This window comes from Oceanihabitans sp. 2_MG-2023 (assembly GCF_030547245.1).
GTDB lineage: Bacteria > Bacteroidota > Bacteroidia > Flavobacteriales > Flavobacteriaceae > Oceanihabitans.
In genome coordinates, this window is sequence record NZ_JAUOQT010000003.1 from 115,344 (window position 1) to 230,686 (window position 115,343).

Genomic DNA, 115,343 nt, shown 5'->3' on the forward strand with positions numbered 1-115,343 from the left:
TTGTTCCGAATGGCTTTCCGCGGAAGCGTTATCCTCTGAATTAGATAATAATGGAATAAAACCTAACATAAAAATGACAATAATATCCTGGAACAATAAGATAGAAAATGACGAAGTACCAAAAGTAGTATCCATCAATCCTTTTTCTTTTATAGTTTGCATAGCAATTGCAGTAGACGATAAAGCAACTGCCATAGAAATCACTAAAGCGACTTCCCAATCGTATCCTAAAAAAGTAAATAATAAATAGGATAATAACATGGTTCCTCCTACTTGAAGACCTCCCATTCCTACAATAGTTTTCCGCATGTTCCAGAAATTTTTTGGTTCAATTTCTAATCCAATAAGAAATAACATCATTACTACTCCAAATTCTGCAAAGTGAAGTATATCATCACCTTCTTCACCTATAAAACCTAATACATAAGGACCAATTAATACACCAGCTAATAGATATCCAATAACAGAACTTAACCCTAAACGTTTAGCAATAGATACACAAATTATAGCTCCTGCTAAAAATACTATGGCTTCAAAAAGTATACTTCCAGTCATATTTTTAAGTTGATTTTAGTTGCGCTATATCATTAATAAAAGAATTGTTTTCAACATCAGAAACCTTTAGATCTGCTTGTAGTATATCGATTAATTTTCCATAATCATTTCTATAATCTACTAAAACTTTCTCTGTTAAATTATGTGTTCCCATAACTGCAAATGGCGGATAATAAATCATACCACATAAATTTGCAGTTTGCTCAAATGGTCTTAAAAATTGTTTAATGGTAAAACTATTATAGCCTTCAGAACAATACACTTCTTTTGAACCTCCAGTAGTAATAGCATTTAGGCATATTTTATTTTGTAATGCTTTACCCTCTGGACCATAAGCCCAATTAAACTCTAACACCATGTCAATCCATTGTTTCATTAATGGCGGACAACTATACCAGTAAAAGGGATGATGCCAAATAATAATATCATGCTCTTCTAATAATTGTTTTTCCTTTAAAACATCTATATGAAAATCTGGATATTGCTCATATAAATCATGAAAAGTAACATGTTCTTTATCTTTAATATGGTTTATTAAAACTGTATTTACTCGAGATTTTTCGAATTTAGGATGTGAAAATAAAACAAGAACTTTTTTCATATTATAAATGTAATTAAAAAACAAATAACTTTAAATAGTTCATTTTAAGTTATTAAATGAAATGAAATCTTAATTCCTTGAATAATCATACCGGTTCCAATTATTGCTATAATTAACCCCATTATTTTTCCAATTACAGAAATCACATTATGACCAACTATGCGAACGATTAGATCACTTAATCTAAAAGTCAAATATGTTAGTAAGCTCATGGAACCGAATATTAGAATTACCAAAATAATATGAATAGTTTCTACATTTGAAACAAAATTCATTGCAGTTACAATGGTTCCTGGCCCTGCTAAAATTGGTATAGCCAAAGGGGAAACAGCAATATTTTCATCAATATGAACATTATCCAGCGTTTTTACATTAGATTGTTTTGACTGAAGCATATCAAAACCTATAAAAAAGATTAAAATTCCACCAGTAATTTTAAAGGCTGGAATACTAATGTTAAATAATTCGAAAATATACTTTCCCAAAAGCACAAAAACGGCAACAATAATAAATGCTATAAGATTGGATCGTTTGTTTATATCATGCTTCGTTTTCTTATCTGCACCTTGTGTTAAAGATAGAAAAACAGTCATATTGGATATAGGATTAGTTATAGCAAAAAAGGCTGTAAATACTGTAATTGAAAATGTAATTAGATTATCCATTTTAATAAAAATTTAATCGTGCAATAACTTGAATATCTTCTATTTCACCAAAGGTTTTTAACTTTTTTTAAGATTATTTAAATTCTAAAAAAAAACAATCTTTGTTTACGCTTTATTATTTACAATTAAAACAAGAGTTTGAAGTATTTCATATAAGAAATGCTGAGATTAATAGTAATTATTCTCAGCATTTAATTTTTAAATTATTGTAGGATTGTATTAGAATTTTAAACTTTCTAAAAAAGCATTTACTTTTTCTTTAGATTCTCCTGTTTTTTTCTGAATTCTTCCTACTAATTCATCTTCTTTTCCTTCTTGGTAGTTTAAATCATCATCGGTTAAATCTCCCCATTTTTGTTTTAATTTACCTTTAGCAATATTCCAGTTTCCTTTTAATTTGTCTTCTATCGCGTTCGTCATTTTATTTGCTTTTTTAAGTTAAATAAACCATTATTGGCTTACACTTTCAAAAGTAACGCTAAACAAAAATAAACCTTGACGCTATCGATTTAAAAATTAGTTCATATCAAAATAAAAGAAATCTAATATTTAAATCAAATGCTTAGTTATCTCTAGTAAATTGTTCATTTTAGTTGCATCATAAGCATCTGGGTGTGCGTTACCAAAACCTCCTTTATCATTATCAAAATACTTACCGGACTCGTTTTTATTTGCTTCAGACATTGCTAAATCATAAAGGATATCTACACCTTTTTCTGCTGGAGACCAATGTTGTCCATAAGCTTCTTTAGCCATTTTAGTATTTAATAAAGAACCTGGATTTACAGCAATAGTAGTGATATTAGGGTGCTGCTTAGCAAAATGAAAACTCCACATGGTTAATGCCAATTTACTTTGTGCATAAGCATCGCTTGCGTTAATAGTAACAACTCCTGTAAGAATACCTTTTTTAACGGTAGATTGTGCTGCAGAACTTAAATTAATAATTCTTGTATTTGCACCTTTTTCTAAAACAGGTACAATTGACTCCGTTAAAATATAAGGCGCTAAATAGTTAACAGCCATTCTAATATCTAATCCGTCTTTTGTTTTCTCCAAAGGTGCTTTAAAAATTCCTGCATTGTTTATTAAAATATCAATACTTGTAATATTATTTTTAATTTGTGATGCCATTTGTTTTACAGCATTTAAATCTGAAAAATCGGCAACAAATCCTTTTATATTTTCGTTGTTTGAAGCGTTTTTAATTTCGGCAATAACACTGTCTACTTTAGCTTTGCTTCTTCCATGAACATATACTTCATGGCCTTCTTTAGCTAGTTTAAGAGCAGTAAGTTTTCCTATACCGTCTGTACTTCCTGTGATTAATATGGTTTTCATTTTTGTTGTGTTTTATTGAAATGTCAATTAGAGAGAAGTTCTCGATACTATTTTTCTTCAGAAATTCTTCTGAAGAAAAATCACTCGAACTGACATTCTGCTTTTATTACAATGTATTCTATTTTTTTATTCTTTTTAAAACGGTGCAGCTGTATCTTTTGGTCCATCTGGTAAGCTCCAACGTTGACGGGCTGTAACGCTTTCTAATGCAACATCTTTAATTGTATTACTACTGATATTTCCGTAGCTACTAGTGCTACCACGAGGAATTTGCATTTGATCTCCGTATAACCAAACTACCAAGTTACTACGTTGTCCGCTAGTAATTGGATGTGTAGCATGTGGTACATTACCTCTGTGAAGGATTGCTTTTCCTGGTTCAAAAATGGTTTGCACTGTTTTTCCTGAAGCTTTATCATAAAAATCAACTTCAGATCCTGTAAATACTTCATCAGGTAAGTTAATATTAATATTTAAAGTAGCTGCTGAAGCATCTGTGTGTGCATGTAAATCTTTATCCTTATCTGGATTATATTGAATTGAAAAACCAAAAGTTTGGTTATCGTAACCATAAGTACCAAGCAATAAACGTGCAATTGGACGCATAAAACGATCCATCATGTCGTTATAAAAGGCTTGGAAACTTGGCGCAGCTAAATGACCTTCAGAACGCTCATCTAACATCATTCCATAACGGTTTAATTGTATGCCATATGGTGCACGCTTAGGAATTTCAGAATTAACGACAGCTTCTAAATACTTATGGAATTCTGCTAAGCGTTCCACATCAAAAAACTGTGCAACATAAACACCAGGAATAATTTCTTCCCATAAATCGGCAACAGCATTTTCTTTTTCTGGGTTTTCCCAAGCATCATTTATTACTTTTCGCAATTTTGGATCAAGCAGCGATTCATCAGGAATTAGTAAATTGTCTTTGTTTTCCATTTCCCATGTTGCCCATGCTTCTTCCAGTAATTTTCTGTTGCTATTCCAAAAATGAGATACAGAAGGTTCACGTTTTAATGAAGCTTCGCGAGTTGGTTGCGTAAGTGCACGTGCTTGTTCTAGTGCATTTGTATTTGTTATTGTTTTCATGATTTATATATTTTAATTAATAACTACTGTTATTGTAATTATTTTAAGCAAAATTAAGGCTAAAAGATAGATGGTGTTTGGTAGTAAAAATGGTAGTTTTAGTAAAAAACAAGGTTTGCAGTATGTAAATGAAAAATGCTCCTAAAAAAGAGGCATTTTAACTACTAATCAACTTAAAAGGATTTATAAAAAATCCATTTATTTTTAATGCTCTACCACTATTTTTCCAATAGCTTTTCCGCTTACTAAATGTGCATAAGCATCTCCAACTTGTTCTAATGAAAATTGATTTTCATCTACAATTGGTGTTAAATGTCCTTCGTTTGAAATTTTAGCTAATGTTTCCAAAATGTTTCCGTGTTTATCTCTATTAAAATTATGCAACATTGGGATTAACATAAATACTACGTGCAAGGATGCACCTTTAAAATGTAATGGCGTTAAGTCTAACTCACATAATGAAACTGTAGTAGAAATATGTCCATTTAAAGCAACTGCTTCCATAGAATTGGTAAGATTTGCACCACCATTTTATTTGGTAGAAAACAAAGTGGTATTAGTAAAAAAAGAGGTTTCTTATAAAAAACTGAGCAAAAAACTAGTTCAAACTCGCTTTAAAAGCACTTAAACTAGTGCCTTTATAGGCTTGAAACGTTTTGTTTAAATAACTAGAATCTGTAAAACCGAGTTCTGCAGCAATTTCAGAATATTGCAAATCGGTATACTTCAACCTTGTTTCTACTAATTTTAATTTATAATTAATGATGTATTTTTTTAACGACACATCGGTATGTTTTTTAAAATATTCACTGATGTAATTATCTGCCATATGAAATTCTTCTGCCAAACTTTTGGTAGATAATACTTCGGAATTATAAATATTAGAATGAATATAATTGATGATTTGTTGAATTTTTGAAGACTTTACTTCCTTTACCGAATCTGAAGTATTTATAAACTGAATATTTCTGGCAATTAAATGAAGGATTACCGATAATGAATTTTCAATAATAAAAATATCGAAAGAATGTTTGTTTAAATATTCGGTAGCCACCATATTAATTAAGGATACTAAATGTGATCTGTCTGCATCAGTTTCAAATTGCATTTCACGAAGTTCGTGACTTTCGCTATTTAGAATTTCCTCAATTTTACGAAACCAATCGTTTACTGGAAGATTCGAATTTTGCGAACTTGTTTTTCTGAAAAAGCTCTTTAAAAACTTTATAGCTACTGTAGTTGTAGCCGATTCGGCATTAACGATATAAATATCATCTGGAATAAAAACAAAGACACTCTTTGGTTTGTAATTTACCGTTTTACCATTAATTTTTATGGTTCCTGTACCTTTTTCAAAATAAAGAATTTCGAAAAAACGAATGGTAGTATATTTACAAAACTCAAAAAATGTTTGGTCTTTGTATTGCGCAATGACAATATTTTCGATAATCGTTCTTGGCATGTAAATCTTTTTTTAAAGGTACTAAATATTTAAAATAGAAGAAGCCACAACATGGTGACTTCTTCTTGCTATTAATCCATAATTAGGGATTCAACTATTTTTTTAATTTAATATTTATTTTGAAATCACTTTATAATTTCCATTACTTCTAATATAAAGAACCGTTTCTTTTTCTGCTGAAATTATTGAAGTAGCATTTTCTTCTGCTCCAAAATAAGATGGTGCGTTTAATTCCTTTTTGGCTTCTTTTTTAGAAAACTGGTGTAAAATTCCACCAGAAATAACTACAGCTCTAAAATTTGGACTTAAATTTTTAATTTTTCCTTTAAAACCAGCTGGTAATTTTATTAAAGAAGCACGTAATTGATTTTTTTCGTGGCTTCCCCATAAAAAAGCAGTTTCTACATTACTTTTTTCTGAAATCCATTCCATGTCCTTAGCGTTTAACCATACTAAATTGGTTTTATCTACATTAATTGGTCGTTCCCCATTATCAAAAGCTTCGTCTGTTGGTTGTACTAAATATGGTCCTTCTTGTATATCTAAAAAAGCCATATTTTCTTCACCATCTGCTGCAGTAATATGCGCTTCTCCTGCTGGTTGTTGCCAGTAAGATCCTGCTGGTAGCCATTGTTTCTCTGCATTTTCATCATCATTATGCAATAAACCTTTAATGACCACACCACGATACGTAATGTTGTGAATGTGTGGTGGCGAAGAAAACCCTTTATTGAATTTTACTAAAAAACCTGCTGGTTCATTTTTGGTTCTGTCTCCCCAAAGTTTTCCTGCGGCTGGACTTTTATCGCCTCGTAACGGATTTAACCATCCCCATTCTACAGCATCTGCAGTTACTACTTCGTTTATAGACTTAATATTGTCTATTGTTGGTGTCTGTGCGTTTACAAAAACTCCTGAGACTAGTGCTAATGCGATTAAAATATATTTTTTCATAGCGTTTGATTTGAATAGAAATAACAATTATATTTCTGTGAATAATTCACTTTCTGGTAACCTAGATTTCGGTGTTTTATCAGTTGAATTAAAGTCAGATTCTGCTCTGTAACCTATTGAAACGGCAACTAAAGCAGTGAAACCTTTTTCTCTTAAACCAAATTCTTCATCTAAAGCTTTTACATCTATACCTTCCATTGGAGTAGCATCAATACCTAAACTAGCAACGCCTAATAAAAAGCTTCCTATATTTAAGTATACTTGTTTTTCCATCCAGTGTTGCTGGTCTTTTAAATCGTATTTATGAATACCTGCAAAAGCTTTTACTGCACCTAGGAATCCGTTTTTTATGTCTTCATTTGGAAATCTTCCATTTTTATCTTCAGTATCTGCAATATGATTAAAATACGTATCGTCAGCATCAGTTTTAACACAAAATAATACAACGGCTGAAGCGTTGGTTACTTTAGGTTCATTAAAATGAAAAAATCCCTGTGTTCCTTTTGCTATACGTGCTTTACCTTCTGTAGTTTCTGCAACAATAAAATGCCAAGGTTGTAGGTTGACGCTTGAAGGACTCATTCTTAATAAGTTTTTGACTTCCCCCATATCTGCTTCAGATATTTTCTTAGTTGCGTCATATTCTTTAGTTGTGTACCTCCAGTTTAATGTTTCTGATAAATTCATTTGTATATGTATTTTTTAGTTGACTAATAATTATACTATAAATAGTATAGTGCAAATGTAATTGTAGTATCTATTTCTCACAATAACGGTCAAAAAGGATAGTATAAAATATTGCACTTAAAAAAATTGTAAACCCAACAATATCAACACTTTTAGTCGAATGTTAAATTTACTATAAAAAGTATAGTTGTATAAATAAGTATAGTATTCTATCTTTGCCAAAGATTTAATACTTAAAAAATAATTATGTATACGTTTAAAGGAAAGGAATATCCATGTTGCGCCAGTTTAACCATGGGAATTATTGGAGGAAAATGGAAAACGGTAATTATGTTTCATTTAATTGATAAAACACTTCGTTATAATGAATTAAGAAAAGAAATGCCATCTGTTACCGAACGTACATTGAGTTTACAATTAAAAACTTTAGAAGAAGATGGAATAATTAAAAGAAAGGTTTACACCACTAAACCTCCTTTAAAAGTCGAATATTCGTTAACCGAATTTGGTAAAACATTGATTCCGGTTGTGCAATCTATTGCAGATTGGGGCGTTTATGCTGTTTCAGAAAAAGTTGCTATTATGGAATAACCTTTTTTAATAATAGTGTACTTCCCTTGCTTATAACCTAAATAAAACTGTTTTTCTGTTTTTTTAAAAAATTTAAATAAAACACTAATAAACAAATAGATACATGTAATTTAGGTGGTGTTTTACATTTAATAGTCCTTCTACAGCACTAAAACTATTTTATTATTCTAATAATATATATATCTTAGTAACGCTATTAAATCAATTTACACTTATGAAAAACGTACTTTTAACGTACTGTTTGTGCCTTTTTTCCATCCTTTCATTCTCTAAAAACAAACCAGCTTCGGGTCTGTTATTTGATTATGATGTTTACGAAAAAACACCTACTAAAGCAAAAAACGTCGCATTTCAAGATGCGGATGCAAAACAACCTTCTACTTCTTTAAAAGAATTTGTACCAGAAATAAATAATAAAAGTGATTACGATGCATTTTTGGGTGGGTTTTCTACCAAAGAATTCCCATTAAAACACAATACTACACGAGCAAATATTTTTGTAGATCCAAATAAAGCATTGATATCCTTTATTAATCTAGATAGTCAAAATATGATATCTATAGCTACTAAATTAGAAACGTCCCTTGAAAAAATTCAATAAACATATATCTCATCTAATTCTTGCTTTTTTGGTTTGTACCTTTTCTTCTGCACAAGAACTAAAAATGTGTGGCTATTTAGGATATCAAACCATAGACGAAGTAAACTCTGCCTGCGATTTACAAGGTGCAAATGCTTCTAGTTCTAGCACAGAAGCTGCCACTATGGTCGTCGACAATATTTTAGATAAAGTAGGCCTTTTTAGAAACTTTTTAATAGAAGAGTGCGAGGATATAAACAACGCTCTTGCGGTTACTATGCCGCTAGAAGGTGGTGATATAGAACGCTATATTTTATACGATCAAGATTTTTTCAGTAAAGTATCTGCATCTACTGGTACAGATTGGGGAAACACAAGCATTTTAGCTCACGAAGTTGGGCATCATTTAAATGGACACACCTTAAAAAGTGGTGGCAGTAATCATAAAATAGAATTACAGGCCGATGAGTTTTCGGGTTTTGTTTTAGCAAGAATGAAATGCTCATTAAAGGACGCACAAAGTGCAATTAGTAATTTATTACCCGATGAAGCTTCATCTACACATCCTGCAAAAAAAGACAGATTAAATGCAATAGAAAAAGGCTGGAATCGAGGTAACGGAAAAGTAATTCCAATTAAAAAAATTGAAGATGTAAAAAAGGAAATTGAAGAAATTATTGTTGAAGAGAAAAAAGAAGAAAATAATAATGATGAAAATGAAGTAGAAAAAATCATTGCTAACACCGAAGAAGAACTTATTCAAGCTATTCTTGGTCGTTATATTGAAGCTATTGGAGGTCAAGAAAAAGTATCTCAAATAAAAACCTTTTATCAAGAACGCAAAATTATTTCTAATATAAAGATAAATGGTGAAGAAATGAAATCTGAATTAACGAGCAAACTACACTTTTTAAAACCTTCACGATTGTACCAAAAAATGACAACTAAAACAAAAGAAAATGAATCCGAATTGGAGAGTTTAATTGTTGATGGCAAAACTTATATTAAAATGAATTTAAATAAAGATTGGGTTTTTCAAAAGGATATCCAATCTACTTTTGTGAAAAATAGTACCAGTTATGTCATAGAATATTCGCAACTAATAAATAATGCAAAAGCTACGTATCTTGGAATAAAAACAATTAACAATATTAAATGTCATGCCGTAGAATTCGATAAAATAGAATTAGCAACAAACATGGAAATGATATCCACCAAATATTTTAATTTAGAAAGCGGATTATTGTATTATGAAGATCAAATAATTATAATGAAAACTACTTCAACTGAAACAGTTTCTAAAATAACCTATACTGATTATAAAGAAGTAGACGGTATTCTTTTTTCGTTTAGACAAGAACAAGAAATGGAAATAAAAACGCAAAACCAAAACATGAAATCCAACGCTACTACCCTATTTAGTGATATACAAATTAACCCAACAATGGATACTTCAAAATTTGAAATAGATGATTAAAAAATTAACACTAATAGGCTTATTTTTTACTAACATTGCGTTTTCACAAAACTACCAAACCACAGAAGAAATAGACAATGCTTGTGCACAATTAGGATTTATGGCAGATGAAGAAGCTGAAATTGCTGTCGATAGAATTTTAGAGCAAATTGGTTTGTTTAGAAACTTCGTTCTACAACAATGTCCTGATATAAATAATGCAGTAGCAAAAAACATTAAAACATCAACGGGTGATGTTATGCGCTACATTTTATATGATAATGATTTTTTTAACCGTATCAATGACAAAGCAGCTAACGATTGGGCAGCAATAAGTATTTTAGCACATGAAATTGGACATCACTTAAACGGACATTCACTTAACAATAAAGGTAGTAACCATAAATACGAGTTAGAAGCAGATTATTTTAGCGGTTTATCTCTTGCCAAAATGGGAGCTACTTTAGAACAGGCTCAAAGTGCAATTAACACTTTAAAATACGAAAAAGCTACACGAACACATCCTGCTAAAAAAGACCGATTATTACAAATAGAAAAAGGTTGGAGCTTTGCAAATGATATTGAAAATCAAGAGGAAGAAGAAGAAGTGGTTTCTAAAAATATAATTGAAGATTTCCCTGTATATCCAGGATGTTCAGGAACCAATTCTGAATTAAAAAAATGCTTTAATTTAAGTCTTAGAAATCATTTAGTTAGTAATTTCAATGCAGGTATAGCAAATGAAATTGGTTTAACCTCTAGATGCATTAAAAAAGAAAAAGAATACAATGAAACCACCAATGAATATACCGAAAAATGTACTAAATATCAACCCATAAAAATTCATAGTATGTTTAAGGTTTCTAAAAATGGCGACGTCGTATTTATTGGAGCAAGAGCTCCACATACAGAATTGCAAAATGAAGCAGAGCGAATTATTAATTTATTACCAAAGATGATTCCAGGAAAACTAAAAGGTAAAAACGTTAGTGTTCCTTTTTCTTTACCCATCGCATTTATAATTCAATAATTAGAAATATGAAACTAAAATTATTATTTTTTCTGCTTCTTTGTACACAAATTACTGTTTCCCAAAACTACCAAACCATCGAAGAAATAGACGATGCTTGTGCACAACTTGGCTTTAGCAGTAATGAGGAAGCAGAAATAACAGTCGATAAAATATTAGATGCTGTTGGATTGTTTAGAAATTTTATCATTCAAGAATGTCCCGATATTAATAATGCAGTAGCAAAAGTTATTGAAATATCTGAAGGATATAAAGAACGCTACATTTTATATGATAATGGCTTTTTCAACAAAATTGATAATACAGCCAAAACAGATTGGGCTTCCATTAGTATTTTAGCGCACGAAATTGGGCATCACTTAAACGGTCACTCATTAAATAATGAAGGCTCTAATCATAAATTTGAATTAGAAGCAGATTACTTTAGTGGCTCTGCCCTAGCAAAAATGGGTGCAAGTTTAATAGAAGCGCAAAGTGCCATTGCAACCTTAAGATATGAAAAAGCAACACGTACACATCCTGCTAAAAAAGATCGTTTAATTGCCATTGAAAATGGTTGGAAAAAAGCAAACCATATAAAAAAGGTTGTAGTTAATACTAAAGAAAACGATAACATTATTGTTTTTGATTTGAACAAAGATTTACAAGAAAAAAATCTCAAAAAAGGTTTAGATTTATATAATTTAAGCCAATATATTAGTGCTGCAGAACACTTTGTAAAAGCATTTCAATATAGTAATGGTAAAGAAACAATATACTTATATTATGCAGCTTCGGCATATGTTTCAGAAAAAAATTACGATCAAGCACTAAAGTACTATTTAACTATTTTAAGAACTGGAATAGAAACATTAGATGCTGAAAAACAAAATTTAGTATATAAAAATATAGGCTTAATTTATAGTATTCAAAATCGTAATGATGAAGCATTAAAATTCTTTGATTTTATATTGCGAAAAAATCCAAATGATGTTATTATTCTTCAAAATAAAGCTAATGTATATTATAATTCTGGTGACCTTGTAACCTTTGAAAAGGAGCTAAAAAAAATAGAACGTATCACTCCTGAAAATATAAATGTTATATATAATCTTGGTGTACTGTCTATGGAAAAAAAGAACATAAACGATGCCATTACATATTATAAAAAGGCTCTAAAAATTAACCCAGAACACAAAAACTCCCTATTAAATATTTCTGCCGCTATTTTATCTCAAGAATTGCCAATTGTTGAAGAAATGAATAACCTAGGTACTACTCCTTCCGAAAACAAACGCTATGACGAATTAACAGTAAAGCGCATAGCGCTATATAAAGAGGCAACAGTGTATTTAGAGCGCTATATTGCTGTTGATAGCAGTAATATGGAAGTATTAAACACCACATTAAACGTGTATAAAACAATTGGAGATCAAAAAAACATAAAACGCATAATGAATTTGCAAAATCAACAATAATATGAATGTTACGCATCAATTAAAACTATTTCTTTTTATCAGTATCCTATCAAGTACTAGCATTGCTTATTCACAAAATTACCAAACTATTGAAGAAGTAAACGATGCTTGTTCTCAACTAGGTTTTAATAGTGATGAAGATGCAGAAATTGCTGTAGATCGCATTTTAGATGAAATCGGTTTATTTCGAAATTTCACCATTCAAGAATGCCCTAATATTAATAACGCAGTAGCTAAAAACATTGAAATATCTTCAGGTCAGAAAGAACGTTATATCTTATATGATGCAAACTTTTTTGACAGAATTGAAGAAAAGGCAAACAATCGTTGGGCAGCAATAAGTGTTTTAGCACATGAAATTGGGCATCATTTAAATGGGCATTCTTTAAATAATGAAGGTTCTAATCATAAGTTTGAATTAGAAGCCGATTATTTTAGCGGACTAGCTTTAGCTAAAATGGGTGCCTCTAAAGAAGAAGCACAAAGCGCTATTATGACGATAAAATACGAAAAAGCTACAAGTACGCATCCTGCTAAGAAAGATAGGTTAATAGCTATAGAAAACGGATGGAACAAAGCAAAAGGTATTATCAATGTAAAAACGGTAGAAGAAGAAAACGAAGACATTGCATTTGATTTGTATAGAAAAGGTGAAAAATCATTTGAAAACCATGAATTTAGTAAAGCTTTACAGTTTTTTGATGAAGCGAAATCATTAGGCTATAAAGATGCGTATTATTATTTATCACATATCTATTATACAGGATTATCTGTAAAAGTAGACTATAAAAAAGCATATACCTATGCAAAAGAAGGCTACGATTTAGGGTCTATTCCTGCAACCTATCAGTTAGGTAAGTATTTGGCAAACGGAACAGGTGTTTCTAAAAATAAAACTGAAGCAAATCGCTTGTTTCAAAAAGAATATCAAATAAAATGGTTTAAAGATCAATACAGTAAATACAAAACACCTTTTCATGCCTATGCTATTGGTTATATGTATTCTGAAGGATATGGAGGTGTACAAAAAGATGAAGAAATTGCCGTAATGTGGTATAAACATGCAGCTGTTAGTGGTAGTCTTACTGCCATTGGTAATTTAGGGGTATTATATGAAGAAGGTAATGGAATATCAAAAGATATAAACGAAGCTGTAAAATACTATAGAAAAGCAGCAGAACTGGGACATGTTAACTCCATGACTAATTTAGGCTCTAAATATAGAGCTGGTGAAGGAGTTACAAAAAATATAGAAACTTGTATTTATTGGTATGAAAAAGCGCTAGAAAATGGAAGCCCAGAAGCCATGGCGAAATTAGGTAGTATGTATATTAAAGGGAAAGAAATAGAACAAGATATAACATTGGGACTCTCCTATTATGAAATGGGATTAGCTTATAAAACATCTTTATATGGCGATATTGGAAATTATTATTTTAATAACTTTAATAGACAAAAAGCATATGAATATTATAAACTTGGTGCAGATCTAAATGACGTAACAAGTATGTCTAATTTAGGATTGTGTTATGATGGAGGTTACGGAACAGAAACCAATTGGGAGAAAGCTGTTTATTACTATAAAAAAGCAGCAGCGCAAGGTAGTGCTTTTTCCATGCGAAACTTAGGCGAATTTTATTACTTTGGTGTAGGTGGTTTATCTCAAGATACCTATAAAGCTAAACGCTTGTTTCAAGAAGCTGCCGATTTAGGTAATGATTTGGCAAAAACCTATCTTAAGGTTATTAAACATATAGAAAATAGAGATTACGTGTTGGTTTCTAATTCTAATTATGATAATCGTTTATATATTACTGAAGAAGAAATTGCAGAAGAATACCCAGCTTATCCGTACGTTTATGAGAACTATTATGGCAATTGGGTTCTTAAAGTAAATTACCAATTTGGTAGTAATACGCGAGCGGTTCAAATTTTTCCAATTACGCAAGAAACAGAAGATAATGATGAATTATATTTTAAAAATTATTCTCCTTGCGCTCCTTTATATAAACCAAATGGATCGCATGATGTTTCTATTAGAAATGTAGATAGCAATGGATATAGAGCAATAAAATATCTTTATTATCAAGGAATATTTCATCTAGATTCTGGTAAAGATAAAGTAATGATAAAAGCACCTGTTGCCTTATGTTGGGTACCTAAAGAAAAGACTATAGACTAATGAAGATTTCTAAAACCAGAAAACTACATATTTAGGACACGATACAAAACCAAAGTTGGTATCGTTTTTAGAACTAACAATTTGGTTTTATTAGAACCCTTTAATAGTGTAAAATTATATTCTTAGGAAACAAAAGAAATACTTTGTAGCTATTGCAAATGTACTGTTAATTAAAAGCACTACACTTCTAGTTATATTCTTTTGTTTCCTAAGTATTAAAACCCGAAACCAAGTTTAAAAGCTACACGCGTTCCATCATCACTATTAAAGGCAGAAACATTTGCAGTAAACATATCTATCATTGTTACAAAAACACCACCTCCAAAAGAAGTATTCCAACGATCATTATTATAAGTAGTATTGGAAACTAAATCATTATCTACCCAAATACGACCATAATCTGCACCACCATAAACACCTAGACTTATTGGTATTAATTTTGTTTTAAGGCTTAAAAATTGAAGACGTAAATCGGTACTTTGCACCAAAGCACTTTTACCTGTAAAGCGTTCGTTTCTATATCCACGTAAACCTGTGTTTGCCCCTAATGTTGCCGCTTGATAAAACTCAAAATTATTCCCTAAATTAAAATGTCCAGAAAAATTAGTAGCTAAAACTAATTTACCACTTGGTATTAATTTATAATCAAAACCTAGTTCTGGTATAATATAACCAAAGCCTTTACCAGAGTCTACATTATTTTTAAAACCGATTTGTAAGCCAAATTGCATACCTAAAGTAGGAAATGCTTCATTATCTTTATTTTCAAAAGAATATGTTGCATCTGCACCATAAAATGAATCACTTACTTCATTCCCTTCACCAATAAATTGATTTATAAACCTTCCGTTAGTTCTTTCTACTTCATTCGATTCGTACAAAATTCCTGCTTTAAAATAACCACCTAACTGCCCTCTCCAAATTAAAGCTGGTTGTATTCCAAAAGATCTTATTTTAACACGATTATAATCCATATTTACGATGTCATCTGCTTCAAAATTAGGAGTAGAATTACCATAATCAAAAAAGTTGATTGCATAATTTGGACTATTAAAATGCATATCTAATCCAAAATTTAAGCCTTTAAAAACATTAGCAAATTCTCCATTATAATTTAATTCAAAACCATTGGTAGCAAAATAATACGCTGCTGAAACGGTATGCTGTGCAGTAAATGGGTTTCGCTCAAAACCATAAACAGTATAAGTGTTTGAAAGTCCTATTTTTAAACCATCATCTGGATTAGAACCAATGGTAGGCAAAAGTTCGTTTACATTATTTTTTAATTTTTTATAATCATACACATTGGTTTCATAATCATTTGTAAATTTTTGGTGTCCATTTTTAGTTAGTATGGTGCTTTCTTTAGACTTATAATCATAAAAGGTTATTTTTTTTCCTTGTTCAATATTATAAACATCGTGGTTTTGCCCTCCAATTAATCGCACTCGCATTTGATTTTTAGTATCGTTTCCATATACATGAAACGTATCATCATCATCTAAACCATAAATCCATACTTCTTTTGTTTGCTTATTATCATAAATGCATTCATGGAAAACATCTGCTTTTTCCCCTCCTTTAATTCTATATGCAGTAACCTTTGTTTTTCCGTTAGGTAAACGCTCAATATCAAACCAATCGTCTTTATTTGTTCCTTTTAAAACTGCATATTTATTCACTAAATTGAAATAACGATCTGCTATTTTTTGAAGATTTGCACGACGTGCTTTTAAGGTTTGTTTAATTTTATCGGTTACAGCACCTCTAACTTCTTCCGGGATATTTAAAAAAGCTTTGTCTATAACTTCATCTGTAATTCCTTCTTGAATAGTTTTTACTTGTGCATTCCACACTGCTTTATCCGATTGCACAATAAACTCCATATCAAGCGGGTACGGTTCTACATTTACCCCTTTAACATCTACTAAATCATCATCATATTTTCTTAACAATCTGGCCATTGGTAGCACTGTTACAGCTGATGTAAGTAATGCTCCGTCGGACATGATAGAAAAAACCTGATCTCTATCTCTTGGTAAAGGTCGGTATATTTTTTTCCCATTTTCTTTAAACTCTAACCAACGCCATTGATCTTGGTGTCTATCCCAATCGCCAATTAACATGTCGAATAATCTTGCTCTAATATAAGCAGCTTCATCCATTACTAAATCTTCATCTTTATGCAACATAGCCATAACATCCGAAGTACTTAAAACCGTATTTGAGAACCCAAAACTAGCTTGGTCTCCATGCCCATCAGAGGCATGTTCTTCAATCATATATAACTCATCACCAAACTGTGCATTAAAGTCACCTAAAGCATTTTGTTTTGGCACATAGTATAATTTGGGGTTTAAATGATATACTCCAATAGCATCCGACAAATCACCAACTGTAAGAAGTGCATAAGGATGTGAACCTGTAAATACATCTAGAATTAAATCTTCGGCTGCAGTATCATCAAAATTTCCATCCAAATACTGGTCTTTAAAAAAGGCAGCTTGTAAATACTGTGTACCTTGTTTACGAACCGCACGCATTACATATTGTTTTTTACCATCTTTTGTAATTAAACGAAGGGATTTAGACTGTGTTCCTCCTCCTCTTCTACCAACAGTTACACCTCCAAAAAGTGTATCTAAATTTACTGTTGGAGCAGTAACTTTAGTACTATAGGTATCTCTATACCTTTCTCCCCAAAGAAACTTAGTAAAAACTGATTTATCGGTTTCTTCTTCGGTGTAAATTGAAGCTGTTTTTTCTTTCGGAAAAGTTTCTGGGTATATTGTATCTATTGTATTAACATCTGGCTTTAGCACTTGGGTTTCAAATACTATTTTATCCTCTTCAACCGAATAAAAACGTACATACGAAGAACCATCGTTAAACACATCAAGTCTTGCATACCCTGGAGTTCCATATGAGAATTGCCCGCCTCCAACGTTTCTAGTTGGTGTTACTTTAGAACCAGAACCACTAACTATTTGACGCATATTGTCTTGCACCAAATATTGTAAATTATGTTCGTGACCGGAAACAAAAATGATTTTACTATTTTCTTGCGAAATAGTAACCAGACGTTTTCTTAGTTCGTTATATCTTTTGTTTTGTATATCTGCATTAGAAACTCCTGTGGTAATACGCAATAAGTTTTTAAGCGAACCTAAAACTGGAATTGGAGACATATGACTTTTAAAGCTATATTGCCCTCCATGTAAACCATTAGTATACATAGGATGATGTAATGCAACAATGGTAGTTTTACCTCTAGCTTTTTTTATTAAGCTACTGTATTCGTTAAAAAAAAGTTCTCTGGTTTTAATTTCACAATCATCATTAATTGTAGGATGATTATTCCAGTTTGTTACAAACCATTGTGTATCTATTAAAATTAATTCTACATCATTAGATACATGTACTTTTTCTATAGGGCAACCATTTTCTGGTAAAAAGGTGTCTTTTCCTAAAGCTTTTTCAATAAACTTTTCTTGACGTTTTAATCCTTTGAGACCATCACTATACCAATCATGATTACCAGGTACAAAAATGGTGTTTCCTTTAAAATCTGCAGTAGTTTGTGTCTGCATATTTAATTGATGCTCTGCAAACTCTCTTTCTTTATGGTCTTTACTCGGTAAGCCTTTTGGGTAAATATTATCGCCAAGAAAAATAGCTGTACTGTTTTTTGAAGCTTTAGATAACTCTTTTTTAAATACTTGCAGTGTTTTTGAAGATGTACCTAAAGGAGAATTGCCTCCATCACCTATTAAATAAAAAGAATGTGAAATTTCTTTATTTGGGAAATTGGTTTTTACTATTGTAGTGTCGTACTGAGGTTTAAATGTAGCACAAGAACTTATCAGTAAAAAACAAAATAATTTATAGAGGGATTTTTCAGTCATTTATCCATAGAATTTAAAGCTCTAAGATAAAGATAACTGCGCTTTAAAAATATGCAAATACTAAATAATTATGTTTTATTCGGCTTTTAGTGATTTAATATCTGTAATCAGTTGAGCTACAGAAGCTCTATTTAAACCATTATATATCCCACGTATATGCTTATTCTTATCAATTAACAAAAAGTTTTCGGTGTGCAGAAAATCATCGATACTTTTTGGTTCACCTAAATCGTTTTCAACAAAATAATGATCTCTTCCTAGGTTATAAATTTCATTTTTATCGCCTGTAACCAGATGCCATTTATGGTCTATAACGTCGTAGTTTTTAGCATAAGTTTTTAAAACTGAAACGGAATCTGTATTTGGCATTACCGAATGCGAAAGCAATAAAACATCCTTATCCTCTTTAAAAACTTCTTGTACTTTTGCCATGTTTCCTGTCATTTTTGGGCAAATACCTGGGCAACTAGTAAAAAAGAAGTCTGTTATATAAATTTTATTTTCGAATGTTTTTTGCGTAACCTTTTCACCTAATTGATTCGTTAATGAAAAGTCTGGAATTTTATGAAACGCTTTTTCTCTAGCTGTGTTAGGAGTTATCCATTTAGGAGTAAAAGATTCTTCATCGTAATATGGTAGATACTCTACCCTACTATTTTCGACTACTTTAATATTTTCTTTTTTCAACTCTTTTTTACAGCTGAAACACATTAAAACAAAGAGGATAGGTAGGTATTTCATCTTATTATTTCTTTTTTCTAATTACAACCTCATCTTTTAATTGGTAACAAGAATTTGCTCGTCGCATACCAAAGATACGACCATTTTTTGCTTCGTAGTTTACATAAAGTTTTCCGTTTTCTAACCAAGCTTGTTGCAAACCATCTTCTTGATCGTTTAACAGGTTTCTTTTTTTAGAAAGTTTACCATTATAAAACCACTGACGCTGTAGACCTTGTTTTTTTCCGTTAACGTAATTAGATTCTGAGGCTAAATTACCGTTATTCCAAAATGCTTTATAAGTTCCTTGCAATACATTCTGATTGTAGAATGATTGTAATTTAAGCGCTCCTGTTTTATACCAAACACGATATACTCCTTCTTTTTTTCCGTTATAAAAACCCGTTTTTTCTTTTATAGAGTCGTTGGCATAATACTTAACAGCGAAACCATTAAACGGACTATTATTATAATACCAAACCCCCTTATTTCCATTTAAAACTAAACTATCTTTATGTACAATATTTGCCTGTATCTCTATGGTATTTTTAGAAATAGTGCTCTCCTTTTTTGTTTTAGTTGCAGAATTACAACCAATACAAAGTAGGACACTTATACATAAAAATAGTTTAATAACTTTCATTTAGTAACCTTGGTAAGGTCCAGCAAATGCAATGTATGAACCAGTGTTAGAGTATAATTCATTTATAATATGATAGTGATATTCTTCAGCACCATCTGTATATTGTGTTGTACTAGTATGACCTCCTGAAGTATCTAGATCTGTAGGATATGCTCCTGTTGAAATACATTTTCTTCCGTAAAGAAAAACACCATCTAATAATACACCAACTAAGTTGTCATCGTCATCTGAAAATGCAACAGGTTCTAAATGATAATGATACACTCCAGGGCCTATATGAGCTCCTGTCCAATCTAAACTAGCAGCAGCAGCATCTAATGCTCCTCCACCTTCTTGATCATTAAAAATAGACGCACCACTAACTGCAATTCCAATAGTATCAAAATTTGTACTAACCGAACTACCAGATAAATCTGGAGTTGCATCTACTGTAATTGTTACTGCATTATTATTACTTGACATGATAGAAGGTGTCCTTTCTACATCTGGTTCTTCTCTATATAATTCATTTCCTTCTCCCCAATATACGGTTTCATGATCTGGCAAACCTGTAGTTTCAATGATTACAGATTGTCCATCATTAGACAAATATATGTCTGTTGCGTCTGTATTAAATGCTCCAAATGCTGCATGTAAAGTTGCCGCTACTCCATCTTCAGAGTCGGCATCAGTATCGTCTGAATCGGAACTATTACTAACATAACCATCTGGTTGGGTTGCTGAAGTAATAGAAACATTTAGATTACCAAAACCATCTCCATCTAAATCTTGATACCAAGTAAACTCTACTATTTCTTCGTCTTCACTAGAACCATTATCGTCACTTGAGCATGCAATAAACCCTATTACTAAAAATAAGGATAGCAGGGTAATTTTAAATAGGTTTTTCATCTTATAAATATTTAGTGTTTTATTTTTAGATGCAATAAACAAAAAAAACTTGCGCTATTTTAAAATTTAATTTCTGCCTCCTTGTGGTCTTCCGCCCTGACCACCTCCTCTTTCTGGCTTTGGAGCATTTTCTAATTCTTCTTTAGAGATATAATTATCTTGGTTTGTATCTATTTTTGAAAACTGTTCTTGTAAAGGACCTTTTGCTTCTTCTTTAGAAATTTTTCCGTCTTTATCTGCATCCATTTGAGCTAATATTTGTGCTGTATCTGGGCGTTCTCCCCTTTCTTTTTGCTGTTCTTTCTTTTCTGTTTTTTCAGTATTGTTACTTTCTATATTTCTTTTGTCATTACTTGACTTGCAACTTGTAAATATTACTATTGAGGCAACTATTACTAAGTTTAAAAATTGTTTTTTCATATACTCTTTTTTAATTATTTTAAGGTCTATTCCTTTTTTGTGTTTTTTCTATTTCGGCTTTAGATAAGTAACCATCTTTATTGGCATCCATTTTATTAAAATCTTGTTTCAATGGTCCTTTTACTTCTGTGGCCGAAAGCTTTCCATCTTTATTGGTATCCATTTTTTTTATAATTTCGGATGCATCGGGTCTTCCTGCTGTTTGATTTCCTTTTGGCCCTCTTCTTTCTCCATTAGGTGGAGGTCCTTGCTGTTCTTGTTCCACTTCTCCCATTACACAACGACCAACATATGGAAATTCGTTAGTTACTAAATACATATAATTACCATCTATTTCTATACCGTTGCATTCGTCTAAATCTCCATAACCAGCTACATATTCATAATCGGAACCATAAGTACCATCATGATGCCCTTTAGCTTCGATAGCGATAGTTCTATGTGTAGTATAAGTACAATCTTCACCTTCTCTATCGCCATCTACAAGTTTAAAGCTTGACTTGTATTTACCACTTTTAGAATAATACATAGGGAATCCATCATGAGCAAAACCAATATGTACTAAATCCTTTCCTGTATCAAATGTTTCAATCATTGAAGTTGGTGTACCATGATAATGGTATTCTCCTGTAGGTTGTACATGTGCATGATTAAAATCTAAGCCTAAATCTATTACATTCTGTATGGCTTCTACTCGATAATTCTCTCCTGTTTCACATACTACAACTTCGGCTGTTTGTGGTTCAAATTTCACTCCATTTAAGGCGATTCCAGGTTCTCGCATCCATTGAGATTTCCCTGTGTATTTTGGTTTTATTGGAAAGCTATAAGTCTTGTTTTGCTTAGAAATGGTATTGGGATTTCCTGGGTTTGGAAAATCTCCCGTTTTATGATTCGGTAAGGAATTAGTTATCATGACACGTTGATCGCCAACAATAGTAACCTTAGTTTTTGTTCCGTAGGCTGTATCTTCTACTTCATAATCACCAAAATAATCTGATGTACTACCTATATTAATACTGTGTTTATGATTCTCTTCTTCATGCGAATGACTCTCTAACCCGTCATGACTATGTGAGCTACTGTTACTTTTACAACCAATAAAACCGGTAACTAAAAGAATACCAAGGAATGTATTTAGGTTTTTCATTTTAATATATTATAAATTTATCTCTTAATTACACTTTTTTACCATTCTCTTCTTTATTATCATTATTAAAGAAAGAGTATAACGAACAGTTTCTTTTTTGTTATTTGATGTGTGTTAGCCTTTTACCGAAATTGACCCAGAAACACCATGTAAACATCCTAATATTTGGTTACTTCCAGCATCTCCTGCATGGTAATGGTAACCTCTAATATCATCATAATGTCCATTACAAGTATCTAGATCTTTATAGTTATTACCATTTTTATCTTTATGTGCATAAATACCAAATCCATCCATTGCATAACCAAGCATAGGTGCATGAGTATCTTTTTGTTCTATCTCTTTTGTTGCACCAGTTACCGCATGATAATGATAGCCAGCATGTGGATTTACATGACCTCCATGATCATCTAATGGAGCAAGCGTATGCGCAGCAAGAATAGCGTGTGTTGGTGCTGGAGCTTCGAAATTAACACCATTAAAAGCGATACCTATTCCATCTCTTCCTAATTTAGAAGATGTTTCTAAATACAAAGGTTTTACAGGTATAATGTATGTAGATTGTTTTTCGCGATAATATTCTGGCATACACTCTACACAATAATTATGGTATTTTTCGTCTACATCAGGTTTTGCAGCACCTTCACATTCTTCTTGCGTTTTTGTGACTTTTATAGATCCATCCTCTCTAAATAAAGCCCACTCTTCATCTCTATAAAATTCTTTAAGGTTTGCTATAAAATGACCATCTACATCATATACTTTTCCATCTTTAAACCAAATACCTCCTTTATCATTACCATCATTAATATGCGTAGGACACCAAGGCCCCATTTTATGTTCTTGAGGTTGAGAAGCTGTTGTAATTACATAGCAAAGTGCTTTCGTTCCATTAGATAATGTACGTTCTTCTTGAGTTATTTCGTTAAGTAAACTCTCTTTAATAAATAATGTAGGATTAACATTAATAGTTACATCAAAATCTTTTTGTACATTATTTACTGTATTAATATCATTAGGTGCTCTTCTTTCAGGTCTGGGAGCATTTTCTAATTCTTCCTTAGAGAGAAAACGATCGTTATTTTTGTCTATTTTAGAAAAGTCGTTTAATAGAGGTCCCTTTACTTCTGAATTAGATAATTTACCATCTTTATCGGCATCCATTTCGTCTAAAAGATTTTTAGTAGTTGGTCCTTGATTTTCTTCCTTTTGTGGCGCAATTTCTTCCACAGACTTTGTTGTATTTTGCTTACAGTTTACTAATAGAATACTAAACAGTAGTAAGATTACAAATTTTAACTTTTTACAATAATTCATATAAATTGATTTTTAATCTCTTTGTTTTCTTTTTTTCTTAGGAATGTCATTTTTCTCGAAAAATATCTTTAATTCTTCTACATCTAATTCTGCATCCTCATTAGTATCTATTTCATTAAATTTTTCGGATAGGTCTTTATTTCCTTTTGCAGCAATTTCTAATTCATTTAATTTTCCATTTCCATCATCATCAATCTGTTTTATTAATTTTTCAGGATCCATTTTTTTTGATTTTTTTCTATTATTTAATGAATCTTCAAGTTCTTCTAAATCTATAAACGTATCACTATTTGTATCTATCTCATTAAAATCTTCCGCAATTTTTCCTCTTTCATCATTTGACGCTTCCTCTATATCAATAAGGTTATCTTTATTTGTGTCTAACTTTGATAAAATTTGTGAGGCATCTGGTTTACCACCTTCTCGATCCCCTCTTCCTCCTCCTTGTCCTCTTCCTCCACCTTGCCCTCCTCCTGGAGGTCCTTGAGCAAAAACACTAATTGTAAGCAGTAATGTAAAAAGTGTAAATGTTATTTTTAAGTAGTGTGTTTTCATATTTTATTTATTTAAGTTGTTCGTGTTTTTTTTCCAAATAAGAAAAATAGGTATCATTAAAAATGGCCATAAATAGTTTTTATTAAACACCTTTTCTCCTTTAACCATAATATTATTTTTAAATACTACTGTAGTTTTATAGTTATTGATTTCGTTTAAAATTACTTTACTAGTATTTTCATTCAATACCAATGAAAAAACAGTTTGATGATGCTTATTTTGAACAAATGCTTTTATCTCGACATCTAGACTTTCAAAGTTTTTAGGAAGTTGCGAAAGGATGAATTTAACATCTGTTTGATGGTTTCCAAGCTTTATTCCACCATCTAGTAGTGCTACCGATTTATTATTTATATTTAAATTAAAATTTTCTTTTAAATATTTTATAGCTAATTGTTTGTATTCTATACTAGATAATGTTTCCAAATCTATATTCGAATAGTGTTTTTTTAGAGCTTCATTTAAACCACTTTGGCTTAAACTAATATTTAAAACACTTACACCTTCATTAACCTCTAGATAATACATTGCTGACAAGGGATTATGAGCAAATACACTATGTAAAGTAGCAAAAAAAACAAATATAAAAATTCTATATTTTTTCATTTTATTCCAATCTAAAGTTATTTGTTGCTGCAACACCTTTTAAGCATTTTGGTACATTAGGAGCTTCAGTATTACTGGCAACATAATGGTAGATACCATCTGGAAACTCTGTTGTACTTGCTGTAATTCCTCCACATTCATCTAGATTAGAAGGTTCCACTTGATACGCATATATAGGAAAACCATCTTTTGCAAAACCTATGAGCTTAGTTCCTGAAACTTGATTTACTAAAGTACAGCTAACATCATCTATTTCATTAGCTTCAAGAACTTGATTCATTGTTTCAGCAACAAAATGCCAGTGATAATATCCCACAGGATCATGATGTCCTCCACACGGGTCTAATGAAGGTATATTTCCTGCAATTTCATTTCCAGGATTAGCTACAGAAGGCGGATCTCCATTAATTGGTACACCATCTACAGAAACACCAATTAACTCTACGGTATCTATAGTGTTATTACTCGAAGCTAATATTGGTGATGCAGGAATTAAAAATATTAATAATAAATTATTATCTGGAGCTGCTTCAAGGCAATAGGAATAATCTTGATTCACTGGCCCAGAATTAAAATCATCTATATTAATATTACCAGCGTCATCAACAATGTCATAACCATCTGTTTCCATGGCATTAAAAAGACTAGCTTTCATTACTTGAAAACCTGGGTTTGTAGCTCCATCATAAACTCCTAAGCCTCCAATATCATTAATAGTTGTAGGACAATAAGGACCATTATCAACAGGGTTACTAGTAAAAACTAACTGATAGCAATCTCCAGTAGACCCGTCTTCTAAAGAGCAGTCTATTTTTTCAAAAGAAACAAGAGATGTAGCATTAAAATACGCTTCCTGTAAGATATCTTCAGACAAGTCTACCTCATAACTATTAATACCATTATCGTCACTACTACATCCGATATAAGTAAAAATGGATAAGAAAATGCTTGTGTTTCGCATTATTTTCTTTGAATTCATAATTGTATTTTTTTGAAAACTAAAACTTTTAACAACAAGCTAGCGCCTAACATAACGAGTAAAACAAGTAACAATTTATATGAAAAAAGGCTAGCCTCTTTTATTGTTTCAACAACAAATTTATTTTCATCTACTACTAATTTTAAAGTATGCTTGTTTTTATTATTAAGTATAAAATGTTCTTTATTAAAACCGTTTTTTAAAAGTACTAAAGCGCTTTTATTATTATAAACATCTTGAAAAGTACTATTTTTAATGGCTACATTTTTAAACTCTGAAGGCACACCAAATACTTCAAAAACCACTTTTGTTTCATGTCCTAATTTGACAATTCCTGGACTTAATGTTATGTTTTGATTATTATCAAATTTAATTTCTAAATTATTTTTAACAAGATCTAAAACCATTTGCTGAAACTCTTCAGGTGTTTCATACGATGCATAATGAGTTTTAACTTCGTATTGAAATGCGGTTAATGATGCACTAATTTGAAGTATCCATGTATTATTTTCTTTTTCAACCAACAAGGTTGTAGATGTTTCTGGCTGATGTGCAAAAACGGAAATATTAAGAAATAGGAAAATAAATACTATTTTTTTATAAAGCATAATTATAGTTTTTAAAATGGTTTTAAACCATAAGGCTATTTAATCCATTGCGTAAGCACCTTGTAAGCCATTAATAAAATTGTTATTACCTGCATAATCTACGTGATAATGATAACCACGAGTATCATCGGTATGCCCAAGTAAGGTGTCTAAGTCATTATATTCGTTACCATCTGAATCTAAATGCTCATAAATACCATGACCATCTAATGCATAACCAATTAAAGCTGCATGTCCATCTGTTTGTTCTATTTTAGTACTAAAACCAGTTGCAGCATGATAATGGTACCCTTGATTAACATTAATATGACCTCCAGCATCATCAAATGGAGCTAAAGTATATGCACCAAGGATGTTGTCTACAGGTGCTGGTGCAGAAAACTCAATACCATTTAGTGCAATTCCTCGAGTTGAAGGAACTGTATTAGCTTGTCCTCCAGGGCCTGTAGCAAAAAACACAGCATTATCTTGTAATACCGGAGTTATAGGTATAAGCCATGTTTGTGTTAAATCTGCTATATAAGAAGGTAAACACTCTACACAAAAGTTTTCGTATTCATCACCAACATTAGGATTTGCTGCATTGATACAATCTTCTTCAGTTTCAGTAATATAAATATCACCATTAGCATCATACATTTGCCAAGTTGTATCGTTATAAAATGTTGCCATATTTTCTACAAAAGCACCATCTACATCATACACTTCACCATCTTCTAACCAGATTCCTCCAGCTGAAGCATCGTCTGAAATATTATCTGGACACCAAGGCCCCATTTCATGATCTGAAGGAGCACTACTTGTTACTATTTGGTAGCAATTTGTAGAAGTACCATCGGATAAGGTACAAGGAACTGTTGTTATAGTTACTGATCCATCAGCAGTTGAAAAATAAGATGCATCAACTAAAACTACAACATCATCTGTGTTTGTATCCTCTTCTAAATCGGATAACGTATTACCATCGTCACTACTACAAGATAGCGTGCTAGATATTAGTATAATTAATAATAAACTTTTAAAAAATAGCTTTTCCATAATTTTAGTTTTTAAGTGTTTTATATTTAGATGAATTATTATAAAAATACTTGCGCTTATAATTTGTATTTTTATAAACTGCTTAATTCTTTATTCAATTTAAAGGCAATAGTTTCTGTTTTAATCTTTAAAACTTTACTATTTAACAACTGTATTTCTGTTTGCAAAAGTCTATCTATCAATGCGTTTTGATATGACCTGCTGTTTAAAAGGGATAAATAATTAGATTCTTGAGAAAAAGATTTCGCTTTTTTAAAATCTAAACCACGTTTCGAAATGATATCGATTAAAGACACATGTGATTCTATTGCTGGCTGTAAACGGTTAACAATAATGTTTTCAATTTTATTTTCTTGACTTTCAAAACTATCTAATTCGTTAGGATAAGAAGCGATAAGATCTTTTAATAAAATACTTTCAATAAATTCGAACTTATTGGTGCTATTTACAGAGTTTATTGCGCCATTATGTAATTGTGTTGTTTTATAATTTAGCGCAACAATTCCTTCTTTTATTTCATTTGTTAAATCTTTTTCTTCTAATCCGATACTTTTAATAGTTGTATTTATACTTTCTAAATCCTTTGTATATCTTGCAATAGAAGAATCTAAAAGAATTAAATTAGAATTTAACTCTTCATTAAGGGATTGATAAATCTTAAACTCTACAATTTTATTTTTTCGTATTTCATTTAAGTTATTAATTTTCCATGCAATTAAAATACCAATAACGATTAGAATAATTTCTCCTAACGCATAAGCTATATAGCTTTTTGTTTTGCCAGAAATCAAGACGGTACGTCTAATTTTTCTAAAAATCTTCATATTTAAAACTCTTTTTTAGTTATGGTTATAAGTATAAAAAAAGCTTCATATTTACGTATGAAGCCTTTTTTTTAACTAACTAATTCAAAAAAACTATACTTTATTTTCTTTTCCCTCTTCCTTTTGGTTTAGGAGCTTCTTCTAATTCTTTCTCTGAAATAAAACCATCTTCATCTGTATCAATTGTAGAAAATTCATCTTTTAAAGGTCCTTTTACTTCATCTTCAGAAAGCTTACCGTCTTCATTAGTGTCCATTTCTTCTAACATTTCACTAAATGTAGGAGGAGTTCTTTGCTGTCTGTCTTGCGATTGTGCAAAACTAGAGTTCGACATACATACTGTTAATGTAAATACGAATACTATTGTTTTAAATGTGTTACTTTTCATAATTAAAATATTTTATTGTTATGTAGTTTTAGATGCTAGTATATGGATTTACTTGTCGTGTTTATTGTTAAATAAAAGCCAAAAAAAAACACCTCATTACGAAGTGCTTTTCTATTTTTATTAAAAATCTTTAGGAGGCGGAGGTCTATGGCCATCTTTTCCTTCTGGACCTCTTTGCCCATTTCGAGGTGGAGGTCTATTTTCTCCCTCTCCTCTACGAAGCGCATCTTTTAATATTTTTTTTAATTTTTCTTTTTGTTTATCATCACATAAATCTTGAAGACTTTTAAAGTGGTAGAATATTTCTGTCTCAATGGCTTTTTGCTTGTTTCCAATTAACGATGTTATAGAGTCTACAGTTATTTCATTTACTACGGAAGCATTCGACATATTATTAAATAAAGCATCTTTTAGTCCTCTTAAATCGTCGTTAATTTGCATCATTTTAGCATGATGTTTATTATTTAAGATTTCAAAATCTTTAGATTGAGAATCACTAAAATTCAGTTCTTTTTTTATAAAACGAATAGGGTCTTTAGCTCCTTTATTTTGGTTTGTACTAGAATTATTCAAAAAATTAAATAGGAAAAATCCATTTACTAGTATTAAAAAAGCAAGTAAAATATATAAAATGGTATTTTTTTTCATGTTAATTAATTTAATAGCGAATTGTCTTCATTAACAGATAAACCATACGATTCTGCAAACTGATTTACATTTTCATCATAGGTTGTTACTTTTAACTTGGTAAAAGCGATTACATTTATTGCAACGACACAAACCAAAGTCGCAAATTGCAGTTTTGGTGAAAACCAAGACCAAGCAATATTTTCTTCTTCCTTTTGAGAAAACAATCGTTGCATGGTTTTATCCTTAAAAAAAGGGGAAACAGTAACTTGTTCAATAGACGTAGCTGCTTTTAGCGTACTATCAATCTTTTCTTGTATGTTATTATTAGCGTTCATATATATTAAGATGCAAAAAAATTAAAAAACTTGCGCTTATTTTTCATTTTTATAAAAATGTTCTAATGATACTTGTAAATTCTTTTTAGCTCTAAATAATAAAGACTCGATAGAGCTAATACTCTTTTCTGTAATCTCACTAATTTCTTTATAGCTTTTATCGTCAATTTTATTTAATGTAAATACTATTCTTTGTGCTTCTGGCAATTTATTGATAGCGTAAAACAAAGTATTACTAGTTTCTTTTTGCTCTAGTACAATTCCTGGATGGTTTATTTCTGTAAAATAGTTGGTTTTATCTATTTCTATATCGTTTCCGGTTAGAGATTGCAAAAAAGCAAAACGTTTTTTAGTATTCTTTTTTCGAATAAACTCTAAGCATTTATTGGTTGTTATTCTATAAATCCAAGTTGATAACTTAGAATTCCCTTTAAATTTATGAATGGAATTAAAAACTTCTACAAAAACATCTTGTGCTATGTCTTCGGCATCTTCTTTATTAGGCACAAAGGAGATACAAGTAGCAAATACTTTTTGCTGAAAAAGATCCATAAGCTTTCCATAAGCAAATTGCTTTCCTGCTCTTAAGTCATTAATAAAATCTTGTTCTTCCAAATACTTATATTAAAAAGTGTAAAGTATAAAAAATAACTTAAACTGTTTTTTGTTTTATTTTAATCCCAAGTTTTTTTTCTATTTCTTGTACTCTAGAAAACTCATTAGCTAGTATTAAAGCTATAGATTCGCCTTTTTTACCTGCTCTTGCAGTTCTTCCAGATCTGTGTGTGTAATATTCTAAATGTTCAGGTAATTGGTAATGTATAACAAAACCTAAATTATTAACATCAATACCTCTAGCAGATACATCTGTAGAAATTAATATTTGCAAACTAGTATTTTTAAAAGCACGCATTACTTTTTCACGATCTCTTTGTTGCATATCTCCTTCAAGAGCACCAACATTAAATCCTTCTTGTTGTAATTGATGTGTTAAGGCTTGTGTACCAGCTTTAGTTTTACAAAAAATAATACCACGTTCTTCCGTTCTTTCTTCTAAAACAGATACTAATACATTTATTTTATTTTGCAAGGTAGTTTCAACAAAAAAGTGTGCAATATTGGCATTAACAAGGCTGTTTCTATTTATTTCCAGTCGTACAGCGTCTGGTTTTATATAACGTTTTACAATATCTTTTAAGGTTTCTGGCATGGTTGCAGAGAATAACCAAGTGTTTTTTGATCCTTTAGTTGTTTTTAAAATGGTTGTTAAATCGTCTTTAAACCCCATGCTAAGCATCTCGTCAGCCTCGTCTAAAACCAAAGTTTCTATGTTTTTTAAATCTATAATATCTCTATTAATTAAATCCACCAAACGCCCAGGAGTTGCAACAATAATATGCGTTGTACGCTTTAGGTTTTTAATTTGAATATCAATTTTTTCACCACCATAAACACCTTCACAAAATATTTTTGTATCGTTATACTTTGTAAATTTAAAAAGTTGTTTTTTTATTTGTTGCACTAGTTCTCTGGTTGGCGACAAAATTAGTGCCTGTATCTCTTCTTTTTTGGGGTTAATATTATGGAGAACAGGCAATCCGTAAGCTGCAGTTTTCCCTGTTCCTGTTTGTGCTAAACCAATTAAATCTGTTTTAGAATTAATTAAAATAGGAATTGCTTGTTGCTGAATTTCTGTAGGTTCTTTTATGCCTAATTCTTTTAAAGATTTTACATAATTTTTATGAATACCTAACGCTGAAAATGATGCCATATTTATATATTTTTCTCTTAATTTATCCTTGTAATTTATAATACCCACACTTTAAATAAGCGCCTTCTGGAAAACCTACTGGATGATCTGTATCGTGCTCTGTTTTTAAAATCACTTTATAATTTCGATTAGATGCTCTTAAAACCTGTGCATTTATATCGAAAAAAGTTTGTGCTAGTATTCTGCTAGAACAAGAAGCTAAAACTAATAAACCGTTTTTTGCTGTTAATTCTATACCTAAACTTGCTAATTGCGCATATTTTTTCTTTGCTAAATCTATTTCGCTTTGTTGTTTAGCAAAACTTGGAGGATCTATAACTACAACATCAAAAGTAATGTTATCTGTTATTAACTTTTTCATTGCTACAAAAGCATCTCCTGCAATCGTTTTATGTTTGCCAGAATACGTATTTAATTCCCCATTAGCAACCGCCATTTCCAATGCTTGTTTACTAATATCTAAGCTAGTAACTTCTTTAGCTTGATTCGCTAGTGCATGTACCGAAAACCCACCAGCATAACTAAAAACATCTAAAACGGTTTTACCACGACTCCACTCACCTACTTGTTTTCGGTTTAATCTATGGTCTAAAAAATATCCTGTTTTATGTCCATGAATTACATTTGCCGAAAATTGTACGCCATGCTCTACAAATTGTACTACTTCATTTGTTAAAACACCATAAACGACTTCTCCATCTTTTAAATCATGCGCTTTACTTTGTTCTAAGCTTCTGCTTAAACGTAAAACAACCGTATTACAATTGCTTACTTTTATTAAAGATTCTAGAATATTTTGTAAATAATTTAGCCAAATTTCAGAATATACTTTTACCACTAAAACCGTATCATACACATCGGCAATAAAACCAGGAAAGCCATCATTTTCGCCAAAAAGTAGTCTATAACTATTGGTATTCGTTTTTAATAAAGAGCTTCTTTTAAGAAAAGCTTTCTTTATTTTCTGATTAAAAAAAGTAGCATCTATAGCAATGGCTTCTCCATGATGAATCATTTTGATTCGAATAGGTGAAGCTAAATCGAATAAACCAAAGCCAATTATTTTGTTTTTATTCTTCCCAAAAATAATCGCTAAATCCCCAGTTTGTGGTTCTTTATTCGTTTTTATTATACTATCCGAAAAAACCCAAGGATGTTTTTGTATTACAAACCTCTCTCCTTTTGCATTTAATTTTACTGCAATACGTTGACTTGTTTTTAAAGTAGAAAAAGTTCTTTTAAAATGCATAAAAATATTTTTGTAAAAGTATGAAATATGCAGCTAGTGATAGGTAGTAATTTGTAATAGATTTAAAATTGTTAGATATGTTAATTATTGATTTGTACAAGTCTAAAAAATCTGCTGTAACGTATATAAAATATAATTTTAAAAACTTAAAATATGAAAACTCTATTAATTACCCTAGTTACTATTGTGTCTTTATCATTTTCTAATATTCAAGACACGTCTACAGTTCATGCTACATTTGATGGTATTGAAAATGAAGCTTATTATTTTAGTGATGATGAAGATACTGTACATGTTTTTGATACTGTTTCTGAAGAAGTTACAAAAACGTTTGATCTGACAGATGAAAAATATAATGGTATGAAATTTAAAATCACCTATTCTACAGAAACTATTATAGACGAAATGGAAGATGAAATTATAGTGCTAACCATTGTAAATTTAGAAACTTTAACAAAATAAATTATCTTTTTAAACTTCTATAAAGCAGCCTTTTATTAGGCTGTTTTTTTTTATCTAATTAAAAACATAGTCGTTAAATAATCTATTACTGCTTTTTATGCGTAGATAAAGAAAACAAAAACGATATATTTATTATGAAAAAAAATTCAATACTATTACTTGTTGCTATTGTTTTAGCTTCTTGTGTTTCTAAAAAAAAATATCTTGCTTTAGAAAATGAAAATGGAGAGATTAAAAGTGAATTAACTAAAACTAAAGTAGAAAAAGAAGACCTTGAAAGTAAGTTTGCAGCGATACAAGAACGTGTAGACCAATATAATACTAAAATAAACACTTTAGCTTCTTTAAATAATTCTTTAAGTGAAGAGAACAACTCTAAAATGGAAAATGTAGCTGGAGTTGCTATAATTTCTAATAACACCAAAACAAAGATGCGTGAAACGCTTACTAAAGTAGATCCTTACTTAGTTAGCCAAGCTAAAACCTTAAAAGACTCTATGGATTTAGCGGTATCGTACAACTTAAAGAAAAAAATGAATACAACATCTTTTGATGAAAGTGATGATATTGCAATTAATATAGATGAAACTGTAGTAATGATTTCAATTTCCGACAAAATGCTGTTTAATTCTGGAAGCTATAAAGTTGGTAATAAAGCAGATGCACTTTTACAAAAAATTGCAGATGTAATAAATTCGGAGTCTAGTATTGATGTTATGGTAGAAGGTCATACAGACGCTAGAAGTATTAATACAGATAAAATACAAGACAATTGGGATTTAAGTGTTTTACGAGCTACTTCAGTTGTAAGAAAATTACAAAACCAATACCACGTTGCTCCCGAAAAATTAATTGCCTCTGGACGTAGTAGTTATCAGCCATTAGTGAGTAATGATACTCGTGAAGATAGAGCAAGAAACAGGAGAACAAGAATCATTATCTTACCAAATATTGATAAATTCTTTGCATTAATGTCTGCTGAGAATTAAGACCGTTTATTTGATAAATAAAAAAGCAACCTAAAACTTAGGTTGCTTTTTTTGTATAATCTATTATTTATAAAATAGATTCTATAACATTTCCATACTTGTCATATTCTACTACATTCCCATTAATATCAAGTTCTATAATTGGTTTTCCTAATTTTTCAATTTCTAGTAGTTGTGTTTTTCTATCGCCAACAATTACATAAATCATTTCTTCTTCGTTTAAATAATTCTTAATAGTAGTTTTATAATCCTCTAAAGTCATATTTACTAATTCGTTTTGTTCATCAACAATATAAGTGTCTGGCTTATGGTATTTACTAATATTTCTTAACACATTTAATTGTGACCCTAAACTTTCGAAAGCTCTTGTGTTTCCTTTTAAAATTTTGTTTTTAGTTAATGCAACTTCGTTATCTGTAAAACTAGCCTGATAATTTGTTAGCATCGCTTTAATAATTTCTAAAGACTTTAAAGTTGCATTTGCTCTCACACTAGATCTAACAGTAAAAGGTGCAACTTCATTACTTGCAGAAAACCCCGAATATGCACCATAAGTATATCCTTTTTCTATACGTAAGGTTTGAAATAATCGACCACTAGATCCTCCTCCTAAAATTTCGTTTGCAAATTCAAGTTTATTTGCATTTTTATCTTTTGTTGAAAGAGCTAATTTACCGATTTGTAAAACCGATTGTTTAGCATCTGGAACATCAATAAAATAGACATTCCCTTTTAAGTTATTAATTGGTAAATTATAATGCGGAACAGCAATTTTATAACCATTCCAGTTATTTAATACACTAACTACATTTTCTGTTTGTTCTTTCGTAATTGCTCCTGCTATATGAAAATTGGCTTCTTTTGGAGAAAGGTTATTATAATATGCTTTTAAATCTTTAATTGTAATGTCTTTTGTGCTTTCTAATGTTCCGGAACCAGGTGTGCCAAAACGATGATTTTCGCCATAAATCAATTTATTAAAAGCATTAGCAGCAATTGCATTAGGATTTGCTTCTCTTCCTTTTAGATTCGTTTCTAAAGCTAATTTTAGTCGTTCGAATTCTGCTTCGTCCCAACGTGGTTCTAAAATAATTTCTTTTATTAAAGCCATAGTGCCTTCAAAATTCTTGGTTAAACAAGAACCGGTAATATGAAAATCTTCTTTTGCGCTATACATACCTATAGAAGCTCCTAGCATACCAATTGCTTCTTCTAATTGTGCAGGAGTTTTTGTTGCTGTTCCTTCCATCATTAAATCGCTTAATAAACTTGCGACTCCTTCTTTACCTATTGGATCTAGCAATTGTCCTCCAGGAATAGTAATATCGAACTGTACTAAAGGGACTTCCTTGTTTTCAATGCCAAATAAGCTTAAACCATTTTCAAGGTTACCTGTCCAAACTAATGGTGCTTTAAATAAGGGTAACTCTCCAAATTCTGGTTCGCTTCTATCGTGCTTTGATGGTGTTTTATCGTAGACTGCTTCTGCTCCTTGACCTACTTCTTCGTTTGCTACATTATAACGAACTTTTTCTATCCATACCTTGGCAGGTTTAGCATTTGTAACTGCTAAATCTAATTGTCCTTTAGGTACGACACTGGTCATTACATAGTTTTTATCTTTAATATATTTGTTAAATACTCGCATTACGCTTTCTGCAGTAACAGCTTCTGTTAATTTAGCACTTTCTACAATAAAACCAGGGTCTCCTTTAAACTCGTTGTCTTGAACTAATTGAAATGCTTTGTTTAAAACGGTACTTACTCCTTGATACAAATTGGTTTCTAATTCTGCTTTTATACGTTTTAAATCTGTTACATTAACCCCGTTAGTCTCAAATTTGGTTAAACCTTCATCAATAGCGTTTTTTACACTATCCAAATCTACTCCAGCGTTTGCACGAATTCTAAAAATAAATTCGCCTGCTATTTCACTACTAGATTGGTAGGTGCCAACATTTGGTGCTAGTTTTTGTTCTTCAACGATAACATTATATAGAGGTGCATTTTTACTTCCGCTTAAAAGTTGTCCTAAAATTTGCAATGCATATACATCTTCATGGTATTCTTCAACAGTAGGAATTACTATTCTTAATTCCGGTAATTTCGCAAAATTATCTTCAAAATATAGAGATTTAGTCTCTTCTAAAACAACGGGGTCTGCTTTTAATTCTGGTACTTCTGGTCCACTAGGAATTTCACCAAACCATTTTTCTACAAGTGTTTTAGTTTCTTCTATATCAATATCTCCAGCAATTACTAAAGATGCATTACTCGCTCCATAATACTGCTCGTAAAATTCTTTAACGTCATCTATAGTTGCTGCTTGTAAATCTGGAAGCGCTCCAATAACTGTCCAACTATAAGGGTGTCCTTCTGGATAGAGATTTTTTCTAATAATTTCGTCTGTATATCCATAAGCTGCATTATCTACACGTTGTCGTTTTTCGTTTTTAACGACTTGTTTTTCGCGTTCTAAAGCTTCTTTTGTTACCGTATTAATCATATAACCAAAACGATCGGAATCTATCCATAAAATTTTCTCGAAAGCATCTTTAGGTACTACTTCATAATATACGGTTCCATCACTCCATGTTCCTCCATTTCTACTTCCACCCCATTCTGGAATCATTTTTCTATTTGCTCCTACAGGAACATTTTCAGAATCGTTAAAACTCATGTGTTCAAAAAAGTGAGCAAAACCTGTTTTTCCTGGTTTTTCTCTATTAGACCCAACATGCATCATCGTAGCAACAGCTACTATAGGATCACTATGGTCTTGATGTAGAATAACTTCTAATCCATTATCTAAAACAAATTTTTCGTAGTCGATTTTAAACTCTGTGGTTTCTTGAGAAATAGGTTCTGGTTCTTTTTTACAGGAAATAAATACAAATGCAATAAGCATCAATATTAGTTTAATTATTTTCATAAGATTAGTTTGTGATTAATACGTTGCAATAAATATACTAAATCTAGTATAATTGTTTTTCAATGATGCGTTAAACTTATACACCTATCCTAATATTATTTTCTTATTTTTGGTGAAATTTATTATAAATGAATAAAGAAATCGTAATATTTTATTGTTTCCTATTTCTAATTCCTACAATTAATTTTGCACAACATTCTGTGGCTAGAGAGTGGAATGAAGAAGTATTAAATGCAATACGGTCTGATTATGCAAGACCAACAGTACACGCAAGAAATCTATTTCATACCTCGTCACTAATGTATGATGCTTGGGCTATATTTGATGAACAAGCCGAAACTATTTTTTTAGGAAAAACTTATGATGGATTTGACTTTAGTTTTAGCGGTATTACTACTCCTGCAAATGTAAACTTAGCTAGACAAGAAATCATTAGCTATGCTATTTTTAATTTAATAAAGCATCGATTTCAAAACTCCCCTAATTATGGAACAGAAATTTATCCTTCAATAGAAAACCTCTTTCTTAGTTATGGTTATGACATTAATTATACCTCTATAGATTATAGCACTGGATCTTATGCTGCTTTAGGAAATTATATGGCAGATCAAATGATCACTTTTGGTTTACAAGATGGATCTAATGAGGGAAATCAATATGCGAATATTAATTATTCGCCTACTAACGAGCCTTTAATTTTAGATTTATATGAAGATAATACAGATATTAACCCTAATGTATGGCAACCTTTAGCATTTGATGTTTATATAGATCAGAGTGGAAATCCTTACCCTTTAAATACTCCGGGTTTCTTAAGCCCAGAATGGGGAGAAGTTAGTCCGTTTAGCTTAAAAGCTTCAGATCTAGATATATATAATGACCTAGGCTATGATTGCTATGTGTATAAAGATCCGGGTCCTCCTGTATATATTCAAAACTCTAATGAGGATGGAATAGATGATGCATACAAATGGCATTTCGCGCTTGTTGCATCGTGGTCATCTCACTTAGATCCTAATGACACTACACTAATAGATATTTCACCGGGAGCAATTGGAAATTTTGATTCTCAAAATTTCCCTGAAACATTTGAAGAATATAAAGTATTCTATAATTTTGAAAATGGTGGAGATTCTAGTTCGGGACACACTGTAAACCCGTATACGGGTAGCCCATATGAGCCGCAGATAGTTAAACGTGCAGATTATGGTCGTGTGCTAGCTGAATTCTGGGCTGATGGACCAGATTCTGAAACTCCTCCTGGACATTGGTTTACTATCTTAAATTATGTAAGTGACCATCCACTTCTTGAAAAAAGATTGCATGGAGAAGGCCCGATATTAGATAACTTAGAATGGGATGTTAAAAGCTATGTAACCTTAGGAGGTGCAATGCATGATAGTGCTATTAATACCTGGGGAATAAAAGGTTATTATGATTATATAAGACCAATATCTGCAATAAGATATATGGCAGGAAAAGGGCAAAGTACAAATGCATCTTTACCTAGTTATGACCCACATGGTTTACCATTAATCCCTAATTTTATAGAACTTATTGAAACAGGAGATCCACTTGCAGGTGCTAATGATGAGAATGTTAATAAAATTAAAATATATTCTTGGAAAGGTCCTGATTATATTAATGATCCAAATACAGATATTGCTGGTGTAGATTGGATATTAGGCACACATTGGTGGCCTTACCAAAGAGCAACTTTTGTAACACCTCCTTTTGCCGGTTATGTTTCTGGTCACTCTACCTTTTCTAGAGCTGCTGCTGAAGTTTTAACCTTATTAACTGGAGATGCTTTTTTCCCTGGAGGAATGGGAACTTTTGACATTGAGCAAAATAATTTTTTAGTTTTTGAACCTGGCCCTACTCAAAACATGACATTACAATGGGCAACATATCGTGATGCTTCAGATCAAACAAGTTTATCTCGTATTTGGGGAGGCATCCACCCACCTATTGATGATATTAGAGGTCGAATTATTGGTGAAAGTATTGGTGTACAATCTTTTGATTTAGCCACTCAATATTTTGATGGATCCTTACATACAGATAACATATCTGACACAACTACTTTAATAGATGTTTTTCCTAATCCAGCACATAATGTAATTCATATTAACACTTCTATTACAAGCCCTCTACAAATGGAAATATACAGCATTGACGGTAAGTATATATTTGAAAAAAAGTTACGTAATTCAACAAATAATGTGGATATATCATCACTAAACACTGGACTATATTTTATTAAAATATGGAATAAAAATTCGGAAGATTTTATAATTAAAAAAATAATTAAAAATTAACAAAAGAGCTTCTATCATTTTGTTTTAAACAATTGACTACTATGTTTTCACTTAAAAATATTTTCCGTTTAATCGCTTTATTAGAAGGTGTTTCTTATCTTTTATTAATGGCTGCTGCTATTTATAAACGTATGCCAAATGGTAACGATTACTTTGTAAAGCTACTAGGAATGCCTCATGGCTTACTTTTTGTTGCTTATATTGTTTTGGCTATTTTATTTGGAATGGAACTTAAATGGAATAAGAAAACCATGTTTATCGTACTAATTGCTTCTATTCTTCCTTTTGCTACTTTTTATGTAGAAAAGAAATATCTGAAAAATATTTAGTAATATAGCATAATAAACATACTTTAATATGCTAAAAAAATTCCCTCATTTTCTAGTTCTTTCTTTTGTTTTATTGATCTTATCAAATTGTACAAAGGAAAAATCTTTAAAAGTAAATGAAAACCATGAAGCCCCAGAAGCTTTATTGGCAAACGAATTTATTGTTCGAGGAACCACTTTTGATTCTAATTTAAATACAGCTTACATTTATAAAATAGAAATGGATACACTTACTTTAATGGATACAATCTCTATTAAAGAAAAGGCATTTTCATTTAAAGGTATTTCTAATCAACCTGAATTTTATGCTATTAAAGTAGATGAAAGTGATGTCATGTATAAATTTTTAGTAGATGCATCCGAAATAAGCATGTTTTTAAATACCAATTTATTTCTTTCTTCTACTTCTTCCAATTCGGAAACACAACAGGTTTATTTTGATTATAAATCTAAAATAGATGCTTTCGATTATAAAGAACGGGAACTATTTTTAAAATATAAATCTCCACAAACAGCAAGTAAGCGAACTTCTATATTGAATACGGATTTAGAAAACTTACAAATTGAAAAAATTGATTTTGTTAAAGAATTTATTGAAAAAAACAATAACTCCCACTTCACACCTTTTGTACTAAAAGAGAATTTTCATAGTTTTTCTACAGAAAGCTTACGAAAACTTCATGATACATTATCGGATGGCATTAAAAACTTACCTTCGATGAAGCTAATACATAATAATATTATTACTCTTGAAGAAAAAGAAATACAGCAAAATGTAAAAACTACAGAATATAGACCAAAGGCTTATTCCTTAAGTGGTCCTAATTCTAATGGGCAAACGATATCTTTGGCTGCTTTAAAAGGAAAAGTAGTTCTTGTCGATTTTTGGGCAAGTTGGTGTGCTCCATGTAGAGCTACAAATCCAAATCTTGTACAGTTGCACAATAAATACAAAAACAAAGGATTAGTTATTTTAAGTGTTAGCGAAGACAAAGGTGAACCAGAATGGCTAAGCGCAATACAAGTAGATAATTTAACATGGAATACGCATATACTTGATAAAAATAAGACGATAGCTTTTAGGTATGGTGTAGAATCTATACCATTTAAAATGCTTGTAGATAAACAAGGTAGAATTGCAAGTGGCAAAATTTCTGGCAGTAAATTAGAAAACAGAATTATAGAATTACTTAACGAGTAACCTATTGTACTACTAATTTTTTATTTATTATAGTATCTTCCGTTTTAATAGTTGCTACATATAAACCTGAACTTAAATTAGAAATATCCAGTGTATTGTTGCCTGATTTTATTGATTTTTCGAAAAGAAACTGACCATTTATAGTAAACAGTGTAAGCTTTGCAACTGGTGCATTTAAATTAATTGTTACTTGCGTAGTTGCAGGGTTTGGATACATTTTAAAATCTGCTTCTAAGACAGCATCTACAGATAATGTTTGGCATTCACTTTCATCTGCAACAAAATTACAAGAATCATCTACTTCCCAAGAATTTAAATAACTAGCAGAAGTATTATCAACAAAAACACAACTTAAACCTAGGTTTTGGGTTACCACAAACTCATTAATACGATGGTTATTATTATTTCTTACATCAATAATGCTTAACATATTATTTTCTGCTCTTACATATTTTATATCTGGATTATTAGAAATATCAAGGCTTTGAATTTGATTATTTTGCGCATATAATAAAAACAAATCATGAGCAGTACTTAATCCTAAACTTGTTAGATTATTATTATTACAAAGTAAATGTTTTAAATCATCATTCCCACTAATATCTAAATTACTTAAATTATTATTAGAACAACTTAAATAACGTAAGGAATGGTTATTAGATACATCGATATTATTCAAGTTATTATTATCGCAGGTTATTGTTTTTAAGTCTGAATTTGCAGAAATATTTAAAGAATTTAAATTGTTCTCAGAAATAAATAATTGTTCTAAATTTAAATTATTTGCAAAATTAATGCTACTTAAATTATTCGAATAACACCTTAAATCTTTTAAATCCGGATTACCTGAGGTATCTAAAACAGCAATATTATTAAGATTACAAGATAAATACTCTAATTCAATATTACTTGTAACATCTAAAGCATTTAGAGTATTATTACTAATATAAAGTCTTTTAAGGGATGTATTAGTAACAATATTTAAAGTAGATAAGTTATTGTTGTCTAAATCTAGAACTTCTAAATGTGGATTATAACTTAAGTTTATGGAAGTTAATTGATTATTATAAGCATATAAATTAACCAAACTTTTAAAAGCGTCAATTCCAGAAAGATCCATAATACCAATATTACCAATAGATAATGTAGTTACAGGAAGTGCATCACTATTTAAAATATTACCATTTAAACCATTGGTATCTATATTTAAGGATATAAGTGCCTGCTCAAAATTTGAGTCAGGAATTAAAGTAGTTTGAGAATGTAGGTTTCTACTATTTAATAAAACAAGCGCAAAAAATATAAGGAGCTTAAAATTAAAAAAATAGCTAAACACTACATTACGAAAAGCGATTAATAGCATGTTTTTTTTCTTAACGTATTGATAGTGTAACACTAAACAATTAATATATTGCAATATGCTAACTTATATTGTAATTTCCACTTATTATCGTTATTATGGTTTTTTACTCGTTTAATTACTAATCACTTAGCCTATCTCCTACAAATTCGACCTTTGTTTTGTTATGAGGTAATGTATTACCGTCTTTATCCAAGTTTACCATTATTATTTTTTCTATGGTAATAATAGTTTCTCTAGTCATCATATTTCTAACTTCACAACGCAGCGTTAATGAGGATTTCCCAAAGGTAACAGGTTCAATCCCAATCTCAATAATATCGCCTTGTCTTGCAGAGCTTTTAAAATCTATTTCTGTAATAAACTTTGTAACTACGTGCTGATTTTCTAGTTGTACAACCGCATAAAGTGCAGCTTCTTCATCTATCCATTCTAAAAGTCTTCCACCAAACAAAGTTCCGTTTGGGTTTAAATCTTCTGGTTTAATCCATTTTCTGGTATGAAATCTCATATATTATAATAATTTTTGTTGCAAATCTTGATTAGGTATTTTAAGATTGCTATTTAATTTTTTGTTTAATTTTTCAATAAAATATGCGGAAAGCAAAGGCGATTCTTTTTCTATATTTTGATGAATAAAAAAATCAATTTCTTTTATTCCTTGGTCGCTCCATATTTTTAACCTTTCAATCCAATCGTCTAATCTGGAATAATCACTTACATGATTTGCGCCAACATAACGAATAAAAGCAGTACTATTAGTTAATCGCATATGCATTAAATCTCTTCTTCCTGCAGTATCTACAATAACATTAGAAATATTATTTTCTTCTAAAAGTGGATATAAATCTTCAGCTACAGCTGTATCATTGTACCAATTTGTATGTCTAAATTCTATAGCTAACGGGATTTCTTTTGGCCATGATTCTACAAACTCTACAACTCTATTAAAATCCTTTGGGGAAAAATTACTATGCATTTGCAAAAAAATGGTTCCTAATTTTTCTTGAAGATTTACCGCATTATTTAAGTAGTTATTTACAACCTCTCCTACTTCTTGTAAACGTTTCCAATGGCTAATCTCTTGGTTTAGTTTTGGAAAAAATTTAAATCCATCAGGTGTTTTATTATACCAAGTTGCAAATTGTTCTGCCGAAAAAATCCGATAAAATGTGGCATTAAGCTCAATGGCATTAAACTGACTAGAATAATATACCAATTCATCTTTAGTTCCTCTAGGATAAAAACCTTTTAAGTCTGCTCGATTCCATTTTGCGCAACCAACATAAATTTCAGGTTTTGTTTCTTGTTGTTTTAAATCCTTAAAAAAACGAAAGGAGTCTTTATGATCTTTAGGTAAAGTAAAATCTACTAATTCTGGATTTGTAACGCTTCCAAACTTCATGTTTATATATTAAAAAACTTTAGGTAAAGATACCAAAATATAGCTTGTTAATAAACCCGTTAACAAGTAAAATGCTAATACCATTTTGCCTTTTAAATTATATTTAATTTTAATAAAAACTTTTAATCATGAATACTAGAGACTTAAATTTAAAGCAAGCAAGACCAGAAATTGCATCTATTATTATTAATGATGATATGACAAGTGATGAGCGTTTTCAAAACCTTGTACTTAGACCTATTGCAAAACTACAAGTACCATTATTTGTGGAAGTTTTTAAAAATTATGCTAAGAAACATAAAAATGTTTTTTACGATTTATCTGTTGAAAAACGCATCGTATATATTGAAAATGCACTTCAAAAAGATATGAAACTTAGAAACTCTTTAAAAGGAATGGTAATCGGTTTATTTACTACCGAAGAGTATCTTATTTATATTAAAAACTCTTCTGCTTTAAACAAACGTATGATGGGAATAGTGAAAGACCAATTAGTTGGAAACATTCAATTATTAGAAAAACCAGAGTTGCTAACTGCCGTTTAATTGCTTAAAAGTATTTCTATTGGCGCCATTTCGAAAAAAAATATTTTAATTTAGGTAATTAAATTAATGAAACACCATTTAGATCGGTTGTAAGTACATCACTCATATAATTAAAATAAGGTCTAATTGCTTTAAACGCTGTATCTACTTCTGTTAAAAAATTAGCTGAAATAACTTCTTTATCTGTATATTTTTTAGTGAAGATAAATTGCTTTTTCTTTATTAAATCGATGGCTTTGTGTTCTTTATCAAAGCCTCTAGGAGCTGTTTTTACTTCGTCTCCAACAAATGTTCCCCAAATATCTTTAAACATTTTATTATCTATTATTTCACGAATTTCATCATCATCTTGTTCAAATTCTTTTCTAATACGCAATAAATCTTCTTTGTTAGGGTCCCAAAAACCAGTGGCAATAAAACTTTCGTTATTAGGTTGAATATGCAGGTAATACCCACCTCTTAAGCTTGGTTTTATACGACTAAACGAACCTCCAAAATGGGTTTTATATGGTAATTTATTTTTAGAAAAACGAACATCACGATAAATACGAAACATTTTCATTTTATCTATTTCATCATGTATATTAAGCATTTGGAATAATTGGTTATAAACCTGCTTTACCTCTGCTTCTATTTCTTTAAATTCCTTTTTATTTTCATTAAACCAATCACGATTATTATTTTTTTCTAATCGTTTAAAAAAGTCAAAAGTTTCTCTTGGTATTGTTTCGTTCATTTTTCAGTTATTAAATCTGTTTAAAAATACAAAAAGCCTCGAATTTCTCGAGGCTTTTTTGCTATTAATCTAGGTCGTTTATTAAAAACGACTTAGTATCTAAATAATTATTTAGAAATTTTAAACTCTTTAGTTACAAGTCCGTCACTTTCCCCATCATAATATTCAATTACAAAGGTTTTATTTTTGTCAAAATAACCAACACCAGTATATTCATCTGTGGTAACAATATAACTCATATTATTAGCAGAGTATCTTGCTTTACCAAAGGCTTTATCTTTTTCCCCATTTTTTACTGCAACGATAAATCCTTTTTCATCTGGAATAAATGCATAATCTGCATTATCAAACTTATAGTAAGTTACTTTTGTTTTGGTTTCGTAATTGGCATCTTTATCATTGTCGACTGAAACTGTTTTTGTAACTTTTATAGGAGTATCCATTCGGTTTCCATTAAGGTCATATCTATCTTTTGGGTCTATTTTCACTTCCTGTTTTTGTACAGTATTGACTTTAACTTTCTTTTCTATTAGTTTTCCGTCTTCTTTTACTTTCACTGTTTTTACTTTAGTTTCTTCAATAACATCTACTGGATTATTGCTTTGTGCATAAGCAGTAGTTGTAAATACTAGTAAACTAAATATATATATTAAATTTTTCATTTTTATTTTTCTGTTTTTTAGGATTAAACTTTTGTTAGTTTTTAGTGATAAAATATTATTTCACTTTATCATCTATTTCATCTTTCACATCTTCCATTTTATCTTCTACATCGTCTGCAGCGTCTTCAATGGCATCCCCTGTATCTTCTACAGCTTCTTCAATTTTTTCACCTGGTGTTTTCTTTTCTTCTCTACAACTTGTAAATACCGTTGAAATTGAAAACATAAGTACTAGTGCTATTATTAATTTTTTCATGATTTTATTGTTTTTAAATGGTTATTAATGGTTATTAATGGTTATTAATGGTTTAGCTTAGGCTTTTCTTATTACATCTTTAATAAGAGATAGAATAAATAATACTATAAATACAAAGAATAGTATTTTTGCTATTCCTGCCGAAGCTCCTGCAATTCCGCTAAAGCCTAATACTCCAGCTATAAATGCAATTATAATGAATGTGATTGTCCAACGTAACATATCTTTTTGGTTTTAAAATTTTTATAAAATAGAATATACTTTGTATACTCTTACTCTAGTTATTAGAGAATTCTTCTTGAAGTGTTCCTGATTTTTGCAATGCTAATTTGTTATCAAATTGCAGAGTTCTAATAGGAAAAGGAATATTAATATTTTCTTTATCGTAAGCCTTTTTAATTTCAATAATGGCTTTACTTTTAGATTTTAGTTTTTCTAATGCGCTATCGGCATCAATCCAAAATCTACATAAATAGTTTATAGAACTACCGCCAAACTCTGTGAAGTAAAACTCTACTTCGTTTGGATCTTTTACTTGGCTAAAAATATTAGCTATAGTTTGTTTGGTTAGTTTTTCAACTTTTTCTAAATCCGATTCGTAACCAACTCCACACTCCAACATAACTCGCATTCTAGTAGTAAGGGAGTAGTTTTTTAAAGGATTTTCTAGAATGGTTTTATTTGGGATAATAACCATATTATTATCGGCTTCTTTTAGGGTGAAATCTTTAAGATTAATATCTATAACTTCACCTGAATATCCATTAGTCTCTACCCAATGACCAATTTCAATTTTCTTTTTAAAGGAAAGCACTAATCCTGCAAAAGTGTTAGAAAGTGTTCCTTGCAAAGCTAGACCAACTGCTAAACCAACAACACCAGCACCAGCTAGTAAAGAAGTTAGCGTTTTTCCGAGGTCTAAGATCCCTAATGCTAAAAATAAACCAGCTACGACTATTGCAACTGCTGCTATTTTACCAATTATTTTACTAATGGAATCTTGTTCTACTTTTTTTGAAACTAATTTTGTTACAAATTTATTGATGTATTTTGCTGTAAAGTAAGCTACTGTCATTACCAAAATTGCAAGTAATAGGTTTGGTAACATTTCTACTGCAGTTGTAAACCACCCTTGAAGTTTTTCTATTAGGGCTTTTATTGCAGTTTCTAATTGCGCTTTCATATGTATAAGTTTTTAGAGTTTATATTGATTTTTGTTTTAGTAAAAACTAAAAACTTAATCCACCATAACACTCTGTAACTTATCGGAAGTTTTTTTAGTCCAAGCATCTAGCATCCAGCTTGCTTTCTCTAATTCTCTAATGTAAGCACCAATAAGATCTATGGTACCTTCATCGGAAGCTTTTTCTGCTTTAACAATGACATTAGACATTTGCTCTAATAAGATTTTATGGTCTTTTAATATTTCGGCAACCATATATTTATCCGATTTTAAAGACTTTGCTTCTTCAATAGAAGAAATTTTTAAATAGTTGCTATACTTACTCATTGGATGAAATCTTAAAGTAAGAATACGCTCTGCAATCTCATCAATTTTTCCTTGAGCATCTTTATATAGCTCTTCAAATTTATTGTGAAGATCAAAAAAGTTTTCTCCAAGAATGTTCCAGTGAAAATTTCTTAGTTTCTGATAATAAATGTGGTAATCTGCAAGTAGTGTATTCAGTTCTACAACTACAGGTAATAATTTCTCATCTTTCATATTCAAATAACTCATAATTATATTTTTGGTTAAACAATTTGTTTTGTTCGAACACTATATAAACTATGGGAAATATGAGTTTTGTCAAGTCCTTTAACACTCTTTAACGGTCTTAAGTTTTTTTTAACATAAATTATGTTAAAGCCACTTCTTTCTTCTAAAATAAATTAACATAATTATGAGTATTATTAGCATTACAGCCCAAACAATATAATATCCATACGGACTATTAAGTTCTGGCATATTGGTAAAATTCATACCATAAATACCTGCAATAAATGTAAGTGGAATAAATATAGTAGCAATAATGGTTAGTACTTTCATAACCTCATTCATTTTATTACTAATATTGGTCATATATAAATCCATTAGTCCCCAAATCATTTCACGATATAGATCTATACTTTCGTTAACCTGTATCATGTGATCGTATAGGTTACGAAGATAGTTTTTGGTTTTATCTTCAATAAATTCGATTTCAGATTTTTCCAATTTATTAACTACTTCTCGAAATGGAAAAACGGTTCTTCGTATTTTTAAAATTTCTCTTTTTTGGTCTTGTATACTTGTTGTGGTTGTATTTGTATTAGATTCTTCAATAAAAAGAGTTTCCTCTAAATCTTCAATTTTATCGCCTTCAGCTTCAATAACCGTAAAATAGTTATCTACAACAGCATCTAAAATGGTGTACATTAAATAATCTGCTTTTGCATTTCTAACTCTACCTTTTGCATTTTTAATTCGATCTCTTAACTCATCAAAAACATCACCATCAGCTTCTTGAAAAGTAAGTACATAGTTTTCTCCAACTACCATACTCATATGCTCATAAACAATCTCATCTTCGTTTTTAAAGTGTAGCATTTTAAAAACTATAAAAAGATAATCTTCATATTCTTCTAGCTTTGCTCTTTGGTTTGTGGTTACAATATCTTCTAAAACCAAAGGATGCAAATTATAGTGCGCTCCTAATTTTTCTATCTCTGTAGTATTATTTAAACCATTTAGGTTAATCCAAGTAACGTGTTCTTGTCCCTTAAAATGAAAAGCATCTTCAATATTTTGCGAAGATTTAAAATCACAAGCTTCTTTATTATAATTAACAATATCTATAGTAGTTTCTAAAGTTTGTTTACTACCAGTATACGATACAGTTCCAGGTGCTGTATTTACAGCTTTGTAAGATTTTTTTCTTTTATTTTTACGATTTTTCTGCGCCATATACTATTTTGTTATTCTTAAAAATACTAAAGATTATTCAAATTCTATGTTATTTAATACCAAACCAGAAGCTGGTGCAATATAATCCATAACTTCTGTGCTTTCTGGTAGTAACGTATTTTTAATATAGGCTAAAGTAATATCTCCTCTACCTAATTTTATTAAAGCTCCCATCATTAAACGTATTTGATTTCTACCAAAACCTTTTCCTTTTACACGAAGCATAAATGTTTTTTCTGGAAAAAAATTGGCACTAAAAATCGTGTTTTCTACTAATTCACAAGTTGTTATTTCTCTAGTATATAAACCTTCTTCTGTAGCACGATAACAGTAGGTTTTAAAATTATGAGTTCCTTGAAAGAGCTTTGCTCCTTCTTTCATGATTTCAATATCTAGTTCCTCTAAAATAGTCGTTAAAATTGGAGCACAAAACGGATGACATTTTTCACTATGCGTAAATAAATACAAGTATTCTTTAATTTTTGAATGCTGAATAATATTAAACTTTGCATCTACTTCTTCTATAGCTAGAGCACGAATATCTTGAGGTAAGTTATGATTAAAAAGTGCCAAGAAAGCATCTAAATCTTCAATAGGTTCATAAAGAAACAACTCGAAAGCAGAAGCATTAGCAGAAACCATAGCATCTGTTCTACCTGAAGCTAAAGTTTTAAACTTTGCACCATTTAAAATAAATTTAAAGGTTCTATCTATCATTAAATGCACCGTTTTTAAATTTGGTTGTTTTTGCCAACCATGAAAACGATAGCCTAAATATTGCACTTTTATTAAATAATAATAACGTTTATTAAACATCTTTTAAAATATCTTAGAGTTAGCAAGTAACCTAATTTTATTGCATCTAGCAAAATTTTTATAAATTGTAATTCTAATAACTAACTAAAACTTAAAATTATGAACGAAACAACGACCAGTAAACCACCTATTTGGTTTTGGATTGTAAGTGTTATTGCGCTTATTTGGAACCTATTAGGTGTTGGTGCTTATTTAGCACAAGCATACATGGATGAAGAAACGCGTGCTGCCTTAACAGAAACCGAACGTAGCATGTATGAAAATTTACCTGCTTGGTATACTGCAGTATTTGCTATTGCTGTTTTTGCAGGCACTTTAGGTTGTATTACTTTATTATTAAGAAAAAAATGGGCATACATTATTTTCTTAATTGGAGCAATAGCAGCAATTATTCAAATGAGTTATGTAGCCTTTTCTTTACAAATGGCAAATGCAATGACGCCAATGATTATAATTGTTGCAATTGCACTTCTTTGGCTAGCTAAGCATGCAACCAAGAAAGAATGGATTTCTTAAACAACCACTATTTAACTAACTAACAAAAAAGGCATCTAAAGAATAGATGCCTTTTTTACTACTGTTATTTTTCTCTAGATTTTAAAACGGAAACAATATCCTTTAGTTTAAACCCTTTAGCTTGAAGAAGCATTAAGTAATGAAACAGTAAATCTGCACTTTCATTAAGGAATAAATCATCGTTATTATCCATAGCTTCAATAACCACTTCAACAGCTTCTTCTCCTACTTTTTGTGCTACTTTATTAATACCAGAAGCAAATAAGGAAGCAACATAAGATTTTTCTGAATTGCCATCATTTACTCTACTTTCGATAGTGTTTTCTAGTTTAGAAATAAATGCGAAATCATCTTGATTTTCTTGATTCCAACACGTACCAGATCCTGTATGACAGGTTGGACCTATAGGGTTTACCTGAATGAGTAACGTATCGTTATCACAATCTAGTTTCAAATCTACTAGATTTAAAAAATTACCACTCTCCTCGCCTTTTGTCCAAAGGCGTTGTTTGGTTCTACTAAAAAAAGTAATCTTGTTTGTTTCTTTTGTTTTCTCCAAAGCTTCTGCATTCATATACCCTAACATTAAAACATTTTTTGTTGTTGCATCTTGAATGATTGCTGGTACTAATCCGTCGTTATTTTTATTAAAATCTATATTCATTGAAACTTATTATTTTCATTTCCGAAATACGGTAACTTATTCCTTTTATTTAAACACTATGGTACTTATTATAAAATCACTTTTTACAAAATAAAATGCCTATTACAATCTTACTGCTATTTTATTAGCTTTTAAATCTTGTTTTAAATCTTTTATTTCAATTTCTGCAAAATGAAACACACTAGCTGCTAAAGCTGCATCTGCATTTCCTTTTTGAAAAGCATCTACAAAATGCTGTATATTTCCTGCTCCTCCTGAAGCGATTATGGGTATATTTAATTCTCTAGAAAGCTTCGCTAACGCATCATTTGCAAAACCATCTTTAGTTCCATCATTATTCATAGAAGTAAAAAGTATCTCACCTGCACCACGTTTTTCTGCTTCTTTTGCCCAAGAAAACAAGTCTAATTTAGTAGGAATACTTCCTCCTGCTACATGTACAATCCAATCTTCATTAATCTGTTTTGCATCAATAGCAACAGTTACGCATTGACTTCCAAATTTGTTAGCCAACTCGTTTATTAACTCTGGACGTTTAATTGCAGATGAATTAACAGAAACCTTATCTGCTCCACATTTTAAAAGCGCATCGACATCTGCAATAGAAGAAATCCCTCCGCCAACAGTAAACGGAATATTTACATGTTCAGCTACTTTTAGGACCATATCTAACATGGTTTTTCTTCCTTCTAAAGTTGCCGAAATATCTAAAAAAACTAACTCATCTGCTCCTTTTAAAGCATATTGTTTTGCTAATTCTACAGGATCTCCTGCGTCACGTAATCCTTTAAAATTTATTCCTTTTACTGTTCTACCATCTTTAATATCTAAACATGGAATAATTCTTTTTGTAAGCATATTGTTACTGTATTTCTAAATCGGATAATTTGATATTTCCTTCGTATAATGCTTTGCCAATAATTACACCTTCGCAACCTATTTTTTCTAATACATTAATATCCTCTAAAGATGTTACTCCTCCAGAAGCTATTAGTTTAATAGCGCTATCTGAACTAGATAAAATATTTTTATATAATTCTATCGAAGGGCCTTCTAACATACCATCTTTAGCAATATCTGTACAAATTACATATTGTATACTTTTTTTCTGATATTCTTTTATAAAAGGAATTACTTCTAAATTGCTTTCTTCGGTCCAGCCACTAATCGCTATTTTTTCGTTTCGACAATCTGCCCCTAAAATAATTTTTTGAGCACCATATTTCGTTATCCAACCATTAAAAGTATCTGTATCTTGTACTGCTATACTTCCACCTGTTATTTGTCTTGCTCCAGAATTGAAAGCAATATGTAAATCTTGATCCGCTTTTAAACCACCACCAAAATCAATTTTAAGGTTAGTTTTTGATGCAATTTGCTCTAACACCTTATAGTTTACAATATGCTTCGCTTTTGCACCATCTAAATCGACTAAATGCAAATATTGAATTCCTGCTGCTTCAAATTGTTTGGCTACTTCTAACGGGTTTTCATTGTATATTTTCTTGGTATTATAATCCCCTTTGGTAAGACGGACACATTTTCCTTCAATGATATCTATTGCTGGTATTATTCTCATATTCATTTTCCACGAAAGTGGAAATCTATTTTTAGTTAAACTTTTATTTGTAATGTAGCCTTTCGACTGCCCTCAAGTTGATATTTATCTTTCTTTATAGATTCAAGAAATTCTTTAAAATTTCTTCTCCTGCTATGCTACTTTTTTCTGGATGAAATTGCACACCATAAAAATTATCTTTTTGTAATGCAGATGCATAAGCAAGACCATAGTTTGTTGTTGCAATAGCTTCATTGCAGTTTTCTGCATAATAACTATGAACAAGATACATGAACTCTTGGTTTTTAATTCCTTTAAATAAATCCGATTTTAAATCGGAAATCGTATTCCATCCCATTTGTGGTACTTTGACTGTGTTTTCAAAGCGTTTTACCTGTACATCAAAAATACCTAAACCTGTGGTATTACCTTCTTCTGTAGCTTTACAAAGTAATTGCATACCTAAACAAATCCCTAAAACAGGTTGTGTTAATGTAGGTATTAAAGCATCTAAAGTACTTTCTTTAAGCATTTGCATAGCACTACTTGCTTCACCTACTCCAGGAAAAATAACCTTGTCTGCGGCTTTTATTTCTTCGGGATTATTAGATAGAATAGCATCATAGCCTAAACGCTTAAAAGCAAATTGTATGCTTTTGATGTTTCCTGCTCCATAATCTATAATTACAATTTTCATTTTTTTGGCTTTTACTTTTTAAAGCATTCCTTTAGTGCTTGGTAAAATCATTTTTTCCACATCGCGTTTTACGGCTACTTTTATTGCTTTTGCAAAAGCTTTAAAAATGGCTTCAATTTTATGATGCTCATTGGTACCTTCTGCTTTAATATTTAAGTTGCATTTTGCGCCATCTGTAAAAGACTTGAAGAAATGCATAAACATTTCGGTTGGCATTTTACCAATCATTTCCCGTTTAAAATCTGCTTCCCAAACCAACCAGTTTCTTCCACCAAAATCAATTGCTACTTGTGCTAAGCAGTCATCCATTGGTAAACAAAAACCATAACGTTCTATACCTAATTTATTACCTAAAGTAGTTGCAAAAAGTTCCCCTAAAGCAATTGCTGTATCTTCAATAGTATGGTGCTCATCTACTTCTAAATCCCCTTTTACTGTAATATTTAAATCTAATTGTCCGTGACGCGAAATTTGGTCTAACATGTGATCGAAAAAAGCAATTCCTGTGTCAATATTGCTTTTTCCAGTACCATCTAAATTAAGATCGATTTGTATTTTAGTTTCGTTGGTATTTCTAGTAATGCTTCCTGTTCTAGCATCCGTTTTTAATAAAGCATAAATAGCTTCCCAATCATTACTTTCTAGAGCTATAAAAGCATCTAAAGATTCTCTTTTTACAGTAATTTCATCGGTTCCCAAGTTAGTTTCATCATTAATGAAAATTCCTTTAGCCCCTAAGTTTTTAGCAAGTTCAATATCTGTTAAGCGATCACCAATAACAAAAGAATTCGCTAAATCATAATCTTCAGAAAAATACTTTGTAAGCAATCCTGTATTAGGTTTACGTGTTGGTGCATTATCTTTTGCAAAGGTTCTATCTATAAATTGCTCATTAAAAACAATACCTTCTGCTGCAAAAGTTTTAAGAATAAACTCATGAACTGGCCAGAACGTATCTTCTGGATACACTTCTGTACCTAAACCATCTTGGTTGGTAATCATCACGATTTCAAAATCTAATTCTTTAGCAATTTTACTTAAATATTGAAATACTTTTGGGTAGAATTCTAGTTTTTCAAAACTATCAATTTGTTCATCTGCAGGCTCTTTTATAATTGTCCCGTCACGATCTATAAATAATACTCTCTTTTTCATTATAAACTTTTTAATGCTTGAATTAGTGTTTGGTTTTCTTGCGCTGTACCAACAGTAATACGCAAACAATCTTCGCATAATACTTGATTGCTTCTATTTCTAATTACAATGTTTTTATCTATTAATTGCTGGTATCTTTGGTTAGCATCATCTACTTTAAGTAATAAAAAATTAGCATCTGATGGATATATTTTTGAAATATATGAAACGTCTTTAAGCGCAGAAATTAAAAGACTTCGTTGTTCTTTTATATTGTTAATTTCTGAGGTAACCGCTTCCATATTTTGCAAACGACTTAATGCTTTTTGTTGCGTTAATGCATTAACATTATAAGGTGGTTTTATTTTGTTAAGAATGGCTATTATTTCCGCGGAAGCGTAACAAACACCTAAACGAATTCCTGCCATACCATAAGCTTTAGACAAGGTTTGTGTAATAATTAAATTAGGAAACTCTGCAAGTCTTTGCATCCAACTAATGTTTTCAGAAAAGTCAATATATGCTTCATCAATAACTACCAATCCAGGGAAATTATTTAATAATGTTTCCACTTCTGAAGTGTTGAAACTATTTCCTGTTGGATTATTTGGTGAACATAAAAACAAGATTTTACTCTTGGTGTTAGCTGTTTCTAAAACCTGATTTACTGCGGGTTGAAACTCCTTAGTTAATGCTATTTTATTGTTTTGTATCGCATTAATATTGGCTAAAACACTATACATTCCGTAGGTTGGCGGTAATGTTATAACGTTATCTTGATTAGGCTCACAGAAGGCTCTAAAAATTAAATCTAACACTTCATCGCTTCCGTTACCTAAGAGAATATTAGCAACCGATATGTTATTTATTTTAGATAATTCCTGTTTCACAAGGTTTTGCTGTGGATCTGGATATCGATTTACGTTTGTACTAAAAGGATTTTCATTCGCATCTAGAAAAACCATTTCTTGACTAGAAGCTGTATACTCATCCCTTGCAGAAGAGTATGGTTCTAGAGACTTAATCGTTTCTCTAGTAATGTTATTTATGTTGAAATTTTGTTTCATGTTTTCTTTATATGGAGACCTCTTTACTTTTCTCGAGGTAACAAAAACTCTTATTTTAAATCTTTTAAACGAATAGATACTGCGTTTTTATGTGCATCTAATCCTTCGGCTTCAGCCATTAATTCAATCGTATTACCAATATTTAATAATCCTCTTTTTGTAATTTTTTGAAAAGTAATACTTTTTAAAAAGCTATCTAAATTCACTCCAGAATATGCTTTACTAAAACCATTTGTAGGCAAAGTATGGTTGGTTCCTGAAGCATAATCCCCTGCACTTTCTGGTGTGTAATTACCAATAAAAACAGAACCAGCGTTTGTTATATTATCTACAAAAAAACTGTTATTTTTTGTCGCAATTATAAGGTGTTCTGCTGCATATTCATTTACAAAATCTAAAGCATCCTCTGCTTCTTCTAGTAAAATAGCTTTAGCGTTTTGTAATGCCTGAGTTGCTATTTCTTTTCTTGGTAATTCCTGAAGTTGTTTTTCAATTTCATTAGTAACATCTGTAATCATTGATTTAGTATCTGACACTAAAATAACCTGACTATCAGTACCATGCTCAGCCTGACTTAACAAATCGGAAGCCACATAAGCAGCATTTGCAGATGCATCTGCCATAACTAACAGTTCACTTGGTCCAGCAGGCATATCGATTGCTGTTCCGTATTTTGTAGCCAATTGTTTTGCTACCGTTACGAATTGATTTCCTGGTCCGAAAATTTTATACACTTTAGGAATACTTTCTGTACCAAAAGTGAATCCTGCAATAGCCTGAATACCTCCTACTTTAAAGATTTTAGTTACACCACAAAGTTGTGCTGTATATAAAATTTCGTTTGCTATTTTACCTTCTTTATTTGGAGGTGTACATAGAACAATTTCTTTACAACCTGCAATTTGTGCAGGAACAGCAAGCATTAAAACAGTAGAAAATAAAGGTGCAGTACCTCCTGGTATATATAAACCTATTTTTTGAATGGCACGTTTTTCTTGCCAACAGCTTACTCCTTCTGTAGTTTCTACTTCAACTTTATTGGTTTTTTGTGCAGTATGAAACTTTTTAATATTTGCTTTTGCTTTATTAATTGCTTCCTTTAAATGTTTTGGTACTTTATTAGATGCTTCTTCTATTTCTGTAGTAGAAACCAAAATATTTTCTATGGCTACACCATCAAATTTATTTGTATACTTAGCAATTGCTGTATCTCCATTTTTAGAGATATCGTTAAATATTTCGGTTACTGTAGCCTCAATATCACTTACCTTTTGTGTTGGCCTTTCTTGAATGTCTTGCCAATCTTTTTTATTTGGGTTTTCTATTATTTTCATTGTTTCAACTTAAAAAAATAGTATTAATTAAGATACTTATATTACCATGTTTTCTATTGGGCAAACTAAAATACCTTGTGCGCCTTTAGCTTTTAATTCGTCAATAATTTCCCAGAAATCATTCTTATTAATTACAGAATGAATAGAACTCCACCCAGATTCTGCCAAAGGAAGAATGGTAGGACTTTTCATTCCTGGAAGAATATTTTTAATTTCTTCAACTTTATCATTTGGTGCATTTAATAGCACGTATTTATTTTCTCTTCCTTTTAAAACAGCTTGCAATCGAAATTGAATTTTATTTAAAATGCTTTTATTTTCGTCTGAAATTAAAGGAGAAACTGCAAGAACTGCTTCCGATTTAAGAAGTACTTCAACCTCTTTCAATCCGTTTTTAAACAAAGTGCTTCCGCTAGAAACAATATCTACAATAGCATCTGCTAAGCCTATATTAGGAGCAATTTCAACAGAACCATTAATTATGTGTAATTGTGCATCTACATTATTTTTCTTTAAAAATTGATTTACCGTATTTGGATACGATGTCGCTATGCGTTTGCCTTCTAGATCTTGAATAGATGTGTAAGAAGCAGATTTAGGTATAGCAATAGATACTTTGCATTTAGAAAACCCTAATTTTTCTACTACAGGAATGTCTTCTCCTTTTTCAATTAGTACGTTTTCACCAATAATAGCAGCATCTACAATACCATCTTTTAAGTATTGAGGAATATCTCCATTTCTTAAATAAAACACTTCTAAAGGAAAGTTTCTAGCAGAAGCCTTAAGTTGATCTTTTCCATTATCAATAGAAACGCCAATATCTTTTAAAAGTTTAAGGGAATCTTCGTTAAGTCTACCTGATTTTTGAATTGCAATTCTTAATTTACTCATACTGTTTGCCCACAAAAGTGGATGTTTTTTTAATTAGTTATCTAATTTTGTTGGAGTAAATCGATTGGAAATAAAAAAAACCGTTTGATCTACTCAAACGGTTTTTAAAATATGTTGGTTTTATTCAATACATTTTTAGCTCGCTTGATTGCCAGTAGTAAAATGATGATGATGTAATTGAATAAAATTCATGTTCTTTTTTTGTCTGTACAAATATTTGTAAAATATAATTACAAATCCAAACCTTTTGTGATATTTTTATTGATTACCAAGTATAATAGGCATTCCTGAGTCTCCAGAACCAATAACGATCACTTTGCTATTAGGAGATTCTGATAACTTAACTGTAGCTTCAATACCTTTATCTTGAAGAATTTTGTCGGTTAACGATGCACTTAAAATACGATTAGATTCAGCTTTACCTTTAGCGTCAATAATTACTTTTTGAGCCTCTTTTTCTGCTGTAACTAATCTAAATTCATATTCTAAAGATTCTTGTTCTTGTTTTAATTTACGTTCAATAGCTTCTTTAATAGTAATTGGTAATTTCACATCTTCTACTAAAACTCTTTTAACTGTTAAAAATTGACCATCTAGTAAAGTAGTTACTTCTTCTAAGATTTCTTGTTCAATAACATCTCTTTTACTGGAATATAATTGTTCTGGTGTATAACGCCCAACAACACTTCTTGCTGCAGCATTTACAGCAGGATCAAGTAATTCTCTTTCGTAATCTGCCCCTTTTGTTTTTATTAGTTTCCCAAGGTTTGAAAATTCTGGTTCATACCATATTGTTCCGTTTACTTTTACTTCTAATCCGTTAACGGAAAGCACATTCATTTCATCGGAAACAGATTGTTGACGCACTCTGTGTACTAACATATCATTCCACGGTGCAACAATATGAAACCCTTCTCCATAAGTACGTTCGGTGTTAATACCATCTCCAAAACGTTCAAATAAAACACCTCCTTCTCCAGGACCAATAGTTACGGCTGATTTAGATATTAAAATAATTAGTAATACGAGCCCTATAATAAAAGGCATTGCAATTTTAGGTAATTTATCCATGTTTGTTTTTTATATTAATCCGTTATATTTTCTTAAAAACCACTCTAAAGCTAAACTTAAAATTAGTAAAACTAGTAGGTATTTAAAATCGATTAAAGGTACAACATTTTTACTGCTTTTCTGTATTGTAGCAAAGCGTTCATCATTTAATAAATCTGTAATCAACGTATTGGTATTTGCAATAAAGTAACTATTTGCCTTTGTATTTTTAGCTACTTGTTGAAGCTTTACGACATTAGCATTTAAAAATTGTTGTTCAATATTATATTCTAAAATTTGAAAAGTACCTGATTTCGATATGTTTTCGTTAGTTGCTTTTACAGTAAAGCTATAATCTCCAGCAGGTAAATTACTTAAATCTACTTGATAATTATTTCCTTTTAAAATTAAAGGAAAGGTATTAGTTGTTTGTGATGTTTTATTTTTTATAAAAATATTTAGTGCTTCTTTTGCATCAAATTCATAGTTTTTATTGAAAAATTGTGCCTTTACAATAACATTTGAGTTTCCTTGATAAAAAGACTCGAAATCTACATTTAATCTGTTTTTTCTTTTATTAGAAGCTAAATACTGAATAATCTTACCCATAAAATTATCAAAACGATTAAAGGTATTATTGTTTAAATAGCTTTGTGCTCGCCATTTCCAGATATTTTCGCCAAAAAGAACAGCTTCTCTCCTACTATTTGTCTCAAAAGTTGCAAGCAAAGGTTCTTGGGTTTCTAGACTTCCTACTTTTTTATTTAACATAGTCTCCATTGGAATAGAAAAAGTAGCATTACCAAAAGAAGATTGTAAAGGAGGAAAAGATTGAAAATCTAAATCGTCAATAATAAATGTATTATAATTGGTGTTTAAATCTGGTTGGTATTCTTCGGTTTGTTTTACAACATCCTGTTTAAAATCACTTTGAATTGCGTTTATAAAAGTATAGTCGGTTTTTGTTCCTAAAACTAAAAACGTATTCGCACTGTTTTGTTTTAAACTTTCAAAAACTAATTTAAAGTTATTATTTGGCTGATACAGTATAACTAATTGATAATCATTTTTTTGCGATAAATAATCATTTGGAGACACTATAGACACCTCTCGTTGCTCGTTACTTTCTATGCTCTTTTTAAAAGTTCCTAAATCTGGATGCATAATATCGCTAATAATAGCAACATTTGTTTTCTGATCGATCACTTCTACTGCAAAATTCTTATAATTATTAATGGTGTTTTTTTCGTTTTCTATTGGAAGAATTTGCGCTTTATACAATTGTACTCCTACTCGATTAGCAGGCAAAGTAAAGTTTAAAATTTTTGAATTTGATGTTTTATTGAAGCTTAGGTTTTGCGAATACACTGTAGATTTACCAGATGTAACTACAAATTTTGAATCTATATTATTATGGCCATTGAAAGAAATAATAACCTCTACTGGGAATTTATTTTTTAAAAAAGCATACTTGTTTACATTAAGTTGCTGGATTTTTAAATCGGTATATGTAATTGTATCTCCAAGGATAACAGGTAAAATTGGTTGTTTTACTTTTTCAGCTGAAAAAACATAGTCGTTTCCATAGGTTTGATTTCCATCTGTTATTAAAAGTATTGGAGAAGTTGTGTTTTTATAGATTTGCGAAAATTCTTTAAAAGCCTTATCTATATTCGTTTGTTTTTCTACAAAACCTAAAGAGTCTAATGGTTCTATATGGTTTCCGAAGGAGAAAAAATCCAGATTAAACTTTTCGCTTAATGCTGTATTACTTTTAATAGATGCAACGAGTTGCTGCACATTATCTTCCTTATTTAAATGCACAACAGATGCAGAATTATCAATTGCGACTACTAAATTAGGTTTTTCGGTATAGTAGTTTACTTTTTCAAACTTAGGATTGATTAGTAATAATAAAAGTAAAAAAACAGAAATAAACCGCAAAAATGCATAAAGCATATTGTTTTTACTTGTTTTTTTCGCTTTTACCTTATACTGAAAAAGCGCTAGTAATAGCGCTATAATTCCAGATAGTATAATGTATAAAATTGTTTCTGTTTGCATAAAAGATTCTTCGACAAGCTCAGAATGACATTTTCTAATTTATTAGGTTAGCATTCCTCCATCTACGTTTATGGTTTGTCCTGTAACGTAAGCAGACATATCGCTTGCTAGAAAAACACAAACATTAGCGATATCTTCTGGTGTACCACCACGTTTTAAAGGGATTGCATCTCGCCAACCTTTAACAGTGTCTTCATCTAATTTTGCTGTCATTTCGGTTTCAATAAAACCTGGAGCAATCACATTGCTTCTAATGTTTCTAGAACCAAGTTCTAAAGCTACAGATTTTGAAAAACCAATAATTCCTGCTTTTGAAGCGGCATAATTGGTTTGTCCAGCATTTCCTTTAACACCAACCACAGAACTCATATTAATAATAGAGCCTTTACGTTGTTTAAGCATGGTACGCTGTACAGCTTTAGTCATATTAAATACCGATTTTAGGTTTACTTCTATAACCTTATCAAAATCTTCTTCACTAATACGCATTAAAAGATTGTCTTTAGTAATTCCTGCATTATTAATAAGAACATCTATACTTCCAAATTCTTTAACTACTTCTTCAGCAAGTTTTTGAGATTCTTCAAAATTTGCAGCATTACTTTTATATCCTTTAGCTTTAATGCCAAAAGTGTTTAATTCTTTTTCTAATGCATTAGCTGCTTCTACAGAAGAGCTATACGTAAATGCCACATTTGCACCTTGTTGTGCAAAAACTTGAGCAATTCCTTTTCCTATTCCTCTACTCGCTCCTGTTATTATGGCTGTTTTTCCTTCTAATAATTTCATATTTAGTAACTACTTTTAATTAGCTTCCTTATTTTCAAAGGAATGATAATTTTAATATTTAAACTTTAATGTGCTTTTCAAAGTATATTTTTATATTCAAATATAATAAATACAAACTGTATCAAATAAAAAAACCTCACAAAATAATGTGAGGTTTTTAACATGTATATGTATGCTTCTTAGCCTAAAACTTCAGCAACTTTTTTTCCTATTTCTGCTGGTGAATCTACCACGTGAATACCACAAGCTCTCATAATTTTCTTTTTAGCTTGTGCAGTATCATCACTACCACCTACAATTGCTCCAGCGTGTCCCATTGTACGTCCTGCAGGTGCTGTTTCTCCAGCAATAAAACCTACAACTGGTTTTTTACTTCCACTAGCTTTATACCAGTTAGCAGCGTCTGCTTCTAATTGTCCACCAATTTCACCAATCATTACAACAGCTTCTGTTTCAGGATCGTTAATTAACAATTCAACAGCTTCTTTAGTTGTAGTTCCAATAATAGGATCTCCACCAATACCAATTGCAGTTGTTATACCTAAACCTTGTTTTACTACTTGGTCTGCAGCTTCATAAGTCAAAGTTCCTGACTTAGACACAATACCCACTTTACCTTTTTTGAAAACAAATCCTGGCATAATTCCAACTTTTGCTTCACCCGGAGTAATAACTCCCGGACAGTTAGGTCCTATTAATCTACAATCTCTATCATTAATATAAGCAGCTGCTTTAATCATATCTGCAACTGGAATACCTTCTGTAATAGTAATAATTACTTTAATCCCTGCATCTGCAGCTTCCATAATAGCATCAGCAGCAAAAGCTGGTGGTACAAAAATAATGGTTGTGTCTGCGCCTACTTTTTCTACAGCTTCAGAAACCGTATTAAAAACTGGTCTATCTAAATGTGTTTGACCACCTTTTCCTGGAGTAACACCACCAACAACATTTGTTCCGTATTCAATCATTTGACCAGCGTGAAAAGTACCTTCACTACCAGTAAATCCTTGAACTATTATTTTTGAATCTTTATTTACTAAAACGCTCATTTATATTTAGATTAAAATTGTTTAATATATATTTAAGAATATCTTTACTACGATTTAGAATTCTTACTGCAAAAGTAAGTTTTTGAAAAGAAAATATAAAGTGATTTGTATTTTTATTTCTTAAAAAGAATTTATGCTTTCTGAACTACTATCTGCTAGTTGACTCATTTGAAAACCTTTAATTATTTTGTCTCCTTTTACTTCCCAGATAGTGGAGAAATGAGCCAAAGGCATTTCCTCATTAGGATTTTCAATAGTTGTAACATGCGAAGTATAGCGTATAGCTACAAAGTTCCCATCCTGTAACAGATGACTAGTTTCAAAACGCAACGTGTTATACATTTTTCTAACCTCTTCAAAAACTACTTTTAAAGCGTTAAAATCTAAAACATTAAACCCTTTACTACTATGCCAACTTAAAGTGCAATCTTTATGAAAACAAAGATTTACAGCTTCTGAATTATTTGCTAAATCGGAACTATAAAATTTTTGAACAACTTCTTTAGGTGACATTTATTTGTTTTTTAATTGTTTTACAATTTCAGGAATTTTCTTGATATAAGCTAATTCTTTTAATTTAACTCTAGATTCTTCGATTGGAGTACCAAAATAAGATTTTCCGCCTTCAATAGATTTTGTAACTCCAGTTTGACCAAGCACAACAGCCTTGTCTCCAATTGTAATACCACTTGTTGTACCAACTTGCCCCCAAATGGTCACTTCGTCACCAATAATACAGCAACCAGCAATACCAGTTTGCGATGCTATTAAGCATTTTTCTCCAATAATAGTGTCGTGTCCAACTTGAATTTGATTGTCAAGTTTTGAACCTTCACCAATGGTAGTATCTCCTGTCACTCCTTTATCTATTGTACAAAGCGCACCGATGTCTACATGATCTTTAATTACAACTCTTCCTCCAGATATTAAAGGATCAAAGCCTTCTGGTCTTTTTTTATAATAAAAGGCAGAAGCGCCTAAAATAGTTCCTGCATGTATAGTAACATTATTACCAATTACAGTATCATCGTAAATACTTACGTTGGAATGAATGATACAATTTTCACCAACAACTACATTATTACCTATAAAACAATTTGGTTGAATAATAGTGTTTTTTCCAATTTTTGCTGAAGGAGAAATAGCTACATTACTAGACTGAAAAGGTTTAAAGTGTTTTGTAATTTTATTAAAGTCTCTAAAAGGATCATCACTAATTAGTAATGCTTTTCCTTCTGGACATGCAACTTCTTTATTAATTAAAACAATTGTTGCTGCAGATTCTAATGCTTTATCGTAGTATTTAGGATGATCTACAAAAACAACATCGCCAGCTTCAACCACATGAATTTCATTAATCCCAAGAACGGGGAAATCTGCATTACCAATATATTTACAGGTAATTAAATCTGCAATGTTTTTAAGTGTTTGTGGCTTTGGAAATTTCATATATACAGTTTACAGCTTTCAGTCTCAGTTTTCAGTATTGTTAACTGAGACTGAGACTGTAAACTGAATTTTATTCTTTTACACGTTCTTTATACGTTCCTTTTTCTGTTTCCACTTTTATCTTATCTCCTTCATTAATAAATAATGGCACATTAACAGTTGCTCCTGTTTCAACAGTTGCTGGCTTTGTTGCATTAGTAGCTGTATTTCCTTTAACTCCTGGCTCTGTTGCTGTTATTTCTAATATTACACTTGCAGGTAAATCTACAGACAATGGCATATTGTCTTCTGCATTAATTTGTATAGTAACGACCTCTCCTTCTTTCATTAAACCAGGATTGTCTAGCGCAGACTCTAAAAGTCTTATTTGAGAATAATCTGCTTCATTCATAAAATGATAAAATTCACCATCGTTATACAAATATTGAAATTTATGCGTTTCTACACGAACATCATCTAATTTATGTCCTGCCGAAAACGTATTATCTAATACTTTTCCACTAGTTACACTTTTCATTTTTGTTCTAACAAAAGCTGGGCCTTTACCAGGTTTTACGTGTAGAAATTCAATAATTTTATAAATATCATTATTATATTTAATACAAAGTCCGTTTCTAATATCTGAAGTTGTTGCCATAGTATTTCCCACGAAAGTGGGTATCTTTTTAATTAATAAATTTTAATTTGATTTGAAGTATCCTTTCATAATACCACGATGTGAATTCTTAATAAATTGAAGAATTTCATCACGTTCATGTGTTGCTTCCATTTCTGCTTCAATTAAGTCGGAAGCCTGTGTGTTATTATAATTTTTTTGATATAACATTCTGTATATATCTTGTATTTCTCTAATTTTTTCGGTGGCAAAGCCTCTTCTTCTTAACCCTACAGAATTAATTCCTACATAGGATAAAGGTTCCCGACCAGCTTTCACAAAAGGAGGAACATCTTTTCTTACTAAAGAACCTCCAGTTACAAAAGCATGATTTCCAATAGAACAAAATTGATGTACCGCTGTCATTCCTGCTAATACTACATAATCACCAACTGTTATATGTCCTGCTAATGTACTATTATTAGAAAAAATGCAATTATTACCAACCACACAATCATGAGCTATATGACAGTAAGCCATTATTAGACAATTGTCTCCAATTACCGTTTTCATTTTATCTGTAGTACCACGATTAATAGTTACACATTCTCTAATGGTAACGTTATCACCAATTACTGTTAATGTATCTTCGTCTTTGTATTTTAAGTCTTGCGGTACACCAGAAATTACTGCACCAGGAAAAATATTACAATTTTTACCTATTCGAGCTCCTTCCATGATAGTTACATTACTACCGATCCAAGTTCCTTCACCAATTATCACATTATTGTGTATGGTTGTAAAGGGATCAATTACTACATTTTTAGCAATTTTTGCTCCTGGATGTACATACGCTAAAGGTTGATTCATTTTATAAATATTTATATTACAAAGCGACAAAATTGGTCGCTTTTCACTTTCAAACTTCAATAATTATTTTGAAATCTGCTAGATTTGTATCGTTATTTTATTTTAGAAATTTGCGCCATTAATTCTGCTTCTGCACATAATTTTCCATTAGCGTACGCATAGCCTTGCATATGACAAATACCTCTACGAATTGGAGTAATCAAATCACATTTAAAGATTAATGTATCCCCAGGAACTACTTTTTGTTTAAACTTAACTTTATCAATTTTCATAAAGAAAGTTAAATAGTTTTCTGGGTCTGGAACTGTACTCAACACAAGTATCCCACCTGTTTGCGCCATAGCTTCCACTATTAAAACACCAGGCATAACTGGTGCTCCTGGAAAGTGACCTTTAAAAAACTCTTCGTTCATGGTCACATTTTTCATACCAAGTACATGAGAATCACTAAGCTCAAACACTTTGTCTATCAACAAAAACGGTTGTCTATGTGGTAACATATCCATTATTTGGTTGACATCCATTAAAGGTTGTTGATTTAGGTCTACCGCAGGAACATAATTACGCTTTTCGTTTTTTATAATTTTAGCCAGTTTTTTGGCAAATTGTGTATTTACATAGTGCCCAGGTTTATTCGCTATAATTTTACCTCTTATTCTGGTTCCAACTAATGCTAAATCACCTATAACATCTAACAATTTGTGTCTAGCCGCTTCATTTGGATGATGGAGCGTTAAATTATCTAAAATCCCATTAGATTTCACTGCAATTGCCTCTTTATTAAAAGCAACCTTAAGTTTTTCCATAGTTTCGGAAGATAATTCTTTATCTACATAAACTATTGCATTATTTAAGTCGCCACCTTTAATTAATCCGTTTTCCAAAAGCATTTCTATTTCATGTAGAAAACTAAAAGTTCTGGAATCTGAGATTTGTTCTTTAAAATCTGAAATATGATTTAAAGTAGCATTTTGAGTACCTAAAACTTTGGTGCCAAAATCTACCATAGTAGTAATTTGATATTCTTTAGAAGGCATTACTAGAATTTCACTACCAGTTTCTTCGTCTACATAAGAAATAATATCTGTAACTACATATTCTTGCCTAATTGCATTTTGTTCTACAATTTCTGCTTTTTCTAGAGCCTCAATAAAGAATTTCGAAGAACCATCCATAATTGGTGGTTCGGAAGCGTCTAACTCGATAAGAACGTTGTCTATATCTAAACCTACTAAAGCAGCAAGTACATGCTCACAGGTTTGAATAGTAACACCGTTTTTTTCCATGCAAGTACCACGTTGTGTATTTGTAACATAGTTTGCATCTGCCTCTATTATTGGCTCTCCTTCTAAATCGATACGTTTAAAACCAAATCCGAAATTCTCTGAAGCCGGTTTAAATGTTAGTTTCACATCCTTTCCAGTATGTAAACCTACACCACTTAAAGACATTTCATTTTTTATTGTCTTTTGCTTAATACTAGTATTAACTATTGCCATCTACTTTTTTTTCGATTTCACTTATATTTTTTACAATCTTTGGAAGGTTTTTGAAATATACATATGATTTATTCCAATCTCCATAATTAAAAGAAGGAGAACCTTGAAGCGTCTCATTATCTTTTACGTTTTTACCAATTCCAGATTGTGCTTGTACTCTTACACCATTTCCTATGGTTAAATGTCCTGCAATACCAACTTGACCTCCAATCATACAATTCTCGCCAATTTTAGTTGACCCAGCAATTCCTGTTTGTGCAGCAATTACAGTGTTTTTACCAATTTCTACATTGTGCGCTATTTGTATTTGGTTATCTAGTTTTACACCTCTTTTAATTAAGGTAGAACCTAAAGTCGCTCTATCTATTGTTGTTCCTGCTCCAACATCTACAAAATCTTCAAGAATAACGTTTCCAGTTTGTGGTACTTTAGTAAATTCTCCTTTTTCGTTTGGTGCAAAACCAAAACCATCTGCTCCAATAATTGCACCAGAATTAATAACACAATTTTTACCTATAATACAATCGGAATACAATTTCGCTCCTGCATAAATTATAGAATCATTATCTATTGTAACATTATCTCCTATATATACATTTGGATATATTTTTACATTTTCACCAATAGTTACATTTTCACCAATGTATGAAAAAGCTCCAATATACACCGTTTCTGGATACTTCACAGATTCAGAAATATAAGATGGTTTTTCTACACCTACTTTATTGTTCTTTGCTAAATTGTAATATTCTAACAATTTAGAGAATGCTTTATAGGCATCTGCTACTTTTATTAAAGTAGTATCGATGCTATTTTCAGGCTCGAAAGTTTTATTTACTATGGTTATTGATGCTCTAGTTGAATATATATATGGTGTGTATTTAGGATTAGAAAGAAACGTTAATGATCCTTCTGTTCCTTCTTCGATTTTTGAAAGTTTAGATACTTCAACATCTGGGTTACCAACAATGTCTCCTTCTAAAATTCCTGCAATTTGTTCTGCTGTGAATTTCACACTTTTTTGTTTAGTTTTTTGTAATTCTAGCAAAAATAAGAAAAATGTGCTAAAGTTTTTGTTTTGGATAACATATATAATATTTAGTCACTGGTTTTGAAAGTGCTTTTAGGTTTAATTGATCGGAAGCTTTCACGATATCTTCTATCTTTCCGTTTTTATGTAATATATTAATTTTTTGTTTTTTTTGTTGATATGCTTGATTTGAAATCTCTCCTGTAAACACAAAATAAGAAGCTTCTTCTTCCGAAATTTGAAATTTCTCTATAAGCGTCTGCTTGTGTAAGTTTAAATTTTCTGTTTTAATTTTTTTCTTTTTCAGCTTCACCTTCAGCAAATCTCTATTTATTATCATTTCACATAGATTTTTCAACACAAAATCCTCATGAAACTGCCAAGCTTTCATTGCAGAAATAATATCATAATCATCTAGCATTGCAAAAGTGTTTAATGTTTCCGCATTAAAATCATTTAAAGAAATTTCATTTTTTAAAAAATACTGTAAAGGTTTGCTCGCATCTAATTTTACTCCTTTAAAAGTCAGTTCTTTTGCTCTTTTTAAAACTCTAATCAATAACTGTTCTGCAGCTAAACTCGTTTTATGTAAATACACTTGCCAATACATTAAGCGTCTAGCTACTAAAAATTTTTCGACACTATAAATCCCTTTATCTTCTACTACAAGCGCATCGTTTACCACATTAAGCATGGTTATTAAACGTTCACTATTTATATTGCCTTCTGCTACTCCTGTATAAAAACTATCGCGTTTTAAATAATCTGCTCTATCCATATCTATTTGACTAGATATTAACTGGCACATAAACTTTCTATGGTATTCGCCTTTAAAAATTTTAATGGCTAAAGTTAAACTTCCGTTAAACTCTGCATTTAAAGTTTCCATAAAAAGCAACGAAATTTCTTCATGGGATACATTATTAACGATACTATGTTCCATTGCATGAGAAAATGGTCCGTGACCAATATCATGTAATAAAATAGCGACTAACAATGCGTTTTTTTCGTCTTCAGATATTTCAACACCCTTAAAACAAAGCACTTGTATTGCTTTTTGCATTAAATGCATGCAACCTATAGCATGATGAAAACGTGTGTGATGCGCTCCTGGATATACCAAGTAAGACATGCCCATTTGGGTAATTCTACGTAGCCTCTGAAAATATTTATGTTCAATTAAATCGAATATTAGCGAATTAGGTATAGTAATAAATCCGTAAATTGGGTCGTTTAATATTTTAAGTTTGTTTTTAGTATGCAAGCTTTACTTTTTTACAATTATATAAACAAATATACATGAACAATATAAATATTCTTTGGGTTGACGACGAAATCGATTTACTTAAACCTCATATTATCTTTCTGGAACAAAAAAACTACAAGGTAACTACTTGTAAAAGTGGTACAGAAGCACTAGAAATTTTAGATGACACCAATTTTGATATTGTTTTTTTAGACGAAAACATGCCAGGACTTACCGGACTAGAAACTTTAAATGAAATTAAAGAAAGAAGAGATACACTTCCTGTGGTGATGATAACCAAAAGTGAAGAAGAATATATAATGGAAGAAGCTATAGGTAATAAAATAGCAGATTACCTTATTAAGCCTGTAAACCCCAACCAAATATTATTAAGTTTAAAGAAAAATTTAGATCACTCTAGATTAGTCTCTGAAAAAACGACTTCAAATTACCAACAAGAGTTTAGAAAAATTGCTATGGATTTATCTATGGTGAACTCTTTCGAAGAATGGGCAGCACTATACCAAAAGCTAATTTATTGGGAGTTACAATTAGAAGATATTGAAGATATTGGTATGTTTGAAATTTTAGAATCCCAAAAAAACGAAGCAAACACTCAATTTGGTAAATTTATTGATAAAAATTATCCTACTTGGTTTGATGCTCATACAGATGCACCAATCATGTCTCATACTTTATTTAAAGAAAAGATAGCTCCAGAAATAAGCAAAGAACAACCTACCCTATTGGTCGTTATAGATAATTTGCGGTATGACCAATGGAAAGCTTTTGAACCTATAATAAACAACTATTATAAAAAAGAAAAAGAACTTCCTTTTTACAGTATTTTGCCAACAGCAACACAATACGCTAGAAATGCTATTTTTTCTGGTCTAATGCCTAGTGATATGGAGAAATTACATCCAAATTACTGGAAAAACGATACAGATGAAGGTGGTAAAAATTTACATGAAGCTGATTTTCTAAGAGAACAATTAAAACGCTTAGGTTTATCGAACTTAAAACATGAGTATTATAAAATTACTAATTTAAAAAATGGAAAAAAGCTTGTCGATAATTTTAAAGGACTAAAAGACAACGATCTAACTGTTGTTGTTTACAACTTTGTAGATATGCTTTCGCACTCTAAAACAGAAATGGATGTTGTAAAAGAACTCGCTTCTAATGATAAAGCTTACAGGTCTTTAACTCAAAGTTGGTTTAAAAATTCTCCCTTACTAGAAATGATACAACAAGCGCAACAGATGGGCTTTAAATTAATATTAACAACAGATCATGGTACTATTAATGTAAAAAACCCTTCTAAAGTTGTTGGAGATAGAGATACAAGCTTAAACTTAAGATATAAAACAGGAAGAAGTTTAACTTATGAAGACAAAGACGTATTAGTAGCAAAAGATCCCAAGAGCATTCATTTACCCTCTCTATCCATGAGTAGCTCTTTCATATTTGCAAAGAATGATTTGTTTTTTGCTTACCCAAATAATTACAATCATTACGTAAGTTATTTTAGAAATACATATCAACATGGAGGTGTTTCATTAGAAGAAATGATCATTCCGTTTGTAGTATTAAACCCCAAATAACGATAGACGTAATACGTTTTAAATCGATGAAATACATAAAAATTAGTTTTTAATGAAATATTTGCTTAATATTGCATGTTTAATTTAAGATAGGTTTGGAGTTAAACTACACAATTAACGATCTTGATAAAGTTGTTAAAACACTATTAAAAAATAGTGATAGTAAAATTATTTTATTTCATGGTAGCATGGGAGTTGGTAAGACAACACTCATAAAGGCCTTAGTTAAAGCTATAGGAAGTACAGATGAGGTACAAAGTCCAACCTACTCTTTAGTTAATGAATATCGATATAATAATGCAAGTATTTTTCATTTTGATTTATACCGAGTTAATACAATTGATGAACTATACAATTTTGGCTTTGAAGAATACGTACAACAAAACCAATGGGTTTTAATAGAATGGCCAGAATTAGCTGTAGAATTTATGCCTGAAAATACTACAAATGTATTTTTAGAACTAAATGAAAATGAAAGTAGAAAGATTATAATAAAGTAACCTAAATCTATATAAAATAATGATTGAGTAAGTAAATTCTTACGTGTTTTTTATGATTCTTACTTGTTTTATGGATAATCCGTAAGCAAAAAAGTGAATTTTGTTAATTTTAACATAATTTTAACATTTAGCGCAAAATTGAGAGTCAGTGTTTATATAATTTTAATGTATTAATTAATTTAATCCCTTATAATTATGAAAACTAAAAAGTATTTAATTGCAATTGCAATTTTCGGAGGAGTATTGTTTACAGCTCAAGCAACAAATCTTATTGACATTGATGGACAAACCACAACAGAAGTTAAAGGAAAGAAAATCAAAATTCCAACACACGGTTAAAAATAATGTGATAATTAAGGGTAGTCTATTAGCTGTTTTAATAGCTATAACTCCTTATTTATTTTACTTATATGAAAGTGTTCCAGATACTCGTATTTGGAACACTTTCTTTTTCACTTATGAAAGCAAAATTTATGAAAGCGCTCAAGTAGTAATGTGGATAGTAACAGGTAAATTAATACCTATATTACTACTATTAATTTGGTTTTTCACCTGTCGTCATTGGTGGTACCATGCTATTTTAGTTCCAATTATCATGTTCATTTATCAAATAATTGGCTTTGTAAATACAGATTCAGATATTTTTGATGAGTTTCAACTATTTCATTTGGTTCCTGTTATGGCAATAATAATCCCGTCCATCTATTTAATAAGAGCAAAAATGTTTGATAAACTAAATTCAGCTAGTAAAACTTTAGAAGACTTAGAAGCCGAATTTACCGTTAGACCAAAAACCATTTGGGGAAAAGTGAAGCAGTATTTTTAACATTCCTTTTTTTAGATAAAACCTACACCAAAAAAGCAATTATTTTAATACAAAAACATCGTAAATTTACATTACGGTTTTTCCGTAATTATAATTTATTTGTATATTTATAGAATATTTTCTTCGTAAACCGAATACAAATAAATTACATGAGCAAAACAATCCACAGAATAATGCTAGTTATCAAACACTTAGGCATTAGCGCTAGACAATTTGATATTTCTATAGGTACTGCAAATGGCTATATATTACGCATGCAAAAGAACAATGCATCTGTTGGAAGTGATGTTATAGAGCGAATTGTACAATTATATCCACAAATAAATTTAGTTTGGCTAATTACTGGTCAAGGAGAAATGTTACTAGAAGATCCTAAAAAGAAATCCAGTAAAACAAACCTTGAAATTGAGCAATATATAAATGAAAGGTTAAGTGAAAAATGGAGTGAAGAGAAAAGATTATTATTAGAAAGTATTTTGGAAGAAATGAATAATCTAAATAATAATTAGTTTTCTTTTATAGGAGCTAACCAAAAATCATCTCTCAACTTAATCAGTCTTATCAAATATTCTTTTTTCTTCAATTGTTGTTTTTCTTTTCTTAATTCTGTCAATTTTAATTTAATTTGAATATAGTCCTTTTTTTTAAATTTTGACAAATCATTCATCAAACAGTCCATTTCTTCATCTAATTTTTGATTAATACTTTTTGAAAAAGAAAAATAATTAAGCTTTTTTGATATGAAAATTAATAAAAAGATAAAAAGGAGACTAATCAATAAGATTAAAGAATCGTTAGGTGTTGTATAATAAGTATCATACAAAACAATTGATATATTTCTAATTTCAAAATAGATTAAAAATAGGATTGCAAAACGCCACCAATATTTGCAAGTTATAAACCATACTGAAAACAAGATTAATGAAAGTGAATATTTAAATATATGCCAAAATAAAATATCAACAAACTCATAGTATCCTGCTCTTATTACATGCCCAAATATATTAATAGTTTGATTGTTAGGAAAAAAAAGATATGTATAAAACAAAAAAGGTATTAAACTAATAATACAAATAAAAACTATATCATATTTGAAACTTTTGCTGTTCATTCTTAATTTAAATTAAATACACTATTTCTCAATTTAAACAATAAAATTGTATATTCCTCCTTCGTATAATTGCGTTTGTTTTTTTTTAACTCAAATAAAAAAGATTCAATTTTTTTAATCTCACTATTCTTAACAAACTCTTCATCATTAAATAGTAATTCAATCTCTTGACTTATTTGCCATTTAATTCTCATTAATTGTAAATAATAATTAACCCTAAAAATAAGAAACATAGTTATAATTATTATTGGGATAATAATTAACAGACTTTCAATAATCTCGGATTGATCATCAATTTTTTTTACAGTTGAAGAATTGAATATTAAATTATATAACTTGTAAAACTCAATGATTAATGGAATTAGTATAGCATTTCTCCACCAATTTTTACAAGTAAAAAACCAAATAAATAAACTAAATACAACAAATGATTCATAAAACAATAACCAAAAGAATACTTGTATATCAGCGAAACCCTGAGATTCAATATTAAACCATTTTGTTTCCCATACTTCTGCCTCTGGAAATAATATCCACATATTAGTTAAAAAAGGCAAAACCAAAATTAACAAAGCAACAACTACATCTTTTGTTTTTAATGCCTTTATATTTGCAATAATGTTTTTCATATCTAGTATAATAATACAAAAAACAGAGCATATTTTCTACAGAAATCTTTTAATTTTTAATTTTTATATAAATTAAATTTATTCGTAATTTGACTAACCAACTTAATTGGTACATATATGTCTAAACCTTTATCGCCTTTTACTAAGCAACAATTACTTCCGCAAGAAGAAACATTAGAGATTTTTAAACAAAAAGGGAATCTTTTTATAGGTATACCTAAAGAAACTGCTTTTCAAGAAAAAAGAGTTTGTTTAACTCCAGATGCCGTTTCGGCACTTGTTAGCAATGGGCATCGGGTTTTAATGGAAACTGGCGCTGGAGAAGGAGCCAAATTTAGTGATAAAAATTATAGCGAAGCTGGAGCAAAAATCACAAACGACACCGCTAAAGTATATGGATGTCCTATTGTTTTAAAAGTAGAGCCTCCTACTCTAGAACAAATAAACCTATTAAATCCGCAAAGCATTTTAATCTCTGCTTTACAATTAAAAACACAAAACAAGAAATATTTTGAAACCTTAGCAAACAAACGGATTACAGCACTTGCATTCGAGTTTATTAGAGACCAAGATGGCTCTTACCCAGCTGTGCGTTCTTTAAGCGAAATAGCAGGAACTTCTGCAGTACTTATTGCATCTGAGCTATTAAGTAATGTAAATGAAGGTAACGGATTAATGTTTGGTAATATTAGTGGTGTGCCTCCTATTGAAGTTGTTATTATTGGAGCTGGTACTGTTGGCGAATTTGCAGCTAGAAGTGCTATTGGACTTGGTGCAAATGTAAAAGTATTCGACAATTCTATTACTAAATTACGAAGAATGCAAACCAATTTAGGAATGACGATTTACACCTCTACATTGCAGCCTAAAAATTTAGCAAAAGCACTAAAAAGATGTGATGTTGCTATTGGTGCGGTTAGAGGAAAAAATAGAGCTCCAATTATTGTCACAGAAAACATGGTTGGCAATATGAAATCTGGTGCAGTAATTATTGATGTTAGCATAGATATGGGAGGTTGTATTGAAACTAGCGAAGTTACCACACATAAACACCCAACCTTTATTAAACATGGTGTCATTCATTATTGTGTTCCAAATATACCTGCTCGATTTGCTAGAACCGCTTCTATTTCAATTAGCAATATGTTTACTCCATATCTTTTAAAAATAGCAGAAGATGGTGGTTTAGAAAATTCTTTAAGATTTGATAAAGGTTTAAAAAATGGGTTGTACTTTTACCACGGAATTTTAACGAACAAATCGGTTGGAGAATGGTTCGACTTAAAACACAGTGATATTAACTTACTTATCTTTTAAATTTTGAAATTAATACAACGTATTGGTTATTACCTTGGAGGATTCTCTATTGGTTTAGTTATTCTTGCTTTTTTTTTTAACGGAAAAAAAACTTCATGTGCTTATGGTCCTGAAGCAAGAGTTATTAAAAACATAAACACAAAAACATTAGTCTATAGCGAAGCAATTGTTGCTCTTATTGCCAAAAACAAAGCAGATAGCACAACAATTAAAAATGCGCTTTTAAAAGGAGATGTAGATTTTAGCTTGAGTAATACAAGACAAGAACCTTGTGGTATTTATGCTATAGAAAGCTATATTAACGATAAAGAAGTAATGCTTACTGTAGAAAACTGTGATAGCATTGCAACCTTACAAAATATTAAATGGTAAAAAAAAGCTTCCTAATTAATATAGGAAGCTTTTTTTTAATTACCGAAATTGATAATTAATTTCTTATAATTTTCTTCGTTTGCTTCTTTCCGTTAATATTTACAGATAATACATAAACTCCTTTTGGATAAGTAGATAAGTCTATTGTTATTGTATTTTTATTATTAATTACGTTATTAACTAAAGATCTACCTAATATATCATGTAACTGAATTGCAGAAATAGAATTGTTTTGGCCTGAAACTTTAACAGTTACAACATTATCTGTAGGATTTGGAAAAACGGATAACAGATTAGCTTCTACCTCTTGATCTTCTGTACTTAATTGTGTTTGTGGATATTCTAAAACCCAAGCTGGAGGATTAGGATCTGTCATAATGCTATTGTCGTCCCAATTACTTGCAAAAAGTATTTTTGTTCCATCTCTATTTGGCACAGCCATGGTAGAGTGCCCATTACCAGGAGACACATCGTTATTATGTTTTGTATAGCGTTCAATAATTCCGGAGTCATCTAGTTTAATCGCAAATATTTCTCTAGACGCCACATCATGACTTGTACAACATTGCTCACTAACATAAGCCCAACCTGGTCTATCCGTATTTCTACAACTAATATGACCTCCCCAAATTCCTCCCGGATATTGAAATAAAGGAGTAACACCTTGCCCATCCAATCTTGCCGAATAAACATAAGAATCATTGTTCCATCCATTAGGTCCTTCATAAGCAACCATAACATCATTACCTGCTGCATCAATTCCTAAATCACCATGAGCAGTTATGTCGTATAAATGTCTTTCGTTTTCAAAATTCAAATCATACGATTTTAAACCTGCAGTAGGCCCAGAACCATCTGTTCTCCATGAAACAACCGCAAAGTTTCCAGATTGTGAAACCGAAAACCAATCTAAATCACCACTAGATCCAATATTTTTTGTTCCTACAACTTGATTAGATTCTATATTATAAACGATTAAAGTTCTATCACTTCCATTTTGACCAATTAATCCAACGTATTTATCATCGTTAGATTGATTTCCCTCTCCATAACCAAAGTCTAAACTCGAGTACTCACTAAATGTTTTTAGTGTTACTCTTGTATTATTAAGTACATTAAATTTTACAAATTGATTACCAGGTGTTCCATACATATAATTAGGCTCTGTATTTGCCCATCTTCCATAAGAAGGAATATCTCTCCAAAATAAAAAATCAAAAGTTTCTCCATCCAAAATAGCAGCTGGATAACCAGCCAACTTAATTAAAGAACCGTCAGAGTTCCATGTTTGATCTTTTGCATAATTGTGTCGAATTCTTATCGAACTTGTTCCAAAAACATTTTTATCACTTATTCTTGTTATTGTACTTCCAGATAAATCTTCTGTAAAAGATTCTAAATACGCAGGAAGTTCTCCTGTAGGAGCTTGATATGATTGATAATTTACTGTTGAAAGTATAACTTGATTTGGGTAGTTTTGGGCTTTTACATGTACACTATAGGCTAAAAACGCAACCAATAGTGCTTTTGTTAAATTTCTATTGAGCAGAAATTTAGTAATTAAAATTTTCTTCATTTCAGGGATTTTGCTATTAATCTTTGACTAAACTATAATTTCAATTTCATTTCTAGGTTAAAGAGTCATTTTTTTCGATGAAATACACATAAAATGTAAGTTTATGCTTACTTATTTTATTATTTGTAAGTGTTTATCTCTCATAAATAACAAATAATCAAAACATTAGACTCCTTTAAAAGATAAAATCAAAACCTATATACGCAAGATAATATAGATTGGATTTTTCAAAAAGGAAAAAAATTAAAAAAAAATAAAAAAACTTAAATAACTGACTATCTGTGTGTAAGAAAAATAACAATACAGTTTATATAGAAAAGAGGTATTTCATCTAATAAGTTTAAAGTATTAGCACTACAATCTAAAAAAGCACTATTTTTATTGAGCTATTAATCATGATTATGTATTTCCCTCAGTACCTAATCCTACAATCAAGAATTTCTTGAAAAGAAAAAAACTTGCTTTTATAATACCTAGCCTTAAAGCTGGAGGTGCGGAGCGTGTAGTTTCTACACTTGCAAATCAATTCATTAAAGAATTTGATATCGTTATTGTGGTTTTATACAAGTGCAAACCTTTTTATCCATTAAACACAAACATTAAAGTTGTTTTCTGTAAAGAAACTTACAATAGCGCACCTACTTTTTTTCAATCGATAACGAATCACTTCCATTTAATAAGTACTTGTAAAAAAATAATTTCAAAGGAGAATTCAGATATCCTTATTGGTTTCACCACAATTGCAAATATATATAGCGTTTTAGTTGCTAAAAGACTTAGAATTCCTTCTATAATTAGTGAGCGTATTCATCCAAAATTTGGAAGCATTAGCAATTTTTGGGTAAAAACAAGAAAGCTAATATACCCTAAAACCGATACTTTAATAATACAAACCGAAGACATAAAAAGCTATTTCACTTCATTTATAAAAGAAAGTAAAATAAAAATTATCAATAATCCTTTAGCTGAAGAATTGGTAGCAAAAAGGGACCTTGAGGCAAAAAAAACGAATCAAATTATTTGTATTGGCAGATTAGAAAACCAGAAAAACCAAGAACTGCTAATCCGTGCGTTTGGTGCTATAGAAAGAAAAGATTGGAGACTTTTATTAATTGGTGAAGGAAGTAAAAAGGAATATTATAAAAACCTTGTAAACACTTTAAAACTTAATGACAGTATCGATTTTATTGGTAACATAAAAGATGTATCTTATTATTACAATAATGCAAAAATATTTGTGCTTCCTTCTAACTACGAAGGTTTCCCAAATGCATTAATAGAAGCGATGTTTTTTGGTTTACCTTGTATAGCAACCAATTGTCCTTCTGGACCTTCAGAAATAATTAATGATGGTGAAAATGGTTTTTTAATTCCTATTAACGATCAATTATATTTAGAAAAGAAACTTTCGCTACTAATAAATAACACCGATTTACAAACTCAATTTAAACAAAAAGCAATAAAAAGCACCACCATATTTAAAGCCGATTTTATAGCAAACCAATGGAAAACATTAATTTATAAAATCTTACAATAAATGCAATTAATTAATTTATTACCAACATATACAAAGCAAGAGTCTCAAAACTTTAGCTATACATTTACGGTTTTTACTCCTGTTTACAACAGAGCAGATACTTTAGAGCGTGTTTTTAAATCATTAAATGCACAAACTTTTAAGGATTTCGAATTGGTGATGATTAATGATGGGTCTAAAGACAACTCACATGAAGTTGCTCTAGAATTAATAAAAACCGCTACGTTTCCGGTAAACTATATAAACAATACAAATAACAAACATAAAATGGCTTGTTTTATGCAAGCAATTCAAGTCGCTAAAGGTACCTTTATTTTACCTTTTGATTCGGATGACGAATGCACAGCAGATGCTTTACAAGTTTTTAAAGACGAATACGATGCTATTCCAAAAGAAAAAAAAGAAAATATTAGTGGAGTAACTTGTTTATGTAACGACCAATTTGGAAACCTAGTTGGAGAACCTTTTAAAGAATCGCCATACTATAGTAACACCTTCAAACAGCAGATGTTACAACCAAATGCATCCGAAAAATGGGGTTTTACAAAAACAGAAATATTAAAAAATATTCAAGTTAATGATCGTATTTTTTCTCGTGGGTATATTCCAGAAGGAGTCATTTGGGAACTAATTGCCAAACAAGGATTTGAAACAAAATATATTAACACCACCTTACGAACTTATTATTTAGATACAGAAAACGCCATCTCTATTCAAAATCATAAAAAAGATGCTTTTGGAATGGCTATTTATTCTTTATCTATTCTTAATTGGTATTACAAAGATTATATATTTAAAAAGCCAACACTTTTTATTAAACGTATCTATACTTTATTAAGAGCATCGCAATATTTAGAATTCAATTTAAAAGATTATCAACAAGCAATTAAAAGTAAACTACTACGATTTTGTTTTACTATAGGTTGGCCTTTAAAAAAATTATTTTAAACTATTGAAATTAATCAACTACATAGAAACGCTTAAAAAAGCAATAAAAAACCCAACAGTTATTAATGTTGTTACGGTTGCTATTATTGCCATTTTTGTAAAAGGCTTAGGTTTTTACAAAGAGATTATTGTTGCTGGATCTTTTGGCTTATCGGAGCTTTTAGATACCTTCTTTATAGCTGCATTACTACCTGGTTTTATAAATGAAGTATTTTTAAATGCCTTTAAATCGGTATTTATTCCTAATTATATTGCCGAAAAAAAATCTACAAATCGCATTGGTGCATTTCAATCCTCAAGTTTCATTGTAACCTTAAGTATTGCATTAATATTTATTGGTATTTCTTATTTATTTACAGACGTATTTTTAGAAACATTTTTTGAAGGACACACAACAGATTACTACCGTTTAATTAAAATACAGTTATACTACTTATTACCATGCATCCTGTTTTGGGGTTTTGCATCCTTATTAAGTGGCTTACTAAATGTATACGACGAATTTAGGTATGCATCTATATATCCGGTTTTCACCTCTATTGCAATGATAATTTGCTTACTATTTTTTAAAGAACAGCTACAAGAAAAAGTACTCGCAATAGGAATGCTTATTGGTAGTATTTCGCAATTCGTCTTTTTATTAATAGTTGCCATTAATAAAGGCATACTAAAAATAGATACTCCAGATTTTTCTGGTTTACATACACAAACCATGTTTAAACAAGTTCCTGCAAAGGTATCTTCTGGGTTTTTAACAGGTCTTATTTCGGTTACAGATCAGTTTTTTGCTGCGCAACTTATTATAGGATCTATTGCCGCATTAAATTATGGTTTACGTATTCCTGCTTTTTTTACAGCTATTATAGTAATGGCTTTAGGCAATGTGCTTCTACCCTATTTTTCTAAATTATCTTTAACCAATAAAGAAGAAGCATTTAAAACCTTATACTATATTTTGAAAAGACTATTTATTGGATTAATTCTAGTTAGTATTGTACTTATCTTTTTATCCGATTTTATAGTTGCCTTATGCTTTGAAAGAAATGAATTTTCTTCAGAAGACACCAAAGTAGTAGCAAATATTCAACGTATGTTTTTAATTGGTTTACCTTTTACCATCTGCGGAAACATTATCGTTCGATTTTTAACGAGTATAAATAAAAATGCTTTTATGGCATATATTTCTTTTGCAACGGTTATCTTAAATATAATTTTAGATGTTGTTTTAATGAAATTTTATGGTGTATTTGGTATCGCTTTATGTACCGCATTACTACAAATGTTTAGAAGTTTAGTATATTTAAAATATACCACAAACCAACAAAAAGTTTTAGCTACATGAAAGAAATACTAAAACATACCATTCTTGCATTAACCATATTAAATCTACCAACTTTTGGTTTAATATCTTTTAACCCTGCTTTAGGTTCTTTAGCAGCAGCGTTATCTTTAGTTTCCTTAGCACTATACTATTTCTTTATTAAAAAAAGTAAACCTTTGTTAGCATTACTTTTAATAGGAATACTCTACTATTCTATTTCTGGATTCAGTTTTTCTGGAGAATTAGAGACCTTTATAAAAGATATTTTTAGATATTTTTTATTTATTCTATCTGTTACAGAAGTTGCAAAAAACACAACAAATGCAGAAGCTTGTTTTTACTTAGTTATTGGTGCTTTGAGTGTTGTGTTAAACGCGTTGGTTTTTTCAGATGAATACGGTAGATATGCTGGTTTCTACATAAACCCCAATCGCGCAGGATTGGTTTGTATTTTAGGCTTTGCATTTACTTATAGATTAGCAAATAAAAAATATAAAATACTCGCGCAATTAATATGCACTCTGGCGGGAATTGCAACACTTTCCCGTTATTTTCTATTACTTCTATTACTTGTAAATATAACATCTCTATTTGCAAACAAAAAGAACATTATCGGCTTAATGGTTGGTGCCATTGGTATTGTTATAATAATTAATACGCCAGCTTTTAACCTAAATAAAGATCGATTTGATGCACTTAATAGCTTTTTTAGTGAAGGAGAAGTAAAAACTACTACTATTACTAGAGAATCAAGACAAGAAACTTGGGCACTTTATACAGATGCTATTGTTAACAATGCTATAATTGGTAATGGTTACGGGTCTATGCAAGGGCATCAAGGAGACACTTTGGGTATTAAAGTTGGTGTTCATAACACCTATTTAATGGTTTTAGGAGAAGCAGGAATACTTCCTTTTTTACTATTGGTGATTTTTTATACTAGTATGATTTTTAAAAGTCTGAGATACTTTACTACACATCCCGAATACCTCTATATGTCATTAATAATGGCATCCTATTTAATGGTTTCGCATAACTATTTTTATAACTATATCATTCTATTTTTTACTATATGGCTATATACTCGATTTAGTATGGAAAAAGAAAAAAATGAAAACTTAATAACAGAATAATTATGTGTGGTATATACGGATCTACAATAAAATACACACCTTCACAAGTTAAAGAAAAACTTGCAAGCGCCGCATTTAGAGGTCCAGATGCGACACATTTCACATTTAACGGTAAGGACAAAAACATCATTTTTGGTCACAATAGATTATCGATCATCGATTTAGACCCTAGATCCAATCAACCATTAACATATAAACACATTCATATTGTTTTTAATGGAGAAATTTATAATTTTTTAGAAATAAAAAAACAACTCCAAACTCAGGGCTATATTTTTAATACAACTAGCGATACAGAAGTACTTTGTGCAGCCTATTTAGAATATGGCGAAGCTTTTATAAACAAGCTAAATGGTATGTTTGCCTTTGTTATTTACGACGAAAAACAGCAACGTTTATTTGGTGCTAGAGACCGAATGGGGCAAAAACCATTTTACTATTATTTGGGTGAAAATGGTTTTGAATTTGCTAGTCAGATTTCCTCCATTCAACTACATAACAGCAATTTATCTATTTCCAGCAAAGCAATCTCTAGTTATTTAACCTGGGGAAACATTCCTGATCCAAACTCTATTTTTAACGAAGTGCATAAATTAGAAGCTGGCTACTCCTTTATCTTAGACTTAACAAATAATAGTTTCAAAAAATCACAATATTGGGATATTTCTAAAAACAATAATTCATTATTTACAGGTTCTTACGAAGATGCAAAACAGGAACTTTCCTATTTAGTTAAAGACGCTTCCACTATTCGATTATTTGCAGATGTTCCTGTTGGCGTTTTTCTTTCTGGCGGAATTGACTCTTCGGCAATTGCAGCATTAGCTTCAAAAAGCACAAACAGTAAAATAAAAACTTTTTCTGTAAAGTTTAATGAAAAAGGCTTCGACGAAAGTAAATATGCACAACAAGTAGCAGATCATTTAAATACAGAGCACCATGTAATTAATTGTAATTATTCGGAAGGATTAGATTTAATAGAAAACTTTTGTCAATTTTACGATGAACCTTTTGCAGATGCTTCTGCAATTCCTTCCATGTTATTAGCAAAACACACTAGAAAACATGTAACTGTGGCGCTTTCAGGAGATGGTGGCGACGAGAGTTTTATTGGATACACGCGTTACAAATGGATGAAGCAAGTACAAGCACTTTATGCTATCCCTTCTGGTTTAAGAAAATTCTCATCCAACCTTATTGGAAGTCTTCCGTATTACAAATTAAAAATGATTGCGCAAGGTTTACAATATGATTCCCTTAACGATTTATACTTAGGGATTAGTAGTGGAATTGATAATTCTTGGCTACAAAACACCAATAATTACACCAATGTTTCCGAAGTAAAATACTTGAAAGAAACCGATAAAAATTTATTAGAACGAATTTCAGATTTCGACCTAAAAACCTACTTAAATTGGGATATAAACACGAAAGTAGATAGAGCAACAATGGCATATTCTCTAGAAGCAAGAGCTCCGCTTTTAGACTATAGAATTGTAGAATTTGCTCGTTCATTGCCTACAGATTTTAAATATCAGAAAAACAATCAAAAACGCATTTTAAAAGATGTTCTTTATGAGCATGTGCCAAAAGAAATATTTAATAGACCAAAAGCAGGTTTTACTATGCCTTTTTCTAATTGGTTTAAAAACGATCTTAAAGATTTTGTGTTAGATACTTTAACCGAAGACACCTTAAAACAAATACCAAACATAAACGTAAAAGAAGTACAATTACGCATTAAACAACACATGGATGGTACTTGGAATAGATATCCACTAATTTGGAAATTATTAGTACTTAAACAATGGTTAGATAAAAACGGCAACACTTTTACTATAAAATAATGAGTAAACAAAAGATTAAAATAACATTTGTAATTCCTTCGCTAGCTGCTGGTGGAGCAGAACGCATATTATCTTTTGTTGCTAAAAACATAGACAAAAACAAGTTTCAACCTACTCTATTAGTTGTTGGTTTTGAGAAAGATACTGTATATGATGTTAGTAATCTTGAGGTTGCTTACCTAAACAAAACTAGGGTTTTAAAAGCTGTATTTGCTATAGTCAAGCATTTTAGAAGCCAAAAACCTCAAATTGTTGTAAGTTCTATTTTTCACCTAAATACGATAATTGCTTATTTATCTATTGGTTTTCCTAAAATAAAGTTTGCAGCAAGAGAAGCTAATGTTTTAAGTGTTTTAGCAGAGCATGATAGAGGTAATAGATTAAGTTTTTCAAAAAAAATTATTGTTAAAGCTTACAAACTCGTGGATTGTTTAATATGTCAATCTAAAGACATGCAAAATGACATGATGGCTAATTATGGGGTTGCACAAAACAAAACGGCATTAATAAACAACCCTATTACCTTTAATGCAGCACCAAAAACAGAAACAAGAAACAGCAATAAACCGTTACAAATTATTACTGTTGGCAGACTAAGTAAAGAAAAAGGACACGCTAGAATTATTGAAGTGCTTTCGAAATTAAAATTTCCCTTTCATTATTTTATGATTGGAGATGGAAATGAAAAAGAATATATTGTAGACTTAATTCGTACCAAAGGAATTGAAAATCAAGTAACCCAAATAGATTACATCAAAGATGTAGAAGGATATTTGAGAATGAGTGACGTATTTTTACTAGGCTCTTATTCCGAAGGATTTCCAAATGCATTAATTGAAAGCTGCGTAGTTGGTACACCAATTATTGCTTTTAATGCGCCAGGAGGAATTAATGAAATTATTGCTCCAGGCAAAAACGGATTTATTATAAATACAGTAGATGAATGTGTTAAGGAATTAACCAAACTTAACAACAACTATTCATTTTCCCCTAAAACTGTAAACCAAATAGTTGTAAACAACTTTAATAGCAAAAAAATTATTAATCAATACGAAGAACTCTTTATTAAACTAACCACAACCTATGCTATTTAACTCTATTGAATATCTAATATTTCTACCTACAGTTTTTATACTGTATTGGCTGCTAAATAAAGATCTAAAAAAGCAAAATATTTTATTATTAGTTGCTAGTTATTTCTTTTATGCTTATTGGGATTGGACGTTCCTTTCCTTAATTATTTATAGTTCTTTTATAGACTATTATATAGGTATTAAAATCTACGAATCAAATTCCGTGAAAGCTAAAAAAAACTGGCTTCGACTAAGTTTAGTTTCTAACTTAGGACTTTTGGCTGCTTTTAAATATTTCAACTTTTTTACAGAAAGTTTTGCCGAAATGATGCTACTTTTTGGTTGGCAAGTAGATCATGTTACTTTAAATATAATACTTCCTGTAGGTATTAGTTTTTACACGTTTCAAACCTTGAGTTATACCATAGACGTTTATAGAGATAAACTAAAACCAACAAAAGACATTGTTGCATTTTTTACATTTGTTAGTTTGTTTCCGCAATTAGTTGCAGGACCTATAGAAAGAGCTTCTAACCTACTACCACAAATTGAAAATGTACGTAAGTTTAAGCAAAAATGGTTTCATGATGGTATCTTTCAAATTGCCGTAGGTTTATTCCGAAAAGTAGTAATTGCAGATAATTTAGGGGTTTATGTAGACTCTATTTACGCCAGTCCAGACATTCATAACTCGAGTACTTTACTTATTGCTACCATATTTTATTCGTATCAAATATATTTTGATTTTGCAGGATATTCAGATATTGCAATTGGTAGTGCTAAATTATTAGGTTTTAAATTTAACCAAAACTTTAATCTACCTTATTTTTCTAATTCTATTGCAGATATATGGCAACGTTGGCACATATCTTTATCCTCATGGCTCCGCGATTATTTATACTATTCTTTAGGAGGAAGTCGTGGCACCGCATTTATGACCTTTAGAAACCTAATGCTTACCATGATTCTAGGAGGTCTTTGGCATGGAAATACATGGAACTTTGCAATTTGGGGAGCAATTCATGGCTTACTACTAGTTACCGAAAAAATACTTTTCACGGCTTTTAAAATAAAAAATACAGGATGGATTGGTTATATATACCCTTTCTGCTTAGTACTTGTTTCTTGGGTTTTCTTTAGGGCTAAAGATTTTGAAGCTGCAGGATTAATCGTGAAAAAATTAATTTTCTTCGATTTTAAAATACCATTTATAGGAGATACAAATGCTATTGTTACTGGCTTATCTATGTTATTAATTGGTATGTCTTTAGACCTTTACCTGTTTCGATCTAAACAAGATTTAGAAACTTTAGGTCGTAAACTAAGCCCAATAAAACTTGGTGCTGCAGTTTCTGTTATCATACTTCTTATTAGTTTATTCTACTCGACATCTAATAACTTTATTTATTTTCAATTTTAAGTATTATGGATAAGAAACAAATTATAAAATCAGTAAAGCTTATTGCTTTCATTATTGTATTATCTTTTATTATAGATAAAGCAGCATACTTCACTATTACTAAAATTAGCGATACGGTTTTTTCTGGTCAAGCAATTGGAAAATTAAACCATTATTTATCGATAAAAGACACAACAAAACTTATTGTTTTTGGGAGCTCTAGAGCAAATCACCATATTGATGTTAAAAAACTAAAACAGTCTAGTTATAATATGGGTGTGGATGGTAAATTTATAGCATACAGTGCTACATTAATTAAAATGCTACCCAAAGATGTTAAGCAAACAGTTATACTTCATGTAGACCCTAATGTCGCATATAGAGAGTATTATAATAGAGAAGAAACGAAAACGTTAATGGTAAAATACCATACCAACGATATTATAAAAAAAGAGCTTCAAAGATCCGATTTAGTGAACCCCTTACAAGAATTTTATTGGTGTGTAGATTATAATGGGTTGGTTTTAGGTATTCTTAAAAATGCAATTTTTCCTAAATATGACTTAGAAACCTATTATGGGTACGACCCTATGGAAGTACACAGTACTCAAAAAGAAATATTTCAAAATATATTAGCTAGAAACGATAGTATTAAATGTAAAACGGACTTAAAACTCAATCCGTTATTTAATAGTTATCTAAAAGAAATTGACTCTTTTTGCAAACGTAACAACAAGAAGCTTATCACTATAACTACTCCTATTTATATCGATAAATGTAAGAACGATAATATTGCGTTGACAAAAGTTTTAAAAGACTTAAACATTGAGTATCATGATTACAGTGATTTTTTTAAAGATAACAACCATGTAGATTACTGGGCAGATATTGCACACATGTCTAATGTAGCTTCTGAAATTTTCTCGAAAGCTTTAAGCGAAGATTTATATATTCATGATTAAGAAAAAAAATATAGCTTTATTTGTTGCTTCTATTGGTTTTGGCGGAACAGAACGTGTGGTTGCAAGGTTAGCGAGTGAACTTGTAAAACATTACAATGTAACTCTGGTGCTTATATACGAAAATATAGACTTACCTATACATAAGGATGTAAATATTATTTGCATGACCACAAAAAAGGAACATTATGATAATTCTTCCTTTTTTAAATTAGGCAGTTTTTTATTAAGTGCTTACAAGTATCCAAAAATCATCAAACAAAATGGTATCGATATTAGCATCTCTTTTCTAATAAAACAAAACATTATTAATGGATATACTAAAATGGTAAATCCAAAATTAGAAACGATAATTAGTGAGCGGTGTTTCCCTTCAAAAACCTATGGCAGCTTTGGGAAACAATTAGTGAAACATTTTTACAATAAAAACGGTTCCCTTTTCTCTAATTCCATACATATTAATCAGGATTTACAAAACAACTTTGAGTTAAAAATTCCTGCACAAGTGGTTTACAACCCAATTTATACACGTGAAGAAAAACCTGCTTTTCTAGATTATTCAAATTCTAAAACACCTTTTCAAATTGTAGCAGTAGGAAGGTTAAACCCTGTAAAAAACCAAGAGAGTTTAATAAAAAGTATTGCACTAATTAACGAATTAGTTTCCTTAAATATTTACGGAATTGGCGCCTTGGAAGAAGAATTAAAAACACTTTCAACATCATTAAACCTTAATAAAACAATAACTTTTAAAGGAAATAGCAATACTATAGACCAAGAAATAGTAAAACACCATTGTTTAGTATTAACATCGCTTTCTGAAGGTTTTCCTAATGTGATTCTAGAAGCTATGTCACTTGGTGTTCCTGTTATTGCAACCAATTGCATGTCTGGGCCTTTAGAGTTATTAAATGACAATGAAGAGGTACAAATTAAGCAAGGAGATTTTTATAAAGCTAAATACGGATTACTAGTAAATGTAAACGATAACAAAGGTTTAGCAAAAGCAATTACCTATTATAAAAACAATAATTCGGTAAGAGAAAACTACAGTGCTTTAAGCTTTAACAAAGCAAAACAATACGATATTTCTGTAATAGGAAAGCAACTAAAAACACTAATAGACTCGCGTGTATGTGTGGAATAAATGGCATAATAAGTAAAGACAATAATCGCGAAGCGATAAGCAATTCATTAAAAAAAATGAATCAGCTCATCTTTCATCGCGGACCAGATGAAGATGGTTTTTGCATAGAAAACCATAAACAAATCACTGTTGCAATGGCAATGCGAAGACTTTCTATTATTGACTTAAGCACAGGAAAACAACCCATTTATAATGACGATAAGAGCATCGTAATTGTATTTAATGGCGAAATTTATAATTACCAAACTTTAAAAGCACAGCTAGAAAACAAAGGTGTTATTTTTAAAACAAAGTCTGATACTGAGGTCATTTTAAGACTATACGAAACAAAAGGGGAACGTAGCTTTGCCGAACTAGATGGCATGTTTGCTTTTAGTATTTATGATAAAAAACGAAACAAGGTTTTTATTACACGAGATTTTTTTGGAGAAAAACCCTTATATTACTATCAAGACAAACAAAATTTCTTTTGGGCTTCCGAATTAAAATCTATCGTTAGCAATCTAGTTACAAAACCTCAAATTTCTAAAGAAGGATTAAACTTATATTTTCGTTTAACCTATACTCCTGCACCGTTTACCATATATGATAAAATTTTTAAACTAGAAGCTAATCATTACATCGATTATGATTTAAACGAAAAGCAGTTCACTATTCATAAAATAAACGCGGTTAAAAAAGAAAAGCAAGATATCGCTTTCGCGGAAGCTAAAAAGCAATTAAAAAACCGAATGCTTCAAAGTATAGAAAGCCGTTCTATTAGTGATGTTCCAATAGGCACTTTTCTTTCTGGAGGAGTAGATTCTTCCATTGTAAGTTTAGGGTTATCTCAAATGAACAATCAAAAAATAGACACTTTTTCTATAGGATTTGATAAAGCTTCATTTGACGAAACAGACAAATCAAAACTAGTAGCCAAGCGGATTAACAGCAATCATCATGAGTTTATAATTTCTGAAAAAGATATTGCAAAAAACATTCATGAAATTCTTTTAAATTTCGATGAACCTTTTGCAGATTCCTCTGCGCTACCAACCTACTTGGTGGCGAATAAAACAAGAGGCTTTGTAAAGGTAGCCTTAACGGGTGATGGTGGCGATGAAGTTTTTGGTGGTTATAATAAATACTATATTGGCAAACTAAACAGCAAGTACACAAGTATAGTTCCAGAATTTTTACATAATGCTTCCAAAAGTGTTTTAAACAAACTATTAAACACCAAAGACGATAATCGAGGAAAGCGATTTAAGCTTAAAAAAGCAGTTAATGCAATACATTATAATAACGAACATTATTGGAATATCATTTCTTTAGGTTTTTCGAACGACACGGAAAAACTTTTAAAACCGGATAGCATTCAGTTAAACACTTTTAATTACTATAAAGAGAAATCTGGTATTAAAAAACCAAAAACCGTTCATGAGTATCGCGAAATAGATAGACACATGAGTCTAGAAGGAGATATGCTAGTTAAGGTTGACAGAACAAGCATGCAAAATTCGTTAGAATGTAGAGCTCCTTTTTTAAACAAAACCCTTTGGGAATTTGCAAACAGTTTACCAGAAGACTATTTATTAAAAGGATATAGCAAAAAGCATATTTTAAAAGAAGCTTTTAAAGAAGAGTTTCCAGAAAATTTTTTAGAAAAATCTAAAAAAGGATTTGTGGTTCCTGTTGGAGATTGGCTACGTTCTGGTTTAAAACTAGAATTAGAAAGCTATATTGAGACTTCGTTTTTAGAAAAACAAAACCTTTTTAACATAGACTATATTAAGCAATTGGTAAAAAACCACTTAACAGGTAAAGAAGATAACAGCTATAAGGTTTGGACGTATTATACCTTTCAGAAATGGTATGTTAATTTGTATGTTTAAGAAACCTCTGTTTTATGTAATTGCAATAACTTTCCAAAATCTGCATCATAATGTTCTGGAGTAAAAGCACCACAACCAGACTCGGCATGAAAGGTTAATTCGCCAAAATAAATGGTATCGTTTACGTGATAAAAATCTACTCGTAGATAACAAAAGTCTTTTGCAAAAACTTCACCTAAAGTGACCATTTTATCATATAGTTTCGGTTTTTTCACTTCACTACCTGCTTTATAAACCCATTGTAAATCCATTAAATTCCAATTTATATCATACAAATTTCGTTTATGGTTTTTCTCTCTATCAATATCTACTTGTGTAAAAACAAGTTTTCCATTAAAATAATGCATTTTATAATCAAAAGGAATGCCGCCACTTTTATCCATTAACAATTCCTCAACAACTACTCTACGCTCAATATTTTTGTATTGCCACTCTTTATACCTATAGTAATAATTAATATTTAAAAACTTAGACAGTGTGTTTTGTACATTAATCCAATTATGTTGCGTTTTATCTCTAACAATAATACCTCCAGAACTATCATGATTCGTTTTAATAATAAATGGATAATCTGGTAAGTTTTCTGGTACAATTTCTCTAACGTTTTTTGTTTCTAACACTAAAGGAATCAGGTACTCCTCACCTATTTTATCTTTTACATATTCTCGAACCTTATATTTATCGGCACAAATGGTATGCACAGAAGTTCTATCGTTTAATTTTAACCATTGTAGTTTTTCGTTAAAAGTCTTTGGATTCTCTAAATCTGGCACATAGCCTAAATTCTTTATAAACTCACTTTTTATAACAGTTTCATCTGAAACTAAAGCATAACGAAAATATTCATACACGTTTTTAAATGGCTGAATAACAGCAAAACCCAATCGGGTATTATGATAGATATTAGATATAAATTGCTTCATTTTAAGCTTTTGTTTTTATCTTAGTTAAATCTAATAAGTTTCCTAATTCTAGATCATATTTTTCAGGATGAATGGTTTCTAAACCACTACCATGATGAAAAGTAACTTCACCAAAGTACACAGTATCTTCAAAATCATACACATCTATTCTAGCATAGCAAAAGGGCTTCGATAATTTTTCAGCAACACTTATCATTTCGTTTAAATTCTTTGGTTTTTCTAAATCTCTTCCGTTATCCCAAAGTATTTTTCCTTTATTCCATAAAGACCAAGTAAAAGGCAATAGTTTCCAATCGGTATTGTATAAGTTACGTTTATGATTGGTATATCGATCAATATCCACTTGAATCACTTCAACTTTACCATGAAAACAATGAATTTTATAATCAAAAGGAATTTCGTCTGCATCATTAACCAATAATTTTTCTGCAATAACACAAGGCTTTATATTTTTGTATTGCCATTCTTTCCCAGAATAATAATAGTTTTTACTAAGGAGCTTTTTAAAATGTTTTTGTGTTTTTTTCCAATTAACAACTGCTTTATCACGAACAATAATTCCACCAGAACTATCATGATTTGCTTTCATAATAAAAGGATATACTGGAAAATTAGAAGCAATTACATCTTTTGGATGATAACTTTGAAACACTAACGGAATTAAATATTGTGATCCAACAGCCTCCTCTACATACTTCCTAACTTTAAATTTATCTGCACAAGTAGTGTGTAAAGCTGTTCTATCATGTAGCTTTAGCCAATTAATTTTTTCATTTAAGGTTTTCGGATTGTTTAAATCTAACGATCTACCAAAGCGTTTTTTAAAATTTTGTTTTAAAAAAGTAGCATCGTCAAGATAATGCGATCTGTAGTAATGATGTATTTGTTCTACAGAATCGATTACAGTTTTTCCAATCCAAGTATTATGGTATAAATACTTAGCAATCTTTAACATAAATAGCGTTTTGTCCATTCTAAAGTAGCACAAATTTTAGTAAACAAAAAACTTATCTTATTTTAGTTGTAAATTTAATTCATGAATAAAAAAATCTGTCTTGTTGGTGGCGAAGATGTACATAAACGCATAGCCTTATCTAACTATCTTAAAGAAGCCGGTTTTCAGGTTACCATTCTTGGAACAAGTACTCGTGAATTCCCCGATTACATCACTTATGTTCCTTATAATTTGGTTAGAAGCTTCTCTCCTTCAGCAGACAGAAAAACATTAAAATGGTACAGGAAGTTTTTTGCAGAAAACGCATTTGATGTTATTCATACGTTCGATACCAAGCCTGCCTTTTTATTGCCAATTGCTTTAAAAAAAACAAAAACACCAATAACAAGAACAGTTACAGGACTAGGAACGATATTTATGTCTAACAGCTTGTTTAGCTTTGCTTTAAGAAGGGTTTACTATACTCTTCATCGAAGTATAAAACACCGAGTTTTTAAAACTGTTTTTCAAAACTACGACGATAAAGATCTATATAAGTCACATCAACTTATTACAGAAAAAAACTATGAGCTTGTGTTTAGTAGCGGAATTGAATTAAAAAACATCAACAAAAAAGCAAAACGAAACAACACACCTTTCACCTTTATTTGTGTTGCAAGATTGGTTTACGAAAAGGGAATTATTAACCTATTAGAAGCTGCAAAAATTTGCAAAAGCAAAGGGTTCGAATTCAAAATACTACTCGTTGGCCCTTTAGAAGAAAATAGCAAACGCTTAAACCAAGAAATACTAGACCAATACAAAGATATTATTGATATTCTTGGAAGCAGAAATGATGTTTTTGAGCTACTTTTATCTTCAGATGCTTTTGTATTACCAACCTTTAGAGAAGGTTTTGCAAGAGTTTTACTCGAAGCTGCAGCAGTTGGGCTACCAATGGTTGCTACTAATGTTACTGGAGTTAGAGAATTTGCGAGACATGAAAAAGAAGCCTTATTAGTAGAAGTAAAAAACTCTATAGCTCTAGCAGATGCAATGATTAGATTAGCTACAGATAAGGATTTAGCCAGTCAATTAGCCGAAAATGCATTAAAACACGTTGAAAAGTTTAGTTTAGAAAACATTTCTAAACAATATATTAATATCTTTAACCAAGCTATTAATCATAAAATATAACGAAGATGAAAATTCCATTTTCACCTCCTTACATTAACAATAATGTAATTAAAGAAATCAAAGAAGCCTTAGATTCTGGATGGATTACTACTGGTCCAAAAGTTAAAAAACTAGAGGAACTTGTTTGCCATTACACAAAAGCACCTAATGCACTTGGTGTAAACTCTGCTACTTCCGGTTTAATGCTAGCCTTAAAATGGTTTGGTATTGGTGAAGGTGACGAAGTAATTATTCCTGCATACACCTATGCAGCAACGGCTTTAGCTGTAATACATGTTGGAGCAACACCAATAATGGTAGACATAGAAGACGATTTTAATATTTCGTTAAAAGGAATTAAAGATGCAATAACAGAAGACACTAAGGCTATTATTCCTGTAGACATTGCTGGTTGGCCTTGCGATTATGATGCTATAAATAAATTAGTTGACAACACTAGAGATTTATTTCACCCATCCCATGAAAATCAAGAAAAACTAGGAAGAATAGTAGTTATCGCAGATGCAGCTCATGCTATTGGTGCAGAATATAAAAACAAATGTATTGGAGCAACTACAGATATCACAGTATTTTCCTTTCATGCAGTTAAAAATGTGACTACCGCAGAAGGCGGAGCCATTTGCTTAAACCTTCCAGAGCCATTCAATAATCAAGAAGAATACCTTTTTTTACGCTGTTTTTCATTAAACGGACAAACAAAAGATGCTTTTACAAAGTCGAAAGCTGGTGGTTGGAGATATGATATTATTTACCCTGGCTTAAAAATGAATCTTCCAGACTTACTAGCCGCTGTTGGCGTAGCACAACTACCAGAATACTTTGAAAGTGTTCTAGATAGACGAAAAGAAATATTTACATGGTATCAAGAATATTTTTCATCTAAAACCTGGGCTATCTTACCTCCTTTTCAAAATGAAGAAAAAACATCTTCCTGTCATTTATATGCTTTACGAATTAAAAATGCTTCCGAAACACAACGTGATATAATTATAGATAAAATTTCTAAAGAAGGCGTTTCGGTTAATGTACACTTTCAACCCTTACCATTATTAAGTTTATTTAAATCTTATGGCTACAAAATAGAAGATTACCCAAATGCTTTTAACAATTATAAAGCAGAAATATCTTTACCTATTTATCCGCAATTAACAGGTAAAGAATTACAATATATAGTAAGCACAATTACAAATGCTGTAGAATCTACATTATGACAAAACGATTGTTTGATATATGCTTTTCCTTATTAGGATTAATAATATTATTTCCTGTTTTATTGGTAATTGCTATACTAATTAAACTAGAATCTAAAGGTTCTATTTTTTTTAGACAAATACGTGTTGGGAAAAACAATCAGGATTTTAAAATTTTTAAATTCAGAACCATGTTTGTTGGATCGGACAAAAAAGGCTTATTAACATTAGGAGACAACGATACTAGAGTTACAAAAATTGGCTACTTTTTACGAAAATATAAGTTAGATGAAATACCACAACTTATAAACGTATTACAAGGCACAATGAGTTTTGTTGGTCCAAGACCTGAAGTACGCAAATACGTTAACCTGTACTCTAAAGAAGATTTACAAATACTTCAAGTAAAACCAGGAATTACAGACTATGCCTCTATTGCTTTTAGAGATGAAGCAGAACTTTTAAAAGACACAGTAGATCCTGAAAAACTTTATATAGAAGAAATTATGCCTCAAAAAATTGCTTTAAACAAGAAATATATTGTTAACCCTTCTGTGTTTACAGACATTAAGATTATTCTTAAAACATTTTTAAGTATTATAAAATGAAACTCGATCAAGGACATTTAGTAATCTCATTAGACTTCGAATTATTTTGGGGCGTTTTTGATGTTCGTTCTTTAGAAAGTTATAAATCACATCTTGAAAAAGTTACAGAGATTGTACCAAGATTATTAAAGCTAAGTGACAAATACAACATTAAACTAACCTTTGCTTCTGTTGGCTTCCTTCTTGCAAAGAATAAAGAAGAAATCATTCGGTTTAGCCCAAAAATAAAACCTAGTTACAGTAATTCTAATTTTAGCCCTTATCGTTTATTGAATGAAATTGGCAACAACCAACATGAAGATCCTTATCATTACGCAACTTCATTAGTTGATATAATTAAAAAAAATAAAAACCACGAGATTGGTTCACACACCTTTTGCCATTACTACTGCAACGAAATAGGACAAACTGCAAAAGAGTTTGAAGCAGACCTGTTAGCCAGCATAAACATAGCTAAACAACAAGACATTACTATAAAAAGCATTGTATTTCCTAGAAATCAAATAAACGAAACATATCTAAAAATATGTGCAAATCATGGTATTTTAAATTATCGAGGAATTGAAAAACACTGGATGTACAACACAAAAGACACGAAGCAGCTAGGCAAAACAAAAAATAGAATTTATAGATTATTAGATACTTACTTTAATATTTCTGGACATAATACACATGAATTAGAAATACATTATGGTTTAGTAAATATAGCTTCTAGTAGATTTTTAAGACCGTACAGTAATTTTTTAAGCTTTTTAGAACCTATGAAAATCCAAAGGATTAAAAGAGGAATGACATATGCTGCAAAAAAAAAACAAGTATATCATTTGTGGTGGCATCCACATAATTTTGGAGATAATACAGATAAAAATTTTAAAGCTTTAGAAACACTTTTCATACACTATAGCATGTTAAAATCTACGTACAATTTTAATTGTAAAACCATGGCGCATTTATCTAAGATAACAAAAAATTAATCAAACAACACCATATAACTAGATTTCTCTCCTACAACATAATAACTATCTTTACTTGAATCTTTAATTTCATACACACACAATCCTGAAATCGCTTCTGGATTCTTGTATAATTCATCAAAAATTATTGGTTTCAAAAAAGCATAGGTTTTATTTTCTATATCTATTAACTGCATTGCATTAACGTCTGCATGCGCTTCTAATTTTTCAATAACATATTTTCTTCTAGCAACAGTTTCTGTCTTTTTACCTTTTAATACAAACTTAAGCTTTACGTATTTTTCGTTAACATTTTTATCTCTCAAATATTGCTTAAAAGCATACTTGGTTTTTATAAATTTTGCTATTGCAGACGCTATAATACTAGTAGAATCGTATAAAACATGATTTTCATAAGTATACGCATTGTTAGTCCAACGGTTTTTATACTCATACTCTCCTTTCGAAAAATCATAAATAGTATATCCATTTTCAAAACACCAATGAAACAACTTAATAATTGTAGTATGACCAAGATTAAACCTATAATAATCCGTATCAAAAGATGTTATTGCATAAAACATCGTAGTATCAGACAGAAAACTTAAAGAAACACCTATTGGTTTATCTTTATTACTAATCGTAATTAGTAATGCGCGTTTTTCCTGAAGCATATGAAATATTAAATCATAATAATACTCCCAAGTTTCTAAAATATCATTATCCTTTTGTAATGTATTAAAACGTTTCGTTAATAAAGCTTTAAAACCATTCATAATTACTGAATACGTTTCAGTGTCTATGGACTCGTTATAAATAGAATAGGTAATATCGAAGCATGCTTCTAGCCTTTCTTGGTTTCTCCTAAACTTATATCTTGTATTCGATTTAAATTGACTTTTTGCAAAAGCATCATAACTTTCAAAAGCATTTAATTCTGCTAAAAAACCTTTGTATTGCGGTATCTTAAAACATTTTAAAGAAGAAGGGCGCTGGGTTTTCAAATCAAAATACGTTGGCACATCATGTATTAAAAAAGCTTTTCCCTTAAAGTCTTTTTCTTCTACATCTACAGAATAAGACATCCCATTAGTAATGTTTTTTCCAACATTATAATACAACGGAAACACACTGTTTTTCACAAAACCAACATTTGCGATAGACTTAAAAATCAAACCTTGTTTAGAGGCGTTAAAATGCTTTGACCAAACAGCAGTAAAGGTCCTGGAAACGAATGGATTATTTTTCATAAAATGATTAATAGCAAGCACTAAATTATTATTTAAAAAGAATATATCCTAACACAACACTTTATTAAAAACAAAAAAAACAACAACTCTAATCTTATAATTTTGTATATTTATCACCATCTATAACTAGAAGCTATAGAGTCTCTCCTAATAACACATTGATCTAGCAAAAAAGACGAAATAAATAAACTGTTGTTTTATATATTAATAAAGCATAAAAGCGTGTATAAATTTAGATAAAACTTAATACCTTTAGTATTTAAATCAAAGAACGTTTAAATGAGTTCTTTGTCGTATTTTTTTGATTAATACTTTAAAAACAACAATATTTATATGGCTATTAATGAATCTAATCTGAATTCTAGAATCTGGTTATCTCCACCTCATATGAGTGGACACGAACAAGAATTCATAAAAGAAGCATTTAAATTAAATTGGATCGCACCAGTAGGACCTAACGTAAACGGTTTTGAAAAAGACATAGAAACATATCTTGATCAAGAAAGTTACGCAACGGTTCTAAGTTCTGGCACTGCAGCAATTCATCTTGCATTAACATTGTTAAATGTTAAACAAGGTGATGAGGTGATATGCCAAACAAAAACGTTTGTAGCATCTGTAAACCCAGTTGTTTACCTAGGAGCAACACCAATTTTAGTCGATAGTGAAGAACAAACATGGAACATGTGTCCTGTTTTATTAGAAAAAACAATAAAAGACAGAATAAATAAAGGGAAAAAACCCAAAGCTATTATAGCTATTAATTTATACGGAATGCCATACAATGTAAAACAAATACATGCAATATCTAATCAATACAATATCCCAGTTGTAGAAGATAGTGCGGAAGCATTTGGCAGTCAAGTTAACGGTCAAAAATGCGGCACCTTTGGAGATTTCTCTATTCTTTCATTCAACGGAAACAAAATAATAACCACTTCTGGCGGTGGTGCTTTAATCAGTAAATCCGAAACTTTAAAGAAAAAAGCCCTCTTTTTAGCTACACAAGCAAAAGAAGAAGGACTAGAATATGAACACAAAACGATTGGCTACAATTACAGAATGACAAATATTATTGCTGGTGTTGGAAGAGGACAAATAAAAGTACTAGACAAATACGTAGCACTAAGACAAAGAAACTACAACCACTATTGTAAGCAATTACAAAATATAGATGCAATTACATTTTTACAAGAACCAGAAGGTTTTTCCTCAAACAGATGGCTAAGTTGCATGCTATTAGACACAAAACAAACAAGAGACGATTTAATAAAACTATTAAAAAACAACAATATTGAATCCCGACCTTCATGGAAACCAATGCACCTACAACCTTTATATAAAGACGCCCCTGCCTATTTAAACGGAGTATCAAATAATTTATACGAAAAAGGCCTTTGTTTACCAAGTGGATCAAGTCTTACCGAAGCAGAATTAAATAGAATAACAAAATTAATTATATCCTATTTTGATTAATTATAATGACATATTAAGAAAACTAACAGAGCGCTACGCATCAAAATGGCTTGTACTCCTGTTTGACTCTTGCATTGTACTTTTTACTTTTTTTATAGCATATATAATTAGATATAATTTTGTAATAGATTTTAATTTTTACACCTTTTTAAAACAACTCCCTTTCGTATTCACAGCAACAGTAATAAGCTTTCTAACGGTGAGCTCTCACAAAGGTGTGGTTCGATTTACAGGAGTTAAAGACGTAGTGAATGTTGTTATTGGTTTAAACATACTAGCAACCATATTAATAATCACTACATATATAAGTAGAAAATACAATTTTGATAGTGTTTTTGATATTCCAGGCTCTATCATATACATACATTTATTACTTAACATATTCTTTATTATTGGCGCAAAATTCTTTATCAAACACATATATAAAAGCTTATTTCATGATTTTGACAGCCTAAAAACGGTTCTTATTTATGGCGCTGGAAATTCTGGAATGATCACATATGATGCCATAACAAATGATGCAAAAAGCAACATTAAAGTTTTTGGTTTCTTAGATGATAAAGAAGGGAAAATTGGAAAAAAAATAAACATGCTAAATGTTTATAACCCCAAAAAAATCAACAAAGAGTTTGTAGAAAAAAACAAAATTGACGAAGTAATTATATCTATTCAAAGCATTGATTCCAATAGGCTATTAGAAATTTCCGGTTCTTTATTTGCTTTAAACTTGAAAGTGAAAATTGTTCCAGATGTACAACATTGGATTGATGGCGACTTAAGTATTGGTCAAATTAAAGACATAAAAATTGAAGACCTCTTAGGGAGAGAACCTATAAGAATAGATAACCCACTACTAATAGACGAATACAACAACAAAGTGCTACTTGTAACAGGAGCTGCAGGATCTATTGGTAGCGAACTAGTTAGAAAACTAAGCTATTATCAATTCAAAAAACTGGTGATTATAGATAATTCGGAATCTGCTTTATACGATTTACAACAAGAACTTAAAAGAAATAAGATAACAAACATCGAAACCATTATTGCTGATGTAAGAAACAAACAGCGTTTAGATCAAATTTTTAACACCTTCAAACCTGAAATTATTTTTCATGCAGCAGCATACAAGCACGTACCTTTAATGGAAAAAAATCCGTTTGAAGCGGTTAGCGTAAATATATTTGGCACCTATAACACCGCCGAATTAGCAATGAAACATGGCGCCGAAAAATTCATACTAATATCAACAGATAAAGCTGTAAACCCTACAAATGTAATGGGAGCCACAAAACGAATTGCCGAAATATGTATATTCTGCCAAAAAAATATAGTAAAAGGAAAAACAAAGTTCATTATTACTAGGTTTGGTAATGTATTAGGATCTAATGGCTCAGTAATTCCTTTATTTAAAAAACAAATTGAAACTGGTGGCCCATTAACAGTTACTCATAAAGATATTATACGATATTTTATGACTATTCCTGAAGCAAGTCAGCTAGTATTAGAAGCCGCAGCCATGGGATTAGGTGAAGAAATATTTGTTTTCGACATGGGAAAACCCGTTAAAATAATTGATTTAGCAAAAAATATGATTGCACTTTCTGGATTAAATTACCCAGAAGATATCGATATAAAAATAATAGGATTAAGACCTGGAGAGAAAATTTTTGAAGAACTATTAATAGATGGCGAAAACACCAAACCAACCTACAACGAAAAAATAATGATTGCTCGATGCAAAGATGTTAACGAAAGTCAATTAGAAAAAATCAGAAAATTACTAAAACTAGATTCTACTTCTTCAAATATCGAAATAGTTTCTTTAATTAAAGACATAGTACCAGAATACAACCCTAACAATACCAAATACGAAGTTTTAAACATAAAATAAACTTATATAAAAAAAAAAAAGCTATTAATCATGAAATCTATCTTTAATCAACCAAAAACTAGTATTATCACCTCCTTACTCTTTGTTTTTCTGTTTGCATCTTGCGCAACCACACAAGAGATAACATACTTTCAAGACGAAACGCTTGCAGACTACCAACCAATAGATTTTGATACAGATATTGTTTACAAAACCAACGACAAAATCTCTATCATTGTATCATCTATAGACCCTGAAGCTGCAAGACCATTTAACCTTCCTACAATTTCAGAAGGACAATCTGCTATTGTAACACAGGGTAGCACTAAAATGCAAACCTACTTAGTAGATAAATTTGGAAATATAGAATTCCCAGTGCTAGGGCAACTAAAAATAGGAGGCCTAAGTAGAACCGAAGCTACAGAATTACTCAAAACAAGATTAAAAGAATACCTAAAAGACCCAATTGTAAATATTAGACTAATAAACTTTACAGTAACTATTTTAGGAGAAGTACGTAACCCAGGAACTTTTGTTTTAGAAGATGAAAAAATATCTTTATCTGAAGCCTTAGGATATGCAGGAGACTTAACTATTCATGGAAGAAGAGATAATGTTTTACTTATTAGAGACAATAATGGCAAAAAACAGTACGCACAATTTGACTTAACATCCATTGCTGTATTAAATAACCAAAGCTACTATTTAGCACAAGACGATGTTATCTATATTTCGCCAAATAAAGCTAGAGTTCGCTCTTCCACTTATAATCAAAATACAGCAGTTGTTATTTCAGCACTCGCTGTTCTTGTATCATTAACTGCCATTATTGTAAATTAAAAAGCCCGTAATGAATAATAACGCTGCAAATCAAAAAGAACATTTTAGAGATTTAGTAGATCCATATTTAAGTAAATGGAAACTAGTAATCCTATGCGTAATTGCTGCAATAGCTTTAGCACATTTATATTTAAGATATGCTACCTACCAATACAAAGCAAGCGCTACAATACAAATTAAAGACGAAAGACAGAGCACAAAATTACCAGAGTTATCTTCTTTACAAAATTATGGTTTATTTAAAAAAGACCTTAATAATGTTTTAGATGAAGCTGAAATTATTGGCTCAAGAGAATTAATAGAGCAAGTAGTTAAAGACTTAAAATTCAACATTCAATATTATGTCGAAGGAAGAATACAAAATCACGAAGTATACGCCAATCCTCCTTTAAACTTAAATTTTAGCGCAACAGATTCTATTCTTTTTCTAGCAGATACTATCATGAATGTAAAAATTCATTCTAAGACTCAATTTCTACTTAAAGGGGTAACCGAAGGTGAAAAAGTCTGGAAATCTAAAGATCAAAACATAGAAGACCAAGGAACATTACACAGTTTTGGTCAACCTATAAAAACAGGCTTTGGAGACATTATTATTACCCCAAATCTAGGACAATACGCTGCAAAAATAGGGTCTAATATTACCATTCAAATTTCTCCAGTCACAAAAATAACAGGTGACTACAAAGGCAACCTACGTATTGAAACAAAAGAATATTCTAGCATAATCAAACTATCTATAACAGACAACAATAGAGACAAAGCTTCTTTGTTTTTAAGTAAGCTAATAGAGGTATATAATAAAGACGTAGTAAAAGACAAACAACAAGTAGTGGAAATCACTTCCGACTTTATTAATAGCAGACTTGAAATTGTTTCAAGAGAATTAGGTCAAGTAGATTTAACAGCAGAAACCATTCAAAAAAGAAACAGACTAACAGATTTAGCAACACAATCTAACATATTCCTACAATCGGAAAGAGATAATGAAACACAGATCATTAATACAAGTAATCAAATTCAGCTAATAGATTACATGAAAGATTTTGTGGATGAAAATAGTGGTTCTTCCGATTTACTACCTGCGAATATTGGTATTGCCGAAAATTCTATTGGAGAAATCACAAGACGACATAACGATTTAGTAATTGAGAGAAACAGATTACTAAAACACTCTAGCGAAAAAAACCCCACTGTTGTAAACTTAACGAACCAAATTAATGAGTTAAAAGGCAATTTAAATCAAAATTTAAACAACATTAAATCCTCTAACGAAATTACGCTAAGTGCTTTAAGCGAAAAAGCAAATAAAATTAGCGGTAAAATTTATACAACTCCAACAAAAGAAAGACAGTTTAGAGACACACAAAGACAACAAAACATTAAAGAATCTCTTTACTTGTATTTACTGCAAAAACGAGAAGAGGCAGCTATTTCTCATGGTATCTCCTCTCCTAACGCAAAAGTTGTAGACAATGGATTTGCTGGAAAAAAACCAATTTCACCAATAAAACCAATCGTTTATTTATCTGCACTTATTTTAGGAGCAAGCTTACCAATTGGCTTAATTTATTTATTTCAATTATTAGACTCTAAAGTTCACACTATAAAAGATATTAAAAAGAATATTGATGTACCTTACTTAGGAGATATTCCAAAATCAAACAATCGAAAAAAACTAATAGAAAAGGTCGATTACTCTGCAAAAGCAGAAGCTTTTAGAATGGTAAGAACAAATATTGATTTCATGCTTCAAGACATCACAGACAGAGCTAAAATCATTTTTGTTACCTCTACAACTAGTCAAGAAGGAAAATCGCACACCTCTATAAACCTAGCCTCTTCCCTTTCTTTTTCTGAAAAGAAAGTCCTTTTAATAGAAACAGACATTAGAGTACCTAAAGCAACAAATTATTTAAAAATTAAAAATGAAACTGGCATAACCAACTACATAGGCAACAAAAAACTTACCGCTAAAGCTGTTACCACAAAGTTAGAAGACAACCCTTTTCTAGATGTAATTCCATCGGGAGTTATCCCTCCAAATCCTTCAGAGTTATTAATGAATGATCGCGTTGGAGATCTTTTTGAAGCTGTTAAAAACGAATACGATTATATAATTGTAGATACTGCTGCTGTTGGTTTAGTTACAGATACTTTACTAATTAGCAAATACGCAGACATGTTTGTTTACGTAGTACGAGCTAACTATATTGACAAAAGACAACTTCACATTGCACAAACAATGTATACCGAAAAACGCTTGCCTAACATGGCTATTTTATTAAATGCTGTAGATCATAAAAAATCTGGAAGTTACACCTACGGTTATGGCAAAAATCCCATAAAGAAAAAATGGTGGAAGTTTAGAAAAAACTAATGAAAGCAATAAAAAATCCCGAAACGTTTCGGGATTTTTTATTTTATATTAGAAATATTCTTTAATTAACGCACACGAACTAACACTTTCTTCGCTTTTTTTCCTGTTTCAATAAAGTAAGCTCTCTGCCTGTCTGTCCTGCAACAGAAGTATTTTCTTCTGCCCTACGAATAAGATAAGGCATCACATCTTTTACAGGCCCAAAAGGAATATACTTTGCTACATTATACCCATAATGCGCAAGGTTATAACTAATATGATCACTCATACCGTAAAGCTGCCCAAACCAAACTCTAGAATCATTATTTGCTATATTTTTTTCTTTCATTAAATCCATAACCAAATAACTACTAGATTCATTATGCGTGCCAACAAAAACTGACATTACATCTAAACGATCCAACATATAAGCTACAGCTGCATTAAAATTCTCATCCGTTGCTTGCTTACTAATACAAATTGGAGAAGTGTAGCCTTTCTTTTCTGCTCTTTCATTTTCTTTTTCCATATAGGCACCACGAACCAATTTATAACCAAGAAAGTAATTATTGGTTTTTGCTAAAGCAGTTTCTCTTTTCAAAAAAGCCATCCTATCGTGCCTATACATCTGTAAAGTATTATAAACAATAGGCTTTTCAGTATTATAAAGCTGCATCATTTGCGTAACCAAATCATCTGCTGCATCTTGCATCCAGCTTTCTTCACCATCAATTAAAACAACAACATCTTTTTCTTTTGCTGCCTTGCAAACAGTATCAAATCTTAGCACGACCCTATCCCATTCTTCTTGCTCTTGTTCTGTTAGTTCCTTCCCTTCTCCCAACTTTTGATATAAATAAAACCTACCAAAACCTGTAGGCTTAAACACTACAATTGGCATGCTTTCTTTTTCATCAGCAAAATTTATAATCTTTAATATTTTTTGCATTGCTGCATCAAATTCTGCTTCATTTTCTTTTCCTTCTACCGAATAATCTAAAACAGAACTCACTCCTTTTGTGTACATGTTTTCTATCACAGACAAACAATCATCTTCATTTACACCACCACAAAAATGGTCAAAAACCGTAGAGCGAATCAATCCTTCAATAGGCAAATTAGCTTTTAAAGCAAAGTTGGTAGCCGCTGTACCAATACGAACCAAAGGCTCATTAGAAATCATTTTAAATAAAAAATAAGCACGCTCTAATTGCGAGTCATTTTTTAATGCGAAAGCAATTTCTGTATTTTCAAAAATTTTATCTGAATGCATATTATTAAAATTAATAGAACAAATATAATTGAAGTCTATCATATTTGATTAATTTCTCCTTATTTTTACATCAAAATAATTTTATTATTAATGACACCAATTACCACTCAGGATTACAATATCTATTTTAATGAAAACGCTTACAGCTCTTTAAATGAACATTTAAAAGCTTCAAATTATTCAAAGATTTTCTTTTTAGTAGACGAAAACACGAACGCAGATTGTATTCCTTTTGTTTTAGCAAATATAGAGGCAGAAATCACATATGACATTTTAGAAATAGAATCTGGTGAAGAAAACAAAAACCTAGACATATGTTTAGGCCTTTGGGAAGCATTATCTGAGTATGGTGCAGACCGAAAAAGCTTAATGATTAATGTTGGTGGTGGTGTGATTACTGATTTAGGCGGCTTTGTTGCTTCTACCTTTAAAAGAGGTATTAGTTTTATTAACATACCAACCTCGTTACTTGCAATGGTTGATGCTTCCATTGGCGGAAAAACTGGAATTGATTTAGGATCTTTAAAAAACCAAATAGGCGTTATTAACACTGCCGAAATGGTATTAATAGATTCTGCTTTTTTAGCAACATTACCAGAAAACCAAATGCGCTCCGGTTTAGCCGAAATGCTTAAGCACGGCTTAATATCTAGTGAAAAATACTGGAACGAATTTTTAAATTTATCGGAACAAACAACCAAAGATTTAGACAGACTGATTTACGAGTCTATAATTATTAAAAAAGATATTGTTGAACAAGATCCTCATGAGGAAAATGTGAGAAAAACTTTAAATTACGGACATACTTTAGGGCATGCAATAGAATCATACTTTTTAAGTAATGCAGACAAAACAGCACTACTACATGGCGAAGCGATTGCTGTTGGAATGATATTAGCTAGCTATATTTCTACAAAACTCAAAGGACTAAGCGATACAACTAACCAAGAGATAAAAACCGTAATCACAAACGTTTTTGGCAAAGTGATTTTTAAAGAACAAGACTATACTCCTATTATCGAACTACTTATTTACGATAAAAAGAACGAACACGGAAATATAAATTTTGTACTTCTAGAAGAAATTGGTAAACCTAAAATTAATTGTAAAGTTTCTAACGAGCTAATACTAGAAGCATTTAATTTTTACGCTTCTTAACCTTTTAAATTAAAATTTTTGTAACTTTAATTCGCTTATAAAAGAAAAAACTACGGTTTTATTAACTTAAACACTATAGTTATGCGAAGATTAATTGTAGACTACAAAAAGTTAACTCCAGAACTTTTGGAGTTATTAACACAAAAATTCCCTGATGGCTACGGGGATAATGACATTATTATTTTCGACAATCACAAAAACGAAACGATTGAAGCTGTTGAGGTTAAAACGAAAGACTCCATATACCTAGTAAAAGTGAGTAGTAAACTGCATTACACTATGAATAATTTCGACATTAACGAAGACTTACTTTTAGACGATGCTGGTCATATTGTAATAGAGGAAGAAGAATAATTACAAATACCGCTCTGCAATTATACCGCAATGATGCTTTTCATGTCCAATATTAATAAAGCCAATTGCTCTAACAGACATGCTACCACCACTTGCCATTCCTTTTAATAAAAGCATTTCATTTGTAAAACTTTGAAATAAATTTATTGTAGATTTTCTAACATTAACATACTCTTCAATAAGTGACTCTTTAGTTCTTCGATTTGCTTCACTAGAAGGTGTATATGCATTTTCATCAAAACCGGGTAATTCTGTCGTATCCCTTCTTGAAAAACGCAATGCACGATAAGCAAAAACACGTTCGGTATCTATAATATGTTGTATCACCTCTTTTATAGTCCATTTACCTTCCGCATAAGCATATTCCATTTTATCTTCTGGTAATGCATTAAAAAAGGCAAGGGTTTCCGTAAAACTTTCATTAAAGCCATCTAACAAACTTAAACTAGTTGCTTTACTAATATAAGTTTCATAATAAGTATTATACTCATTAACATTTAAATCTTTTACTTTCATCTTTTAAAATAAAAAAAGCCCTTAAAAAGGGCTTCATTAATATTGAATGTACATTCTATAATTCACTAAAAATAGAGTGCATTAATCGTTTTTTATCATTTATACTTTCTTCTAAAGAAATCATAGATTCTGTTCTGTAAATACCATCAATATCATCTAATTTAAAAATAATATCTTTTGCATGTTCCGTATTTTTAGCTCTTATTTTACAGAAAATATTAAACTTCCCTGTTGTTATATGTGCTACGGTTACATTCGGTATTTCATTGATACGCTCTAACACAAATTTAGTTTGTGAAGTATTTTGTAAAAACACACCAACATAAGCAATAAAAGAATAGCCAAGTTTTTTATAATCTAAAGTTAATGAAGAACCTTTAATGATTCCAGCATCTTCCATTTTTTTAACTCTCACATGAACAGTTCCTGCAGAAATCAATAATTTTTTTGCTATATCTGTAAAAGGAACTCTCGTATTTTGGATCAACATATCCAAAATTTGATGATCTATTTCGTCTAACTTAAACTTTGCCATTTTATTGTATTATTAAATTAAATTCAAAAATAATACATTTTTATTGATTTTTATGCACTAAATATTAAGATTCTGCTAATTTTAGTGAAATAGACTCGCCATTAAGCATCACTAAATCGTTTTCGTAACCCTCAAATATAGGCTCCTTTTTCATTGTCTTTAACACACCACCTCTAGCATCGTATTCTTTATGAGAAAAATACACATTTAATTTAGTAAATTTTTCAATTCTCGGTAAAAATGCTACTCGATTATTAATTAATTTCTCTTGATACTGTATTACTACATCTAGCAATTCACCTTCATCTTCGATCCTAGCATTTCTAATTATAATATCATAAAAGCACTTTTGGTTTTCTGGAATAGCCAAATAACCTACATAAGAATCTCCTAAAACAGCCGTATTAGCAATATAACTCAAAGAAACCAATAAGGATTGAAAAATATATTCCCTAACTATTTCTCGCTTATAATCTCTCTGATAATGACCAGCTTCAAAGAGAATAGTAGGAACATTATACGTTTGAAATGTATCCCCTACACAGTTAATATTAAAAGCATCATCATAAATACCTACTCGATTTGGAATTTGAAGCTGTAAATTATCGTTCATAACAGCAATAACCTCCATCGCTCTCTTTCTATTACTCGTAATAGTACAATTTTCGTCTTGCGCTGGAGCTAAAAAAGATACCGTTGCACTATTATTAGTATTTCCCGCTGAAAAAATAGTACGCTGTCCATGCAAATTATAGCAAAAATCTGGTTTAAAAACATCAAAACAGTTTTTAAGAACCATACTTTCTGGTTGTGTTAAGTTTTGTGCATCTCTATTTAAATCTACTTGATTGGCATTTATACGTGTATACGCTTTTGCTCCATCTGGACTTAAAATAGGAATAATTTGTATTGTACATGCATTTAAAATAGTATTAGAAACTTCGTTTTTATCTATTAAGAGGTTTAATAAATCGAAAATTGCTTTGGTTGTGGTACTTTCATTTCCGTGCATTTGAGACCACATTAATATTTTTTTTGGTCCAGAACCAATAGTTATAGTATAAATATTTTCCTGAAGAACAGATTTTCCAACCACTAAAACTTCACATTTTAAAGCTAGTTTTTCAAGCAAAGGGGTAATGTTTTCGGAGTGAATATATCTATTAAAAAGAGATACTTCTTTGTGTTTTTTAAATAACAATTTTAGGGTTTCTAATCGCATAAACTTTTTGTATTGATTACAAAGGTAAACAATTGATAATTTACAAATGTAAACAAAGAAATACCATCCAATTGGTTACATTGTTAAACAAATATATACCATGCTACAAAGTTGAACAGAGTTTGAAGATAAAAATTTTAACAAATCGCAAAACAAAAGTTTAATTATTTATTTTTCAGTGATTTAAGATTAATTATATAAAGCTTTAAGTCAATACCTAAAAGATATAACAAGTAAATATGTTTATAGTACAATAATAATGTTTACATTTGTAACGTTACAAATATAAAAATACTTGTTTACAATGATAAACACACAAGCGTTTACAAAAAGATTACAAAAAGTGATAGATTTTTACGGGGAAAGCGCCTCTTCTTTTGCAGAAAAAGTTGGTGTACAACGCTCCACTATTTCGCATATTCTTTCAGGTAGAAATAAGCCAAGTTTAGATTTTGTAATGAAGGTTCTTTCCTCCTTTCCTGAAGTAGAATTATATTGGTTAATGAATGGAAAAGGAGTTTTTCCAAATGAAAATAAAAACGAAGCGAAAATTCAAGAAATTGAAAAAGTAGAAAAAAAACCAACTGCTTCTAATAATGAAAATATAGAAATTTCAAATTCGTCTCCTCCATCTTCTTCTTCGAATTCGAATTTAAATTTACCTCTACATTCTTCCGAAGGAAAAAAAATTGAACGCATTGTTATTTTTTACACCGATGGTAGTTTTCAAAATTTTAACAATTCGTAAAAGCGTCCACAAAAAAATTAAATACACGATTCTCAGGAAAAACAAAAAAATGAAGATTTAAACTTCTTTTTACAAAAAGTAACTTATCAAAATATAAAAGATTAGTAATTTTGTATAAAACCTTTTTGATGAGATATTTTCTGTTTGCCTTCATTATTTTAACTTTTTCTAATTGTTACCAAGTAGAAAGAAATTGTACAGATTTTAAAACTGGTGTTTTTTATAGCGAAGTAACTATTGATAACAAAGTGTACACTTCTAATTTTACAAGAACAAAAGATTTACAAGTTGAGGTTTATGATGGGAAAACAGATTCTACTCAAGTTCGTTGGATTAACGATTGTGAAATGATTTTTAAAACCATTAATCCAAAAAATATGGCTGCACATAAAGATGTGCATTTAAAAATTCTTACAACAACAAAGAATTCATATACATTTGAGTACTCTTATGTTGGCGAAAAAACAAAACAAAAAGGAGAAGCTTTTAAAAAATAATTTTTTAAAACAATTTGATACAATAAGGGATTACATGTTGTATTAATCAACACCGAAATAATTATGTTAGAATTCTTATTTACCAGTGACGCGATTTTTGCATTACTTACCTTAACTTTTTTAGAAATTATTTTGGGTATAGATAACATTGTATTTATTTCAATCGCTGCAAACAAGTTACCAGAACACCAACGCAACAAGGCTACTAATATAGGATTATTGCTTGCCATGGTACAACGTATTATTTTATTATTCTTTGTTTCGTTTTTAGTTGGCTTAAGTAAACCCTTTTTTCATTTTGAAAGTTCTTGGTTACAAATTGCGGTTAGCTGGCAAAGTATTATACTATTTGTAGGAGGTTTATTTTTAATTTATAAAAGCACTTCTGAAATTAGAGAAAAAGTAGAAACTCCTAATCATGATGAAGACGAAGTGAAAAACAAAAAAATCACTTCCCTATCGCAAGCCATAACGCAAATTGTAATTATTGATTTTATTTTTTCTATAGATTCTATTTTAACTGCAGTTGGTATGACTAACGGTTTACATGAAAACCACTATTATACGTTAATTTTAATGATAATAGCTGTTGTTATTTCTATTGGCATTATGATTGGTTTTGCTAACCCAATACGCAAGTTCATAGATGCACATCCAAGTATGCAAATTTTAGGCTTGTCGTTTTTAATACTTATTGGTTTTATGCTAATTACTGAAGCAGCACACCTTTCGCACACAAATTTATTTGGAAAAACAGTTGGCGCAATACCAAAAGGATATCTTTATTTTGCAATTGCCTTTTCTTTAATGGTAGAGTTTATTAATTATAAGATTACCAGGAAGAAGTAAAACTCTTGACTTTGCTGGTGCTAAATTAATAAATGCTTTAAAAACAATATTTTTCTAATCTAATATAGTTTGCTTTTTTTATTTACTTTTAATGTTATAAAATTTTCTGCTATGAAAAAATATTTCTATTTATTCTTATTATCACTACTATTTACTTGTGCTAACGATGATGAAACGATAGTTCAAACTAGCACAACTAATTTTCCTGTTATTACAGATCAACAAGATGAATTATTAATTCCGAATACATCCTATCGTATTAATGGATCTGGTTTTAACCAAAACACTTCGTATTCCTATAGTGTGTATTTTAATACTGTGGAAGCTGAAATTATCGAAGTTACTGAAGAATACATAGAAGTACTTGTTCCTGAAGATGCTATTTCTGGTGATCTTATTTTATTTATAGATTCCGAAGAGCACCATCGCTCCAGTATATTAGTATTTACAGAACATTTTTATGTGTTAGCCTCTATTTCAGATGGATTCTACACCATATTAGAAATCAACATTTTAGATGGTAGTGTAATTCAAGAAATAACCCCTTCTATACTTGGACCAACTTTTTATTACCTTTTTAATTTTGATTATTCCAATACAGATCAAACCTTCTTTTTTAAAACATATTGGGAAGAACATACTGGGATGGGCGGAGATATTTACTATTATCATTCCTATAATAGCCATAATAAAGTAACAGGGAGTCAATTTAGAGACAATAACCCCGAATATCCTAATGCTCAATATTTTACAGCTTCTAATGGTGATTTTTACGTACATAGAACTGGATCTGGAGTGGATAATCAAATCTATCATAGCAACGTTTCAGATGGAAGTACAGCAGAAGTAATTCCTAATCCAAATAATTTTTCAGAACTTGTTATGATTTACAATCCGGATGCTAACGAAATGTTAGGACATGGCACAAGTAGTGGGCAATTTACTAGGTTTTCAAGGTTTAATATAGATACTGGAGAAGTCTTTAATACATATTCTGATGTATTAAGACCTAAAGATTTTGATTATCATAACGGGAGATTATTCATCTTAAATCCATCTACACTTTATGAAACTAGCCCTTTCGATTACAATGCTATCTATTCTAGTGTAGATATGGAAACAAATTACGACAATAGCGTGAGAATGCTTTTTAGTGATTCTACAAATGAAATTTTTATTATAAATTTTGATGATTCCACTTTTCATATAAAAAGAATTAACATGAGCACCATGCAAATAGTATCTGAATACGAAGTCCCAACGACGTATTATTATGCTTATTTTACCTTTGGAACTAATTAAAATAAAGTAATCTGACCGTCTTCTCCCTCAGTGAAATCTTTATCCTCCTTAGGTTTTATAGCTTTTTTATTAGAATCTTCTGATCTTGGATTTTCCGTTGATTTTTCTTTTTTAGGTTTTTCATCTGTCTTTTTTTGTGTAACCAATTCTTCGGAAACATTTTCCTCCTCTACAACTTCAATTTCTTCTGTAGGCTTTTCTTCTGGCGCTTCATAAGGCAAAGGATCTAGTAAACTTACTTGGTTTACTTTATCTTTTGTAAGTTGGTTTCCTAAAGCAGAAATTCCTTTTATAGCAATAAACTCTTCTAAATTAACTTCTAAATTATCTTTTCTGTCTTTTCCTCTTTCTTTAGTAAACTCCACCTCAGCCATTGGTTTCCAATCGGTAGAAACAATTTCTAATTGCGATTTTGGGTGTTCAGAAATAAAGGTTTCTTCCTTACCTTCTGTTTCAATTAAAAATCGTTTCACATAGTAAAGTTCTTTTCCGCCATCAAAATAAATGGCTGATATTGGTTTTTTTGGAATCCATTTTTCTAACACAATCATGTCATCATCAAAGTGTGTCGTTATTTCTGGAAGAATTGTTTTAACTGTTCCAGATTGTGTAATAATTAAAAGCCTGTCTTCGCCTCTAAATTCACCAATTAACTCACCTCGTGCATCTACGTTTAACCTTTGTACAGTATCATCAAACCAGATTTTACGTGGTTTTAATGTAGAAACGCCTTTTTCTTTAAGCTCCACTCTTTTAATGGCGTGTTTGCTCACCACATTACCCTTAGACGCTCTTCCTTTTATAAGTACATCGCTAAAGTCTAAATCCCATTTTAGCTTTTTAATACTTCCAACTTGTCGCAGTAAAATAGACACTACTTCTGCTTCTCCATTTGGGTTCGCAGAAAAATACCAAAGAACGGATCCTTTATTTCCATTTGTTAAATCGTATTCTCTGTCTCTAGTCATACTAGTTACAGCAAATCGTTTTACATAAGAAGGACCTCCTTTTCCATCGCGATAAATTAAGTTGTAAATGGTACGTTTGTCTTTCTTTTTAAAGATAGCTACATGTATAATATCTTTACCTATAAAGGTTTTACTGTCTACTTTGGTTACCATCATTTTACCCGTTTTGGTAAAAACAATAATATCATCAATATCACTACAATCGCAAACATATTCGTCTCTACGTAATGATGTGCCAATAAAACCTTCTTCTCTATTAACGTATAGTTTTGTGTTACGAATAATTACTTTTGTTGCATCTACGTCATCAAAAACGCGAATTTCTGTTTTACGTTCGCGACCTTCTCCATATTCCTTTTTCAACCTTGTAAAATAAGCAATAGCATAATCTATAAGGTTTGCAAGATGATGTTTAACTTCTGCTATTTGATCTTCTAAAGCATCAATTTTTTGTTGTGCTTTATCGATATCGAATTTTGAAATACGTTTGATTCGAATTTCGGTTAAACGTGTAATATCTTCTTCGGTAACAGCACGTTTTAAATGTTTTATATGTGGCTGTAATCCTTTATCAATAGCTTGAATTACACCTTCCCAAGTTTCTTCTTCTTCAATATCACGATAGATTCTTTTTTCGATAAAAATACGTTCTAAGGAAGCAAAGTGCCATTGTTCCTGGAATTCACCAAGTTTAATTTCTAATTCTTGTTTTAATAATTGTACAGTATTATCTGTAGAACGACGAAGCATTTCAGAAACACCAACAAAATAAGGTTTGTTATCTTCAATTACACAACCTAAAGGAGAAATAGAAGTTTCGCAATTGGTAAATGCATACAAGGCATCAATGGTTTTGTCTGGTGAAATACCGGAAGGCAAATGCACTAAGATTTCTACATTAGCAGCAGTATTGTCTTCAATTTTTTTGATTTTTATTTTCCCTTTGTCGTTTGCTTTTAAAATAGAATCTATTAATGATGAAGTATTTGTAGCAAAAGGTATTTCGGTAATTACTAAGGTGTTCTTATCATATTGCGAAATTTTTGCTCGAACACGAACTTTCCCTCCTCTTAAACCATCATTATAATTTGTAAAATCTGCAATTCCTGCAGTAGGGAAATCTGGTAAAATGGTAAAACGTTTTCCTTGTAAGTGTTTTACAGAAGCATCGATAAGCTCAATAAAATTATGTGGTAATATTTTAGTAGATAAACCAACTGCAATACCTTCTCCTCCTTGTGCTAAAAGCAACGGAAACATTACTGGAAGGTTTACGGGTTCTTTTCTTCTACCATCGTATGAGGCTTGCCATTCTGTTATTTTTGGGTTAAAAACTACGTCTAGTCCGAATTTAGAAATACGCGCTTCTATATAACGAGAAGCTGCAGCTCTATCCCCTGTTAAAATATTTCCCCAGTTTCCCTGTGTATCTATTAGTAAATCTTTTTGCCCTATTTGCACCATTGCATCAGCAATACTTGCATCTCCATGCGGATGATATTGCATCGTATGTCCTACAATGTTTGCTACTTTATTGTAACGCCCATCGTCTAGGTCTTTCATGGAATGCATGATTCTACGTTGTACAGGTTTAAAACCGTCTTCTATTGCAGGAACAGCTCGTTCTAAAATAACATAAGATGCATAATCTAAAAACCATTCTTTATACATACCAGTAACTCTGGTAATGGTTTCTTGTGGTTCTAGGTTTTCGTTTTGTTCGTTTACCAAATCATCATTTTCTTCTATCATTAACTAGCTAATTTTTTATTAATCTTAATCATTTTAGTTAAAGATTGTTTAATGTATTTTCGTTTTTTCCTAGAAACTAAAGTAACATTAAACCTTTCTTTTATAGATGCCCCACTTCTATCTTTTATTAGTAATACCAAACTAGTATATACGATATAATTATTAATCTTAAAACCCTTTAAGTCCGTTTTATCAAATTCTACAGTATGCTCTCTATAATTAAATCTATCGGGAAGTAA

At 30.6% G+C, this 115,343-nt stretch carries 115 protein-coding genes and 1 pseudogene (2 of these 116 cut by a window edge); 44 read left to right on the forward strand and 72 right to left on the reverse strand.

The window, feature by feature from the left end; all coding sequences use genetic code 11:
- From Q4512_RS07145 to nfsB, 10 genes and pseudogenes are all read right to left on the reverse strand, one after another.
- Positions 1-555, reverse strand: the 5' portion of a protein-coding gene (locus tag Q4512_RS07145) for a monovalent cation:proton antiporter-2 (CPA2) family protein (RefSeq protein ID WP_303423416.1). It extends 1,338 nt beyond the left edge of the window; only the first 555 of its 1,893 coding nucleotides appear in the window; the start codon lies at positions 553-555; the stop codon falls past the left edge of the window.
- A 4-nt stretch (positions 556-559) separates the two neighbouring features.
- On the reverse strand, positions 560-1,156 hold the full coding sequence (locus tag Q4512_RS07150; protein ID WP_303423418.1) for an NAD(P)H-dependent oxidoreductase: 597 nt from the start codon (positions 1,154-1,156) through the stop codon (positions 560-562).
- 44 nt (positions 1,157-1,200) lie between these two features.
- Complete coding sequence (locus tag Q4512_RS07155) at positions 1,201-1,821, reverse strand: MarC family protein (RefSeq protein WP_303423420.1); 621 nt, start codon at positions 1,819-1,821, stop codon at positions 1,201-1,203.
- A 219-nt stretch (positions 1,822-2,040) separates the two neighbouring features.
- Positions 2,041-2,241: a CsbD family protein gene (locus Q4512_RS07160; protein ID WP_303423422.1), complete on the reverse strand. Its 201-nt coding sequence runs from the start codon at positions 2,239-2,241 to the stop codon at positions 2,041-2,043.
- A gap of 129 nt (positions 2,242-2,370) precedes the next feature.
- Positions 2,371-3,162, reverse strand: coding sequence for an SDR family NAD(P)-dependent oxidoreductase (locus Q4512_RS07165; RefSeq protein WP_303423423.1), 792 nt, complete (start codon positions 3,160-3,162; stop codon positions 2,371-2,373).
- A gap of 135 nt (positions 3,163-3,297) precedes the next feature.
- A complete protein-coding gene (locus Q4512_RS07170; protein WP_303423424.1) occupies positions 3,298-4,260 on the reverse strand; it encodes a 2OG-Fe(II) oxygenase in 963 nt (320 codons plus the stop codon).
- A gap of 204 nt (positions 4,261-4,464) precedes the next feature.
- Positions 4,465-4,776 (reverse strand): annotated as a pseudogene (locus Q4512_RS07175) (zinc-binding dehydrogenase); the annotation flags it as partial.
- Between the two features lie 82 nt (positions 4,777-4,858).
- Positions 4,859-5,722: an AraC family transcriptional regulator gene (locus tag Q4512_RS07180; RefSeq protein ID WP_303423426.1), complete on the reverse strand. Its 864-nt coding sequence runs from the start codon at positions 5,720-5,722 to the stop codon at positions 4,859-4,861.
- 114 nt (positions 5,723-5,836) lie between these two features.
- Positions 5,837-6,676, reverse strand: a complete 840-nt coding sequence (locus Q4512_RS07185) for a DUF4437 domain-containing protein (RefSeq protein ID WP_303423427.1) — start codon at positions 6,674-6,676, stop codon at positions 5,837-5,839.
- A 27-nt stretch (positions 6,677-6,703) separates the two neighbouring features.
- Entirely contained in the window at positions 6,704-7,363 is a 660-nt protein-coding gene (gene nfsB / locus Q4512_RS07190; RefSeq protein ID WP_303423429.1) for an oxygen-insensitive NAD(P)H nitroreductase, read from the reverse strand.
- Between the two features lie 246 nt (positions 7,364-7,609).
- On the opposite strand from nfsB, the gene Q4512_RS07195 reads away from it, so the two are divergent.
- From Q4512_RS07195 to Q4512_RS07220, 6 genes are all read left to right on the forward strand, one after another.
- Positions 7,610-7,954, forward strand: coding sequence for a helix-turn-helix domain-containing protein (locus Q4512_RS07195; RefSeq protein ID WP_303423431.1), 345 nt, complete (start codon positions 7,610-7,612; stop codon positions 7,952-7,954).
- A 214-nt stretch (positions 7,955-8,168) separates the two neighbouring features.
- Positions 8,169-8,555 (forward strand): hypothetical protein, encoded by a 387-nt coding sequence (locus tag Q4512_RS07200; RefSeq protein ID WP_303423433.1) that lies wholly within the window; start codon positions 8,169-8,171, stop codon positions 8,553-8,555.
- The gene (locus tag Q4512_RS07205) at positions 8,539-10,011 is read left to right on the forward strand and encodes a hypothetical protein (protein ID WP_303423434.1); all 1,473 of its coding nucleotides are present in this window, start codon (positions 8,539-8,541) and stop codon (positions 10,009-10,011) included. The genes Q4512_RS07200 and Q4512_RS07205 overlap by 17 nt, the downstream gene beginning before the upstream one ends.
- Complete coding sequence (locus Q4512_RS07210) at positions 10,004-11,020, forward strand: hypothetical protein (protein WP_303423436.1); 1,017 nt, start codon at positions 10,004-10,006, stop codon at positions 11,018-11,020. The genes Q4512_RS07205 and Q4512_RS07210 overlap by 8 nt, the downstream gene beginning before the upstream one ends.
- Before the next feature lie 8 nt (positions 11,021-11,028).
- The gene (locus Q4512_RS07215; protein WP_303423438.1) at positions 11,029-12,477 is read left to right on the forward strand and encodes a tetratricopeptide repeat protein; all 1,449 of its coding nucleotides are present in this window, start codon (positions 11,029-11,031) and stop codon (positions 12,475-12,477) included.
- Between the two features lies 1 nt (position 12,478).
- Positions 12,479-14,659, forward strand: coding sequence for a hypothetical protein (locus Q4512_RS07220; RefSeq protein ID WP_303423439.1), 2,181 nt, complete (start codon positions 12,479-12,481; stop codon positions 14,657-14,659).
- A 215-nt stretch (positions 14,660-14,874) separates the two neighbouring features.
- Here Q4512_RS07220 and Q4512_RS07225 read toward each other — a convergent pair whose 3' ends face one another.
- From Q4512_RS07225 to Q4512_RS07315, 19 genes are all read right to left on the reverse strand, one after another.
- Positions 14,875-18,564 (reverse strand): metallophosphoesterase, encoded by a 3,690-nt coding sequence (locus Q4512_RS07225; protein WP_303423441.1) that lies wholly within the window; start codon positions 18,562-18,564, stop codon positions 14,875-14,877.
- 75 nt (positions 18,565-18,639) lie between these two features.
- Positions 18,640-19,305 carry an SCO family protein gene (locus tag Q4512_RS07230; RefSeq protein WP_303423443.1) on the reverse strand — a complete coding sequence of 222 codons (666 nt, stop codon included), beginning with the start codon at positions 19,303-19,305 and terminating at the stop codon, positions 18,640-18,642.
- Positions 19,306-19,309: 4 nt separating this feature from the next.
- Positions 19,310-19,927 carry a toxin-antitoxin system YwqK family antitoxin gene (locus Q4512_RS07235; protein WP_303423445.1) on the reverse strand — a complete coding sequence of 206 codons (618 nt, stop codon included), beginning with the start codon at positions 19,925-19,927 and terminating at the stop codon, positions 19,310-19,312.
- Entirely contained in the window at positions 19,928-20,818 is an 891-nt protein-coding gene (locus Q4512_RS07240) for a YHYH protein (protein ID WP_303423447.1), read from the reverse strand.
- Positions 20,819-20,884: 66 nt separating this feature from the next.
- Positions 20,885-21,238 (reverse strand): EF-hand domain-containing protein, encoded by a 354-nt coding sequence (locus tag Q4512_RS07245; protein ID WP_303423449.1) that lies wholly within the window; start codon positions 21,236-21,238, stop codon positions 20,885-20,887.
- A gap of 19 nt (positions 21,239-21,257) precedes the next feature.
- Positions 21,258-22,388 (reverse strand): YHYH protein, encoded by a 1,131-nt coding sequence (locus Q4512_RS07250; protein WP_303423451.1) that lies wholly within the window; start codon positions 22,386-22,388, stop codon positions 21,258-21,260.
- A gap of 114 nt (positions 22,389-22,502) precedes the next feature.
- Complete coding sequence (locus Q4512_RS07255; protein WP_303423453.1) at positions 22,503-23,705, reverse strand: YHYH protein; 1,203 nt, start codon at positions 23,703-23,705, stop codon at positions 22,503-22,505.
- 12 nt (positions 23,706-23,717) lie between these two features.
- The gene (locus Q4512_RS07260) at positions 23,718-24,260 is read right to left on the reverse strand and encodes an EF-hand domain-containing protein (RefSeq protein ID WP_303423455.1); all 543 of its coding nucleotides are present in this window, start codon (positions 24,258-24,260) and stop codon (positions 23,718-23,720) included.
- A gap of 3 nt (positions 24,261-24,263) precedes the next feature.
- Positions 24,264-24,866 carry a hypothetical protein gene (locus tag Q4512_RS07265; protein ID WP_303423457.1) on the reverse strand — a complete coding sequence of 201 codons (603 nt, stop codon included), beginning with the start codon at positions 24,864-24,866 and terminating at the stop codon, positions 24,264-24,266.
- Position 24,867: 1 nt separating this feature from the next.
- Positions 24,868-25,845: a YHYH protein gene (locus Q4512_RS07270; RefSeq protein WP_303423459.1), complete on the reverse strand. Its 978-nt coding sequence runs from the start codon at positions 25,843-25,845 to the stop codon at positions 24,868-24,870.
- Complete coding sequence (locus Q4512_RS07275) at positions 25,842-26,453, reverse strand: hypothetical protein (RefSeq protein WP_303423461.1); 612 nt, start codon at positions 26,451-26,453, stop codon at positions 25,842-25,844. The genes Q4512_RS07270 and Q4512_RS07275 overlap by 4 nt, the downstream gene beginning before the upstream one ends.
- A gap of 39 nt (positions 26,454-26,492) precedes the next feature.
- Positions 26,493-27,491, reverse strand: coding sequence for a YHYH protein (locus Q4512_RS07280; protein ID WP_303423463.1), 999 nt, complete (start codon positions 27,489-27,491; stop codon positions 26,493-26,495).
- 71 nt (positions 27,492-27,562) lie between these two features.
- Positions 27,563-28,315, reverse strand: a complete 753-nt coding sequence (locus Q4512_RS07285) for a DUF6090 family protein (protein WP_303423465.1) — start codon at positions 28,313-28,315, stop codon at positions 27,563-27,565.
- Positions 28,316-28,415: 100 nt separating this feature from the next.
- Positions 28,416-28,703, reverse strand: coding sequence for an EF-hand domain-containing protein (locus Q4512_RS07290; RefSeq protein ID WP_303423467.1), 288 nt, complete (start codon positions 28,701-28,703; stop codon positions 28,416-28,418).
- Positions 28,704-28,823: 120 nt separating this feature from the next.
- A complete protein-coding gene (locus Q4512_RS07295; RefSeq protein WP_303423469.1) occupies positions 28,824-29,351 on the reverse strand; it encodes a Spy/CpxP family protein refolding chaperone in 528 nt (175 codons plus the stop codon).
- A 5-nt stretch (positions 29,352-29,356) separates the two neighbouring features.
- On the reverse strand, positions 29,357-29,668 hold the full coding sequence (locus tag Q4512_RS07300) for a hypothetical protein (protein ID WP_303423471.1): 312 nt from the start codon (positions 29,666-29,668) through the stop codon (positions 29,357-29,359).
- Between the two features lie 36 nt (positions 29,669-29,704).
- Complete coding sequence (locus Q4512_RS07305; protein WP_303423473.1) at positions 29,705-30,283, reverse strand: RNA polymerase sigma factor; 579 nt, start codon at positions 30,281-30,283, stop codon at positions 29,705-29,707.
- Between the two features lie 37 nt (positions 30,284-30,320).
- Positions 30,321-31,439 carry a DEAD/DEAH box helicase gene (locus Q4512_RS07310; RefSeq protein WP_303423476.1) on the reverse strand — a complete coding sequence of 373 codons (1,119 nt, stop codon included), beginning with the start codon at positions 31,437-31,439 and terminating at the stop codon, positions 30,321-30,323.
- 22 nt (positions 31,440-31,461) lie between these two features.
- Positions 31,462-32,688: a class I SAM-dependent rRNA methyltransferase gene (locus Q4512_RS07315; RefSeq protein ID WP_303423478.1), complete on the reverse strand. Its 1,227-nt coding sequence runs from the start codon at positions 32,686-32,688 to the stop codon at positions 31,462-31,464.
- A gap of 153 nt (positions 32,689-32,841) precedes the next feature.
- Here Q4512_RS07315 and Q4512_RS07320 point away from each other — a divergent pair, with 153 nt between their 5' ends.
- Positions 32,842-33,150: a hypothetical protein gene (locus Q4512_RS07320; RefSeq protein WP_303423480.1), complete on the forward strand. Its 309-nt coding sequence runs from the start codon at positions 32,842-32,844 to the stop codon at positions 33,148-33,150.
- 134 nt (positions 33,151-33,284) lie between these two features.
- Complete coding sequence (locus Q4512_RS07325) at positions 33,285-34,139, forward strand: OmpA family protein (protein ID WP_303423482.1); 855 nt, start codon at positions 33,285-33,287, stop codon at positions 34,137-34,139.
- Positions 34,140-34,206: 67 nt separating this feature from the next.
- Here Q4512_RS07325 and Q4512_RS07330 read toward each other — a convergent pair whose 3' ends face one another.
- Complete coding sequence (locus Q4512_RS07330) at positions 34,207-37,071, reverse strand: pitrilysin family protein (protein ID WP_303423484.1); 2,865 nt, start codon at positions 37,069-37,071, stop codon at positions 34,207-34,209.
- A 128-nt stretch (positions 37,072-37,199) separates the two neighbouring features.
- Between Q4512_RS07330 and Q4512_RS07335 the strand changes: the two genes are divergently transcribed.
- The 3 genes from Q4512_RS07335 to Q4512_RS07345 are packed head-to-tail and all read left to right on the forward strand — an operon-like array spanning position 37,200 to position 40,922.
- Positions 37,200-39,392, forward strand: a complete 2,193-nt coding sequence (locus Q4512_RS07335; protein WP_303423486.1) for a T9SS type A sorting domain-containing protein — start codon at positions 37,200-37,202, stop codon at positions 39,390-39,392.
- A 41-nt stretch (positions 39,393-39,433) separates the two neighbouring features.
- Positions 39,434-39,721 carry a DUF3817 domain-containing protein gene (locus tag Q4512_RS07340; protein WP_303423488.1) on the forward strand — a complete coding sequence of 96 codons (288 nt, stop codon included), beginning with the start codon at positions 39,434-39,436 and terminating at the stop codon, positions 39,719-39,721.
- 28 nt (positions 39,722-39,749) lie between these two features.
- A complete protein-coding gene (locus Q4512_RS07345) occupies positions 39,750-40,922 on the forward strand; it encodes a TlpA disulfide reductase family protein (protein ID WP_303423491.1) in 1,173 nt (390 codons plus the stop codon).
- 1 nt (position 40,923) lies between these two features.
- Here Q4512_RS07345 and Q4512_RS07350 read toward each other — a convergent pair whose 3' ends face one another.
- The 3 genes from Q4512_RS07350 to Q4512_RS07360 form a co-directional block, all read right to left on the reverse strand.
- A complete protein-coding gene (locus tag Q4512_RS07350; RefSeq protein ID WP_303423493.1) occupies positions 40,924-42,285 on the reverse strand; it encodes a T9SS type A sorting domain-containing protein in 1,362 nt (453 codons plus the stop codon).
- A 118-nt stretch (positions 42,286-42,403) separates the two neighbouring features.
- Positions 42,404-42,793, reverse strand: coding sequence for an acyl-CoA thioesterase (locus Q4512_RS07355; protein ID WP_303423495.1), 390 nt, complete (start codon positions 42,791-42,793; stop codon positions 42,404-42,406).
- Positions 42,794-42,796: 3 nt separating this feature from the next.
- Positions 42,797-43,687 carry a DUF72 domain-containing protein gene (locus Q4512_RS07360; RefSeq protein WP_303423497.1) on the reverse strand — a complete coding sequence of 297 codons (891 nt, stop codon included), beginning with the start codon at positions 43,685-43,687 and terminating at the stop codon, positions 42,797-42,799.
- A gap of 128 nt (positions 43,688-43,815) precedes the next feature.
- Here Q4512_RS07360 and Q4512_RS07365 point away from each other — a divergent pair, with 128 nt between their 5' ends.
- The gene (locus Q4512_RS07365) at positions 43,816-44,232 is read left to right on the forward strand and encodes a glyoxalase (RefSeq protein ID WP_303423499.1); all 417 of its coding nucleotides are present in this window, start codon (positions 43,816-43,818) and stop codon (positions 44,230-44,232) included.
- Positions 44,233-44,290: 58 nt separating this feature from the next.
- Here Q4512_RS07365 and Q4512_RS07370 read toward each other — a convergent pair whose 3' ends face one another.
- The 8 genes from Q4512_RS07370 to Q4512_RS07405 form a co-directional block, all read right to left on the reverse strand.
- Entirely contained in the window at positions 44,291-44,968 is a 678-nt protein-coding gene (locus Q4512_RS07370) for a DUF2461 domain-containing protein (RefSeq protein WP_303423501.1), read from the reverse strand.
- A 107-nt stretch (positions 44,969-45,075) separates the two neighbouring features.
- Positions 45,076-45,630, reverse strand: coding sequence for a hypothetical protein (locus Q4512_RS07375; protein WP_303423503.1), 555 nt, complete (start codon positions 45,628-45,630; stop codon positions 45,076-45,078).
- Positions 45,631-45,685: 55 nt separating this feature from the next.
- Positions 45,686-45,886, reverse strand: coding sequence for a hypothetical protein (locus Q4512_RS07380; protein WP_303423505.1), 201 nt, complete (start codon positions 45,884-45,886; stop codon positions 45,686-45,688).
- A 57-nt stretch (positions 45,887-45,943) separates the two neighbouring features.
- Entirely contained in the window at positions 45,944-46,108 is a 165-nt protein-coding gene (locus tag Q4512_RS07385; RefSeq protein ID WP_303423507.1) for a DUF1328 domain-containing protein, read from the reverse strand.
- A gap of 55 nt (positions 46,109-46,163) precedes the next feature.
- Entirely contained in the window at positions 46,164-47,069 is a 906-nt protein-coding gene (locus Q4512_RS07390; RefSeq protein ID WP_303423509.1) for a mechanosensitive ion channel family protein, read from the reverse strand.
- A 54-nt stretch (positions 47,070-47,123) separates the two neighbouring features.
- On the reverse strand, positions 47,124-47,624 hold the full coding sequence (locus Q4512_RS07395; protein WP_303423511.1) for a Dps family protein: 501 nt from the start codon (positions 47,622-47,624) through the stop codon (positions 47,124-47,126).
- Positions 47,625-47,747: 123 nt separating this feature from the next.
- Complete coding sequence (gene corA, locus Q4512_RS07400) at positions 47,748-48,830, reverse strand: magnesium/cobalt transporter CorA (protein ID WP_303423513.1); 1,083 nt, start codon at positions 48,828-48,830, stop codon at positions 47,748-47,750.
- A gap of 33 nt (positions 48,831-48,863) precedes the next feature.
- Entirely contained in the window at positions 48,864-49,646 is a 783-nt protein-coding gene (locus tag Q4512_RS07405; protein WP_303423515.1) for a tRNA pseudouridine(38-40) synthase TruA, read from the reverse strand.
- 99 nt (positions 49,647-49,745) lie between these two features.
- Between Q4512_RS07405 and Q4512_RS07410 the strand changes: the two genes are divergently transcribed.
- A complete protein-coding gene (locus tag Q4512_RS07410; protein WP_303423517.1) occupies positions 49,746-50,162 on the forward strand; it encodes a hypothetical protein in 417 nt (138 codons plus the stop codon).
- A 64-nt stretch (positions 50,163-50,226) separates the two neighbouring features.
- Here Q4512_RS07410 and hisIE read toward each other — a convergent pair whose 3' ends face one another.
- From hisIE to Q4512_RS07505, 19 genes are all read right to left on the reverse strand, one after another.
- Entirely contained in the window at positions 50,227-50,826 is a 600-nt protein-coding gene (hisIE, locus tag Q4512_RS07415) for a bifunctional phosphoribosyl-AMP cyclohydrolase/phosphoribosyl-ATP diphosphatase HisIE (RefSeq protein WP_303423519.1), read from the reverse strand.
- A 102-nt stretch (positions 50,827-50,928) separates the two neighbouring features.
- Positions 50,929-51,684, reverse strand: coding sequence for an imidazole glycerol phosphate synthase subunit HisF (gene hisF / locus Q4512_RS07420; RefSeq protein WP_303423521.1), 756 nt, complete (start codon positions 51,682-51,684; stop codon positions 50,929-50,931).
- A 4-nt stretch (positions 51,685-51,688) separates the two neighbouring features.
- Positions 51,689-52,405 carry a 1-(5-phosphoribosyl)-5-[(5-phosphoribosylamino)methylideneamino]imidazole-4-carboxamide isomerase gene (gene hisA / locus Q4512_RS07425; protein ID WP_303423523.1) on the reverse strand — a complete coding sequence of 239 codons (717 nt, stop codon included), beginning with the start codon at positions 52,403-52,405 and terminating at the stop codon, positions 51,689-51,691.
- Between the two features lie 94 nt (positions 52,406-52,499).
- Positions 52,500-53,081 (reverse strand): imidazole glycerol phosphate synthase subunit HisH, encoded by a 582-nt coding sequence (gene hisH, locus Q4512_RS07430; RefSeq protein WP_303423525.1) that lies wholly within the window; start codon positions 53,079-53,081, stop codon positions 52,500-52,502.
- An 18-nt stretch (positions 53,082-53,099) separates the two neighbouring features.
- Positions 53,100-54,236 (reverse strand): bifunctional histidinol-phosphatase/imidazoleglycerol-phosphate dehydratase HisB, encoded by a 1,137-nt coding sequence (hisB, locus tag Q4512_RS07435; protein ID WP_303423527.1) that lies wholly within the window; start codon positions 54,234-54,236, stop codon positions 53,100-53,102.
- Positions 54,236-55,282: a histidinol-phosphate transaminase gene (gene hisC / locus Q4512_RS07440; RefSeq protein ID WP_303423529.1), complete on the reverse strand. Its 1,047-nt coding sequence runs from the start codon at positions 55,280-55,282 to the stop codon at positions 54,236-54,238. Before hisC ends, hisB begins: the two co-directional genes overlap by 1 nt.
- Positions 55,283-55,332: 50 nt before the next feature.
- Positions 55,333-56,616 (reverse strand): histidinol dehydrogenase, encoded by a 1,284-nt coding sequence (gene hisD / locus Q4512_RS07445; protein WP_303423531.1) that lies wholly within the window; start codon positions 56,614-56,616, stop codon positions 55,333-55,335.
- 36 nt (positions 56,617-56,652) lie between these two features.
- A complete protein-coding gene (hisG, locus tag Q4512_RS07450) occupies positions 56,653-57,510 on the reverse strand; it encodes an ATP phosphoribosyltransferase (protein WP_303423533.1) in 858 nt (285 codons plus the stop codon).
- A gap of 258 nt (positions 57,511-57,768) precedes the next feature.
- Positions 57,769-58,581 (reverse strand): prohibitin family protein, encoded by an 813-nt coding sequence (locus tag Q4512_RS07455; protein WP_303423535.1) that lies wholly within the window; start codon positions 58,579-58,581, stop codon positions 57,769-57,771.
- A gap of 9 nt (positions 58,582-58,590) precedes the next feature.
- Positions 58,591-60,624, reverse strand: coding sequence for a VWA domain-containing protein (locus tag Q4512_RS07460; RefSeq protein ID WP_303423537.1), 2,034 nt, complete (start codon positions 60,622-60,624; stop codon positions 58,591-58,593).
- Positions 60,625-60,666: 42 nt separating this feature from the next.
- Positions 60,667-61,413 (reverse strand): 3-oxoacyl-[acyl-carrier-protein] reductase, encoded by a 747-nt coding sequence (gene fabG, locus Q4512_RS07465; protein ID WP_303423539.1) that lies wholly within the window; start codon positions 61,411-61,413, stop codon positions 60,667-60,669.
- A 179-nt stretch (positions 61,414-61,592) separates the two neighbouring features.
- Positions 61,593-62,465 (reverse strand): succinate--CoA ligase subunit alpha, encoded by an 873-nt coding sequence (gene sucD / locus Q4512_RS07470; protein ID WP_303423541.1) that lies wholly within the window; start codon positions 62,463-62,465, stop codon positions 61,593-61,595.
- A 120-nt stretch (positions 62,466-62,585) separates the two neighbouring features.
- A complete protein-coding gene (locus Q4512_RS07475) occupies positions 62,586-62,978 on the reverse strand; it encodes a nuclear transport factor 2 family protein (protein ID WP_303423543.1) in 393 nt (130 codons plus the stop codon).
- Positions 62,979-63,914, reverse strand: coding sequence for a UDP-3-O-(3-hydroxymyristoyl)glucosamine N-acyltransferase (locus tag Q4512_RS07480; protein ID WP_303423545.1), 936 nt, complete (start codon positions 63,912-63,914; stop codon positions 62,979-62,981).
- Positions 63,915-63,984: 70 nt separating this feature from the next.
- The gene (gene efp / locus Q4512_RS07485; protein WP_303423547.1) at positions 63,985-64,551 is read right to left on the reverse strand and encodes an elongation factor P; all 567 of its coding nucleotides are present in this window, start codon (positions 64,549-64,551) and stop codon (positions 63,985-63,987) included.
- Between the two features lie 42 nt (positions 64,552-64,593).
- On the reverse strand, positions 64,594-65,379 hold the full coding sequence (gene lpxA, locus Q4512_RS07490; RefSeq protein ID WP_303423549.1) for an acyl-ACP--UDP-N-acetylglucosamine O-acyltransferase: 786 nt from the start codon (positions 65,377-65,379) through the stop codon (positions 64,594-64,596).
- A gap of 92 nt (positions 65,380-65,471) precedes the next feature.
- Positions 65,472-66,878 carry a bifunctional UDP-3-O-[3-hydroxymyristoyl] N-acetylglucosamine deacetylase/3-hydroxyacyl-ACP dehydratase gene (locus Q4512_RS07495; RefSeq protein ID WP_303423551.1) on the reverse strand — a complete coding sequence of 469 codons (1,407 nt, stop codon included), beginning with the start codon at positions 66,876-66,878 and terminating at the stop codon, positions 65,472-65,474.
- Positions 66,865-67,893: a UDP-3-O-(3-hydroxymyristoyl)glucosamine N-acyltransferase gene (gene lpxD, locus Q4512_RS07500; RefSeq protein ID WP_303423553.1), complete on the reverse strand. Its 1,029-nt coding sequence runs from the start codon at positions 67,891-67,893 to the stop codon at positions 66,865-66,867. The genes Q4512_RS07495 and lpxD overlap by 14 nt, the downstream gene beginning before the upstream one ends.
- Before the next feature lie 49 nt (positions 67,894-67,942).
- Positions 67,943-69,172: an HD domain-containing protein gene (locus tag Q4512_RS07505; RefSeq protein ID WP_303423555.1), complete on the reverse strand. Its 1,230-nt coding sequence runs from the start codon at positions 69,170-69,172 to the stop codon at positions 67,943-67,945.
- Between the two features lie 35 nt (positions 69,173-69,207).
- Between Q4512_RS07505 and Q4512_RS07510 the strand changes: the two genes are divergently transcribed.
- The 5 genes from Q4512_RS07510 (at position 69,208) to Q4512_RS07530 (ending at position 72,596) form a co-directional block, all read left to right on the forward strand.
- Positions 69,208-70,761, forward strand: coding sequence for a PglZ domain-containing protein (locus Q4512_RS07510; RefSeq protein WP_303423557.1), 1,554 nt, complete (start codon positions 69,208-69,210; stop codon positions 70,759-70,761).
- Between the two features lie 95 nt (positions 70,762-70,856).
- Positions 70,857-71,261, forward strand: coding sequence for a tRNA (adenosine(37)-N6)-threonylcarbamoyltransferase complex ATPase subunit type 1 TsaE (tsaE, locus tag Q4512_RS07515; protein WP_303423559.1), 405 nt, complete (start codon positions 70,857-70,859; stop codon positions 71,259-71,261).
- 195 nt (positions 71,262-71,456) lie between these two features.
- Positions 71,457-71,600 (forward strand): hypothetical protein, encoded by a 144-nt coding sequence (locus Q4512_RS07520; RefSeq protein ID WP_303423561.1) that lies wholly within the window; start codon positions 71,457-71,459, stop codon positions 71,598-71,600.
- A gap of 7 nt (positions 71,601-71,607) precedes the next feature.
- Entirely contained in the window at positions 71,608-72,087 is a 480-nt protein-coding gene (locus Q4512_RS07525) for a hypothetical protein (protein ID WP_303423563.1), read from the forward strand.
- Between the two features lie 149 nt (positions 72,088-72,236).
- Entirely contained in the window at positions 72,237-72,596 is a 360-nt protein-coding gene (locus Q4512_RS07530; protein ID WP_303423565.1) for a hypothetical protein, read from the forward strand.
- Here the strand turns inward: Q4512_RS07530 and Q4512_RS07535 are convergent.
- A complete protein-coding gene (locus Q4512_RS07535) occupies positions 72,593-73,198 on the reverse strand; it encodes a hypothetical protein (protein ID WP_303423567.1) in 606 nt (201 codons plus the stop codon). The two genes, Q4512_RS07530 and Q4512_RS07535, sit on opposite strands and share 4 nt — an antisense overlap.
- 2 nt (positions 73,199-73,200) lie before the next feature.
- Complete coding sequence (locus tag Q4512_RS07540; protein WP_303423568.1) at positions 73,201-73,827, reverse strand: hypothetical protein; 627 nt, start codon at positions 73,825-73,827, stop codon at positions 73,201-73,203.
- Between the two features lie 117 nt (positions 73,828-73,944).
- Between Q4512_RS07540 and Q4512_RS07545 the strand changes: the two genes are divergently transcribed.
- Positions 73,945-75,144, forward strand: coding sequence for an alanine dehydrogenase (locus Q4512_RS07545; RefSeq protein ID WP_303423569.1), 1,200 nt, complete (start codon positions 73,945-73,947; stop codon positions 75,142-75,144).
- A 3-nt stretch (positions 75,145-75,147) separates the two neighbouring features.
- Positions 75,148-75,516 (forward strand): hypothetical protein, encoded by a 369-nt coding sequence (locus Q4512_RS07550; protein ID WP_303423570.1) that lies wholly within the window; start codon positions 75,148-75,150, stop codon positions 75,514-75,516.
- A gap of 55 nt (positions 75,517-75,571) precedes the next feature.
- Here Q4512_RS07550 and Q4512_RS07555 read toward each other — a convergent pair whose 3' ends face one another.
- Entirely contained in the window at positions 75,572-77,092 is a 1,521-nt protein-coding gene (locus Q4512_RS07555) for a T9SS type A sorting domain-containing protein (protein ID WP_303423571.1), read from the reverse strand.
- 442 nt (positions 77,093-77,534) lie between these two features.
- Between Q4512_RS07555 and Q4512_RS07560 the strand changes: the two genes are divergently transcribed.
- Genes Q4512_RS07560 through asnB (Q4512_RS07605) form a run of 10 tightly spaced genes read left to right on the forward strand, consistent with a single transcriptional unit; the run spans position 77,535 to position 90,330 of the window.
- The gene (locus Q4512_RS07560; protein WP_303423572.1) at positions 77,535-78,629 is read left to right on the forward strand and encodes a glycosyltransferase family 4 protein; all 1,095 of its coding nucleotides are present in this window, start codon (positions 77,535-77,537) and stop codon (positions 78,627-78,629) included.
- A complete protein-coding gene (locus Q4512_RS07565) occupies positions 78,630-79,577 on the forward strand; it encodes a glycosyltransferase family 2 protein (protein WP_303423573.1) in 948 nt (315 codons plus the stop codon).
- A gap of 4 nt (positions 79,578-79,581) precedes the next feature.
- Positions 79,582-80,919, forward strand: a complete 1,338-nt coding sequence (gene murJ, locus Q4512_RS07570; RefSeq protein ID WP_303423575.1) for a murein biosynthesis integral membrane protein MurJ — start codon at positions 79,582-79,584, stop codon at positions 80,917-80,919.
- On the forward strand, positions 80,916-82,031 hold the full coding sequence (locus tag Q4512_RS07575; RefSeq protein ID WP_303423578.1) for an O-antigen ligase: 1,116 nt from the start codon (positions 80,916-80,918) through the stop codon (positions 82,029-82,031). Before murJ ends, Q4512_RS07575 begins: the two co-directional genes overlap by 4 nt.
- 2 nt (positions 82,032-82,033) lie before the next feature.
- Positions 82,034-83,878 (forward strand): asparagine synthase (glutamine-hydrolyzing), encoded by a 1,845-nt coding sequence (gene asnB, locus Q4512_RS07580; protein ID WP_303423579.1) that lies wholly within the window; start codon positions 82,034-82,036, stop codon positions 83,876-83,878.
- Positions 83,878-84,972, forward strand: coding sequence for a glycosyltransferase (locus tag Q4512_RS07585; protein WP_303423581.1), 1,095 nt, complete (start codon positions 83,878-83,880; stop codon positions 84,970-84,972). The genes asnB (Q4512_RS07580) and Q4512_RS07585 overlap by 1 nt, the downstream gene beginning before the upstream one ends.
- On the forward strand, positions 84,962-86,371 hold the full coding sequence (locus Q4512_RS07590; protein WP_303423583.1) for an MBOAT family protein: 1,410 nt from the start codon (positions 84,962-84,964) through the stop codon (positions 86,369-86,371). The genes Q4512_RS07585 and Q4512_RS07590 overlap by 11 nt, the downstream gene beginning before the upstream one ends.
- A 5-nt stretch (positions 86,372-86,376) precedes the next feature.
- On the forward strand, positions 86,377-87,312 hold the full coding sequence (locus tag Q4512_RS07595; protein ID WP_303423585.1) for a hypothetical protein: 936 nt from the start codon (positions 86,377-86,379) through the stop codon (positions 87,310-87,312).
- The gene (locus Q4512_RS07600) at positions 87,305-88,456 is read left to right on the forward strand and encodes a glycosyltransferase (protein ID WP_303423587.1); all 1,152 of its coding nucleotides are present in this window, start codon (positions 87,305-87,307) and stop codon (positions 88,454-88,456) included. Before Q4512_RS07595 ends, Q4512_RS07600 begins: the two co-directional genes overlap by 8 nt.
- Positions 88,444-90,330: an asparagine synthase (glutamine-hydrolyzing) gene (gene asnB, locus Q4512_RS07605; RefSeq protein WP_303423589.1), complete on the forward strand. Its 1,887-nt coding sequence runs from the start codon at positions 88,444-88,446 to the stop codon at positions 90,328-90,330. The genes Q4512_RS07600 and asnB (Q4512_RS07605) overlap by 13 nt, the downstream gene beginning before the upstream one ends.
- Here asnB (Q4512_RS07605) and Q4512_RS07610 read toward each other — a convergent pair.
- Together Q4512_RS07610 and Q4512_RS07615 are read right to left on the reverse strand one after the other, a co-directional pair.
- Positions 90,327-91,253 (reverse strand): ATP-grasp fold amidoligase family protein, encoded by a 927-nt coding sequence (locus tag Q4512_RS07610; RefSeq protein ID WP_303423591.1) that lies wholly within the window; start codon positions 91,251-91,253, stop codon positions 90,327-90,329. The two genes, asnB (Q4512_RS07605) and Q4512_RS07610, sit on opposite strands and share 4 nt — an antisense overlap.
- Position 91,254: 1 nt before the next feature.
- A complete protein-coding gene (locus Q4512_RS07615; RefSeq protein ID WP_303423593.1) occupies positions 91,255-92,208 on the reverse strand; it encodes an ATP-grasp fold amidoligase family protein in 954 nt (317 codons plus the stop codon).
- Between the two features lie 81 nt (positions 92,209-92,289).
- Here Q4512_RS07615 and Q4512_RS07620 point away from each other — a divergent pair, with 81 nt between their 5' ends.
- Genes Q4512_RS07620 through Q4512_RS07635 form a run of 4 tightly spaced genes read left to right on the forward strand, consistent with a single transcriptional unit; the run spans position 92,290 to position 96,156 of the window.
- Positions 92,290-93,384: a glycosyltransferase gene (locus Q4512_RS07620; protein ID WP_303423595.1), complete on the forward strand. Its 1,095-nt coding sequence runs from the start codon at positions 92,290-92,292 to the stop codon at positions 93,382-93,384.
- Positions 93,385-93,389: 5 nt separating this feature from the next.
- On the forward strand, positions 93,390-94,595 hold the full coding sequence (locus Q4512_RS07625; RefSeq protein ID WP_303423597.1) for a DegT/DnrJ/EryC1/StrS aminotransferase family protein: 1,206 nt from the start codon (positions 93,390-93,392) through the stop codon (positions 94,593-94,595).
- Complete coding sequence (locus Q4512_RS07630) at positions 94,592-95,182, forward strand: sugar transferase (RefSeq protein WP_303423599.1); 591 nt, start codon at positions 94,592-94,594, stop codon at positions 95,180-95,182. The genes Q4512_RS07625 and Q4512_RS07630 overlap by 4 nt, the downstream gene beginning before the upstream one ends.
- Positions 95,179-96,156, forward strand: a complete 978-nt coding sequence (locus Q4512_RS07635; RefSeq protein WP_303423601.1) for a polysaccharide deacetylase family protein — start codon at positions 95,179-95,181, stop codon at positions 96,154-96,156. Before Q4512_RS07630 ends, Q4512_RS07635 begins: the two co-directional genes overlap by 4 nt.
- On the opposite strand, the gene Q4512_RS07640 is transcribed toward Q4512_RS07635, so the two are convergent.
- On the reverse strand, positions 96,153-97,385 hold the full coding sequence (locus Q4512_RS07640; RefSeq protein WP_303423603.1) for a GNAT family N-acetyltransferase: 1,233 nt from the start codon (positions 97,383-97,385) through the stop codon (positions 96,153-96,155). The two genes, Q4512_RS07635 and Q4512_RS07640, sit on opposite strands and share 4 nt — an antisense overlap.
- Before the next feature lie 333 nt (positions 97,386-97,718).
- On the opposite strand from Q4512_RS07640, the gene Q4512_RS07645 reads away from it, so the two are divergent.
- From Q4512_RS07645 to Q4512_RS07660, 4 genes are all read left to right on the forward strand, one after another.
- Positions 97,719-98,861 carry an aminotransferase class V-fold PLP-dependent enzyme gene (locus Q4512_RS07645; protein ID WP_303423605.1) on the forward strand — a complete coding sequence of 381 codons (1,143 nt, stop codon included), beginning with the start codon at positions 97,719-97,721 and terminating at the stop codon, positions 98,859-98,861.
- Between the two features lie 199 nt (positions 98,862-99,060).
- Positions 99,061-100,752 carry a polysaccharide biosynthesis protein gene (locus tag Q4512_RS07650; protein ID WP_368389412.1) on the forward strand — a complete coding sequence of 564 codons (1,692 nt, stop codon included), beginning with the start codon at positions 99,061-99,063 and terminating at the stop codon, positions 100,750-100,752.
- A 30-nt stretch (positions 100,753-100,782) separates the two neighbouring features.
- Positions 100,783-101,571 (forward strand): polysaccharide biosynthesis/export family protein, encoded by a 789-nt coding sequence (locus tag Q4512_RS07655; protein ID WP_303423609.1) that lies wholly within the window; start codon positions 100,783-100,785, stop codon positions 101,569-101,571.
- A gap of 10 nt (positions 101,572-101,581) precedes the next feature.
- On the forward strand, positions 101,582-103,951 hold the full coding sequence (locus Q4512_RS07660; RefSeq protein WP_303423611.1) for a polysaccharide biosynthesis tyrosine autokinase: 2,370 nt from the start codon (positions 101,582-101,584) through the stop codon (positions 103,949-103,951).
- A gap of 79 nt (positions 103,952-104,030) precedes the next feature.
- Here Q4512_RS07660 and Q4512_RS07665 read toward each other — a convergent pair whose 3' ends face one another.
- A complete protein-coding gene (locus Q4512_RS07665) occupies positions 104,031-105,203 on the reverse strand; it encodes a proline dehydrogenase family protein (protein WP_303423613.1) in 1,173 nt (390 codons plus the stop codon).
- A gap of 90 nt (positions 105,204-105,293) precedes the next feature.
- Between Q4512_RS07665 and aroB the strand changes: the two genes are divergently transcribed.
- Entirely contained in the window at positions 105,294-106,361 is a 1,068-nt protein-coding gene (gene aroB, locus Q4512_RS07670) for a 3-dehydroquinate synthase (RefSeq protein ID WP_303423615.1), read from the forward strand.
- 81 nt (positions 106,362-106,442) lie between these two features.
- The gene (locus Q4512_RS07675; protein ID WP_303423617.1) at positions 106,443-106,715 is read left to right on the forward strand and encodes a hypothetical protein; all 273 of its coding nucleotides are present in this window, start codon (positions 106,443-106,445) and stop codon (positions 106,713-106,715) included.
- Here Q4512_RS07675 and Q4512_RS07680 read toward each other — a convergent pair whose 3' ends face one another.
- The 3 genes from Q4512_RS07680 to Q4512_RS07690 form a co-directional block, all read right to left on the reverse strand.
- A complete protein-coding gene (locus tag Q4512_RS07680; RefSeq protein WP_303423619.1) occupies positions 106,716-107,231 on the reverse strand; it encodes a DinB family protein in 516 nt (171 codons plus the stop codon).
- Positions 107,232-107,286: 55 nt separating this feature from the next.
- Complete coding sequence (locus Q4512_RS07685; RefSeq protein WP_303423621.1) at positions 107,287-107,766, reverse strand: Lrp/AsnC family transcriptional regulator; 480 nt, start codon at positions 107,764-107,766, stop codon at positions 107,287-107,289.
- A 64-nt stretch (positions 107,767-107,830) separates the two neighbouring features.
- Complete coding sequence (locus tag Q4512_RS07690; protein ID WP_303423623.1) at positions 107,831-108,988, reverse strand: M14 family zinc carboxypeptidase; 1,158 nt, start codon at positions 108,986-108,988, stop codon at positions 107,831-107,833.
- Positions 108,989-109,292: 304 nt separating this feature from the next.
- On the opposite strand from Q4512_RS07690, the gene Q4512_RS07695 reads away from it, so the two are divergent.
- The 4 genes from Q4512_RS07695 to Q4512_RS07710 all read left to right on the forward strand — a co-directional run bounded on the left by Q4512_RS07695 (position 109,293) and on the right by Q4512_RS07710 (position 112,384).
- Positions 109,293-109,736 (forward strand): helix-turn-helix transcriptional regulator, encoded by a 444-nt coding sequence (locus Q4512_RS07695; protein WP_303423625.1) that lies wholly within the window; start codon positions 109,293-109,295, stop codon positions 109,734-109,736.
- A 128-nt stretch (positions 109,737-109,864) separates the two neighbouring features.
- Complete coding sequence (locus Q4512_RS07700; protein WP_303423627.1) at positions 109,865-110,233, forward strand: DNA topoisomerase IV; 369 nt, start codon at positions 109,865-109,867, stop codon at positions 110,231-110,233.
- A 63-nt stretch (positions 110,234-110,296) separates the two neighbouring features.
- Positions 110,297-111,082, forward strand: coding sequence for a TerC family protein (locus tag Q4512_RS07705; protein ID WP_303423629.1), 786 nt, complete (start codon positions 110,297-110,299; stop codon positions 111,080-111,082).
- A 111-nt stretch (positions 111,083-111,193) separates the two neighbouring features.
- Positions 111,194-112,384, forward strand: coding sequence for a hypothetical protein (locus Q4512_RS07710; RefSeq protein ID WP_303423631.1), 1,191 nt, complete (start codon positions 111,194-111,196; stop codon positions 112,382-112,384).
- Here Q4512_RS07710 and Q4512_RS07715 read toward each other — a convergent pair.
- Both Q4512_RS07715 and Q4512_RS07720 read right to left on the reverse strand, forming a co-directional pair.
- Entirely contained in the window at positions 112,381-115,104 is a 2,724-nt protein-coding gene (locus Q4512_RS07715; protein ID WP_303423633.1) for a DNA gyrase/topoisomerase IV subunit A, read from the reverse strand. The genes Q4512_RS07710 and Q4512_RS07715 overlap by 4 nt on opposite strands.
- Positions 115,104-115,343 carry the 3' portion of a hypothetical protein gene (locus Q4512_RS07720; RefSeq protein WP_303423635.1) on the reverse strand. Its footprint extends 243 nt past the window's final position, so only the last 240 of its 483 coding nucleotides appear in the window; its start codon lies off the right edge, out of view — the gene reads right to left on this strand; its stop codon occupies positions 115,104-115,106. Before Q4512_RS07720 ends, Q4512_RS07715 begins: the two co-directional genes overlap by 1 nt.

What these genes read in the sequence shown, in the direction of transcription:
- Q4512_RS07150 (WP_303423418.1), bottom strand. Translation starts at nt 1,156, where the DNA reads ATGAAAAAAGTTCTTGTTTTATTTTCACATCCTAAATTCGAAAAATCT.
- Q4512_RS07155 (WP_303423420.1), bottom strand. Translation starts at nt 1,821, where the DNA reads ATGGATAATCTAATTACATTTTCAATTACAGTATTTACAGCCTTTTTT.
- Q4512_RS07160 (WP_303423422.1), bottom strand. Translation starts at nt 2,241, where the DNA reads ATGACGAACGCGATAGAAGACAAATTAAAAGGAAACTGGAATATTGCT.
- Q4512_RS07165 (WP_303423423.1), bottom strand. Translation starts at nt 3,162, where the DNA reads ATGAAAACCATATTAATCACAGGAAGTACAGACGGTATAGGAAAACTT.
- Q4512_RS07170 (WP_303423424.1), bottom strand. Translation starts at nt 4,260, where the DNA reads ATGAAAACAATAACAAATACAAATGCACTAGAACAAGCACGTGCACTT.
- Q4512_RS07180 (WP_303423426.1), bottom strand. Translation starts at nt 5,722, where the DNA reads ATGCCAAGAACGATTATCGAAAATATTGTCATTGCGCAATACAAAGAC.
- Q4512_RS07185 (WP_303423427.1), bottom strand. Translation starts at nt 6,676, where the DNA reads ATGAAAAAATATATTTTAATCGCATTAGCACTAGTCTCAGGAGTTTTT.
- nfsB (WP_303423429.1), bottom strand. Translation starts at nt 7,363, where the DNA reads ATGAATTTATCAGAAACATTAAACTGGAGGTACACAACTAAAGAATAT.
- Q4512_RS07195 (WP_303423431.1), top strand. Translation starts at nt 7,610, where the DNA reads ATGTATACGTTTAAAGGAAAGGAATATCCATGTTGCGCCAGTTTAACC.
- Q4512_RS07200 (WP_303423433.1), top strand. Translation starts at nt 8,169, where the DNA reads ATGAAAAACGTACTTTTAACGTACTGTTTGTGCCTTTTTTCCATCCTT.
- Q4512_RS07210 (WP_303423436.1), top strand. Translation starts at nt 10,004, where the DNA reads ATGATTAAAAAATTAACACTAATAGGCTTATTTTTTACTAACATTGCG.
- Q4512_RS07215 (WP_303423438.1), top strand. Translation starts at nt 11,029, where the DNA reads ATGAAACTAAAATTATTATTTTTTCTGCTTCTTTGTACACAAATTACT.
- Q4512_RS07220 (WP_303423439.1), top strand. Translation starts at nt 12,479, where the DNA reads ATGAATGTTACGCATCAATTAAAACTATTTCTTTTTATCAGTATCCTA.
- Q4512_RS07225 (WP_303423441.1), bottom strand. Translation starts at nt 18,564, where the DNA reads ATGACTGAAAAATCCCTCTATAAATTATTTTGTTTTTTACTGATAAGT.
- Q4512_RS07230 (WP_303423443.1), bottom strand. Translation starts at nt 19,305, where the DNA reads ATGAAATACCTACCTATCCTCTTTGTTTTAATGTGTTTCAGCTGTAAA.
- Q4512_RS07235 (WP_303423445.1), bottom strand. Translation starts at nt 19,927, where the DNA reads ATGAAAGTTATTAAACTATTTTTATGTATAAGTGTCCTACTTTGTATT.
- Q4512_RS07240 (WP_303423447.1), bottom strand. Translation starts at nt 20,818, where the DNA reads ATGAAAAACCTATTTAAAATTACCCTGCTATCCTTATTTTTAGTAATA.
- Q4512_RS07245 (WP_303423449.1), bottom strand. Translation starts at nt 21,238, where the DNA reads ATGAAAAAACAATTTTTAAACTTAGTAATAGTTGCCTCAATAGTAATA.
- Q4512_RS07250 (WP_303423451.1), bottom strand. Translation starts at nt 22,388, where the DNA reads ATGAAAAACCTAAATACATTCCTTGGTATTCTTTTAGTTACCGGTTTT.
- Q4512_RS07255 (WP_303423453.1), bottom strand. Translation starts at nt 23,705, where the DNA reads ATGAATTATTGTAAAAAGTTAAAATTTGTAATCTTACTACTGTTTAGT.
- Q4512_RS07260 (WP_303423455.1), bottom strand. Translation starts at nt 24,260, where the DNA reads ATGAAAACACACTACTTAAAAATAACATTTACACTTTTTACATTACTG.
- Q4512_RS07265 (WP_303423457.1), bottom strand. Translation starts at nt 24,866, where the DNA reads ATGAAAAAATATAGAATTTTTATATTTGTTTTTTTTGCTACTTTACAT.
- Q4512_RS07270 (WP_303423459.1), bottom strand. Translation starts at nt 25,845, where the DNA reads ATGAATTCAAAGAAAATAATGCGAAACACAAGCATTTTCTTATCCATT.
- Q4512_RS07275 (WP_303423461.1), bottom strand. Translation starts at nt 26,453, where the DNA reads ATGCTTTATAAAAAAATAGTATTTATTTTCCTATTTCTTAATATTTCC.
- Q4512_RS07280 (WP_303423463.1), bottom strand. Translation starts at nt 27,491, where the DNA reads ATGGAAAAGCTATTTTTTAAAAGTTTATTATTAATTATACTAATATCT.
- Q4512_RS07285 (WP_303423465.1), bottom strand. Translation starts at nt 28,315, where the DNA reads ATGAAGATTTTTAGAAAAATTAGACGTACCGTCTTGATTTCTGGCAAA.
- Q4512_RS07290 (WP_303423467.1), bottom strand. Translation starts at nt 28,703, where the DNA reads ATGAAAAGTAACACATTTAAAACAATAGTATTCGTATTTACATTAACA.
- Q4512_RS07295 (WP_303423469.1), bottom strand. Translation starts at nt 29,351, where the DNA reads ATGAAAAAAAATACCATTTTATATATTTTACTTGCTTTTTTAATACTA.
- Q4512_RS07300 (WP_303423471.1), bottom strand. Translation starts at nt 29,668, where the DNA reads ATGAACGCTAATAATAACATACAAGAAAAGATTGATAGTACGCTAAAA.
- Q4512_RS07310 (WP_303423476.1), bottom strand. Translation starts at nt 31,439, where the DNA reads ATGGCATCATTTTCAGCGTTAGGTATTCATAAAAATTATGTAAAATCT.
- Q4512_RS07315 (WP_303423478.1), bottom strand. Translation starts at nt 32,688, where the DNA reads ATGCATTTTAAAAGAACTTTTTCTACTTTAAAAACAAGTCAACGTATT.
- Q4512_RS07320 (WP_303423480.1), top strand. Translation starts at nt 32,842, where the DNA reads ATGAAAACTCTATTAATTACCCTAGTTACTATTGTGTCTTTATCATTT.
- Q4512_RS07325 (WP_303423482.1), top strand. Translation starts at nt 33,285, where the DNA reads ATGAAAAAAAATTCAATACTATTACTTGTTGCTATTGTTTTAGCTTCT.
- Q4512_RS07330 (WP_303423484.1), bottom strand. Translation starts at nt 37,071, where the DNA reads ATGAAAATAATTAAACTAATATTGATGCTTATTGCATTTGTATTTATT.
- Q4512_RS07335 (WP_303423486.1), top strand. Translation starts at nt 37,200, where the DNA reads ATGAATAAAGAAATCGTAATATTTTATTGTTTCCTATTTCTAATTCCT.
- Q4512_RS07340 (WP_303423488.1), top strand. Translation starts at nt 39,434, where the DNA reads ATGTTTTCACTTAAAAATATTTTCCGTTTAATCGCTTTATTAGAAGGT.
- Q4512_RS07345 (WP_303423491.1), top strand. Translation starts at nt 39,750, where the DNA reads ATGCTAAAAAAATTCCCTCATTTTCTAGTTCTTTCTTTTGTTTTATTG.
- Q4512_RS07350 (WP_303423493.1), bottom strand. Translation starts at nt 42,285, where the DNA reads ATGCTATTAATCGCTTTTCGTAATGTAGTGTTTAGCTATTTTTTTAAT.
- Q4512_RS07355 (WP_303423495.1), bottom strand. Translation starts at nt 42,793, where the DNA reads ATGAGATTTCATACCAGAAAATGGATTAAACCAGAAGATTTAAACCCA.
- Q4512_RS07360 (WP_303423497.1), bottom strand. Translation starts at nt 43,687, where the DNA reads ATGAAGTTTGGAAGCGTTACAAATCCAGAATTAGTAGATTTTACTTTA.
- Q4512_RS07365 (WP_303423499.1), top strand. Translation starts at nt 43,816, where the DNA reads ATGAATACTAGAGACTTAAATTTAAAGCAAGCAAGACCAGAAATTGCA.
- Q4512_RS07370 (WP_303423501.1), bottom strand. Translation starts at nt 44,968, where the DNA reads ATGAACGAAACAATACCAAGAGAAACTTTTGACTTTTTTAAACGATTA.
- Q4512_RS07375 (WP_303423503.1), bottom strand. Translation starts at nt 45,630, where the DNA reads ATGAAAAATTTAATATATATATTTAGTTTACTAGTATTTACAACTACT.
- Q4512_RS07380 (WP_303423505.1), bottom strand. Translation starts at nt 45,886, where the DNA reads ATGAAAAAATTAATAATAGCACTAGTACTTATGTTTTCAATTTCAACG.
- Q4512_RS07385 (WP_303423507.1), bottom strand. Translation starts at nt 46,108, where the DNA reads ATGTTACGTTGGACAATCACATTCATTATAATTGCATTTATAGCTGGA.
- Q4512_RS07390 (WP_303423509.1), bottom strand. Translation starts at nt 47,069, where the DNA reads ATGAAAGCGCAATTAGAAACTGCAATAAAAGCCCTAATAGAAAAACTT.
- Q4512_RS07395 (WP_303423511.1), bottom strand. Translation starts at nt 47,624, where the DNA reads ATGAGTTATTTGAATATGAAAGATGAGAAATTATTACCTGTAGTTGTA.
- corA (WP_303423513.1), bottom strand. Translation starts at nt 48,830, where the DNA reads ATGGCGCAGAAAAATCGTAAAAATAAAAGAAAAAAATCTTACAAAGCT.
- Q4512_RS07405 (WP_303423515.1), bottom strand. Translation starts at nt 49,646, where the DNA reads ATGTTTAATAAACGTTATTATTATTTAATAAAAGTGCAATATTTAGGC.
- Q4512_RS07410 (WP_303423517.1), top strand. Translation starts at nt 49,746, where the DNA reads ATGAACGAAACAACGACCAGTAAACCACCTATTTGGTTTTGGATTGTA.
- hisIE (WP_303423519.1), bottom strand. Translation starts at nt 50,826, where the DNA reads ATGAATATAGATTTTAATAAAAATAACGACGGATTAGTACCAGCAATC.
- hisF (WP_303423521.1), bottom strand. Translation starts at nt 51,684, where the DNA reads ATGCTTACAAAAAGAATTATTCCATGTTTAGATATTAAAGATGGTAGA.
- hisA (WP_303423523.1), bottom strand. Translation starts at nt 52,405, where the DNA reads ATGAGAATAATACCAGCAATAGATATCATTGAAGGAAAATGTGTCCGT.
- hisH (WP_303423525.1), bottom strand. Translation starts at nt 53,081, where the DNA reads ATGAAAATTGTAATTATAGATTATGGAGCAGGAAACATCAAAAGCATA.
- hisB (WP_303423527.1), bottom strand. Translation starts at nt 54,236, where the DNA reads ATGAAAAAGAGAGTATTATTTATAGATCGTGACGGGACAATTATAAAA.
- hisC (WP_303423529.1), bottom strand. Translation starts at nt 55,282, where the DNA reads ATGAAACAAAATTTCAACATAAATAACATTACTAGAGAAACGATTAAG.
- hisD (WP_303423531.1), bottom strand. Translation starts at nt 56,616, where the DNA reads ATGAAAATAATAGAAAACCCAAATAAAAAAGATTGGCAAGACATTCAA.
- hisG (WP_303423533.1), bottom strand. Translation starts at nt 57,510, where the DNA reads ATGAGTAAATTAAGAATTGCAATTCAAAAATCAGGTAGACTTAACGAA.
- Q4512_RS07455 (WP_303423535.1), bottom strand. Translation starts at nt 58,581, where the DNA reads ATGGATAAATTACCTAAAATTGCAATGCCTTTTATTATAGGGCTCGTA.
- Q4512_RS07460 (WP_303423537.1), bottom strand. Translation starts at nt 60,624, where the DNA reads ATGCAAACAGAAACAATTTTATACATTATACTATCTGGAATTATAGCG.
- fabG (WP_303423539.1), bottom strand. Translation starts at nt 61,413, where the DNA reads ATGAAATTATTAGAAGGAAAAACAGCCATAATAACAGGAGCGAGTAGA.
- sucD (WP_303423541.1), bottom strand. Translation starts at nt 62,465, where the DNA reads ATGAGCGTTTTAGTAAATAAAGATTCAAAAATAATAGTTCAAGGATTT.
- Q4512_RS07475 (WP_303423543.1), bottom strand. Translation starts at nt 62,978, where the DNA reads ATGTCACCTAAAGAAGTTGTTCAAAAATTTTATAGTTCCGATTTAGCA.
- Q4512_RS07480 (WP_303423545.1), bottom strand. Translation starts at nt 63,914, where the DNA reads ATGAAATTTCCAAAGCCACAAACACTTAAAAACATTGCAGATTTAATT.
- efp (WP_303423547.1), bottom strand. Translation starts at nt 64,551, where the DNA reads ATGGCAACAACTTCAGATATTAGAAACGGACTTTGTATTAAATATAAT.
- lpxA (WP_303423549.1), bottom strand. Translation starts at nt 65,379, where the DNA reads ATGAATCAACCTTTAGCGTATGTACATCCAGGAGCAAAAATTGCTAAA.
- Q4512_RS07495 (WP_303423551.1), bottom strand. Translation starts at nt 66,878, where the DNA reads ATGGCAATAGTTAATACTAGTATTAAGCAAAAGACAATAAAAAATGAA.
- Q4512_RS07510 (WP_303423557.1), top strand. Translation starts at nt 69,208, where the DNA reads ATGAACAATATAAATATTCTTTGGGTTGACGACGAAATCGATTTACTT.
- Q4512_RS07520 (WP_303423561.1), top strand. Translation starts at nt 71,457, where the DNA reads ATGAAAACTAAAAAGTATTTAATTGCAATTGCAATTTTCGGAGGAGTA.
- Q4512_RS07530 (WP_303423565.1), top strand. Translation starts at nt 72,237, where the DNA reads ATGAGCAAAACAATCCACAGAATAATGCTAGTTATCAAACACTTAGGC.
- Q4512_RS07535 (WP_303423567.1), bottom strand. Translation starts at nt 73,198, where the DNA reads ATGAACAGCAAAAGTTTCAAATATGATATAGTTTTTATTTGTATTATT.
- Q4512_RS07540 (WP_303423568.1), bottom strand. Translation starts at nt 73,827, where the DNA reads ATGAAAAACATTATTGCAAATATAAAGGCATTAAAAACAAAAGATGTA.
- Q4512_RS07545 (WP_303423569.1), top strand. Translation starts at nt 73,945, where the DNA reads ATGTCTAAACCTTTATCGCCTTTTACTAAGCAACAATTACTTCCGCAA.
- Q4512_RS07555 (WP_303423571.1), bottom strand. Translation starts at nt 77,092, where the DNA reads ATGAAGAAAATTTTAATTACTAAATTTCTGCTCAATAGAAATTTAACA.
- Q4512_RS07565 (WP_303423573.1), top strand. Translation starts at nt 78,630, where the DNA reads ATGCAATTAATTAATTTATTACCAACATATACAAAGCAAGAGTCTCAA.
- Q4512_RS07575 (WP_303423578.1), top strand. Translation starts at nt 80,916, where the DNA reads ATGAAAGAAATACTAAAACATACCATTCTTGCATTAACCATATTAAAT.
- asnB (WP_303423579.1), top strand. Translation starts at nt 82,034, where the DNA reads ATGTGTGGTATATACGGATCTACAATAAAATACACACCTTCACAAGTT.
- Q4512_RS07585 (WP_303423581.1), top strand. Translation starts at nt 83,878, where the DNA reads ATGAGTAAACAAAAGATTAAAATAACATTTGTAATTCCTTCGCTAGCT.
- Q4512_RS07590 (WP_303423583.1), top strand. Translation starts at nt 84,962, where the DNA reads ATGCTATTTAACTCTATTGAATATCTAATATTTCTACCTACAGTTTTT.
- Q4512_RS07595 (WP_303423585.1), top strand. Translation starts at nt 86,377, where the DNA reads ATGGATAAGAAACAAATTATAAAATCAGTAAAGCTTATTGCTTTCATT.
- Q4512_RS07600 (WP_303423587.1), top strand. Translation starts at nt 87,305, where the DNA reads ATGATTAAGAAAAAAAATATAGCTTTATTTGTTGCTTCTATTGGTTTT.
- asnB (WP_303423589.1), top strand. Translation starts at nt 88,444, where the DNA reads ATGTGTGGAATAAATGGCATAATAAGTAAAGACAATAATCGCGAAGCG.
- Q4512_RS07610 (WP_303423591.1), bottom strand. Translation starts at nt 91,253, where the DNA reads ATGAAGCAATTTATATCTAATATCTATCATAATACCCGATTGGGTTTT.
- Q4512_RS07615 (WP_303423593.1), bottom strand. Translation starts at nt 92,208, where the DNA reads ATGTTAAAGATTGCTAAGTATTTATACCATAATACTTGGATTGGAAAA.
- Q4512_RS07620 (WP_303423595.1), top strand. Translation starts at nt 92,290, where the DNA reads ATGAATAAAAAAATCTGTCTTGTTGGTGGCGAAGATGTACATAAACGC.
- Q4512_RS07625 (WP_303423597.1), top strand. Translation starts at nt 93,390, where the DNA reads ATGAAAATTCCATTTTCACCTCCTTACATTAACAATAATGTAATTAAA.
- Q4512_RS07630 (WP_303423599.1), top strand. Translation starts at nt 94,592, where the DNA reads ATGACAAAACGATTGTTTGATATATGCTTTTCCTTATTAGGATTAATA.
- Q4512_RS07635 (WP_303423601.1), top strand. Translation starts at nt 95,179, where the DNA reads ATGAAACTCGATCAAGGACATTTAGTAATCTCATTAGACTTCGAATTA.
- Q4512_RS07640 (WP_303423603.1), bottom strand. Translation starts at nt 97,385, where the DNA reads ATGAAAAATAATCCATTCGTTTCCAGGACCTTTACTGCTGTTTGGTCA.
- Q4512_RS07645 (WP_303423605.1), top strand. Translation starts at nt 97,719, where the DNA reads ATGGCTATTAATGAATCTAATCTGAATTCTAGAATCTGGTTATCTCCA.
- Q4512_RS07655 (WP_303423609.1), top strand. Translation starts at nt 100,783, where the DNA reads ATGAAATCTATCTTTAATCAACCAAAAACTAGTATTATCACCTCCTTA.
- Q4512_RS07660 (WP_303423611.1), top strand. Translation starts at nt 101,582, where the DNA reads ATGAATAATAACGCTGCAAATCAAAAAGAACATTTTAGAGATTTAGTA.
- Q4512_RS07665 (WP_303423613.1), bottom strand. Translation starts at nt 105,203, where the DNA reads ATGCATTCAGATAAAATTTTTGAAAATACAGAAATTGCTTTCGCATTA.
- aroB (WP_303423615.1), top strand. Translation starts at nt 105,294, where the DNA reads ATGACACCAATTACCACTCAGGATTACAATATCTATTTTAATGAAAAC.
- Q4512_RS07675 (WP_303423617.1), top strand. Translation starts at nt 106,443, where the DNA reads ATGCGAAGATTAATTGTAGACTACAAAAAGTTAACTCCAGAACTTTTG.
- Q4512_RS07680 (WP_303423619.1), bottom strand. Translation starts at nt 107,231, where the DNA reads ATGAAAGTAAAAGATTTAAATGTTAATGAGTATAATACTTATTATGAA.
- Q4512_RS07685 (WP_303423621.1), bottom strand. Translation starts at nt 107,766, where the DNA reads ATGGCAAAGTTTAAGTTAGACGAAATAGATCATCAAATTTTGGATATG.
- Q4512_RS07690 (WP_303423623.1), bottom strand. Translation starts at nt 108,988, where the DNA reads ATGCGATTAGAAACCCTAAAATTGTTATTTAAAAAACACAAAGAAGTA.
- Q4512_RS07695 (WP_303423625.1), top strand. Translation starts at nt 109,293, where the DNA reads ATGATAAACACACAAGCGTTTACAAAAAGATTACAAAAAGTGATAGAT.
- Q4512_RS07700 (WP_303423627.1), top strand. Translation starts at nt 109,865, where the DNA reads ATGAGATATTTTCTGTTTGCCTTCATTATTTTAACTTTTTCTAATTGT.
- Q4512_RS07705 (WP_303423629.1), top strand. Translation starts at nt 110,297, where the DNA reads ATGTTAGAATTCTTATTTACCAGTGACGCGATTTTTGCATTACTTACC.
- Q4512_RS07710 (WP_303423631.1), top strand. Translation starts at nt 111,194, where the DNA reads ATGAAAAAATATTTCTATTTATTCTTATTATCACTACTATTTACTTGT.
- Q4512_RS07715 (WP_303423633.1), bottom strand. Translation starts at nt 115,104, where the DNA reads ATGATAGAAGAAAATGATGATTTGGTAAACGAACAAAACGAAAACCTA.